This is a genomic window from Streptomyces sp. NPDC088732 (assembly GCF_044751205.1).
In the GTDB taxonomy this organism is placed as follows: Bacteria; Actinomycetota; Actinomycetes; order Streptomycetales; family Streptomycetaceae; genus Actinacidiphila.
The window spans coordinates 55570-165152 of record NZ_JBIVLI010000019.1 but is presented as its reverse complement, the minus strand read 5'-3'; the positions used below and the strand labels follow the sequence as shown (position 1 = coordinate 165152).

The following is a 109583-nucleotide window of genomic DNA, read 5'->3' as shown; positions in this document are numbered from 1 at the left end:
AGTCGGCCGGCCAACTGGCGGCCCAGGCCTTCGCGTCGGCCTGGCAGGAGGTGCACCGCGGGGTCGACCCGCGCGGCGCGTGGCGGCACCGGCTGCTCATGCTCGTCCACCAGGCGGGCGCGGTCTGGGCCGCGGGCAGCCGGCGGGTCCGGCTGGACCGGGACTACGCGGCCTTCATCGACGTGATCCGCACCCGCGACAGCAAGACGGCCGCCCCGCCCGGCCTGCCCGGCGTCCCCGTCCACCCGCGGCACCGGCTGGCCGAGGGCTCCGCGCTGTTCGGCGCCTTCGCCGCGCTGCGGCAGAGCACGCAGGGCATCCTCTGGCACACCGTCGTCGAGCGGACGCCGGAGGCCGACGCGGCGCTGTGGACCGGGGAGCGCCGCTCCGAACTGGCCGACCTCGGGGTCCGGGCGCTGGACGCCTACCGCGAGTCCTACCTGCGCACCTACCTGGAGCGCGCCGAGGACCCCGCGTGCCGCGGCTACGGCCGCATCCTGGACGCCGCCGCCCGCCGCGACGACGCGCGGCAGAACGAGGACCTGGAGCGGCACCTCGCCGGGTGCGCCGACTGCGCCAAGGCCCTGGAGTTCCTCATCGTGCTGGAGCGCGAACCGCGGCCGCTGCTCGGCACGGCCCTGGTCGCCTGGGCGGGACCCGCCTACCTCGCTGCGCTCGCCGCGCCCGCGCCGCCCTCCGCCCCGCCGGCCGCGCCCGCGCCGCTCTCCCGCCGCAAGCCGCGCCCGGGCCCCCTCACCGTGCTGGTCCGCCTCGTGCGGCCGGGACGGGCCTCCCGCCGCAAGCCGCGGCCGGGCCCGCTGACCCGGCTGACGCGCTTCGCCCGGTCGCCGCGGCCCGCCCGGCTCGAACTGCTCCGCGCCCACTACCCGGCGGCGCTCATCACGCTCCTGCTGGCCGGCGCCGCCGTCGCGGCCGTCACCGGCCTGGTGTACGCCGCGGGCGACGACACCCAGGCGGGCGGCCGGGCCCTTGTGCCGCCGTCGGCGTTCCCGTCGGCCTCGGTCACCGTGACGCAGACCGCGACGGCCACGGCCACGGCGACCACCACCGCAACGGTCACCGGCCCGCCCGCCACCGCGCCCTCGGCGCCGGGGACACCGAGCGGCGCCGCGACCCACCGCATCCCGGCGGCGCACACCTCGGCGCCCCCGCCGAAACCGCCCGGCAGCACCTTCGCCCAGGTGGTGAACGCCGACTCCGGCCTGTGCCTGGACGTGCGCGACGAGGACTTCTCCAACGGCTCGGACGTCATCCTCGCCGGCTGCGACCCCGATTCCGCCACCCAGCGGTGGCGCGTGGAGTCCCAGGGCATGCTGCGCAACGCCGGCGACGGCGACTACTGCCTCGACTCCCGCGGCGACACCGACCGCGGTCTCGGCGTCTGGCGCTGCTCGTCCGCCGACGGCCGGCACGCCGAGAACCTGTTCTTCCTCGTCGACAGCCTCGGCCGCATCCGCCCGCAGATCGACCTCGGGGTCGCCGCGGCCCCCGACGGGGGCACGCCGGGCGCCACGCTCTCGTTCACACCGGTGAGCGCCGCCACCGACCAGCGCTGGCAGGCCGGTTAGCCGGGACGTGCCGGTGAGGACCGGTCAGGTCCCGTCGTCCGCCGGAGGGATCGGCCCGCCCGGGAGGTAGACCACCGCCGTGGTGCCGCCGCCGCTCGCGGACCGGAGGCGAACGGTGCCGTCCGACTGCTCCACGGTGCGGGCCACGATGGACAGGCCGAGTCCCGAGCCCGGGAGGCTGCGCGCGGACGTGGAGCGCCAGAAGCGCTCGAAGACGTGCGGCAGGTCCTCGGGCGGCACGCCGGGGCCGTGGTCGCGGACGGTCAGCTCACCGCCGTGCAGGGCCACTTCGACCGTCCCGGCCGGCGGGCTGAACTTCACCGCGTTGTCGAGCAGGTTGATCACGGCCCGCTCCAGGGCGCCGGGCTCCGCCCGTACGTACCACGGCGCCAGTTCCGCCGTGATCTTCAGGTCCGGGCCGGTGCGCAGCCGGGCCCGCTCCAAGGCGGCCTCCACCTCCTCGTGGAACGCCACCGTCTGCAGCGGCCCGCCGCCCTGCACGGCCTGCGGGCGGGACAGCTCCTGGAGGTCCCCGATGAGCGCCGCCAGCTCGCCCATCTGGGCCTTCACCGAGCTCAGCAGCTCCCGCCGGTCCTGCGGCGGCAGCGCCCTGCCGGTCATCTCGCTGCGTTCCAGCAGCTCGATGTTGGTGCGCAGCGAGGTCAGCGGGGTGCGCAGCTCGTGGCCGGCGTCGGCGATCAGCTGCTGCTGCAGCTCCTGGGAGGAGGACAGTGCCGCGGTCATCGCGTTGAAGGAGGCCGACAGGCGCGCGATCTCGTCGTCGCCGTGCACGGGGATGCGGACGCTCAGGTCCTCGGTGCGCGCGATGTGCTCGACGGTGCGGGTGAGCCGGTCCACCGGCTTCAGTCCCGCACGGGCGACCGCGAGGCCGGCGACACTGGCGCCGATCACCCCCAGGCCGCCGACGGCCAGCAGCACCAGACCCAGGGTGTTGAGCGACTCGTTCACCTCGCTCAGCGGCCGGGCCACCGTGTACGCCCCGTCGGTGTTGAGCAGTGGCAGCGTCACGGCGCGGTACTGGTTGCCGTCGGAGCCGGTCACCGTGTGCAGGGCCTCCCGCAGCGTCCCCTTGGCCACATCGGTGTCCGCGCCGGTGACGTGCAGCGACTGGGAGCCCTGGATCACGCAGCTGGCGCCGGTCCGCGAGACGACCTGGACGGTGGAGTTGAACGGGTTGGGCGCCTGGTCGGCGGAGGCGGGCGGCTCGGTCGTGCACCGTCCCGCGCGCAGCTGGTCGACGACGCGCTGCGGGGGCATCCGGTTGTCGCGCAGCGAGTTGTCCAGCGAGTTCATGAGGGTCCCGCGGACGAAGAACCAGCACAGCAGCGCGCTGGCGGTGACCGCCGCCGCGACCGCCACCGCCGTCAGGATCGCCAGCCGCGACCGCAGCGGCAGGGAGCGGAAGCGCACCACGTGGCGCATCAGCCCTTGCCCTCCGCGTTGCGCAGTACGTAGCCCACGCCCCGGACGGTGTGGACGAGCCGGGGGAGGCCGCCGGCCTCGGTCTTGCGGCGCAGGTACATGACGTACACGTCCAGGGAGTTGGAGCTCGGCTCGAAGTCGAAGCCCCACACGGCCTTGAGGATCTGCTCCCGGGTGAGCACCTGGCGCGGGTGCGCGAGGAACATCTCCAGCAGCGTGTACTCGGTGCGGGTCAGCTCCACCGGCTGCCCGGCCCGGGTGACCTCGCGGGTGGCGGTGTCCATGCGCAGGTCCCCGAAGGTCAGCCCGCTCTCCTCGGCGCCGCTGCCGCCGGCCGGGCCGGAGGCGTACGAGCTCCGCCGCAGCAGCGCCCGCAGGCGGGCGAGGAGTTCGTCGAGCTCGAAGGGCTTGACGAGGTAGTCGTCGGCCCCGGCGTCGAGGCCGGTGACGCGGTCGCCGACCGTGTCGCGGGCGGTGAGCATGAGGATCGGGGTGGTGGTGCCGGTGGACCGCAGGCGGCGTGCGGTGGTGAGGCCGTCCATCCGCGGCATCAGCACGTCCAGGACGATGGCGTCCGGCCGGCAGAGGTCCACCTGGTCGAGTGCCGCCAGGCCGTCCTCGGCGAGTGCGGTCTCGTAGCCCTCGAAGGCGAGGCTCCGCTTCAGCGCCTCACGGACCGCGGGTTCGTCGTCCACGATCAGGATGCGGGCCGGGGCCTCGCCGTTCTCGCCGGGGCTCATGCGTCTTCCACCTCGTGCAGGGAGTGGTCCGGACCGGGGTCCGGGGTGCGGTGCCTGTGGTGCGGGTGCTCGTGCGGTGCTGCCGCCTTCTTGTGCCTTTCCTAGCCTTGCACGAGGGCCAGACGGTGCGCGGCACGCGAGCGGCGTGCGTACCGGCGGGCGTACCGGCGGTTGGCGGCGATCTCGGGCTCCCGCGGCGCCGGGGCCGGGAAGTGGATCAGCGCGAGGTCCGCGGGACCGGCGGGGATGCCGGCGGGGTGCAGGGCGGTGCTGAGGATGACGTTCATGACGGTCCGTCCCTTCGGGAGGGAGCGGTCAGCTGTCGCTGCCGCCGTTGCGCAGGGTGTCGAGGTCGGCCTTGACGGTGTTGACGGGGATCGCGAACCCGAGGCCGATGCTGCCGGCCGTGCTGTCGCCGGCGGAGGACGAACTGGACGAGTACATCGCCGAGTTGATGCCGATGATCTCGCCGTTCATGTTGATCAGGGCGCCACCGGAGTTGCCGGGGTTCAGCGAGGCGTCGGTCTGGATCGCCTTGTACGTGGTGGTGGACGAGCCGACGTCGCCGTTGTACCGGCCGCCGCCGAACTCGAACGGCCACCGGCTGTCGCCGTTGTCGTTGCCGCTGCCGAAACCGCGGCCCTGCCGCTGGCTCTGCCCCTGGCCCTCGTCGGCGGCGACCGTGACATCGCGGTCCAGCGCGGAGACGATGCCGCTGGTGACCGTGCCGGTCAGGCCCTCGGGGGAACCGATGGCCACGACCTCGTCGCCCACCGCGACCTGGCGGGAGTCGCCCAGCGTCGCCGGGGTCAGACCGCTGACGTCCTCGGCCTCGAGCAGGGCCAGGTCCTTGGAGCTGTCGGTGCCGACCACCTTCGCGGTGGCGGACTTCCCGGAACTGAAGGTGACCTTGACGGCGTCCGCGCCCGAGATGACGTGGTTGTTGGTGACGATCTCGCCGCCGCTGGTGACGATCACACCCGAGCCGGTCGACTCACCGGAGCCCGAGGTGGCGCTGACCTCCACGATGCTGGGGCTCACGGCCGCGGCGACGGAGGCGACGCTGCTGGTGCCCGTCGCGCTCGTGCCGATCACACGGGTCGAGGTGGTCGCGGTCTGCGAGGCGGTCGCGTTCCCGATCAGGGCCGCGGTGCCGCCGCCGACCAGCGCCGAGACCAGCGCCACGGTGGCGACCAGCGGTACCGTCCGCCGGGGCCGCCGGGCCGCGGGCCCGGCCGGGGCGGGAGCACCGTAGGGGTGCGTCCCGAACGCGGACACCTGCGGCTCGTAGGGCGGGGGCGGGGGGAAGGCCGCGGGACCGTTCCGGTGCTCGTCTGCGCCACTGTCGGGCGAGGAGTTCTCGTTCATGACAACGACTGTGCGCCCTGAAGATGAGAGCTCCCTGAGCGTGCCCTGAGAACCGGGGCAGAGTTCCGTATGCCCGATATAAGAAAGGAACGCGCAGGTCAGCGCGGTGCGCCCGGACGGGCCGGGCCGCGCCCCCGCGGACCTGCGGGAACGCGGTGAACGCGTCCTAGTGGCAGCCGCAGCTGCGCCGCACCACCAGTCGGGACGGGAACTGCCGCAGCCGCTCGCGCCGCGAACCGGCGACCCGCAGCCCGTCGTCCAGCACCAGGTCCACCGCCGCGCGCGCCATCGCCTCGCGGTCCGAGGCGACCGTGGTCAGCGGCGGATCGGTCAGACCCGCCTCCTTGACGTCGTCGAACCCGGCCACGGCCAGCTCTCCGGGCACGTCGATCCGCAGCTCGCGCGCGGCCCGCAGCAGCCCGATGGCCTGGTCGTCCGTCGCGCAGATGATGGCCGTCGGGCGGCCGGGCCGGGCCAGCAGCTCCAGGCCGACCTTGTAGGCGTCGTAGCGGTTGTACGGGGCGGAGAACAGTCGGCCCTCGACGCTCCGCCCGGCCTCCTGCATCGCGCGCCGCCAGCCCTCGACGTGGTCGGTGACGGGGTCGCCGGACTTCGGGGTGATCTCGGTGCCGCCGAGGCAGGCGACGTACTCGTGCCCGTGCTCCAGCAGGTGCCGGGTCGCCAGCTGCGCGCCGCCGACGTCGTCCGTGACGACCGCGACGTCGTCGATCGCCTCCGGCCGGCGGTGGAGCAGCACGACCTTCGCGTCCCAGGCGTCTATCTCGATGGCGGCGTGCTCGCTCGGACCCTGCGAGATGAGGATCAGCCCGGACACCCGCATGCCGAGGAAGGCCCGCAGGTAGTGGACCTCGCGCTCGTCGAGGTAGTCGGAGTTGCCGACCAGCACCATCTTGCCGCGCTCGGCCGCCGCGCGTTCCACGGCGTGCGCCATCTCCGCGAAGAAGGGCTGCCGCGCGTCCGGCACGATGAGCCCTATCAGGTCGGTCCGGCGGCTGGCCATCGCCTGGGCCACCCGGTCCGGGCGGTAACCGAGCTGCTTGATGGCCGCCTGCACGCGTTCCCGCGTCGCCGGTGCCACCGGCCGTGGTCCGTTGTTGATGACGTAGCTGACGACCGCGGTCGACGTCCCCGCAAGCCTGGCCACATCGTCCCGCGTCACCTTTGCCACGGGGCAACTCTACGCGGGTCCACCCGCGCCTCCCACTGTCTGCTCACAGCCGTGACCCGGGTGTGATCAGAGGTTGCCGGCGGACAGGGAGGCGGCCTCGGCGGACGCCTGTTCCTGCCCCTGCGCGGGCTCCCCGTCCTGCGACCGGTCGCCCTTCTCGGGCGTGACGAAGCGGTAGCCGACGTTGCGGACCGTGCCGATCAGCGAGTCGTGCTCGGGGCCGAGCTTGGCCCGCAGCCGCCGGACGTGGACGTCGACCGTGCGTGTGCCGCCGAAGTAGTCGTAGCCCCAGACCTCCTGCAGCAGCTGGGCCCGGGTGAAGACCCGGCCGGGGTGCTGGGCCAGGTACTTCAGCAGCTCGAACTCCTTGAAGGTGAGGTCGAGGACCCTGCCCTTGAGCTTGGCGCTGTACGTCGCCTCGTCCACCGACAGGTCGCCGTTGCGGATCTCCGCCGGGCCGTCGTCGACGGTGATCTGCTGCCGGCCCATCGCCAGCCGCAGCCGGGCCTCGACCTCGGCGGGGCCCGCGGTGTCCAGCAGCACGTCGTCGATGCCCCAGTCGGCGGTGACGGCGGCCAGTCCGCCCTCGGTGACCACCAGGACCAGCGGGCAGCCCGGCCCGGTGGAGCGCAGCAGCTGGCACAGCGAGCGGACCTGCGGCAGGTCGCGCCGGCCGTCGATCAGGATCACGTCGGCGCCGGGCGTGTCCACCAGCGCCGGCCCCTCGGCGGGGGCGACCCGGACGCTGTGCAGCAGCAGCCCGAGCGCAGGGAGCACCTCGGTGCTCGGCTGGAGTGCGTTGGTCAGCAGAAGAAGTGAGCTCACCGGCCGCTCCCGTCGTTCATCGTCCGGTCATGCGTGTTCCGCTTCCCCATTGCGAACCCTCCTCGGTCCCGGCGAGGACGTCTGCGTGCACCGACGTGCGCCCTCCGGGACGGCCCGGAAAGCACGAAAGGACCCGGGGGCGACGCTGCCCGGATCCTCTTGACCTAAGAGAATAGCCCACATGGAGTCGGTGAGTGAGTCCCGTGCTGAGCGTTCGTGTGTCCCGCCGTTCGCTCGCGGTGGTCGGCGAGCGGTGCTGTTGACCGAGGACGGGGTCCGTATCGACGCCGCGTACGCGCCCGGAGGGACCGGGGACGGCCTCGCGGTCGTCGTCGCGCACGGCTTCACCGGCGCCCTGGAACGGCCCGCGGTGCGGCGCGCGGCGCAGATCTTCGGGCAGGTGGACGGCGTCGGCGGGGTCGTCACCTTCTCCTTCCGCGGCCACGGGCGCTCCGGCGGGCGCTCGACGGTGGGCGACCGCGAGGTGCTCGACCTCGACGCGGCGGTCCGCTGGGCGCGGCGCGCGGGGCACCGGCGCGTGGTGTCCGTCGGCTTCTCCATGGGTGGTTCCGTGGTGCTGCGGCACGCAGGGCGCACAACGGCGCACGTTGACGCCGTTGTCTCCGTGAGCTCGCCCGCGCGCTGGTACTACCGCGGCACGGCGCCCATGCGACGGGTGCACTGGGCCATCACCCGGCCCGCCGGGCGCCTGCTCTCCCGCGGTCTGCTCGGCACACGCATCCACGACCGGGACTGGAACCCCGTCCCCGTCCCCCCGGTCGAGGCCGTCCCCTTCATCCGGCCCACCCCGCTGCTGCTCGTCCACGGCGACCGCGACGGCTACTTCCCGCTCGACCACCCCCTCTCCCTCGCGGAGGCGGCCGGCGACGCGGCCGAACTGTGGATCGAACCCGGCTTCGGCCACGCCGAGAACGCCGCCTCGGAGGAACTCCTGCGCCGCATCGCGGCCTGGGCGGCGGCCCGCGTGCGGTAGCGGGCGACCCGCGGCGCCGGCGCCGCGCGGCGCTGCGTCATCATGGACGGCGGCAGGACCCGCGAGGGCAAGGGGAAGGAGCCGCCATGGCGGCACACGGCACGATCCGGTACTGGGCCGCGGCCAAGGCCGCCGCCGGCGCCGCCGAGGAGCCGTACGCCGAGGGCACGCTCGCCGAGGCGCTGACCGCCGCGCGCGAGCGCCACGCGGCGCGCCCGGAGTTCGCCCGGGTGTTGTCCAACTGTTCGTTCCTCGTCGACGGGAACCCCGTCGGCACCCGGGATCATTCCGGTATCGAGCTGGCCGACGGCGGCACGGTCGAGGTGCTCCCGCCGTTCGCGGGAGGATGAGCGCGTGACCGACAACCACGACTGGTACGCCCCGGGCCCAGGCCCCATGCCGGCGCACACCGCCCACGACAGCACGGCCGTCCTCCCGCCCGTCGGCGACGAGGGCACCGCGGCCCCCGCCCCCGGCGGCCGGGCCGCCCGGCGCCGTCAGGCCGGCCGTACGCCCGTGGACCGCACCGGGTCCCCGATCATCGCGCCCGGCATGCAGCCCGCCGCCCTGACCGCGGCCTTCGCGATGCTGCTGGCGGGCGGCGCCCTGCTCGGCCGCCCCGCGCTGGCCGCCGCGGCCGTGCTGCTCCAGGCGGTGACCGCGGCCGGCTGGTTCCGCCTGAACGGCATGTGGCCCGCCCGGCAGGGCATCGCGCTGGCGTTCCTGGCGGGCGTCACGGCCGAGGTCGCGGTGCTGCTGGACGGCGCCGACAACGCGCCGGCCGTGATCATCGGCACGCTCGGCGTGTGGCTGCTGTTCGTGCTCGTCATGCACCTGCGCCACCACGGGACGCCCGAGGAGCGGCTGTCCTCGCTCACCGCCACCGCCGCCTCGACGCTGATCACCGTGCTGGCCACCGGCTTCCTGGCGGCCACGGCCGTCCCGTCGGGCGAGGACGCGGTCGTGACCGCTGTCGTCGCGGTGGGCGTGGCGACCCTGGCGCGTGCCCTGCCGCTGCCGGGTGCGGTGTCGGTGCTGGTCGCCCTCGCCGCCGCCACGGGCAGCGGGATCGCCCTGGCCCGCCTGGAGACGCCGGACGGCGCGCTGATCGCGCTGGCCGCCGGGGTGTGCGCGCTGATCGGCCTGCGGGTGGCCAGCTACGACTTCCCGTCCCGGTTCGTGCACTTCACGGCGGGTGTCGCGCTGCCGCTCACCGCGGCCGCCCCCGCTGTCTACGTGCTGGCCAGGGCACTGCTGGGCTGACCCGTTAGGGTCGTGCGGCGGCACCGGCGCCTTCCGGTGCCGGACCGGACTGACGGACACGTACACATCACTGCGGGGGACCCCTCATGCGTGCACTGCGGATTCTGCTCGTCGTCGTCGTGATACTCGGCGCCCTCTTTGTCGCGGCCGACCGCATCGCGGTGCATTTCGCGGAGTCCGAGGCGGCCGACCGCGCCCAGCAGACCCAGGGCCTGACCTCGACGCCCGACGTCGACATCAAGGGCTTCCCGTTCCTGACCCAGGTGCTTGGCAAGAAGCTCGACGAGGTCGTGGTGACGGCGACCGGCATCGAGGCGGCCGGCACCGGCGGCGAGACGCTGCGGGTCGACCGCTTCCAGGCCGATCTGCACGGCGTGCGCATGTCGAACGGCTTCTCCAGCGCCGTGGCCGACACCGCGACCGGCTCCGCCACCGTCAGCTACGAGAACCTGAGCAAGGGCGCGCCGAGCGGGGTCGAGGTCAGCTACGGCGGCACCTCCTCCGACGGCAAGGGCCGGGTGAAGGTCAGCGTCGACATCTCCACGCCGATCGGCAACGTGCAGCGCAGCGTGGTGAGCGAGATCGGCGTCGTCAACGGAAAGAACAGCATCAAGCTGACCGCCGGTCAGATCCCCGGCCTGGACTCCCTGCCCTCGGAGGTGGGGGACCTGATCCGGCACCGGATCGACTTCACGCGCGCGCTGGGCGGGCTGCCGGAGGGCATCGAGCTGAAGTCGGTCACCGCGACGCCCGAGGGCATCACCGTCGAGGCGACCGGCACCAAGGTCGTTCTCGCCAACTGAGACGACGGCGTCCGCTCCGCAGTCCGTCGCGCGGGGTGCCCGGCCCCGGCTCCGCCCGGGGGACCGGGCACCCCGTTGCCGTATCGGCATGTGGACAATCTCATCTCGTGATGCGGACCGGCGGTGACATCCGCCCGATCCCTTCCCTACGATCGAGCACATGAAGCGACAGGCGGATCTCACGAAGCGGCGGGCAGTCGACCTGTGCCGTGTCGCCGCCATGCTCTGTCGCATCCCGTAGGGGCTTCCGCGCCGTCGTCCGGCGCCGTCCGCCGCCCCACCCTCCCCGCCCCGCGCATTGCCGCGACGCGCCCCGTCCGGCGCTGCCCGCCCCCTGCGCACCCGTCCGTGTGCCGAGACATCCGCTACTGCCCCGGAGGAGATCAGCAATGAGCCGCAGTGACGTCCTGGTGGACGCCGACTGGGTCCAGGCCCACATCGACGACCCGAAGGTGGTCATCGTCGAGGTCGACGAGGACACGTCGGCCTACGACAAGAACCACATCAAGAACGCCGTCCGCATCGACTGGAAGAAGGACCTCCAGGACCCGGTGCGCCGCGACTTCGTCGACCAGGCCGGCTTCGAGGAGCTGCTGTCGGCCAAGGGCATCGCCAACGACGACACCGTCGTCCTCTACGGCGGCAACAACAACTGGTTCGCGGCGTACGCCTACTGGTACTTCAAGCTCTACGGCCACGAGGGCGTCAAGCTGCTCGACGGCGGCCGCAAGAAGTGGGAACTGGACTCCCGCGACCTGGTCGACGGCTCCGAGGTCCCGGCCCGCCCGGCCACCGAGTACCGGGCCAAGGCCCAGGACAGCTCGATCCGCGCCTTCCGCGACGAGGTCGTCGCCGCGATCGGCAACCTCAACCTGGTCGACGTCCGCTCGCCCGACGAGTTCTCCGGCAAGCTGCTCGCCCCGGCCCACCTCCCGCAGGAGCAGTCGCAGAAGCCGGGCCACATCCCGACCTCCCGCAACATCCCGTGGTCGAAGAACGCCAACGACGACGGCACCTTCAAGTCCGACGAGGAGCTCACGGCCCTCTACGAGGACGAGGGCGTCGACCTCGCCAAGGACACCATCGCGCTCTGCCGCATCGGTGAGCGCTCCTCGCTCACCTGGTTCGTCCTGCACGAGCTGCTCGACCAGCCGAACGTCAAGAACTACGACGGCTCCTGGACCGAGTACGGCTCGCTCGTCGGTGTGCCGATCGAGCTCGGCCCGGCCAAGTAACCCCCGACCCACGACCCGCCCGACCCCCGACCCGAAGGAAGACACCATGTGCGGAGCGAAGGCCGGCGGCCCCGATCTGGCCGGCGTCGACGTGGCGAAGGAAACGATCATCCAGGGTTCCGTGACCCGCGACGGCGAGCCCGTCGCCGGCTACGTGCGGCTGCTGGACGGCGGCGGCGAGTTCACCGCGGAGGTCCCCACCTCCGCGACCGGGCAGTTCCGCTTCTTCGCGGCCCCCGGCTCGTGGACGCTGCGCGCCCTCGTGCCGGGCGCGACCGTGGACCGCTCCGTCGTCGCGCAGCAGGGCAACCTCACCGAGGTGGCCATCGCCGTCTGACCGGCGCCACGAACCGATGAAGGGCCGCACCGCCACCCGAGTGGGGGTGCGGCCCTTCGCGAAGTACTTTGGAAGGGTGTCCACAAGGCGTCGGCGCCGCTGGTACTTCGCCATGATGAGCGGGTGCGTCCTGCTTTTCGTCCTGGCGTGGAGCGTGGTGCGCCTGTGGTCGGTGCCGGTCGCCGTCGGCATGTGCGTCGTCGCCATGCTGATCCCGCCGGTCGCGGCCATCGTGGCCAACCGCAGGGGCCCGGACGAGCACTGGTGGGACGAGACCGGCGACCCCAAGTCCGACGAGTGGTGGCGCGAGCTCGACCGCCGCGACGACCACCGCGACCAGCGCTGAGGCGCTGACGGCGCCGGATCAGCCGGATCAGCGGGATCAGTAGACGAGCGCCTGCACGCCGTCGGTCATCACCTCCTGGACGAAGACCTGCGAGCCGGCGATCCGCACCCCCTCCAGCACGTCCTTCTCGCCGATGTCCCGTCGCGCCGCGCACTGCGTGCACAGGGTGATCCGGCCGCCGGCCATGATCCCCTCGATCAGCTCGGGCAGCGGCGCGGCGTGCGGCAGCTCGAACTCCGCGGCCTTCCCCGGCAGCGCGAACCACGCGGACTCACCGGTCAGCCACAGCGAGACCTCCACGCCGCTGGCCACGGCCACCGCCGCCACCGTGAACGCCTGCGAGCACCGTTCGGGCGCGTCGGCGCCCGCCGTCACCTTGATCACCAGCTTCTTCGCCATGGCCCACACCCTAAGGTGGTCGGTCTCACAGCGAAAAAAGTGTGAAGCGCTTTCCGAAGATCGACATAATGTGACGCGCCTCGCTGCGCACATCGCGCGAGCGCTGTGTGTCTGCCCGGGGGGGCTTGTGGAAGCGCGTACGAACGCACGAACCGGTGCGACGATCGCCGTGGTCATCGGACTCGTCGTCCTGGCGACGCTCACGGCGGGTGCCGTGGTCGCCATAGGGTCCTCGTCCTCGGACTCCGCGGTGACGGCCGCGCCGTCGGCAACGCCGTCAACGGCACCGACAACGGCCCCGCCGTCCTCCCCGTCGCCGGACCCCACCCGGACCGCCGGGCAGAGCGCCTCCCCGTCCAGCACCGTCACCGGTACCGTCCACGACGGCGCACACAGCGGGGACCTGCGCTTCTTCCTGCTCACCCCGCCCAAGGACGCCGAGATCTACGGCGACGGGACGGGCACCGCCGTCAGCCGCGACGAGGTCGGCGTCAGCGCCGACATCAAGCGGGGCCTGAGCCGCTACGGCTTCAAGAAGGGCGCCCAGCGCACCTACCTGACCGCCGACGGCGCCTACGAGATCTCCGTCGAACTGCTGCGCTTCGACTCGGCGGCCGGCGCCTCCGGCTACTACGACGACTTCTATCTGGACTCGCCGGCCCTGGCGATCGACAGCACCCACCCCGTCAAGGCCTACCGGCTGTCCTCCGGCTCCGCCGAGAGCACCGACGCCGTGGCCGCGCTGTCCCACCAGGGCGACGTGCACATCAGCATCACCGTGACCGGGGAGAAGCTGCCCGGCCGCGACCTGCTCAAGCGGCTGCTCGACGAGCAGTACCAGCGCCTCGCGACCGGCCGCTGAGCCCTCGACGCCCTTTGTGGAGAACCCCTTGTCCCAGGACACCCCTGTCCCGGAGCAGGCACCCCCTGCTCCGGAGACACCCCCCGAGGCCGCCGCGGAGCCGCTCCCCGCGGCCCGCCCACCCCGTCGCCGCGGCCGCACCACCCTGCTGATCCTCGCGGCGGCCGTGCTCGGCGTCGCCGCGGGCGCCGGCACCGGCTACAAGATCCAGTACGACCGCCCCGAGACCCCGCTCCCCCCGCTCGCCCAGCCGGCCCTCGTGCAGCCCAAGGGCGCCGCACCGGAGACGAAGCCGCTCACCGCGGCCGAGGACACGCTGGTGAAGTACGACGGCGACCTGCGCAAGCTGCTGCTGAAGCGGCCCAAGGGCGCCAAGGACTGGGTGGGCGGTGACCCCGGTCACGACCAGTGGCTCTCGCTGTACGACTACGCCGAGACCTTCGAGGAACCGAAGTCCGCCTTCGCCGAGTTCAACAGATACGGCTTCCGGCGCGTCGCCGTCGCCGCATGGCGCACCGGCACGTACGACACCTCGTCCAGCACCGAGATCCGGCTGGTCCAGTTCCGCGACGAGTCGACCGTGTACACCGAGGAACACTTCGAGGCACAGCAGGGCTACGCGTCCGAGGAGAGGTACGCGGGCAACAAGGGCAGCGCCATACCCGGCGCGTTCGACGGCAGGGTCTGGGTCTACTCCAAGCCCGAGACCAAGGCCGGGTACCTGCCGGTCTACAAGGCACGCGCCCTGGCCCGGAAGGGCACCATCATGCTCGACATCTGGGTGACCTCGGCCAGGCCGATCAAGAAGTCCACGATCATGTCCCTGGCCGAGCGGCAGTGGGAGCGGCTGTGAGCGACGAGAACACCACCCTGCCCGGCGTGCCGGACTCCGTACCCGAGGGCGCGGGCCCGTCCGAGGCCGCGCCGGTGGCCGGGGAGACCGCGGCCGAGCCCCGCAGGAGCCGCCGCGGCCTCGCCATCGGCGTCGCCGGCGCGCTGGTCGCCGTCGCCGCGGGCGGGGGCATCGGCTTCGCCGTGCTCCAGCAGAAGGACGACGGCAAGCAGGCGACCGCGCGGCCCTGGAAGGCCCCGGAACCCAGCAAGACCGCGGAGTACGGCGCCCGGTCCGGCGGCAGCCACTACGGCGCCCTCGGCAAGCTGCTGCTGCCCGTGCCGCTCGGCTACACCTCGGGCCCGGACCTGGCCGAGTACGGCAATGACGCGGAGTTCACCGGCAAGGACGCCGTGGCGGTGTTCCAGGGCGACATCGCCGATCTGCCCAAGAAGGAGCGGACCCAGCTGCGCAAGACCATTGACGCGATGCGCATCCAGGGCGTCGGCATGCGCACGTACAGCGACATGTCGGGGGTGATTGCCGTGGACATGCAGATCGTCCAGATGAAGAACAAGAACTTCGCCCGCGCCGGCACCGACTACTTCAGCGCCTTCACCAAGGCCCTCGGCGTGTTCCGGAACGGGCCGAGGATCGCGGGCCACGACAAGGCCCGCTGCGTCCTCCCGCCCAAGAAGCCCGGGGCCGAGCTCGACGCCATGACCTGCCAGGCGACGGAGGGCGACCTGATGGTCAGCATGACGGTGACCGGTCTCGCCCCGCTGAAGAAGGACGACGCCGCGGACCTGTTCAAGAAGCAGCTCGACCGTGTGCAGGACCCGGGGGAGGCGGCATGACCGAGCAGACCAGGACCGACGAGGTGACGATCCCGTCCCAGGCCGCCCCGGAGCGGGCGGAGCCCACGGCTGCCGAGCCCACGCCTGAGGAGCCCCAGGTCGCGGAGCCCGCGGCTGCGGAGCCCAGGTCTGAGGAGCCCCAGGTCGCGGAGCCCGCGGCTGTGGAGCCCCAGGTCGCGGAGCCCGTGGCTGTGGAGCCCCAGGTCGCGGAGCCCGCGGCTGCGGAGGGCACGTCCGCGGAGCCCGCCCCCGCGGACGGCGTCGCACCGCTGCCCGTTCCCGCGTCTCCCCCGCGGCGGCGGTTGCGGGACCGGCGCGGACTGCGCGCGGCCGCGCGGTGGACGGCCGCGCTGCTGGTCTTCGGCGTACTGGGCGGCGCCGCAGCGTACGGGGTGACCCAGCCCGAGCGGACCGAGATCCCCGGGCTGCGCACCCCGGACGACGGCCGCTGGACGTACCCCGCGCTGAAGCTGCCCAAGCTCCCCGAGGGCGCGCCCCGCCCGATGGACGCGCAGCACAACGCGGCAGGCCGGCACTACGCGGACCCGCGCACGCTCCTGCTGCCCGCCCCCGCGGGCGCCAAGGTCGACAGGACCTTCCCGGACCGCACGGGCTGGCTGCCCACCGCCGACTTCGTGAAGGTCTTCCAGACGTCCTACCGCGCGGAGCTCACCCGAACGCTCGCCCAGGACACCCTCCGGCACATCGCGGCGCGCGCCTGGACCGCGCAGGACGGCACCCGCACGGAGGTCTACCTGCTGCAGTTCGCCACCCAGGCCTACGCGCGCGAGACGAACGCGGGCCTGGCGATGTCCGGCACCCCCGCGCAGGCCGCCTCCACGGCCCACGACGAGGACTGGGGCTTCAGCGACGTGCCCGCGGGCCAGAGCGCCGACGTCTTCGACGAGAGCGAGCCGCGGGGGCCGCAGCACGTCCGCGTCGCCTATGTCCAGGCCGGCGACACCGTGGCCGTGATCCTGCTGTCCAAGGCCGGGACACAGCCGGCCGTCCCGTTCCACCAGACCGTGAAGCTCCAGGCGCAGCTGCTCGGCTGACCGGGTTGTGCCCGGCGCGGGCGCGATGCGCGGGGGCCGCCCTCAGCGCATCGCGCCCGTACCGGCCGACTAGACTCGGCAAACGGCCCCACCGGGCCGCCGACCGTCCGCGCCTGCCCGAGGAGCACGCTCGTGAGCGCCATTGAGATCTTCTTCGACGTCATGCTTGTCCTGGTCTGCCTTGGCGTCCTCGCGTTCTCCGTTCTGGCGGTGAAGAAGCTCTACCAGGGACAGCGCTGAACATGATCGAAATCCCCTCAGACCTCCACCCGGAGCTCGTACCGCTCGCCTTCCTCCTGGGCACCTGGGAGGGCGCGGGCGTCTTCGACTTCCCGGGCGACGAGAAGTGCAACTTCGGCCAGGAAGTGGTCTTCACCCACGACGGCCGCCCGTTCCTGGAGTACACGTCCAAGACCTGGGTGCTGGACGCCGAGGGCAAGCCGGAGAAGCCGCTGGAGAGCGAGTCCGGTTTCTGGCGGATCGACAAGGACCGCAAGGTCGAGATCACGATGACCCGCGACAACGGCGTCATCGAGATCTGGTACGGCGAGCTCGCCGAGGGCAAGCCGCAGATCGACCTGGTCACGGACGCCGTGGCCCGGCTGGCCGACGCGCCGGCCTACAGCGGCGGCAAGCGCCTGTACGGCTACGTCAAGAGCGACCTGATGTGGGTGGGCGAGAAGGCCACCCCGGAGGTGGCGCTGCGCCCGTACATGTCGGCGCACCTGAAGAAGGTCGTCAACCCGAGCGAGTGGGCCAAGGACCTCAAGGACCTGCCCGACGACGGCATCGCCTTCTTCCGCTGAGCCCGTTTCTTCCGCTGAGCCCGCCCGGGCGGCCCCGCCATGCCGCGCCGGGCCGCCGGTGGCGCCCTTCCGCCTAGACTGTCCCTGTGGTGACCACGGACTGGAAGAGCGATCTGAGGCAGCGCGGCTACCGGCTGACGCCGCAGCGACAGCTTGTCCTGGAGGCGGTCGACGTCCTGGAGCACGCGACTCCGGACGAGATCCTCACCGAGGTGCGCAAGACCGCCTCCGGGGTGAACATCTCCACCGTCTACCGCACGCTGGAGCTGCTGGAGGAGCTGGGCCTGGTCAGCCACGCCCACCTCGGCCACGGCGCCCCCACGTACCACCTCGCCGACCGGCACCACCACATGCACCTGGTGTGCCGCGACTGCGAGTCGGTCACCGAGGCCGACATCTCCGAGGCCGCGCCGCTCACCGACCGGCTGCGCGCGACCTACGGCTTCGAGACGGACATGAAGCATTTCGCGATCTTCGGCCGGTGCGCGGACTGCGCACGGAAGGCCCGAACGACTGAGGGTTCAACTACCGCGACGTAGGCTGGTTCCATGCAGCGACAAACACTGACCAGCCCCCTGCTGTCGCTCCCCGGCGCCGTCCCCGCAGAAGGCCCTGACGAGGGAGTCGCCGCGCACTACGGGGACCTCTTCCGCGAGCAACGGGCCCTCGCGGACGGCAAGGGCTTCGTCGACCTGTCCCACCGCGGTGTCGTCGCCGTCACCGGCCAGGACCGGCTCGCCTGGCTCCACCTCCTGCTCACCCAGCACGTCAGCGACCTGCCGCCCGGGCAGGCCACCGAGGCGCTGATCCTCTCCGCGCACGGCCACATCGAGCACGCGCTGTACCTCGTCGACGACGGCAGCACCACCTGGATGCACGTCGAGCCCGGTACGCAGGGCGACCTCGTCGCCTACCTGGAGAGCATGAAGTTCTTCTACCAGGTCGAGGTCGTCGACGTGACCGGCGAGCACGCCGTCGTGCACCTTCCCGCGGGCAGCATCGCCGCCGTTCCGGAGGGGTGGCCGGTGCGCGAGGTCCCGTACGGCCGCGACGTCCTCGTGCCGCGCGCCGAGCTGGAGGCCTTCGCCCGGGAAGCCGCGGGCACCCCGGTCGGCGTGCTGGCCCTGGAGGCGCTGCGCATCGAGGCCCACCGCCCGCGGCTCGGCCTGGAGACCGACCACCGCACCATCCCGCACGAGCTGGGCTGGCTCGGCACCGCCGTCCACCTGGACAAGGGCTGCTACCGCGGCCAGGAGACCGTCGCCCGGGTGCACAACCTGGGCCGGCCGCCGCGCCGGCTGGTCTTCCTGCACCTCGACGGCAGCGAGGTCAAGCTGCCCGGCCACGGCACGCCCGTGCGCCTCGCCGCCGACGGACCGGACGGCCGCCAGATCGGCACCGTCACCTCGTCGGCCCGGCACTGGGAGCTGGGCCCGATCGCCCTCGCGGTGATCAAGCGCAACACCCCCGTGGACGTGCCGCTGCTGGCGGACGGGACGGCCGCGAACCAGGAGACCGTCGTCGAGCCCTGAGGGCCGCCGTCCTAGAGATCGAGCACGACCGTGAACGGGCCGTCGTTCGTGAGCGAGACCTTCATGTCCGCTCCGAAGCGGCCCGTCGCCACGTCCGCACCCAGTGCGCGCAGCTGCGCGACGACCTCGTCCACGAGCGGTTCGGCGACCGGACCCGGCGCCGCGGCGTTCCACGTCGGCCGGCGCCCCTTGCGGGCGTCACCGTAGAGAGTGAACTGCGAGATCACCAGCAGCGGCCCGCCGATGTCGGAGCAGGACTTCTCCTCCGGCAGGATCCGCAGACTCCACAGCTTGCGGGCGAGCTGTGCCGCCTTCTCCTCGGTGTCGTCGTGCGTGACCCCCACCAGCACGCACAGCCCCGGACCGGCGATCTCGCCGACCGTCTCGCCGTCCACCACGACCTTCGCTTCGCTCACCCGCTGGGCCACCGCTCGCATGCCCCCCATTCTCCCGGGCGCGAGGGGGCGCGCGGCACGGGGGCCGTACGCCCGCTTGGGCTCACGTACAACTGTCCGGCGCGGCCGTTCGGGTGCAGGTGCCTGCGGGACGCAGGTACTCGGTGGCACGATCGAGATCTGCCCGACGCGGGGGACGAGGGGACGGACAGACATGAAGCACACCGGTACGACACGTACCACCGGGACGGCGGAAGGCGAACGCATGCTCAAGGCACCGGGCCCGCGCTCCCCGTTCTCCGACGCGCCGCAGCCCGACTTCGCGGGGCTCACCCTCGCCGGCCTGCGCACCGCCCGCCGCGAAGCACAACTGGAGGAGGCCGACCTGTCCTACCTCCGCCGGCTGCTGCAGGGCCGCATCGACATCCTGCGCGCCGAACTGGCCTGCCGCACGGCTCCCGACGCGCCCGTGCTGGACCGGCTCTCGGAGATCCTCACCGACACCCCGTCCCGGCACCGCACCTCCGCCCGGCACGTCACCCTGCGCACCCCGCGCAGCGAGCGGTACCGGCAGCTCGCCGAGGAGATGCTCGCCGAGGTCGAGCTTTCCGACCTGGAGGCCCGCACCGACCAGGAACTGCACGACGCGATGGGGCGGCTGGTCCGCCACGAGCAGCAGGTGTCGCGCTGCCGGCACTCCCTGCAGCGCACCGTCGACGGGTGCAGCACCGAGATCGCCCGGCGCTACCGCGCTGGCGAGGCACGGGTCGAGGACCTGCTGTCGGGGGAGTGACGGCCCGCGCGGGGGGTGGGCCCGCGGGAAAGCCCGCGGGCCAGGCTGCGGGAAACTGCGCGAAAAGGGGATGCGCGCAGGCCTGACCGGCGCTTACCGTGCGGGACATGAGCCTTGAGGTCCGCACGCTCGAAGCATCCGACTTCGCCGGCTGGCTGCGCGCCACCCGACTCGGTTTCCACCGTCCCGCGACCGTCAGCGACGAGGAGATCGAGCTCCGGCGGCCGTACACGGATCTCGCCCGCACGCAGGGCGCGTTCGACGACGGCCGGTGCGTGGCCACCTTCCGCAGCATGCCGCGCGACCTCACCGTGCCCGGCGGCGCCGTACTGCCCTCCAGCGCGATCACCCACGTCACCGTCTCCGCCACGCACCGCCGCCGGGGCGTCGCCTCGCGCATGATGGCCAACGAACTGGCCGCCACCGCCGAACGCGGAGAACCGCTCGCGATCCTCATCGCCGCCGAGTACCCGATCTACGGCCGCTTCGGCTTCGGCCCCGCGGCCGGCGTCACCGAGTGGCACGTCGACACCGCCCGCGCCGGCCTGCGCCCGCCCGGCGACGACGAGGACGGCCGCGTCGAACTCGTCGACCCCGCCGACGTCCTCAAGTCCGGCCCGGAACTCCACGAGCGGGTACGGGTGCAGGTCCCCGGCTCGATCAACCGCAACGACCGCTGGTGGGAGCAGTTCACCGGCAAGGTCCGGATGTCGGCCGACGAGCCCTGGAAGGAACCGATCTTCGCCTTCTACCGGGACTCCTCCGGCCGTGTCGACGGCCTGGCCGCGTACACCGTCGCCGACGAATGGCACGGCATGTACCCGCAAGCCCCCCTGGAGATCAAGAACTTGATCGCCGCCACCCCGGCCGCCGAACGGGCCCTGTGGCGCTACCTGCTCTCCATCGACTGGGTCACCACCGTGCGCACGGGCTTCCGCGCCCACGACGACGTCATGCCGCTGCTCCTCGCGGACCGGCGCGCCGCCAGGGTCGACAACAGCTCCGACTTCCTGTGGCTGCGCTTCGTCGACGTGCCCCGCTCGCTGGCCGCCCGTACGTACGCCGCCCCGGGCACCGTCGTCCTCGACGTCCTCGACCCGTACGGCTACGCCGCCGGCCGCTTCCGCCTCGACGTCTCCCCGGACGGCACCGCCACCGCCGAGGCGGCTCCCTCCGCCGCCCCGGACCTGACCCTCACCGCCGCCGACCTCGCCGCCCTGTACCTCGGCGACGAGTCCGCGGTCCGCCTCGCCACCGTCGGCCAGGTCACCGAATCCCGCCCGGGCGCGGCGGCCCAGGTGGACGCGCTGTTCCGTACCTCGCGCAAGCCGTGGGCGATCGACGGCTTCTGACGCGTCAGCGGCCGCCGTACGAGACGAGGACCAGCAGTACCAGCACCCCGCCCACGCACATCGCGTAGCTCGACCGTGCCTTGGAACCGACCACGACCAGGACGACGCCCAGCCCCATCAACGGGCCGAACCGCCGGCCGAGGTACTCCTCGGCGATCGCCGCCATCACGTGACTCCACAGCATGACCCACCCCTTTCCCGGGCGGCCGCCGAACGGCGCGGGCCCCGCTGCCGCTGCCCTAGCGGGTCAGCAGCAGCGCGATCACCACGAGTCCGACACAGGTGAACGTCGTGTTCCGGGCCTTGTGGCCCACCGTGAACATTCCGACGGCGAAGGCGCCTGCCGCGCCGTACCGCCACTGGACGAGCTGCTCGAACGCGAAGGCGCACAGAGCGAGTGCGGGCATGGGGTTTCACTCCTTCGAGGCGCGTGGGACCGATCTCTCCGCGCGTAGAGCACGGCAGAGGAAGAGTTGACCCGAAGGTCGACAAGTGGCGAGAGCGGAAGCCTGGTGCTGATGTGTGCGTGCGATGCGACATGGCGCTGCACTGTCACCCGCGGCTGCCCCGAGCGCGTCATTGGGCCGGGACGCCGCAGTAGTCCCCGTGGTGTCAACTGCCCCAACTTGTCCGGCAGTCGGAGCAGTTGACTGCACTCATGTCTTGGTTGTTCCCGTTGGCTACAGGTCAATAAACTCAACGCACTCAACTCCACCTGGCTGACCGGAAGCTGTAGTCTTCTTGCGTGAGCGGTGACCGAAGGACCGGTGGAGCCAGGCGCCAGTGGGAGCGCGTGGCCGATTCGCTGCGTCACCAGATCGAGGCCGGTGAGATCCCGGCCGAGAAGCAACTCCCCACCCAGGCTGAGCTGGTGGATCGCTTCGATGTCTCCCGTGCCACCGTCCAGAAGGCTCTGAAGCAGCTCCAGGATGAGGGCTACGTAGAGTCAACGCAGGGCAAGGGAGTCTTCGCCCGAAACTGGCGCAACCCGACACCGGCACATGCCAACGGCGCGGCGCATCGTCCGGATTCGGCCAGTGTCGAGCTGGAGGATGCCGTCGCGGAGGCATTCGAGGCCGATGACATCACGATCGACGCCTACTGCCTGACGAGCGAGTCGTTGAACGCGGCTCTCAGCCGCTCGGTCGGCCGAGTCCTGCGTGGTGAGCTGCACCCCACCTCGATCAGGGTCCGGCTGCTGCTGCCCAGCCCCAATGCCCTGCTGGCCGTTCCCAGCAACGTGGCCGACCCGGAGGATCCCCGTCCGCGACAGCGGCTGGCCGACTTGATAGATCTCCAGTCGCGACAACTCCACAATTTGCTCGGGGACTTGCAAACACGCGGACTGGTCGATTCCGTGAAGATCACGACCAAGACGGTCGCGATCACGCCCGTGAACAAGTTCTACCTCCTGAACGGCGAAGTGGGCCTGACCGGCTACTACGCGGTCCATCAACAGGCTGTGGAGGTGCCGCCGGACAGATCGGTGGTCGAGATCTTCGATGTGTTCGGTGTGGGAGCGAGCCTGTACCGACAAGGATCGGCAGAATTCGACGAATGTCAGGCGTGGTTCGACTCACTGTGGACACTGCTCGCGAAGACCGCCTGATGGCGGCTGCCGTCGACTCCGTCCTCTTCGACTTCGACGGCCCCCTCTGCCGGCTCTTCGCCGGCCACCCCGCATACAAGGTCGCCGATGTCCTGAAGGAGCGGATGCGTCAGTACGGCCCCCTGACGGCCGTAGTGGAGTCGTGTGACGATCCGCATGCGCTGCTGGTGATGGTGGCCGGCAAGCCCACCGAATACGCGGCGGGCCTGAGTGACGAGCTGGACGCCACTCTGGCCAAGGAGGAGGTCGTCGCCGCGGGGTCGGCCGTGATCACGCCGGGTGTGGACACGCTCGTCAAGTCCCTGCACGAGCGGGGAACCCGACTTGGCGTCGTGACCAACAACTCCGAGGAGTCCGCGCGGCTCTTCCTCCTGGGCGCCGGGCTGCTGGATGCGTTCGACGGACCCATCATCGGCCGTCCCGGGGACGCCCTCCTGATGAAGCCCCATGGGTACATGCTGCGGTCCGCGCTGGACGAACTGGGGACCTCTTCGGAGCGGTGCCTCTTCGTCGGGGACTCATGGCGGGACGTTCACGCGGCCCGCAGTGCCGAGATCCCGTTCGTCGGCTACGCACGCGACCGGAGAAAGAGTGACGAGCTCGCTTCCGCCGGCGCGGCCACACTGATCTCTCACATGGCCGACATGGAAAGCCTGGTGTGGTGAGAGTCTCGCTTCATGTGCGGCCGCACTCTGGCGCGGAGCGAGGGGCGGAATCACACTCGCTGAGTGACTTCTGATGGCGAGCCGTTGATGGGTAGCAGCAGCACTCAGGCTCGTCACGATGCTCTGACAGGGGTCGTGGGTGTTCTCTTCGACTTTGACGGCCCGCTCTGCCATCTCTTTGCGACGACGACTGCACGGTTTGTGGCTGGGGAGCTGTGGAACTTCATTGAGGAAAGCGGGCTCCCGCCCGTGGATTCTGTGCCGCCCGAGAAGCACGACAGCCCGTTGGATGTTCTCAAGGGCGCCGCGGCCGACTGGACGGATCTCAAGGCTGTCGGGTCGCTGGAGGGAGAACTCGCTCGGTTGGAGCTGCAGGCCGTGGAGGGAGCAAGGGAGACCGACGGCGCGGAGAAGTTGGTGCGGGCGCTCTGGCGCGAGCGAATACCGATGGCGATCACGACGAACAACTCGGAGTCGGCAGTCGAGCGGCACCTCGAAAACTGCGGGATGGTGGATGCATTTCAGGGGCGAATCCACGGTCGGCAGAGCGTGCGCCCAGGGTTCCCACTCAGGGTGAAACCCGATCCGGACTGCATCGAGCGCGCGCTCGTGAGAATCGGGCAAGTGGATCGTAGAAATATTCTGATGATTGGTGATTCGCCGGATGATGTGGCGGCCGCGGAGAGCGCCGGTATCAGGTTCCTCGGCTTCCAGAATCCCGACGGCAACACGGGGCTCCAGGACGCCTACCCGAACTTGCGCCCGATTCGCCGCCTCGGTGATCTCACCCGTGGGCTGGCGTGACGGGTCTGGGGTGAATGTTCCGCTTCCGGTTCGGCCGGGGCCCTGAGGTGGGTGGGGAGGGCTGGAGCAGTGCTTCCAGCGGGGTGACCTCGGACGGATGCGACTGATTCGCCCTCATGGGTCAAACCGGGTCAATTCTTTGCCGGACCGAGTGTCGGCATAAGTATGCAGTGCTCCGTAGGTCTTCACGTGCGGAATGTATAAATATGGGATCGGCAAGCTGCCGATGGAACCCCGGGGCGAGTCGTTTTGTCCGCCGGTTGGCGGCGTGCGATCTTGCCAAAGGGCTTCGCGGTGTGCTGTGCGGTACTAGCATCGGTCCATTCGCCCCTAGGTTGAGGAAACCGGTGTCTACGACTGTCCATCACAAAGCCGCGCAGTGGGGGGAAAGCATCGTGGGGCCCCTTGGGGGTCATCATCACGAGTCATATGCCGTGCGCACGTCGCGCGATTCCGGATCCGGGACCGGGGGCTCCTGGGTCAAGCTGCGCTCGCCGCACCTCGGGGTCCTGCGGTACGACCAGCGTTGCTTTCTTTCCGAAGAAGAACTGCTGACTTTTCTGTCCGGTCGCATTTCCCGCATTCCCCGCGTGATTGACCCTGATCCGGCTGTCCCTGTTCACAGCTTCATCGAGGGTCGCACCCTGGGGGCGGTCGCCGGCGACAGTGGGCCGGTCGATGTGCTCTATGTCGACCAGATCGTGGAGACCTTCGGCGCACTGATGCGCATCGACGCCCGTGAGATTTCCATTGCACGAGCCTGCGGCGGGTCGCATCGGCGAAGTCGATGGGATGATTCCGCATCGTTTTATCGCGGACTGTTGCGGTTCGCGGACACCTCGGCCTACAAGAGCGAGATCGCGTCCCTCCGCGTGCTGTTCGATCGCCTCGGTGTGTCGAGGAAGTTGCTCGGTGGTCTCAAAAAACGAGCCTCCATGCTCACGGACCGGCCCTTCACGTTGGTTCATGGCGATCTGCACCGTGAGAACTTCATTGTCGACGACGCCAAAAACCTCTGGACCATCGACTGGGAACTCGCCCGCATCGGCGATCCCCTTTACGAGCTGGCCACGCACCTGCATTTGATGGGCTACCCGGAAGAGCAGGAAGCGGAGGTAGTCGCGCGCTGGAGGAACGCTGTTGAGGCTGTGCGGAAGGACGCGACCCGTGGAGCGGAGGACGATCTTGCCCACTACATGGCGTTCAAACGCGTGCAGTCGGTTCACACCGATGTCATGCGGGCGGGCCTCCAACTCGCCCTGCTGCACGACGACTGCCCAGAGGCCGGCCGCACCGCGTCGGACGCCGCGAACGTGGTTGCCGGCGCTTTGAAAGCCGTTGAGGGCATCGGCCCCGGAACGGGACGTGCGACGCCGTCGGTGGGCGAGGTCGAGGCTGTGCTCATGTCGTGGCGCCAGGACTTCGGTCGCACCGCTGCCGCTCAGCACCAGGCCATGGTGCGCAAAGGGGTGGGCCGGCCCCATGCGGATCACGGGCACGGGGCATTCCGTCACGCGTGGGGCCGGTTGGGCACGTGGATCGAGAGCAGGTGGGAGAAGCGGCGGGACGCCGCGCTGCGCGGCGGCAGCGAACCGGTCGCCGTAGAGGGTGACGCTGCTCCGGCGCCGGTGTTGCTGGGGTAGGCGAATCCCCTTCCTGCCCGATGTGGTTGCCAACGGCGCGGTGCAAGGGGTGGATTCGGCTGGTGTCGAGTTGGATGATGCGATCACTGAAGCCCTCGAGGCGGAGCACATCACGATCGCCTGCGGCCACTGGAGCGCCTGGCCGACCTGATTGATCTGCATGCCCGGTCGCTCGGCAACCTTCTGGCCGATCTGGCGGCGCGCGATCTGGTGGCAGAGGTGGTCTTCGAAGTCAGGCGGGTCGCGATCACCCCCGTGTTCAAGGTGTACTTGATCAACGAGACTCAAGGCCTGATCGGGTACTACGCCATCAAGGACAATGAAGTTCGCCTCGCAGATGGTGACATCGTAAAGATCTGGGATGTATTCGGCCTCGGTGCGAAGCTGTACCGCCAGGGGGGCGAGCAACGTGAGGAGTGCCGAGAGTGGTTCGAGTCCCTCTGGACGAAGATCGCCCGATCGGTGTGACCCTCACTGAGGTTCGTCCAGTTCGGCTTTGACCGTCCGCTCGCACACTGCTCGTCGAGTTGGAGCGCGAGTTATGCCGCGCCCGGCAACTGGTGGTGATCAAGGAGCTGCGGCGGGATCTGCTCCTGATCTTCGCTCGGAAATAGATGATGCGATCGGCGACCTTCGGGCTCCCCATGCCATGCACCCGCATTGAGTGAGGGGTGAGTCGGTGGGTGACAGGGAACTTAAAGAGTGTCTTGAGGTGAACTGCTAGGCTCCGATTCGTCCGTCTCGCGGGGTGATGCCCTATTGGTGCGCGATCAAGCGTTTGGTGCACGTTATCTGAAACGTCTGTGGCTATGGATGGCCTGTGATGATGCCGCGTAAGCAGCCGGATGTACGTATCGCCGTGATCACGCGAGTGCGGGGGTCCTTCGTCACATGGCATTACGCACGGAAGAGGCGTCACCCGTGCTCACTCCACTTGGCGGGGCATCACAATGCCAATCACGTGCTGCCGTTGGATCGGCGGCTGGCATGGCTCATATCCGTGCGGCCCGATCCTTCGGTACACATCAAGCTGAGAACCCCCCTTGAGACGCCCATGGTGGTGATGCGCACGTGGCAGGACGAGCCATCGGTGCTCGGCGCACTCGCGCAGCTGGCGACGGAGCCTGCTTTCGTCACCCCTCGGTGCATGGCCTCTTTCGGGCGGGCGTCGCTGCACAGGTACGAGCCGGGAACGGCACTGTCGCAGGTCTCGGAGCCGGGTGGGCCGCTCGGGGAGGGCATGCTCCGCAGGCTTGCTGAGGTTTTCGCCCGCACAGCGGCCGTCGGCTCGGACCAACTGCCGCCACTGCCGCCGGAGTGGCCGAGGGACCACAAGGACAGCGACGGTTTCCTCGACCGTCTTGTGGCCCATGCCGACCGGGAGGTGTACCAGCCGCACCGGGGGGAGTTCGGGGCTCTCTTCGATGCGCTCGATGTGCCGGCTGACGCGTTGGCCCGATTCCGTGCGGGGGGCGCCTTCCGCACCAAGGAGTTGCAGCGCAGGCCGTATGCCTTGCTGCACACCGATCTCCACCGGGACAACATCGTGCTGCTGGAGGACGGCGGCCTCTTCGTCCTCGACTGGGAACTCGCCACGTACGGCGACCCTCTCCACGACCTCGCCACACACCTCGAGCGGATGCAGTACACCCGCGACGAGCGCGAACTCATGAAGGAGATGTGGGAGGAAACGCTTGTCCGGCGCGGTTGTTCGGCGATGACCGCGGGGATGGACACCGACTTGCAGACCTACGTGGACTTCGAGCACGTGCAGTCGGTGTTCGCCGATGTGGTCAGGGCGGCGGTCCGCCTCGGCACAGAGCCGGGCAACGCCCGTCTCGGGCAGTCCGTCGGCATGGTCCGCCGGGCGCTGGAGCGGGCCCAGGGGCCGATGGGGCTGGACGCCGTGCCCGACGAGGCCGCGGTGGGAGCCGCGCTGATCGGCTGGCACGCGCTGCGTTATCCGGGGCGCCGCCGGAGATGGTTCCGTACGCGTCTGTGAGGCAGCTCGCCGTCGGAGCCGATCGTGCAGCGCTGCTTACCCATGGACTGAAGGACATTTAACTGGACCTTGACGGTCCGGCGGTCCAGGCTCGTTCCCATGGGGATTCACGTACCGCTGATCACGCCCTTCGCCGCCGACGGCGGCGTGGACGCCGGTGCCCTGGAGCGGCTGGCGCACGACGTGCTGGACGGTGGGGCCGAAGGGCTGGTGGCGCTCGGGACGACCGGGGAGCCGGCCGCGCTCGACGAGGGGGAGAAGGCACTCGTCCGCGAGGTCGTCGGGCGGGTGTGCCGTGGGCGGGGGGCGCGGTTCACGGTCGGGGCCGGGGGGTCCGACACGCGGCGGGCGGCGGAGGAACTGCGCGGGCTGGAGGCGGATGCCGCCCTCGTGACCGTGCCGGCGTTCGTGCGGCCCTCCGAGGACGGCGTGGTCGCGCATTTCGAGGCGCTGGCGCAGGCCTCCGCCGTGCCGCTGCTCGTCTACAACATCCCGTACCGCACCGGACGCACCCTGAGCGCCGACACCGTGCGCCGGATCGCCGCCATCGACGGGGTCCAGGGCTTCAAGCACGCCGTCGGCGGCATCGATCAGGACACCGTCCTCCTGGTGCGGGAGGTGCCGCTCTACGCGGGGGACGACGTCTTCGCCCCCGCCCTGCTGGCCCTGGGCGCGGCCGGTGCCGTCCTGGCGTCCGCGCACCTGGCGACCGCGCAGTGGGTGGAGCTGGCCCGTTCCCACGACGCCGAGCGCGGGCATGCGCTCGCGCGGCTCGCCGCCGCCTGCTTCGCCGAGCCGAACCCCACGGTGACCAAGGCGGTACTCCACGCCCAGGGCCGCATTCCCACCCCCGCGGTCCGGCTGCCCCTGCTGCCCGCCGGGCGGCCGGCAGTCGAGACGGCTCTTCGGGCACTCGCCGCGGCGGGGGATACTCGGGACCGTACGTACGCACTGATCGGAGAGACCGGATGAGGATCGGAATCGTCGGAGCCACCGGCCAGGTCGGCGGCGTCATGCTCAAGGTGCTGGCCGAGCGTGACTTCCCGGTGGAGCGGCTGCGGCTGTTCGCGTCGCCCCGTTCCGCGGGGCGGACGCTGCCGTGGAAGGACGGCGAGATCACCATCGAGGACGCGGCGACCGCCGACTACGCGGGTCTCGACATCGTCCTGTTCTCCGCGGGCGGCGCCACCTCCAAGGCGCTCGCCCCCAAGGTCGCCGCCGCGGGCGCGGTCGTGATCGACAACTCCTCCGCCTGGCGCATGGACCCCGAGGTCCCGCTCGTGGTGTCCGAGGTCAATCCGCACGCGATCGCCGACCGTCCCAAGGGCATCATCGCCAACCCGAACTGCACCACGATGGCCGCGATGCCGGTGCTGCGCCCGCTGCACGAGGAGGCGGGGCTGACCGCGCTGGTCGCCACCACCTACCAGGCGGTCTCCGGCTCGGGCCTGGCCGGTGTGGCGGAGCTCGACGGGCAGATCCGCAAGGTCGCCGACGAGGCGACCGGGCTGACCTTCGACGGCGCGGCCGTGGAGTTCCCCGAGCCCGCGGTCTACCGGCGGCCCATCGCCTTCAACGTCGTCCCGCTGGCCGGGAAGATCGTCGACGACGGCCGCTTCGAGACCGACGAGGAGCAGAAGCTCCGCAACGAGTCCCGCAAGATCCTGGAGATCCCGGAGCTGAAGGTGTCCGGCACCTGTGTGCGCGTGCCGGTCTTCTCCGGGCACTCGATCCAGGTCAACGCCCGCTTCGCGCGCCCGATCAGCGTCGAGCGCGCCTACGAGCTGCTGGCCGCGGCGCCCGGCGTGGAGCTGTCGGAGATCCCCACCCCGCAGCAGGCCGCCGGCAGCGACCCCTCCTACGTGGGCCGGATCCGTGCCGACGAGACCGTCGAGCACGGCCTCGCCCTCTTCCTGTCCAACGACAACCTCCGCAAGGGCGCGGCGCTCAACGCCGTGCAGCTCGCCGAGCTGGTCGCGGCGGAGCGGCGGGGCTGACGCACCCGCTCCCCTCGTCGCCCGATGCCCCGGCCGCGCGGCCGGGGCATCGGCGTTCGTCCGGGCCGCTCTTGACCCTCACACCGTGTGAGGCCCTGCACTGGGAGGCGTCATGTTCGGCATCGGAGACTTCGCCAGGCACGGCCGCGTGTCGGTCCGCATGCTGCGTCATTACGACGCGGTGGGACTGCTGCGCCCGGACCGTGTCGACCCCGCCAGCGGCTACCGCTCGTACGCCGCGGGGCAGCTCGCCCGGCTCAACCGGATCATCGCGCTCAAGGATCTCGGTTTCACCCTCGAACAGGTGCGGTCGATCCTCGACGAGGAGGTCGGCGCCGACGAGCTGCGCGGCATGCTGCGGTTGCGCCGCGCCGAGCTCGCGGCGGCCATGGCCGCGGACGCGGCACGGCTGGCCGGGGTCGAGGCGAGGCTGCGGATCATCGAGAGCGAGGGACGAATGGATTCCGACGACGTGGTCGTCAAGCGGGTGCCCGCCGTGCGGCTGGCCGAACTCACCGCCACGGCGGCCGGGTTCGAGCCGGCGCAGATCGGCCCGGTGATCCAGCCGCTGTACGGCGAGCTGTGCCGCCGGCTGGAAGCGGCGGGGGTGCGGCCGGTGGGACCGAGTGTCGCCCATTACGAGGAGGCGCCCGGCGGCGAGGGCGCGGTCGTGGTGCACGCGGGGCTCCAGGTGGACGTGGAGCCGGACGCCGGGTACGACTTCGCGGTCGTGGACCTGCCGGCGATCGGGAGCGCCGCGACGATCGTGCACCGCGGGTCCATGGACGACGTCCTGCGCACCGAGCAGACGCTCGCCCGCTGGATCGACGCCCACGGCCACCGCTCCACCGGCTACCCGCGTGAGCTGTACCTGGAGGCCGGCGGCCACCCCGACACCTGGGTGACGGAACTGCAGCAGCCGCTGGCCCCCGGGGACTGATCCGCCGGCCGGTCAGCCCATCGGCCGGCCCTCGCGGGCCGCGAGGTCGACCAGTTCGAAGGCCGTCCGGCCGTCCAGGGACTCGCGGACGATGTCCGCGTGCCCGGCGTGCCGGGCGGTCTCCTCGATGAGGTGGAGCAGGATCCAGCGGGCGCTGACCTTCATGCCCGGCGGGTTCCACGGCGCGTCCGGCAGGGCGACCGTTCCCTCCAGGTCGGGGAGGGCCAGGACGGCCGCCTCGGTCTCGCGGGCGATCGCCGACCAGGCGTCCAGCCAGCCGGCGAGGGTCTCGCCCTCCAGCAGGCGGAAGCCGTTGACGTAGTCCTCGCGGGTGCCCGCCTTCTCCGCGCGGCCGAGCAGCAGGCCCTGCACCCAGGTCTCCTCGGTGCGGGCGACGTGCTTGACCAGCCCGGCGAGGTTCAGCTCGCTCGCGCTCGGCCGCGACGCGGCCTGCTCGTCGTCCAGCCCCAGCACCGCCCGGCGCACACCGGCGCGCTGCGACTCCAGGTAGGCCAGCAGCGCGTCCCGCTCGTCCGTCTCGTTGCGAACCACCGTCGGCATCGTGCACCCCTTGTCCGTCGTTCGCCGGTGTTCCCGGCTTCGCTTGCGTCTTCGACGGTACGGAGCATTGCGGTCAGTTCCGGTCCGCAATGCCGAAGGCGCCGTCGGACAGCAGGGGAACGGCGGCGGAGGCGTCGATCTCGGTGGCGACGGCGACGTCCTCGGGGAAGCCGCCCTCGGCCAGTTCCCGGCCCGAGGCGCACGCGGCGACCGCCGCGGCCGGGTCGGGGGTGGCGGTCCACAGCACCGCGGCCGCGCCCGCTTCCGGGGACGGTGCGGCCCACGGTGCCCGGGCGCACAGCGCGGCAGCGACCGCCCCGGCCCCGAGCAGGTCCTCCAGCGCCGGGCGCAGGCTTCCGTCCGGCCACCGCTCCCCGGCGGGGACCACGGCGACCGGCCGTTCGGGGGTCCCGTATCCCTGCTGGGCGAGCCAGGTGCCGACCGCCGCGGCGTTGCGCAGGCAGCCCGCGATCACCGTCGAGCCCTCACCGGCCGCCGCGGCGATGGCCGAACCGTTCGGCGACGGCAGTACCAGCCGTCCCGTGTGCGGCGCCCCCCGCAGCGCGGCCGGGGAGAGCGACCACGGCTGTTCCGCGGTCACCTCCCGCCGCCCCACCGCCAGGGGGGCGCCCACGCGGTCCGCGTACTCCCGCGCCGACGCGTCCCGCCAGGCGTACGGATGCACCCGGGTCCCGCCCTCCACGGCCACCGACACCGCGGTGGTGAACGACAGCACGTCCACCACGACCAGGCCCGCGACCTCGGGTCCCAGCCGCCGCGCGCCCTCGGGCCCCCACTCCAGCCGGACCCCGTGCCCGGACTGGAGCCGCCAGGAAGCGGCGGTCACGGCGCGGTCGGGCGGTCCGCCGGGGCGGGGGCGAGGCCGGCGGCGACGAGGCCGGCGAAGACGGCCTTGCCGAGGGTCTGCACGGCGGACTGAGGGCGGACCATGACGGTGAACTCCTTGATGCGGCCGGCGTCGTCGAAGTGGAGGAGGTCGATGCCGTGGATGTCCTTGCCGTCCACAGTGGCGCGGAAGAGCAGGATCTCCGAGGGCGCCTCGTCCCCGTCGCCGCTGGTGGCCGAGGTGCCGTCGAAGCGGCCGATGTAATGGAAGCCCTCGAACGTGCGCAGCAGGACGCCGAAGAGGCCGAGCACCATCTGCTTGCCCTCGAAGGGGGTGAAGGTCACCGGGCTGTAGAACCGGATGTCGTCGGTGAAGAGGTCGTCGAGGACGGCGAGGTCACCGGTCTCCACGGCGGTGCGGAAGCGGTCCGTGGTGGTGGTCGTCATGGGCCTGCCGCCTTCCGGGGCCCGGGCCCCAGTCATGAGATTGATCAGTCAATTCCATGACTATCACGCTCGCGGCGCCGCCGGACAGATCCCGGAAGGCCCGGCCTGCGACGGCCGTCACATCCCCTTAACGAGACTTTTGCAAGCACTCTGCTTGCAAAAGTTAGCACCGCGGGGCATGCTCGAAGACATGGCTTCACTGAACGTCGGCAACCTCGGTGAGTATCTGCGGGAGCAGCGCCGCAACGCGAAGCTCTCGCTGCGCCAGCTCGCCGACGCCGCGGGGGTGTCCAACCCGTACCTCAGCCAGATCGAGCGCGGGCTGCGCAAGCCCAGTGCCGACATCCTGCAGCAACTGGCGAAGGCGCTGCGCATCTCCGCCGAGACCCTGTATGTGCAGGCGGGGATCCTCGACGAGCGGGACCAGGGCGACGGCCGGGAGGTCCGTACCGCCATCCTGGCCGACACGGCGATCAACGAGAAGCAGAAGCAGGTCCTGCTGCAGATCTACGAGTCGTTCCGCAGGGAGAGCGCCGTGGTGGAGGAAGCTCAGGACGAGCAGTCCGCCGCGCCGCACGAGCGCGCGGCGAAGGAGGCGGCGGCGCACCAGGCTGCCGCCGTGCTGAAGCCGAAGGCGACCGCCGGACCGGACGACGGGGGCGGCGGCGACGCCGCGGCCGCCGAGTGACCGGCGGACTCAACAGACGTACACGCCACCACCTCATACGGGAGAACCCTCATGGCGATCACCGACGACCTCGTCAAGACCCTCAAGGACCCGACCCCGCTCTACGCGCTGGCCGGCACCGCCGATCTCGCGGCCGAGAAGCTGAAGGAGGTCCAGCCGCTGATCGAGAAGATCCGCAGCGAGGCCCCCGACCGGATCGAGAAGATCCGCGGCACCGACGCCAAGGCCGTGCAGGAGAAGGTGACGGCGCAGGCCAAGGGCGCGCAGAACCGGGCGCAGGCCAAGGTCAACGAGCTCTTCGGCAGCATTGACACCGACCTGCGCAAGCTGCGTGACTCCGCCCAGGACTTCGCGCTCCAGCAGGTGGGCCGCGCCGCCGAGTACGCGGTCCGCGCCAAGGAGACCTACGACGGCCTGGCCGAGCGCGGCAAGGGCGCGGTCGCGACCTGGCGCGGCGAGGCCGCCGACCAGGTCGAGGACATCGCGGTCGCGATCGAGGGCGAGCCGCAGCCGCAGCCGCGTCCGGCTGCCGCGCAGCCCGCCCCGGCGCCGGCCCCCGTGCAGAACAACTCCGTGCCCGCCCCGGCGCCGGCCCCGGCCGACGACCGTTCCGCCGCCGCGAAGAAGGCCCCGGCGGCCAAGAAGCCGGCCCCGGCCGCCCGCAAGAGCGCCCCGGGCAAGCCGGCCTCCTGAGGCCCGCGCACCCGCGCACACCCGCGCATCCGGAGGGCCGGGCACGCATCGCGTGCCCGGCCCTCCCCATGACCCCATGGCGCTTCGCACAGGGGGGCGCCCCCGCCGTGCCCGGCCGGGTACGGTGGGAGCCGACGACGGAGGTGGACCGCAATGCTGGTCACAGGTTTCCTGGGCGTACTGGGACTACTGTCCTGGGCGCTCTTCCTGCTCGCGCTCTTCGCGCTGGTCGACGCCGCGATTCATCGCCAGGACGCCTACCGCGCCGCCGACAAGAAGACCAAGGCGTTCTGGCTGATCGTCCTCGCGCTCGCCGCGGTGGTGATGAAGATCTTCTCGATCCTGTCGTTCCTGCCGGTCTTCGGTCTGATCGCGGTGATCGTCTACATGGTGGACGTGCGGCCGAAGCTCCGCGAAGTCGCGGGCAAGGGCGGCCCCCGGCGCCGCGGCGGCAGCAGCAGTGACGGGCCGTACGGGCCCTTCAACCGCTGAACCCGCTGAGCCGGCTGAATCCGCTGAGTCCGGTGCCGGTCAGGCGCCGGACTCCAGCAGCAGCAGCGCCACGTCGTCCGTCAGCTCCTCGCCGTTGAGCTCCCGCACCTCGGTGACCGCGGCGTCCAGTAGTTCCTCGCCGGTCAGCCCGGCGGCCAGCTGCCGCCCGATCAGCTCGACCATGCCCTCCTGGCCGAGCCGCTGCGGGCCCCGGCCGACGCGGCCCTCGATGAGCCCGTCCGTGTAGAGCATCAGGCTCCACGCCTCGCCGAGCTCGATCCGCGCGCGCTCCCAGCCCGACGCGCCGGGCAGCAGGCCGAGCGCCGGGCCGCCGTGCTCGTACGGCAGCAGCTGCGGGGCCATCCCGGACAGCGACACCAGCGGGGCGGGGTGGCCGGCCAGATAGAGGTCGGCGGAGCGGCCGTCCGCGGCGATGTCGACCTGGCAGAGGGTCGCGAAGATCTCCTCGTCGGGCCGCTCGTGCTCCAGCACCTGCTGAAGCGTGCGGAGCAGCGCGTCGCCGCAGAGTCCGGCGAAGGTCAGCGCGCGCCACGCGATGCGCAGTTCCACGCCCAGGGCGGCCTCGTCGGGGCCGTGGCCGCAGACGTCGCCGATCATGGCGTGCACGGTGCCGTCGGGGGTGCGCACGGTGTCGTAGAAGTCGCCGCCGAGCAGGGCGCGGCTGCGGCCGGGCCGGTAGTGGGCCGCGAAGCGCAGGTCGGCGCCGTGCAGCAGCGGGGTCGGCAGCAGGCCGCGCTCCAGCCGGGAGTTCTCCTGGGCGAGCAGCCGGGTCTCGGTGAGCTGGCGCTGCGCGACGTCGGCACGCTTGCGTTCCACCGCGTAGCGGATGGCCCGGGTCAGGTGGGAGGGCTCCAGGTCGGCGGGGGTGAGCTGGTCCTGGGCGCCGACGCGGACCGCCTCGGCGGCGCGTTCGGTGTCAGTGCCCGTGGTGAGGACGAGCACGGCGGTGTGCGGGGCCAGCCGCAGCAGCTGCCGCAGCCCGTCGAGACCGGCGGCGGTGTTCGGGCCGAGGTCCAGCAGGATGCAGTTGACGTCGTCGCGGAGCAGCCGCTCGGCCTCGGTCAGGTTGCGGGCGCGGCGGATGCGGACGCGGGTTCCCGAGACGTCCAGGAGGTCGGGGACGGTGAAGGTGCCGGAGGGGTCCTCACCGATGACGAGCAGCGTCAGGGCAGGGGAGGTCCGGCCCTCGGCGGGCAGTACTTCCTGGCGCGGTCCCGGCACGGTGACGAACCGGTCGGCCCGCCGTTCGGCCGCGGGCATCTCCGACATCGGGCAATTCCTTCCCTCCCCCCGAGGGCAACGTCCCGGAACGGTGGTGCCACCGCCTGCTCCGGGCTCACTGAAGGGCGACCATAGCGGTACCGCATGTCCGCGGGGGAGGGCCTGCCGGTAAACCGCCCGTGTCATATGCGCCTGCGAGCTGGGGATTTCGGCGTTCGAGGGGCGAAACGGACATGAGCAACGTCACGTCCCGGCAGGCGCCGAGTGGTCCCCGTCACGTCGGCGGGGCCGTGCGCCGCAGGTCACCCGTCGCCGCGCGGCCGGGCACCGGCACCGCCCCCAGTGATCAGCCGGAACCGGGGGCCAGCGCCTCCCAGCGCACGGTCACCTCGCCCTGCCGCCAGCGCGCCGCGGTGTCCGTCACCGGCCAGCCGCCGGGGCCGGCCAGGCTCCCGACCGTACGGATCCAGCGCTGCCGCGCGCCCAGCGACGCGAAGGGCGCGGCCGCCGCCCAGGCCCGGTCGAAGTCCGTGAGGAAGGCGTGCACCGGCTCGCCCGGAACATTGCGGTGGATCAGCACCTTCGGGAGGCGTTCGGCCAGGTCGGAGGGGCGTTCCAGGGAACCCAGCCGGGTCGCGAACGTCACCGTGCGCGGGCCCTCCGGGCCGATCGCCACCCACACGTGGCGGCGGCCGATCTCGTCGCAGGTCCCCTCCACCAGCAGCCCGTCCGGGGCGAGCCGGGACCGCAGCCGGTCCCACACCTCCGCGACCCGCGCCTCGTCGTACTGCCGCAGCACGTTCGCCGCCCTGATCAGCGCAGGCCTGCGGTCGCCTGGCAGCGGCACCTCGAAACCGCCGTGCGCGAAGGAGAGCCCCTCGCGGGCGTAGGGCGCCGCGGCCTCGACCCGCCCGGGGTCGATCTCGATGCCGACGACCTCCGCGTCCGCGCGGATCGTGCGCAACCGCCGCATCAGCTCCAGCGCCGTCCACGGCGCGGCGCCGTACCCCAGGTCCACGGCGAGCGGATCCTCCGCGCGCCGCAGCGCGGCACCGTGCGCCGCCACGATCCACCGGTCCATGCGGCGCAGGCGGTTCGGATTGGTCGTCCCCCGCGTCACTTCCCCGACCGGCCGCCTCGCTCGCATACGCCGAGCCTATGCGAGCCCCGCAAAGCCCCCGACGGCGCGGACGCGTGCGACGCCTCAGGCCGGGCAGCGGCTCTGGAGGGGCTCCCGGGGCGTGCGGTGCGCTCGCGCCGTACCGGGCCGGCCGCCAGTGTCACGCTTTGGCAAAGCGGAAATGGAACTCGGCTACTGACCGGTTGTAGAGGTTCGGGGCCGGACCGCGCGCGAGCGGCGGCCCGCCCTGTGGACAACAAGGAGGCACGGCGACGTGAGCCAGTACGTGGCGAGGGTCCTGGGTGGTGGTGCGACCCGCCGGCTGCGCAGGCACGGCGTCGGCGGACGCCGTCCGCGGCGCGTGGCGATGCTCAGCGTGCACACGTCCCCGCTCCACCAGCCGGGTACCGGCGACGCGGGCGGGATGAACGTCTACATCGTGGAGCTGGCCAAGCGGCTCGCCGAGGGCTCCGGCATCGAGGTGGAGATCTTCACCCGGGCCACCACGGCCGCGCTGCCGCCCTGTGTGGAGCTCGCCCCGGGCGTCCTCGTACGCCACGTGGACGCGGGCCCCTACGAGGGCCTGGCCAAGGAGGACCTGCCGGCCCAGCTGTGCGCCTTCACGCACGGTGTGATGCAGGCCGAGGCCAGCCACCGCCAGGGCCACTACGACCTCGTGCACTCCCACTACTGGCTGTCCGGGCACGTCGGCTGGCTCGCCTCCGAGCGCTGGGGCGTTCCGCTGGTGCACGCGATGCACACCATGGCGAAGGTCAAGAACGCCTGCCTGGCCGAGGGCGACACGCCCGAACCCGCGGCCCGGGTCATCGGCGAGACGCAGATCGTCACCGCGGCCGACCGGCTCATCGCCAACACCGCCGAGGAGTCCCGCGAACTCGTCCGGCACTACGAGGCCGACCCCCACAAGGTCGCCGTCGTCCACCCCGGCGTCAACCTGGACCGCTTCCGCCCCGACCCGCTCGGCGGCTCCGGCGGGCGTGCCGCCGCGCGGGCCCGGCTGGGCCTGCCGCAGGACGCGGTGATCCCGCTGTTCGCCGGTCGGATACAGCCGCTCAAGGCGCCGGACGTCCTGCTGCGGGCGGTGGCGATCCTGCTCGGCGAGGACCCGTCGCTGCGCGAGCGGCTGGTCGTCCCGGTGGTCGGCGGCCCGAGCGGCAGCGGCCTGGCGAAGCCGGAGCGGCTGCACAAGCTGGCGGCCCGGCTCGGCATCTCCGACCTCGTACGGTTCCAGCCGCCGGTCGGCCAGGACCGGCTCGCCGACTGGTACCGGGCCGCGTCGGTGCTGGTCATGCCCTCGTACAGCGAATCGTTCGGACTGGTGGCGATCGAGGCGCAGGCCTGTGGCACACCGGTGGTGGCGGCGCGGGTCGGCGGCCTGCCGGTGGCCGTGAAGGACGGCGAGACCGGCTTCCTCGTGCCCGGCCACGAACCGGGCGACTACGCCCGCGCGCTGCGCCGCTTCGTCGACCACCCGCACCTCGTCGACTCGATGGGCGAGGCCGCGGCCCGCCACGCCGAGTGCTTCGGCTGGGGCGCGGCGGCCGGCAGGACCGCCGAGGTCTACGCGGGTGCGATGGCCGAGCGGCGGCGTCGCCTACGATCGCCGCATGGGTGAGCGGGAGCAGGCGGCGGCACGGTCGGCGGTCGAGCAGGCACTGAGGGAGGCCGAACTCGACTGGGAGACCGGCGCGTCCGGTGAGTACGTCGTCAAGCTGCCCGGCACGCGCAAGCTGTCCACCACCGTGGCCCTGGCCGTCGGCCGGCACACCCTCTCCGTCAACGCCTTCGTCGTGCGCCGCCCCGACGAGAACCACGAAGCGTTCTACCGCTGGCTGCTGGAGCGCAACACCCGTATGTACGGGGTGAGTTACGCCATCGACGGACTCGGCGACGTCTATCTCGCGGGCCGGCTGCCGCTCGTCGCGGTCGTCCCCGAGGAGATCGACCGGCTGCTCGGCGCGGTCGTGGAGCACGCGGACGGCAGCTTCAACACCCTTCTGGAGCTGGGCTTCGCGACGGCGATCCGCAAGGAGCACGCGTGGCGGACGGCACGCGGCGAGTCGACGCGCAACCTGGAGGCCTTCGCCCACCTCACCGGCAAGACGGACGCCTGAGGGTGCGACACACCCTCTGCGCCGCGCAGGCCCCTGGCCGACCCGGGCTAGTGGTCGGCCGTCGGCCCCGGTACGCGGTCCAGGGCCGGCGCCACCGCGCCGACGGGCTCGGGGTGCTGCTGCGTGCGCTCGCGCAGCAGCAGCCAGTACCCGGCGCCCGCCACGGTGCCGACCACCGCGCACGCCCCCCACGCCACGCCGCCGCCCCAGCGGTCCAGCGCCACGCCGCCCAGCAGCGGTCCGGCGAAGGCCGCGGCCGGCCAGGCGATGGAGTACATGCCCTGGTAGCGGCCGCGGGCGTGCGTCGGGGAGAGGTCGGCGACCAGCGACATCGAGGCGGGCGCGTGCAGGATCTCGCCGATCGTCCACACCGCCACGGTGAAGGCGTAGAAGGCCACCGACCCGGCGAAGGCGGTGAGCCCGAAGCCCCAGCCCATCAGCACGGTGCCCGCGGTGAGCAGCGCCGCCCGGCTGCGGCCCTCGACCATGCGGGTCAGCGGGATCTGCAGCAGCACGATCAGCAGCCCGTTGAGGCCGATGACCAGGCCGTACTGGCCCGCGCTGAAGCCCTGGCGGCCCATGTCGACGGACAGCGTGGTCGAGCCCTGCTGGGTGACCGTGCCGAGCAGGAACGTCAGCGCGACGAACGCCATGAAGCGCCGGTCGCGCAGCACGATGCCGAGGCCGACGCGTGACGTCCCGGCGGCGGCCGAGGCGGTGTCGTTCCCGCTCGCGGGCATGGTCTCCGGGACCTTCGCCCAGATCACCAGGGCGCACAGCAGCGTCATCACGGCGCCGCCGAAGAACAGCCAGAAGTAGCCCTGCGACGCGATGAGCCCGGCCGCCGCGGAGGACACGCCGAAGCCGATGTTGATCGCCCAGTAGTTGAGGGAGAAGGCCCGCACGCGGTCCTTCGCGGGCACCATGTCGGCCATCATCGCCTGCACCGCGGGCCGCGAGGCGCTGCTCGCCACGCCGAGCACGGTCGCCACGGCCGCGATCGCGACCTGCCCGTTGACGTAGGCCAGTGCGGCCGTGCCGGCCGCGGCGCCGAGCTGCGCCAGCAGCATCGTCGACCGCCGCCCGACCCGGTCGGTCAGCACGCCGCCGACGACCGCGCCGACGGCGCCGCCCAGGCCGTACAGCGAGGCCACCAGGCCCGCGTAGGTCGCGGAGTAGCCGCGGTCCAAGGTCAGGTACAGCGCCAGGAACGTCACCACGAAGGCGCCGAGCCGGTTGATCAGCGTGCTGGTCCACAGCCACCAGAAGGTCCGGGGAAGCCCCGACACGGTCTCCCGTACGGCTCGTACGACAGCGGGCACGGCGGCGACTCCTCGCGGATGGTAGGCGTAATAGGCCAAGGTGGCTTGCGCAGCTTACCGGTGCCCTCCGCGGGGGGCCAAGGGGTTTTCTCCTAGACTCCAGGCATGGCTGATGCTCCGTACAAGCTGATCCTCCTCCGCCACGGCGAGAGCGAATGGAACGCGAAGAACCTCTTCACCGGATGGGTTGACGTCAACCTCAACGAGAAGGGCGAGAAGGAGGCGGTCCGGGGCGGCGAGCTGCTGCAGGACGCCGGTCTGCTCCCCGACGTCGTCCACACCTCCCTCCAGAAGCGCGCGATCCGCACCGCGCAGCTGGCCCTCGAGGCCGCCGACCGGCACTGGATCCCCGTCCACCGCAGCTGGCGCCTCAACGAGCGCCACTACGGCGCCCTCCAGGGCAAGGACAAGGCGCAGACCCTCGCCGAGTTCGGCGAGGAGCAGTTCATGCTCTGGCGCCGCTCCTACGACACCCCGCCGCCGCCGATCGCCGAGGACAGCGAGTTCTCGCAGGCCGGCGACGCGCGCTACGCCTCCATCCCCCCGGAGCTGCGCCCGCGCACGGAGTGCCTCAAGGACGTCGTCGAGCGCATGCTGCCGTACTGGTACGACGGCATCGTCCCGGACCTCCTCGCCGGCCGCACCGTGCTCGTCGCCGCCCACGGCAACAGCCTCCGCGCCCTCGTCAAGCACCTCGACGGCATCTCCGACGCCGACATCGCGGGCCTGAACATCCCCACCGGCATCCCGCTCGCCTACGAGCTCGACGCCGACTTCCGCCCCGTCACCCCGGGCGGCCGCTACCTCGACCCCGAGGCGGCCGCGGCGGCGATCGAGGCCGTGAAGAACCAGGGCAAGAAGAAGTAACCCCGACCGGGCAAGCCCCCTACCTGCGGTCCTCCGCGGGGAGGGGGCTTGTTGCTGCGCCCGGACTGTCCGTGGGCCGCGTGCTCAGTCCTTGAGGAACACCGGCCCCAGCCGTTCTCTCGTCTCCGCCTGTGCGCCCACCTCGCGGAGGGCCGCGACGGCCGCCGCAGCGACGTCCTCGGGCACGCGGGCGAGAATCACGGCGGGGACCTGCGTCACCAGAACCTTGCTGTGCCAGAGGCTCAGCCCCTTCAGCCGGCGTACAACCTTGGCGACATCCAGCACGCGGGCGCCCGGATCGGTGAGCACCGCGTCATGGGGCTTCTCGTCGCACACCAGAACCACGGACTCGACCGTCATCGCTCCCCCCGCGTCTCTCTCCGGTTCGGAGCCTACGAGCCCGCAGGTGCTGTGTCGCATCAATTTGGTGGCGTCCAAGACGGTGGCGAGCAGCAGGTGTACGTACAGCGTTCCGGCGCCCGGCTGCCTGATGGGCCGTGCCGACGTCGGCCGGGACAACTCAGCCGAGGTAGAAGTCCTTGCGGGCCGCGACGAACGCCTCGATGGACTGGGCCGGGGTGCCCGTGACGCGCTCGACGCCGTCCGCGGTGCGGTGGTAACGGTTGTCCCGATGCAGTCGGGCCATGGTGGCGACATGCTGCTCGAGGTGCGGCGGCATCCCCAACTGCGGAAGCCGGGCCTCCCATCGTTCGACGGGCATGTCGGCATAGGACACCGGACGCCCCAGCGCCCGGGAGAATTCCGCGGCCAGCTCCGTCATGTCGACCGACCGCGGCCCGGTCAGTTCGTAGACCTGCCCGATGTGGGCAGCAGGGTCGCGCAGCACGGTGGCGATCACCCGGGCGACGTCGTCCACGGCGACCGGCGAGGTGCGTCCGGTGCCGAACGGCAGCGCGATGGTGCCGTTCTCCTGGATCGACCGCGCCGCCATCATGGTGAACAGGGGGGTGTCCAGGAACGCCGTCGGCCGGATGTGGACCACCGGCAGACCCGCCCAGTCGAACACCTGCTCCGCCAGCCAGTGCAGTCGCTGCTGGTGCGATTCCTCCGTACTGGTGGGTGTCATCTGCGACACCGTCATCTGTGACAGGTCGACCAGCGCGTCCAGTTTCCCGTACTCCTTCGCGACGGAAGCCACCACGGTCGCCGCCAGCAGGTGGTCCGGCGATACGCGCATGCCGAAGTACATCCGTGCCACGCCCCGCAGCGCGGCCGCTACGGTCTCGGGCCGGGTCAGGTCGCCGATGACGACCTCGGCGCCCAGGGCCCGCAGCTCGGCGGCCCGCTCGTCCTCGCGGCGGACCATGAAACGTACCGGCACATCCCGAGCACGCAGGTACTCGAAGACCGTGCGGCCCACGCCGCCGGCACCGGGGATGAGCACGAGATTGTCGGCAGCCATCGGTCGATCTCCTTCGAAAGTGGTGAAAGTCTCTGAGTCGGCAGGTGGCCCCGTGGCACCAAGCAGTCCAGCGATGCGAGCTCGGGCTCCGCGACGGCGCTGCGGGGACGGGCTCAGGCGGTCCGCCGCCGGGACGTGTCACTGCCGGCGGCCACCGGGGCAGTCCTGCCCGGCAGGAAGATCAGCACGACGACCGCGCCGACCAGGGCGACGGCCGCCGACCCTGTCGCGGTGATGTGCATGGCATGGAGGAAGGCGTCGTGCGCGGGCTGCACCAGAGCCCTGCCCGCAGGTCCCAGCTTTTCCGCGACGGCCAGGGTTGCCTGGACGGATTCGCCGGCGGCGTGCCGGTCGGAGGCGGGCAGTACGCCCAAGTGGCCGGCGATGCCGTTGCGGTAGGTGGTGGAGAGCAGCGACCCCAGTACGGCGACCCCCATGGCGCCGCCGACCTGCCGGAACGTGTTGTTGACCGCGGATCCGGAGCCGGCCTTCTCCCGCGGCAGCGAAGACATGATCATGACGGTGGCGGGCGGCATCACATGGGCCATCCCCGTGCCCATGAGGAAGAACGCCACCTCCAGGACCCAGATCGGGGTGTCCTGGCCGAGCAGCAGGAAGCCGGCGAAGCCCACGGCGGTCAGCACGAGACCGGCGGCGCACACGGCTCGGGCGCCGAAGCGGCCCACGACCAGCCGGGCGCGCGGGGCGAAGAACATCTGGGAGGCGGCCAGCGGCAGCACGAGCAGGCCGGATTGCAGGACGCTGTAGCCGCGCACGCTCTGGTTGTAGAAGACGCTGAAGAACGTGACGCCCATGAGGGCGAAGAAGACCAGGCCGATGGCGGCGACCGAGGCGGAGAACCGCCGGTTGCGGAAGTAGCCGACATCGAGGGCCGGATGGTCGCTGCGTGCCTCGTACACCACGAAGCCGGCGAGGACGGCCAGGCCGCCGAGGATCGTCGCCCAGGCCTCGGGCCGGGTGAAGTCGCCGTACTGGCCGCCCTTGATGATGCCGTAGACCAGTACGGCCAGACCGACGACCGAGAGCAGCACGCCGACCGGGTCGAGCCTGCCGGGCCTGGGGTCCTTGGAGTCGGGGACGATCGCCACCATGGCGACCAGTGCGGCGACCACGACGGGGACGTTGACCAGGAAGACCGAGCCCCACCAGAAGTGCTGCAGCAGAACGCCGCCGGCGATGGGGCCCGCGGCGATGGCGAACCCGACCACTCCGGTCCATATGCCGATGGCCCTGGGCTGCTCCGCGGGCTCGAAGACGTTCATGATGATCGCGAGGGTGGCGGGCAGGATGAACGCTCCTCCGAAGCCCATCACGGCGCGGAAGGCGATGAGTTGCCCGGAGGAGTCCGACAGCGCGGACAGCACCGATCCGGCGCCGAACACGGCCATGCCGAAGAGCAGCACCTTCTTGCGGCCGAGCCGGTCACCCAGCAGGCCCGCGGTGAAGAGCAGTCCGGCGAAGACCAGTGTGTAGGAGTTGACCGCCCACTCCAGCTGGCTCTGGGTGGAGCCGAGTCCGGTCGGGGCGGGCTGCGCGATGGTCCTCATCGCCACGTTGAGGATCGAGTTGTCCAGCATCACCACCAGAAGGCTGAACGCGAGCACGGTCAGGACGGCCCAGCGTCGACGATGCACCTCTTCGGAAATCCTGCGTCGTCCGTCGGGCGGCGCGAGGGGCGTGGACGCCGCAGGCGTCGAGGGCTCGGAGGGGGTGGGTGGTGGTGCCACAGGGGTCTCCAGTGTTGTTCTTGGTGGTGGTGCGACTGCTGTGCGAGGGGAGTCGGCCGGGGACGGTACGACGGGGCACAAGGCCGTCCTGACCTGCCAGGAGTCCGCTCAACCCGAAATAGCTGTCGCTCTAACACTAAACACAGGATAGAATAGATGCCAAGCGACAGTTATTCGAGGAGAGTGATCCCGTGGGCCGCGTGTCCAAGGCGCAGGCGCAGGAGAACCGGGAGTACGTCCTGGCCACCGCCTCGCGGATGTTCCGGGAGAAGGGCACCGCGGTCAGCATCGCCGACCTGATGAAAGCCTCCGGGCTCTCCCACGGCGCGTTCTACAAGCAGTTCGCTTCCAAGGACGACCTGGTCGACGAGGCCATCGCCCACGCCTTCGAGGACCCGGCCGCACACTCGCCGGCCGGTCTCGAGGAACCCGCCGGGGACCACGAGGCCGCCCGCAGGACGCTGATCGAGCAATACCTGTCGGTCTGGCACCGCGACCACGCCGGGGACGGCTGCCCCGTCTCGGGATTCGCCGCCGACCTGGGGCGCGAACCCGACCAGGCCGCCCGCTCGCAGCAGGTCTACATCAAGGGAGTACGCAGTCGCGCCGCCCGGCTGGCCTCCGGCGACGACGACGGCATGGCGCAGCTGTGCACCATGGTCGGCGCCCTCGTCCTCGCCCGCGCCACCCGGGGCAACCCCATCTCCGAAGAACTGATGCAGTCCGCGCGCACCGCTCTCACCAAGAACGAGATCGGGCCGCCCGCACCGCAAGGGCGCACGGACGCACCGGAAGCATGACGGTGCCGGCCGGCGGGACCGTCCGGGCCGGGAGGGGCCTCGCGCCGGAGCCAGGTCCGGTGTCGGCGGGCGCTGGTAGAACACGCGTATGACGTTCAGATTCGAAGCGCACATCGTCTGCGGGCTCGACGATCCCGAGCAGGACGGCACCTTGATCGCCGGGTTGGCCGAGTCCGACGAGGAGGAGGACTTCTCGCTGACGTTCATGTGCCGCCTCGACGAGCCCGACGAACAGGACGTGCGGCTCGGCTTCGACTCGCACTGCGTCGTCACGCCCGACCAGAACACCGCGTACGGGTGCGTACGCCGGGCCGAACTGGACGGGGACGTCCTGCGGATCACGCTGGACCCCGAGTCCGTGGACGCGCTCGCCCTGGATGCCCCGATCGTCGAAGCCGTCCTGCGTGCGCCGGCCGCGGAGGTGGCCCGCATGCTCGGCGTCCTCGCGCGCATCCTGGCCTACGGGCGGCCCGGCGCCCGTCCGCTGGTGGTCTCCCTGCAGGAGGAGGCCAACGAGCGCCGCGGCACGCCCATTTGGGCCCGCTCCGGCGACGTGACTGCCTAGACTCGGCAAATGACCTTGGAATGGGAACAGGTAATCGTCCACTCCGTGGACCCCGCGGCGCTCGGGCAGTGGTGGGCCGAGGCCCTCGGGTGGGTCGTGGTGCACTCCTCCGACGACGAGTTCGAGATCCGCCCGGAGGCGGACCGCACGCCGGGGCTGGACTTCGTCCGGCTCGCGGAGGCCAAGCAGGCCAAGAGCCGGCTGCACCTGGACTTCCGGCCGGACGACCAGGCCGCCGAGGTGGCACGTCTGGAGGCGCACGGCGCGAAGCGGGTCGACATCGGCCAGGGCGAGCAGTCGTGGGTGGTCATGGCGGACCCCGAGGGCAACGAGTTCTGCATCCTCGGAAGCCGGCCGCAAAGCGCTTGACGCCCGGGGCCGGGCGGCGGTTCGCTGCCCGGATGCCTCAGCTTCGGATCGAGCAGCCGCACGGCGACGACGCGCTCAGGGACTGGCAGCGCGTGCACAACGAGATCATCCCGACCGCCGTGCTGTCCCTGGACGACGTGCGGGAGCGGGCCGGGCGCAACCACCTGGAGGTGGCGTACCTCGGGGACGACGCCGTGGGGTGCACGACGGTGCGGCCCCCGGAGGGGGACGAGGCCGCGGCCACGGTGATCGCGCGGGTGCTGCCCGCGCACCGCGGGCGCGGCTTCGGCGCACAGCTGTACGCACGGGGTCTGGGCACGGCGCGGGGGATGGGCGCCGGGGTGGTGGAGACGGTGGTGCTGGCCTCGAACGAGGCCGGGCTGCGCTTCGCGGAGCGGCACGGTTTCGTGGAGGTCGAGCGATACGTGCTGCCGGGGGACACGATCCCGTTCGTGACGCTGCGGCTGCCCTGACCCGCATGCGGCGGGCGCGCGACCGATGAGTTCGCGCGGTGCGGTCGGTCGGTAGGTGTGACAGTGCTCACGCGCGCTCCGCGCCAGGGAGGTACCGATGACCACCGAGGGTTTCACCACGTGCCTGTGGTTCGACGGGCAGGCCGAGGAGGCGGCGAACTACTACGTCTCGGTCTTCAGGAATTCCGCGATCGGCACGATCGGCCGCTACAACGAGGCGGGGCCCGGTCCCGCGGGCTCGGTGCTGGCGGTGGAGTTCACGGCCAACGGCCAGAAGTTCGTCGCGCTCAACGGCGGCCCGCAGTTCACCTTCGACGAGGCGATCTCGTTCCAGATCCGCTGCGCCGACCAGGCGGAGGTGGACTACTACTGGGACACCCTCACCGTGGGCGGCGAGGAGGGCCCCTGCGGGTGGCTGAAGGACCGGTTCGGGGTCTCCTGGCAGGTCTTCCCGCAGGAGCTGCTGGGCATGATCGCCGACCCGGACCCGGAGAAGGCCCGCAGGGCCACCGAGGCGATGCTGTCCATGAAGAAGATGGACCTCGCGGCGCTGCGGCGGGCGTACGCCGGGGAGTGAGCGCGGACGCGACGAGGGCCCGTCCGGGACGACCGGACGGGCCCTCGGCCACGGGGAGTGCCCGCGGGTGGGGTCAGCAGCTGCACCCGCCGCAGCGGCAGGGCGCTCCGGACTGGCAGCCGCACCCGCAGCCCGCGCCGCAGCCGCACGCTCCGAGAAGCGGCAGCTCGCGGACACCGGGGGAGTGCGGGGTTCCCTCCGCGGACGACTGGTCGCGGGCGGTGGACGTTGTGGGGGATTCGGGCATCGGTACCCTCCTGGTCCGGTGAACGGCGACGTGCATGCCTCCCACCAGTGAAGGGCGTCCCCCACAGGCGCATCAACGGCGCGCGGAAGCGTTTCGGCGCTTCCGGCACATGCCCCGACCGCGGTGCGGGCCCGGGCCTGCCGGTCCGCTAGTCCGCCGGCATCGGGATGGGCGGCGGGGTCAGCTCGTCGGGGTGCTCGCCCGTGACGAGGTAGACCACGCGCTTGGCCACCGAGACCGCGTGGTCCGCGAAGCGCTCGTAGTAGCGGCCGACCAGGGTCACGTCGACCGCGGTCTCTATGCCGTGCGACCAGCGGTCGTCCAGCAGGTGCTGGAAGAGGGTGCGGTGCAGCTCGTCCATGCGGTCGTCGTCCTGCTCCAGCTGGAGCGCCTCGTCGACGTCCTTGGTGACGATGACCTCGGCGGCCTTGGCCATCAGGCGCTGTGCCAGCTGGCCCATCTCCAGGATGGTGCTGTGCAGGTCGCTGGGGACCGCGCTCTCCGGGAAGCGCAGGCGTGCGAGTTTCGCCACATGCCGCGCCAGGTCGCCGGAGCGCTCCAGGTCGGCGCTCATGCGCAGCGACGTGACGACGATCCGCAGGTCGGTGGCGACCGGCTGCTGGCGGGCGAGCAGCGTGATCGCGCGGTTCTCCAGCTCGCGCTGCAGGTCGTCGATCTTCTCGTCGGCGGCGATCACGCTCTCCGCCAGCTTGAGGTCGGCGTCGAGCAACGCCGTGGTCGCACGGCCGATCGCCGAGCCGGCCAGCCGTGCCATCTCGACCAGGCCGTCACCGATCGAGTCGAGTTCCTCGTGGTATGCGTCGCGCATCGCGTTCCTTCCGTTCCCGATCAAACACAGAGGATTGTCCTCCACGCCGGCACGGAGCAACGCTCGCCCCCGGACGCGTATCACCCGAGCCCCGGGAATGAATCGACCCTGACACCACGGTGAACTCTTGGCAACGCACGTTCGAGAAGAAGCTCCGACCGCTGTAGGTCACTCATTCCGTCCGCCTAACCTGGGTGTATGGACGTGAACGCGGCAGTTGCCGCAGCCAGTGCGATCGCCGGTCTTTGCACCGGTGTGATCGCTGTGCTCGCGTTCCGCTGGAGCGAGCGGGAACAGGCCCGCCCCACGCGCACATCCCTGCGGCAGGACGCCGCAGCCGTACTTCCGCCGGGCGTGGACACGGTGCTGTCCGTGCTGCGCTCGTCGGCCGTCGTCCTCGACGAGGGCGACACGGTGGTCAAGGCCAGCTCGGCGGCGTATGCGCTGGGGCTGGTCCGGGGCGGCAGGCTCGCCGTCGACCAGATGCTGCAGATGGCCCGTGAGACCCGGCGGGACGGCGAAATACGGCAGGTGGAACTGGACCTGCCACGCCGCGGTGCCGGACGGGGGGAAGGCCTCGCGGTGTCCGCGCGGGTGGCACCGCTGGGCTCGCGCCTGGTGCTGCTGCTCGTCGAGGACCTCACCGAGGCCCGGCGGATCGAGGCGGTGCGCCGCGACTTCGTCGCGAACGTCAGCCATGAGCTGAAGACGCCGGTCGGCGCGCTGTCGCTGCTCTCCGAAGCGGTGATGGACGCCAGCGACGAGCCGGAGGCGGTGCAGCGCTTCGCGGGCCGGATGCAGATCGAGGCCGCCCGGCTGACCAGCCTGGTCCAGGAGATCATCGACCTCTCCCGGGTGCAGGACGACAACCCCCTCGACGACGCGGAGTCCGTGGCCGTCGACGACCTCGTGGCCGAGGCGGTGGACCGCTGCCGGCACCCCGCCAACGCCAAGCAGATCACCATGGCCACCGGTGGCGCCCCCGACCTGTTCATCTGGGGCAACCGCAGCCAGCTGGCGGCCGCGCTCGGCAACCTCGTCGAGAACGCGGTCAACTACAGCCCGGCCCGCACCCGCGTGGGCATCGCGGGCCGCCGGATCCCCGCCTCCGGCGGGGACCTGATCGAGATCTCCGTGACCGACCAGGGAATCGGCCTCTCAGAAAAGGACCGGGACCGCGTCTTCGAGCGGTTCTACCGGGTGGACCCGGCGCGTTCGCGCGCGACCGGCGGCACCGGGCTCGGTCTGTCCATTGTCAAGCACGTGGCCGCCTCGCACGGCGGGGAGGTCACGGTGTGGAGCGCTGAAGGCCAGGGCTCCACCTTCACCCTACGGCTGCCGGAGGCCGCGACATCCCGGGAGTCCCGGGACCGCTCCGCCGCCGTGCCGTCGGAGGACTCCGCAACCTCCTCCGCTCTCTACGAGACGTTCCCTGATCACATCCCCGCTCCGGAGGTCCTCCCGTGACCCGAGTACTCGTCGTCGAGGACGAAGAGTCCTTCAGTGATGCCCTGTCGTACATGCTCCGCAAGGAGGGCTTCGAGGTCGCCATCTCGGCGACCGGCCCCGACGCGCTGGACGAGTTCGAGCGCAACGGCGCCGACCTGGTCCTGCTCGACCTGATGCTGCCGGGTCTGCCCGGCACCGAGGTCTGCCGCCAGCTGCGGCTGAAGTCCAATGTCCCGGTGATCATGGTGACCGCCAAGGACAGTGAGATCGACAAGGTTGTCGGCCTCGAGATAGGAGCCGACGACTACGTCACCAAGCCCTTCTCGTCCCGCGAGCTGGTGGCGCGCATCCGCGCCGTCCTGCGCCGCCGCGGCGAGCCGGAGGAGATCTCCCCCTCCGCGCTGGAGGCCGGCCCGGTCCGCATGGACGTCGACCGCCACGTCGTCACCGTCGGCGGCGGCAAGGTCGACCTGCCGCTCAAGGAGTTCGACCTCCTGGAGATGCTGCTGCGCAACGCGGGCCGCGTGCTGACGCGCATGCAGCTGATCGACCGGGTCTGGGGCGCCGACTACGTCGGTGACACCAAGACCCTGGACGTCCACGTCAAGCGCCTGCGCGCGAAGATCGAGCCGGACCCGGGCGCCCCGCGCTACCTGGTGACGGTGCGCGGCCTCGGCTACAAGTTCGAGCCGTAAACCGCGGGGACGCCGCGCTGCGCGGACGTCCGCACCGCATGCGGAAGGGGCCCCGGGAGCACACGCTCCCGGGGCCCCTTCGCGCTGTCAGGGGGTCACGGAGTCGAGGTCCCCGTGGGGGACTCGCTGACGCCGGAGGACGGGCTGCCGGAGGGCTTCCCGGTGGCGCCGGCGGTCCCGGTGGGGCTCGCGGCGGCCTCGGAGGGGCCGAACGAGGCGTAGTAGCCCGTCGCCGGCAGCGCGAGGGTCTGCAGGCTGACCTCGCCGGTCTTGCTGAAGTCGAAGACGACCTTCTGGAAGTCGCCGTTGTTCTTGCTCTCCGTGCCGCCCGCGATGGTGGCGGACGGGTTGCCGTCGCCGCCGATCAGGACGGAGCCGTGGCCGGGGACCGTGATCGGGCCGGACAGTTCGGCCTGCTGGTCGCCGACGGTCACGGACTCGAGGGTCTGCTCGTCGGTCCCGGTGTTGAACACCTTGGCGGAGATCGCGGACGAGCCGGTGGACCCGGTGGCCTGGGTCAGCACGACGGCGTTCTGGATCTTGATGTCGCCCACGCTGGTGGCCGCGTGGTCGGGCCGGACCTGCAGCGTGTCGGCGTGGTTGCCGGCGGCGCAGGCGGTGAGCGGGACCAGCGACAGCGCGAGGACGCCGGCGAGGGCGCCACGTCGAAGCCAGGGGGCGCCCCCGGCCGGAGGTTGGGGGAGGCTCACGGCGGCGGCATCTCCTAGGGCAGGGTACGGCGGTACACGTGTACGGACGTACGGGACTGACGACTTACCAAGTGCGCGCTCAGGTTACCGAGCCCGCCTCCCGCGCCCGCACCCGGCCACCCTTCCGCGGGGCGGCCTCACCCTCCCGGGTGCCCCGGGAGGCCCGCGAGTGCCCCGCCGGCCTCCCCCGCCGCACTCCCGCGGAATCCATTCCGGCATTACGCCGAACGATTCCCGCCGTCCCGGCATGATCGATTTACCGTTGATCCCCCGATCGAAATCCGGCGCGGCGCAAAAATGGATCACCGCACTCCGTGGCGGCCGAACGGAGTAGCGCCGGACCCCCCGCAAGGGAGGGACAAACCAGGATGTTAGGTCCCATGATCGGGGCCTGTGGGTGGTGTGACAGGCGTGTTTCAGCCTCCCCTGATACCCGCTCCGACCTGCGAATACCGCCCTCCGCCCGCCTTCCGCAGCACGTCCCGGGCGCCCTTGTCAAGCCCCGAGATATGCCCTGACCTGCGAAAACGCCATTCAGAACCGGCCGTTTCCGTGTTACCCTGGATAGCCACGGAAGGGGTACCTGTCACATGACGTTCAAGGTTGGCGACACCGTGGTCTATCCCCATCACGGGGCCGCGCTGATCGAGGCCATCGAAACTCGCCAGATCAAAGGCGTGGACAAGACCTACTTGGTGCTCAAGGTCGCCCAGGGCGACTTGACGGTACGCGTGCCCGCGGACAATGCGGAGTTCGTCGGCGTGCGCGACGTGGTCGGTCAGGAAGGGCTGGACCGGGTCTTCGAGGTGCTGCGGGCACCGTACACCGAAGAGCCGACCAACTGGTCCCGCCGCTACAAGGCAAATCTGGAGAAGCTCGCCTCCGGCGACGTCATCAAGGTCGCGGAAGTCGTGCGCGACCTGTGGCGGCGCGAGCGGGAGCGGGGACTGTCGGCCGGTGAGAAGCGCATGCTCGCCAAGGCCCGTCAGATCCTGGTGAGTGAGCTCGCGCTCGCGGAGAACACCAACGAGGACAAGGCCGAGACCCTGCTCGACGAGGTTCTCGCGTCCTGACGTGGACGACCGCGGTGCCCGGCGCGTCCCGTACGCCGGGCGCTGTGGCGTACCCGGAGGCCCTTCGAGGTCCCGTCCCCGAGGGCCGGCCGTCCGGTGGGACGGCACGACCGCATGGCCGGATGACCCGTAAAACGGGGTGCGGGATGGTCCCCCCGTGCCGTGCGCGGGCCCGATACGGACACCGCGCGGCACGTTGTGCGTTCCTCAGCGTTCGCTCGTGCGTCGACTCCCCCTGCATACTGAGTGCCGGGCCCGGGCAGTTGGCCCTGTCGGTGTCACGGAAGGGTCCGACAGGGGCTTCGTGCCCGGCACGTTGAGGCGATACCCATTTCGGCCAAGGACACAAACCTGACTACCGCCGCAGTCATTCCCGCCGCCGGACGCGGAGTCCGGCTCGGCCCCGGTGCGCCCAAGGCGTTGCGCACCCTGGGCGGCGTCCCCATCCTCGTGCACGCCGTGCGTGCCATGACCCGGGCCCGCGCGGTGTCGCTGGTCGTCGTCGTGGCGCCCCCGGACGGCGTCGCCGAGGTCAGGGCGCTGCTGGACAGCCACGGGCTGCCCGAGGCCACGGACATAAGGATCGTCGCCGGCGGCGACACCCGGCAGGAATCCGTACGGCTGGGGCTGGCCGCCCTCCCGGACGAGGTCGAGGTCGTGCTGGTGCACGACGCGGCCCGTCCGCTCGTGCCGGTCGACATGGTCGAGGCCGTGGCCGCCGCCGTCCGCGAGGGCGCCGCGGCCGTGGTGCCGGGGCTGCCGCTCGCCGACACGGTCAAGCAGATCGACCCCGCCACCGGCGCCGTCGTCGGCACCCCCGAGCGGGCGCTGCTGCGTGCCGTGCAGACCCCGCAGGGCTTCGACCGCCTCACGCTGGCCAAGGCGCACGCCACGGTCACCGGCGAGGTCACGGACGACGCCTCCATGGTCGAGCGGCTGGGCGTCCCGGTGCAGGTCGTCCCCGGGCACGAAGAGGCGTTCAAGGTGACGCGCCCGCTGGACCTGGTGCTGGCCGAGGCCGTCCTGGCGCGGCGGAGGGCCTCCGATGAGTACTGACCGGGTTCCCGGCCTGATCCCCCAGGTCGGCATCGGCACCGACATCCACGCCTTCGAGGCGGGCCGCGAACTGTGGGTCGCCGGACTGCTGTGGGAGGGCGAGGGCGACGGGCTGGCGGGCCACTCCGACGCCGACGTCGTCGCGCACGCCGCGTGCAACGCGCTGTTCTCCGCCGCCGGCCTCGGCGACCTCGGTGCGCACTTCGGCACCGGGCGCCCGCAGTGGTCGGGCGCCTCGGGTGTGACCTTGCTCACGGAGGCGGCCCGGATCGTGCGCGAGGCCGGCTTCGGCATCGGCAATGTCGCCGTCCAGGTGATCGGCCCGCGGCCCAAGGTCGGCAAGCGCCGCGCCGAGGCCGAGGCGATCCTGTCCCGCGCGGTCGGCGCGCCGGTGTCGGTGTCGGGGGCCACCACCGACGGCCTCGGCTTCACCGGCCGCGGCGAGGGACTGGCCGCCGTCGCCACCGCGCTGGTCTACCGGGTCTAGCGCGGCGCGGCACACGTACGGGTGACGCCCGGTGTCACAACCCCGTGAAGCCGGTGCCGGGCCGTCCACCCGAGGGGCGCCGGGCCACTACCCTTGATGCGTGACTATTCGCCTGTACGACACCAACGCGCGCCAGGTCCGTGACTTCACCCCGCTCACGCCGGGCTGCGTCTCGATCTACCTGTGCGGCGCGACCGTGCAGGCCGCCCCGCACATCGGCCACATCCGGTCGGGGCTCAACTTCGACATCATGCGGCGGTGGTTCGCCCACCGCGGCTACGACGTGACGTTCGTCCGCAACGTCACGGACATCGACGACAAGATCATCGCCAAGTCGGCCGTGGAGAACCGCCCCTGGTGGGCGATCGGTTACGACAACGAGCGGGCGTTCAACGCCGGTTACGACGCGCTCGGCTGCCTGCCGCCCACGTACGAGCCGCGCGCCACCGGGCACGTCCCCGAGATGATCGAGATGATGCGCGGCCTCATCGAGCGCGGCCACGCCTACGCGGCCGAGGGCAACGTCTACTTCGACGTGCGCTCCTTCCCCGGCTACCTCGGGCTGTCCAACCAGGAACTGGACAACCTGCGCCAGCCCGAGGGCGAGGGCGAGACCGGCAAGCGGGACCCGCGCGACTTCGCGATGTGGAAGGCCGTCAAGCCCGGCGAGCCGTCCTGGGAGACCCCGTGGGGCCGCGGCCGTCCCGGCTGGCACCTGGAGTGCTCCGCGATGGCCCACAAGTACCTCGGGCCCGCATTCGACATCCACGGCGGCGGCATCGACCTGATCTTCCCGCACCACGAGAACGAGATCGCCCAGTCCAAGGCGTACGGCGACGACTTCGCGGCCTACTGGGTGCACAACGCCTGGGTCACCATGAGCGGCGAGAAGATGAGCAAGTCGCTCGGCAACTCGGTGCTCGTCAGCGAGATGGCCAAGCGCTGGCGGCCCATCGTGCTGCGCTACTACCTCGGCACCCCGCACTACCGCTCGATGATCGAGTACAGCGAGGAGTCGCTGCGCGAGGCCGAGTCGGCGTTCGCGCGGATCGAGGGCTTCGTGCAGCGCGTGGTCGAGATGGCGGGCCCCGTGGAGCCCGCCGCCGAGGTGCCGCCGGCCTTCGCCGAGGCGATGGACGACGACCTGGGCGTGCCCCAGGCGCTCGCGATCGTCCACACCACCGTCCGCCAGGGCAACTCTGCGCTGACCGCGGACGACAAGGAGACCGCGGTCGCCCGCCTCGCCGAGGTCCGTGCGATGCTGGGCGTTCTCGGTCTGGACCCGCTCGACGAGCACTGGTCCGGCGGCGAGCGCAGCGAGGACCTGCACGGGGTCGTGGACTCCCTGGTCCGCCTGGTGCTGGAGCAGCGGCAGGGGGCGCGGGACCGCAAGGACTACGCGACCGCCGACGCCATCCGCGACCAGCTCCAGCAGTCCGGTCTGGAGATCGAGGACACGCCCTCCGGCCCGCGCTGGTCGCTCGGCTCGCGGTAGGCGCCGCGCCCGGTCCCCGGGCCATCATTGATACGTACGTTCACGCAGGAGCAGCCGTACACGGCTGTGGAGCAGGAAACAGGTGACCCATGGCCGGCAACAGCCAGCGCAGGAACCGCCGTACCGCCAACAAGAAGGGCGCGACGGTCGGCAGCGGCGGGCAGCGGCGCAGGGGCCTGGAGGGCAAGGGCCCCACTCCGCCCGCCGAGGCGCGCAAGGGGCACGCCAAACAGCGTGCCGCCAACGCGAAGGTGAAGCGAGCCGCCTCCGCGCAGTCGCGCCGTCCCTCGGGACGCGGCGCGAAGTCCACCTCCGAACTGGTCGCGGGGCGCAACCCGGTGGTCGAGGCGCTGCGCGCCGACATCCCGGCCACCGCGGTCTACGTCCAGCAGTTCATCGACAATGACGAGCGGGTGCGCGAGGCCGTCAAGCTCGCCACCGAGCGCGGCGTCCCGCTGATGGAGGCGCCGCGCCCGGAGCTGGACCGCATCACCAACGGCCTGAACCACCAGGGCCTGGTGCTGCAGATCCCGCCGTACGAGTACGCGCACCCCGAGGACCTGGCGGCCGCGGCCTTCGACGCGGGCGAGGACCCGCTGATCGTGGCGCTCGACGGGGTCACCGACCCGCGCAACCTCGGCGCGGTCGTGCGTTCCGTGGCCGCCTTCGGCGGGCACGGCGTCGTCGTCCCCGAGCGCCGGGCCGCCGGTATGACCGCAGGCGCCTGGAAGACCTCGGCCGGCACCGCCGCCCGGGTCTCGGTCGCCCGCGCGACCAATCTGACCCGCACCCTGGAGGCGTACCAGAAGGCCGGGCTCACGGTCGTGGGCCTCGCCGCCGACGGGGAGGTCGAGCTGCACGAACTGGAGCTGCTCTCCGGCCCGGTCGTCATCGTCGCCGGGTCCGAGGGCAAGGGGCTGTCGCGGCTGGTGGGCGAGACCTGCGACGTGCGGGTGCGCATCCCGATGCCCGGTGGCGCGGAGTCGCTGAACGCGGGTGTCGCGGCGGGCATCGTGCTCTACGAGGCGGCGCGCCGCAGGGCCTGACCGTTCCGATGCGGGACAAAACCGCTGGTTGACGGGCCTCGGACAGAAGAGGCCCGTCACACAGTGTCCTTATCGGGTGTCACTCGGTTAGATGAGTGTGGACACCAGAACACCCCGCACTCCTCCGGGGGGACGGGCCGCGGCACCCGACGAGCCCGTGCTCACCATGCACAGGATCGCGTCCGACCCGGCCCAGGTCATCGTCAATCACGCGAGCTTCCGCGTGCAGCTCGGCGCGTCGTCCGCGCGTGCGATGGCGAGGACCGCGCGCGTCCCGGTCATTCCCACGTCCGTACGTCCCTCCGCCGCCGCGCAGCGCCGCGGCGCGCCGCTGGTGTGGTCCGGGCGCAGCCGTCCCGGCGACGCGGCCGCCACGCAACTGCTCTCCGCCGTGAGGCAGAGCAACTCCGACAGCCTCGACGCCGGCGCCACGACCCAGGTGCTGCCGCGGATCGAGGAGCACCCGCAGCCCCTCGTCGGCGCGCCCCGCCGTCCCCCGGCGCCCGACGAGATGCTCGGCGGCCTGCGCCCCGCGCGCGGCGCCTTCGACGACCGCGACGACTCCGAGGACTCCGGGGAGTTCGCGTACCCGGGGCACTACGACATCGACGACGGGGCGGAGTTCGGACCGGACGACGACCAGGGCTACGACGAGGGCTACGACCAGGGCCCCGGCCGCACGCGCCGGGCCGACCGGGGCGAGCCGATCCGGCACGCCTACTACCCCGGCCGCCGGATGAACCTCGGCATCGTGCTGCTGCCGCTCCGGATCTTCCTGGGCTTCATCTCCATCTACGCCGGCATGGGCAAGCTCTGCGACCCCGTCTACTTCGACGGCGGCAAGCGCGGCTCGATGGTCACCTGGCTCGACTCGCTGCACCCCTGGGCGGCCGCCGAGCCGCTGCGCGACCTCGCGCTCGCGCACCCCATCGGCGCCGGGCTGACGGTGGCCTTCCTCCAGGTCATCGCCGGTGTGCTGACGGTCTTCGGGCTCTGGCAGCGGTTCGCGGCGTCGATCGGCGCCCTGCTGTCGGCCGCGCTGCTGGTCACCGTGAGCTGGCGGACCGTCCCCGCGTACGACGCGCCCGACATCGTCTACCTCGCCGCCTGGAGCCCGCTGGTCATCGCGGGTGCGCCGGTCTACTCGGCCGACGGGCGGCTGGCCTCCGAGGCCTGGCGCCGGCTCGGCCCGCGTGCCCCGCTGTGGGAGCTGCGGCGCCGCGTGCTGCGGCGCGGCGCGATGCTCGCCACGGTGCTGGTCGGCGTCGCGCTGGTGGTCGGTGCCACGCTGGGCACCGCCGTACGGTCGGCTTCGCCGCAGTCCCGGCTGCCCGGCCCGACCGACGTGCCGACCAACGACCTCAACGGGTCCCCGCTGCCCGAGGTGCCCGGTGAGGGCTCGGCCAAGCCGTCCGCGGCGCCCTCGGCCTCGCGGTCCGGCAAGGCATCGCCCTCGCCGTCGAGTTCGCCCTCCACGCCGAGCGCCCCGTCGTCGGCGCCGACCGCCAGCCGCACCACCTCCGGGTCGACCGGCACGGGCTCGGCGGGCGGCGGCACGGGCAGCAGCCCGACGCACTCCACTCCGTCGACCCAGCCGCGGCCGACCCAGCCCAGCAACCCGCCGACCTCCACCGGCGGCGGTTCGAGCAGTGGCGGCAGCAGCGGCGGCGGTTCCTCCGACAGCGGCGGCGCCCTGGGCGGCCTGCTCGGCAGCGGCGAGACCTCCGGCTGGCTGCTCGGCGCCCCGGCGCACCCCGCGGGGGCAGGAAAGGTGGCATAAGGCCGCACAACGGCCTGAACGCCCACGAGGCGGCCGGAGGAGCAGCGGTGCTCCTCCCCGGCCGCCTCGTCGTTGTGCGGGGCGCTCTCAGGGCCGGGAGGCGAGCTCCTTGGCGGCCTCGGTGAGGTCCTTCTCGGTGTCGATGGCCCGCCAGTAGGCGCCCTGGGGCAGCGAGAAGCCCGCCAGCCGCCGTTCCCGGGCGAGTTGGGGGAAGGTCGTGCGCTCGTGGTCCCCGCGGTCGGGCAGCAGCGCCGTGAAGCCGGGGGAGAAGACGTAGACGCCCGCGTTGATGAGGAAGGGCGAGGGCGGCGACTCGACGAAGTCCAGGACGTGGCCGAACTCGTCGGTCTCCACGGCGCCCCACGGGATGCGGGGGCGGGCGAGCGCGAGGGTGGCGGCCGCGGCGCGCTCGACGTGGAAGTCGGCCATCTCGCGCAGGGAGAACCGGGTCCAGATGTCGCCGTTCGTGGCGTACCAGGCCTCGTCGGGCCGGGGGAGGGAGGCGGCGGCGAACTTCAGGGCGCCACCGCGCCCGAGGGGCTCGCGCTCGACCACGGTCGTGATGCGCAGCGGCAGATCGGCCGCCGCGCCGGCGAGCCAGTCCTCGAGGACCTCAGCGAGGTGGCCGCACGAGATCACGGCGTCGGTGACGCCCTCGGCGGCCAGCCAGGCGAGTTGATGGCCGATGATCGGTGTCCCGGTCCCCGGGATCTCGATCATCGGCTTCGGACGGGTGTCGGTGTACGGGCGCAGGCGGGAGCCCTGTCCTCCGGCGAGGAGGACGGCCTGGGTCACCACCTGGGAGGTCGTGGGCGCGCCGGTCATGCACGCACCCTACGGGACCGGGGCGTCGGGTCATCCGACGGAGGCGACGCCCGTGGCGAAGGCGGTGTCGCAGACCGGCCGCGACCAGGACTGCGCGCGCTGCACGGAGCCGTACTTGGCCACCGCGGCACGTCCCAGCGACTTGGCGAGCGAGCCGCAGTACTGGGCCAGCGACGGGCGGGCCGCCATCTCGCGCTGCAGCGAGGTGAGGGCGACACCCGGGTTCTTCGCCTGGAGTTCCGACAGGAGCTTGCGGCGCAGCACCTCCTGCGGGGCCGACCGGCCGGCCGAGACGGCCTCCTTGTCGTGGGAGGCGGTGAGGATCTGCGCCTCGGAGGCCGAAGTGGCCCACGGGACACGGGTGACCGCGAGGGTGCCGGACAGTACGAGGACGACCGGGAGGACGAGGGCGAGTGACTTGCCGATACGGCGGGCTACCTGGTTCACGGCAGTGATGGTAGCGAGGAGTAATGATTTGGCGACATTTAGCCACTCTGACGAGTGATGAATGCCTCTTGATCGACTACGGGGGCATTGACGAACATGCTCGAAACGCGGGTGTGTGCCCGCAAATGGTGTGCTCTTCCGGGGCACCTGCGACGGGTGGGAACGGGGGCCGGAGCGAGCGGGAAACGACCGTGGCCCGGCCCCCCTTGCGCGGGGGCCGGGCCACGGTGCGTACCGCTCGCGCGTCGGGCGCGTCAGGTGCGCCGGACGTGCGCGTCGCCTCAGTCGCTCAGGCGCTCACCGGTGGAGGTGGAGAAGACATGCGTCTCGCCGGCGCGCGGCACGACGCGGAGGACGGAGCCCTTCTCGGGCACGCTGCGACCGCCGACGCGGATGACCAGGTCCTTGTGCTCGTCGCCGACCTGGGCCGAGCCGTAGACGAAACCGTCCGCGCCCAGCTCCTCGACGACGTTGACCGTCACGGCCAGACCGGCCGGCTCGTCCTTCGAGAGCGCCGCGCTGTCACCGTCGACGATGTCGAAGTGCTCCGGGCGGACGCCGACGGTGACCGTGCGGTCGCCCTTGTCGGCCGCGGCCTGCAGCGCGTCGCGCTCGACCGGCACCACGGAGTTGCCGAACTTCACGCCGCCGTCGTGGATCGGCACCTCGACCAGGTTCATCGCCGGGGAGCCGATGAAGCCCGCGACGAAGAGGTTGGCCGGCCGGTCGTACATGTGGCGCGGGGTGTCGACCTGCTGGAGCAGACCGTCCTTGAGGACCGCGACGCGGTCGCCCATGGTCATGGCCTCGGTCTGGTCGTGGGTGACGTAGACCGTGGTGGTGCCCAGGCGGCGCTGGAGCGAGGCGATCTGCGTACGGGTCTGGACACGCAGCTTGGCGTCCAGGTTGGACAGCGGCTCGTCCATGAGGAAGACCTGCGGCTCACGCACGATCGCGCGGCCCATCGCCACACGCTGGCGCTGACCGCCCGAGAGCGCCTTGGGCTTGCGGCCCAGGTACTCGGTGAGGTCCAGGATCTTGGCGGCCTCTTCGACCCGCTTGCGGATGTCCGCCTTGTTGACGCCGGCGATCTTCAGGGCGAAGCCCATGTTGTCCGCGACGGTCATGTGCGGGTACAGCGCGTAGTTCTGGAACACCATGGCGATGTCCCGGTCCTTGGGCGGCAGGTGGGTGACGTCCCGGTCGCCGATCCGGATGGCGCCGTCGTTGACGTCCTCCAGGCCGGCCAGCATGCGCAGCGAGGTCGACTTGCCGCAGCCCGAGGGGCCGACGAGGACGAGGAATTCGCCGTCCGCGATGTCGATCTGCAGCGCGTCGACAGCGGGGCGCTCGGACCCGGGGTAGATCCGGGTCGCCTTGTCAAAAGTGACAGTGGCCATGGTGCACTGGTCCCTTCACCGGCAGGAACGTGCCGGACGATCCGAGTAAAGGAGATGAGGTCTAGTCCACGTGATGTGGACTTTCCGTGACGCTACCCCCCGCGCCCGGCTTTGTCAGCACCCTCCCGCCTCCCAATTCCCCGACCCTCCCCCCTCGCCGCCTGGGTACACTTCTCCCTGACCCCACCCACCGGTCACCACGGCGGGCACGGGGGCGCCGTGCCGCCTTAGCTCAGCTGGTAGAGCACCGCTCTTGTAAAGCGAAGGTCGTCGGTTCGAACCCGACAGGCGGCTCAACTCAGGCCCAGCTCAGGGCCCATGAAGCCCGGTGGGTGATCTACTCGCCGGGCTTCTGCGTGAGCGATGCGTGAGCGGCGGTGTCAACGGCGGGCTTCCGGGCCCTCGGTACGGCCGCGGCCGCCTTCTCCGTCAACTCGTCCTCGTACTCCTCGAAAAGCTCCATGTACGTGTTGGACGTCAGCACGATCGTGGAGTGCCGCAGCTTCTTCTTCGCGTCATGCAGATCCCCGCCGCCCGCCTTCACCAGAGCAGCCGCCCCGTGACGAAGGTCACGCAGGTTGATGGGCGGCAGACCGGCCCCATCGACGATCTCCCGGAACACATCCGACACCGAGTCCGGGTGCAGCCAGCTGCCGTCCTCCTGGACGAAGACCTTGCCCGTGTCCGCCCACGGCAGCCCGTCCGCCAGCCGCCTGGCCCGCTCCGCCGCCTGCCGCTCCTGATGGGCCTGGAGCGCCTCCACGGTGCCCCGGTCGACCTTCACGTCCGCCGCTGAGCCCTCGGTCTTCGGGGCCGACTCCACAGGGGTCCAGCCGTCGACCACGATCTCCCGCGCCACGCCGATCGTCCGCGCCTCGAAGTTGATGTTCTCCCAGTCCAGGCCGACCGCCTCGCCGCGGCGCAGGCCGTGGTGAGCGATGACGTGGAACAGGCAGTACAGGCGGTGCGACTCGGCCTCGTCGAGGAACTGCCCGAGCAGGGCGGGCGACCACACCATCACCGGCCCGGGCTTCTCCCCGGTCACCTGCCAGCGGGCCACGCGCTCGGCGGTCCAGAGCAGCCCCTTCGCCCGGCGGACCGTGCCGACCTCCACGAACGCGGCCGGGTTGAAGGTGATGTACTGCCGGCGGATCGCGAAGTTCAGGGCCGACCGCAGCGTGTTCCGCAGCTCCAGCTTCGTCGCCGGACCCGTCACCTTCCGGTACGGCGGCATCTCGTCCAGCTTCGCCCGCTCCACGGCCAGGCGCTCACGCTCGGCGGCCGGCGGCCGGGACCGCTTGCCCCAGGTGGCCCGCGCCTCCTGCTCGCGGCGCGCGGCGTTCTCCGCGGCGATGGCCTCATTGCTGTCGTCGACGCTGTCGAAGTAGGTCTGGCAGTGGCCGACGTTCAGCCGGTCCAGGCGGTGGTGCCCGAGCGCCGGCCGCAGGTGGTACTCCACCCGTGAGGCGTAGTTGTTGACCGTGGTCACCGCGCGGGACTTCCGCTTGGCCTCCAGCCACTCGTCGAGCAGGTCGCCGACCGTCATCGTCGAGGTGAGCTTCTGCCCGTGGACGAGGCGGCGCCGGGTCTCGGCGAGGTCGGGCAGGGCCGCGTTCTTGTCCTTCGACACGGTCTCCAGCAGGTCGCCGATGCGGACCTGGTTCTCGGTGTCGTCGCTGTCGGGGACGTCGAGGAGGGCGCGGACCTTGTCGAGGACGTCCTGCGCGTCCTTGGCGGAGGTGTAGCCGGCGCGGGAGAAGGAGCGGCGGGTGCCGTCGTCGCGCGAGGGCAGCTCCTGGCGTACCGCCCACGTGCCGTGCCTCTTACTGGTCAGCTTCGGGCATGCCTTGCCGAACGGTCTGCCGTCCTCGTCACGGCAGTAGCACCGGCGGTACGTCGAACCCTTCACGTGAGCACTTCCCTCTCAGGGATTAGATTCCTTTTTTAGTTCTACCGCGACAAATCCTGCCCCCCTCTTTCTGGGGCGGTGTGGCTTCCCTGTCCTTTCTTCTAGCTCTCGCCATTCCGTCATCTGATCGCGGAGATCCTTCAATTCTTCCAGTTCTCTGTGGACTCGGGTGCGCAGCTCCCTCAGTTCCTCTTCTTGGTCGGGGCGCTTGAGGACGCCCAATTCGCTTAGTTGAGCCAAGAGTTCTTTCATGCTGTACTCGGCTCGGGTCTGGTGGTAGGCGTGAGCGCTCACCTCTCGGATGCCTGCGTCGTCGAGGACCTTCGCGATTTCTTCCATCTCCCGCTGAGTGGGCGCCGTTTCGCCCTGGCCCGACTTAGCCGGTGTGAGGGGAAGCGCCACCTCCTGGCTTTGTGCGGGCCTTAGCGGCTTGGTCGAGACCGCCTCCCATTTAGCCGGAATGAAGTCAAGCGAAGTGGTACGAGAGACGGCTTCTTGTGCGCGGTCGACAAAATCTGCCGTTGGATCCACTCCTAGAATCGACTTCAGGTACTCGACTGTCGGGATTCCCAGCAGATGGGGTGGAGTGTCGGGATCCGTCTCTGGCTTGAACACCACCAAGTGTTCGCCCTCTGGCGGCAGCAGGAAGTAAGCGAACGGCACATCGAAGATCCGGCAGAACGCGGCAATCTCGTCTGCGTCGAACCTTCGCGGCCGGCCGCCCTGCCATGCGCGCTCGGCGGCGCTCACGCTGGCGTTAGACCATGCGCGGCCTGTGTAGGTCCCGAGTGCCGCGCCGAGTTCTTGCTGGGTCCAGCCTCGGGACTTCCTCGCCCGGAAGAGGTTGTAGGAGACCAGTTCGCTCACGGTTGACGCGGGCGGAGGCTCGCTGGGGGGACGCACGTAGAGCGGGTTCGTATCCATACGGACCACCGTAGACCAAGGGTCAACGAGACGTGAAGTGGGCGCAGGTGTAGTTTCGGGTTGCGTTGACTTCTGGGACGCGCGCCCCCTACGATCCACGTTGTGCAGAGAATTTCAACGCTACCGGTCAATCCTCCTCCGATCCGGGCTGTTCGCACTGCCCGCGGGTTGAGTTTGCGGAGCGTAGCCCAGCGGTCCGGGATCGACCCGGGCCACCTGTCGAAGGTCGAGCGGGGCGAGAAGCAGCTCTCCCTCGACTCCCTCTACCGCCTCGCTGTGGTGCTTGAGCTGCGGGAACTTGCACAGCTCCTCAAGCCCTACCTCGGTCAACAGGAGTCCGCATGAAGACCACCGTCCGAGCGAAGGGTCTGAGCATCTCCGAGGCGCTCGCCCACGAGTCCCCGCTGATGGACCTGCCGACCTTCTTCAAGGCCTGCGGGATCGCAGAGTCAACCGGCTACCAGCTGGCCGCGGAGGGACGCCTGCCCCTCGAAGTGATCACGCTGGGGCGTAGGCGCTTCGTGCGCACCACATCCGCCTGGAGATTTCTCGGCTTGATCGCTGAGGAAAGCGGCGTCGTCCCGGAGGTCCAGTCCGGGGCGCCTGCCACAGAACACGACGACGCCCCCGGGGTCCAGCCGGGGGCGCCTGTCGAGCACATCACCGCCCGTACCGCGAAGTAAGAAACGGATCAGCTCATGAGAATCGTAAGCCCCCAGGCTGCCGGGACGCAGCCGACGCAGGCTCAGCGCAGCACCACCGTTCCCGCCCGTGGCACGGCCGGGAGCATCCTCACTGCCGCCGAGCGCGGCGTCGAGTGGACGGCGCGCTACGGCTGCTTCGCCGAGTGCGTCCTCGACCACGCTGGCGCCGATGGCGAGCCCGGCTGGCACCAGGCCGCCGCCGCCAATCTCACGGCGCCCAGCGGGTGCAAGCCCGCCGGGACCGTGCTCACCAGCCGCGTCACCCAGGTCTCCCAGGATGCGGACGCGTTCGGCGTCGAGACGAAGGCGTGGGTCGACTTCGAGTACCGCGACATCCTGGAGCTCACCCTCCCGCAGGCCCACGAGTTCGCCGCTGGCCTCCGCAACTTCCTCACCGAGTTCGAGACGTCCCTCGCCTTGCTGGAGAAACTTGCCGTCGCCGATCGCCCGGGCGACCCGGAGGTCAAGGCCCAGCACATGGCCGACGTCGAGGCCCGCATCCAGGCCGTGAACGCCGCCGAGCTGTACGTGTTCCTGCAGGACCACGGCATCGCCCTGGAGGCCGCCGACGGCCCGAACGCCGACGCTCTCACCGAGCCCGTGCTCGTCGACCTGGAGGACGGCCCCGCGCTGCTCGCCCCGCCCGGAGCCACCCCTGGCGCGCTGCTCCTGTACGTCCACGACGCCGTCGTCCGACGGGCGGTGCAGGCATGAGCCCCACCCTCGTCGAGCTCGCCGCCCGCGACCAGGCCGCCGCGCACGTCCGCGACTTCCTCGCTCAGGGCATCCCAGTCCTGTTCGTCGACCTGGCGCCCGGCGGCCAGTGCTCCTGGTGCGACTGCCCCATCACGCCGGCCGTCCCCAACCCGGACATGGACCACGCCTGCGGCGGCTGCCCCACCACCGCCATGGCGGAACTCAAGGTCTACCCGCCCCTGCCGGGCGACAAGACCGTGCCCGTCTGCGACGCGCACTACGAGGACGCGCTCGCCTTCGTCGCGCAGCTGCTCGCCGGAGGCCGGGCGTGACGCGCCGCCCCGGCGAGTGGCCGGTCCCGAAGGCCGACCTGATCGAGGCCGAACCGCAGCACCAGCGGGCGGGGACCGCCGAGGCCGCGCGCTTCGCCCTCACCCTCGGATCGATCCGCGCCTCCCTGGAGGAGCAGCCCTCCGAGAGCACCGTGCGCAGCGCCGCCCGGCACTGGACGAACGCCATCGCCCAGCTCGCCGAAGAGGTCGCCGCCGCGAAGAGGCGCACCGGGTAGCGGGCCCGGCGCGAGACCGGGCCCGGTCTGTCACCCCCCTGCAGACCGGGCCCACCGCGCACACGGACCCCACCGGCACAACCCACGAGGACGTTCGTGAACAGCACCACGGCGGGAACCCTGTTCTCCATCCCCGGCCTTGACGGTGGCACCGTCGAGACCCAGGCCCCGGCCCCCGTGCCGGAGCCCACGCCGCTGGGCCTGCGCCCCGCGGCCGCCCGGATCGTCATCACCGACGCCCCGGACATGAACGACACGGAACGTCGGCCGCTCGCCTTCCTCGTCGTCACCTGCCCGTTCTGCGACGCGCAGCACATCCACACCGCCGGGCACCCGGGCGCGCTCCGCCTGTGCCTGCGCCGCTCTCGCTGCGTCGGCCGCCCGGCCGGTGCCTACTTCTTCCCGGAGGTGCAGCTGTGACGGAGCAGCGGCCACGCATGATCGCCGAGGCACAGCGCTACGCCTCCAGGGGATGGCGCGTGCTCCCGCTGCACCACGTCGTCGACGGCCGATGCTCCTGCGGGAACCCCGGAAGCATCGCCGACCACGACTACAAGCAGGGCGGCAAGCACCCTGTGCACAAGCGCTGGCAGGTCGAAGCCAGCACCGACTGGGCGGCCGTCGCCCGCTGGTGGCGCGCCGCCCCCACGGCGAACATCGGGATCGCCACGGGCGAGGCCTCCGGCATCTTCGTCCTCGACGTCGACCCCGACAGCGGTGGGCTCGACAGCCTCACCGCCCTGGAGGAGAAGCACGGCCCGCTGCCCACGACCTGGCGCGTCGAGACCGGGTCCGGCGGCCTGCACTTCTACTTCGCCTGGCCCGGCTTCAACCCGAAGAACAGCGCCGGGAAACTGGGCGACGGCCTCGACATCCGGGCCGACGGCGGCCAGGTCGTCGTGCCGCCTTCCGTGTCCGTGAAGGGGCCGTACAGCCTGCGCGACGACGCCGAACCGGCGCCCGCCCCGGCATGGCTGGTCGACATGCTGCGCCCGCCGGCCCCCCGGGAGCCGTCGCCTACCGGCACGTTCACGGTGGCGTCGGACCGCATGGACGCCTACACCCGCAAGGCTCTGCAGGCGGAGTGCGACGCGATCATCCACGCGCTCGACGGTACGCAGAACGACACCATCAACAGGGCCGCGTTCAACGTCGGCACCCTCGTCGGCGCGGGCGCCCTCAGCAAGAGCGAAGCCGAGAACACCCTGCTCGCCGCGGCCCGGGCCGGGAACCACCCCGAGGGCCGGGCACTCCCGACGATCGAGTCCGGGCTGAGTGCAGGCATCAAGCAGCCGCGGCACCCCTGGCCTCCGGTCTCGCGCCGCGACACGGAGGAGGAGTTCCGCCGGCTGATCGCCGACACCGCGCCGCCCGTCGACTGGACCGACGTGGCCGAGGAGCACAGCAGGCCGGACGAAGAACCGACGGGCGCACCCGACCCGGAGCCGGACACCGAGCCCGAGGACCGGCTGCCCGCCGCCTTCTGGAACGCCACGCCTGCCCTCGGCCAGATCCAGCAGATGGCGCGCGCCCGCCGCACCTCCCCCGACGCCGTGCTGCACGCGCTGCTCGCCCGCGTCGCGGCAATGACCGACCCCACCGTCCGCGCCGCCAGCGGCATCCACCCGCCGGCCACGCTCTGCTGGTACTGCGGACTGTTCGGCCCGCCCGGCACCGGCAAGGGCAACGCCGAAGGGGTCGCCGAGGAACTGGCCCCGTTCCCGGCGACCGACCTCGCTCACATCGACATCTCCACCGGGCAGGGCATCATCGCCGCGTACCTGGAACTGCAGGACGATCCCGACGACGACAAGGGCAAGAAGAAGGTCCTCGTCCAGTCCACGTCCCGCGGGTACGCGCTGGCCACCGAGGGCAGCGTGCTCGACGCCATGGCTCAGATGTCCGTGGGGGCCACCCTCAACGGCGTCCTGTGCAAGGCGTGGATGAGCGAGCGGCAGGGCACCTCCAACGCGGACGTCGAGCGGCGCCGCGTCCTGCCCAAGGGCAGCTACACCCTGTCGATGTCGCTCGGCGTGCAGGAGGAACCCGCCGCGAAGCTGCTGGAGATGGGCTCCATCGGTCTCCCGCAGCGCCTCGCATGGGCGCACTCCCGGCTCAGCCGGGACACCCCGCGCGAGAGGCCGGCCGAGACGGGGCCGGTCATGGTCACGACCGCAACCGGCGAGGACACCCCGGTCACCACGTGGGTGTCGACGCTGCGCGGCGTCGTCCTCCGGGTGCCCGCGCGGGCGACCCAGGAGCTCGACGACCTCGCGTTGGAGATCGCGTTCGGTCGCGGCGAGGAGTTCCCGCTCGACACGCACGAGCCGTTGTGGCGGCTGAAGTGCGCGGCGCTGCTCGCGCTGGTGCACGGGCGTACCGCGGTGAGCGAGGAGGACTGGGACCTGGCGGCCGCGATGTGGCGGGTGTCGAGGAAGGTCCGCGACGGCGTGCAGGAGGCGGCACACCGGCGGCTGCAGGCGCAGAAGGAGGCCCGGGTCGCGGAGGCCGTCCAGACCGCGGTGGAGTCGCAGGCCGCGGTGTACGAGGCGATGCACGGTGTGCACCCGTCCGTCGTCAACGTCGCCAAGCGGGCCCACCGCTACCTCACGCGCCATGGCGGCGAGGTGCCCGCGCGAGACGTCAACCGGAACTGCGTCGCCGTCAAAGATCGCAAGCAGTACCGGGCTTCGGGTGAGGACGGATCGCTGTGGACCGCGGCCCTCAAGTTCGGAGTCGAGCAGGGCTGGCTGGTCGCGCTGGACGGCGGCCTGTTGGCCGCGGGCGCGGCTGCCCCGGAGTAGCCGAGGTAGCTGTGAGTGCTGTCGGAACGTCGGAACCGTCGGAACCAAAGTTCCGACAGCCTCTCCCCTCCTAAACGGACATTCATAGACAAACAACCTCAATTAAAAATCCTGCGTTACGCGAAAGCCCAGGTGGCCTCGCGAACCGCTGTCGGAACCTCGGTTCCGACAATCCGAGTTCCGACACCACCGAACGTCACCATCCTGACGAAGGGACTCCCATGACCGTCCGCCGCTTCCTCACCGAGATCGAACTCGACAAGGTCATCGACTACCTCGCCGGCAAGGCCGACCTCACCGTCGCCACGCTCGACCAGTTCGACGCCGCCGCCCGCGACATGGCGGGCATGACCTTCACCATGGCGGCCGACGCCGCGACCCGCGGGGACCGTTCCTTCCTCGGCTCACTGCCCCAGGACCTCGCGACCCGCAAGCGCCTGGTCCGCCCCCAGCTGAGGATGATGCTCGCCGCGATGAGCGCCGGGGTCACCCACCTGTGCGCGCACACCCGGCAGATCCGCCCGCTCCTGCTGTCCTGCGACCCGCCGTCCATGGTCTGCATGGAGCCGGCCTGCATCGCGAAGGTCGACCAGCACGCGAAGGCGACCGGCTTCCACTGGGACCACCAGTGCGACGGGTGCGGCCAGCCCACCGAGACCGTGTACGCGCACCTCACCACGTTCGGCCCGCTCAGCGTCAGCGGGCACCTGTGCCAGCCGTGCTCGGCCGAGGCGACGAACGTCGCTACCGAGGCTGCCGCGTTCCAGGTGCTCGGCCGCAAGAGCCCGTGCCCGTGCGGCTCCGGCCGCCGGTTCAAGCGCTGCCACGGCCGCGACGTGTAACCGGCCGGGCCTGTTGCTGTCAGGCCCGCCCGTACCACCCACCATCACACACAAGGAGAACCCCATGAACCTCACCGTCGGCAGCGTCACCAACATGGCCCCCGCCAATGCGGACTGGCACATCGCGTTCGACCTCGGCGGCGACAGCGACATCGTCGTCTGCCCGGTCATCGGTTGGGCCACCGTCGTCACCGCGCGCATGGAGGACGGCGCCGTGATCACTGAGATCCAGCCCGCGTTCGTGTGGGGCGGCCAGGTGTGGACCGAAGCCGAGCTGCGGGTGCACGCGCCCGGCCTGGGTTCGGTCTCGCTGCGGCACCCGCACCTGGCCGCGACCGCGGGGCCGAAGGTCTGACAGCAAGCCGGCCGGCCCCGCGGGATTCGGGGCCGGCCTCCACCCAGCACACCACAAGGAGGACCACATGACCGAGCACGAGATCAGCATCCTGCTCTGGGGGATCAGCATCGGCGTTGCATACATGCTGGTTATCCACATGGCCGCCGTGCTTGTGCACCAGGCTGTGGATAACCGGCGTGACCGTAAGGCCATCGAGCGCGCGCGGCAGCTGCTCGCCCAGGACGCCGAGGCGGACGCGTGATCAGCTGCGGCCTGTGCGAGGTAGCCAACGACAACGGCTACCTGTGCCGAGGCGACGCCCTCGTCCTCGCCCGACACCTGGAACTCCTGCCCCGCATCTTCCACGCCCTGGGCGCCTTCCTGGCGCCCGGCGCCGCGCCGGTCGGCGAGCGCGTCTCCAGCAGCCCGGCCGGCTCGCGCATGCCCGTCAACGAGGACGTGATCGACCTCCGCTACGGCGGCATGACCATCACGCTTGAGCGGTGGCGCGCCGACGTCCAGGCCTTCCGCGGCTGGGGCCAGCCCGCCATCGAGGGCGACATGGAGCGCCGCCTGTACGCGGCGGTGCGCTGGCTGGGCATGGAGCTGGACTGGATCGCCGGGAACTACCCGCCCGCCGGCGACCTGGCGCGCGAGGTGCGCGAGATCCGGCGAGCCGGCCTGTCCATCATCGGCGCCCTGCCCGACCACGGCCGCCGCATCGGCCAGTGCGTGGCCGGGTTCCCCGACGGCTCGGTGTGCGGGGCGGCGCTGTGGCACCGGCCGGAGGAGAAGCGGATCGTCTGCCCGTGGTGCCAGTGCATCTACGAGCCGCGGGACTTCGAGATGCTCCGCTCCCTGCAGCCGGAGGGGGCGTGAGCGTTGCGCAACCATGGCATAGCACAGGGGGGGTGTGCTAGTCTCCTGGAGGTGGAAACACCACCATGGCGGGACCGCCTCCATGCCGAAGACGAGCTGCTGGAACAGCTCGGCCAACGCACGGAGCAAGCCCGCAGACGAAGAGCACAAGCCCTGCAAGACGGGGTCCGGGAGTTCGGCAGTGTCTACGCGCTGGCGAAGCACCTGAGCCTCAGTGAGACCGCGATCTCCAACGCGATCAAGAAGTACGGGTCTGCTGGAACAGGCCCTGCCACAACCGCATAACGCAGAACGGGAGCCGAGGCAGCAGCTCCACCGGTGCTGGAACACCAGTGGGCGCGCGCACCACCTCGACTCCCTGACCAGGACCCCCTTGCCGTTACCAAGGAGAACCCGGCTATGCCGAATCCTGCCGCGCCTATGTCGGCCGACACAACTTCTGCCATGCCCGCCCGCCGCCTCATCGCCGCCGGCATCATCCGCCGCCGCGACGGCCGCACCACCACGATCACCGCCACCCCCGCCGGCGTCACCGGCAGCATCCGCCCGGCGGGTGCCCGATGAGCGACCTTGCGCCCGACGTCCGCGACCTCATCGAGGCCGCCGTCGAAGCCCTCACCGTCCCGCGACCGGCCGAGACGCGAGACCTCGACACGTTCGTCGACCTCGTCCGCACCCGCGCCGCTGACGTCCGCATCCAGCTCTCCAGCCTGCTGCGATCCCCGGAACTGTTCACCCTCGCCGAGCGCGCCGAACGCCTCCGCGAGTGGACCGCCGACAACCCCGCCACCTACACCGTGCAGCAGGACGGGGGCCAGGGATGAGCGCCCGCACCTGGACCCTGGAGACCTCCGACGCCGGCGAAGTCACCTTCACCTGCCCCGACTGGTGCGTCATTCAGCACCGCAGCGGCGGCTTCATCGAGGACATTGCCCACCTCGCCGCCGAGGACCAGTTCGAGGTCCCGACATCGCTCGGACGCGTCGCCCTACAGACCGGCTGGGGCCGGTACGAGTACGGCACCCCCGAGCACACCGCGCCGTTCCTCGTCACCGAGGTCCACGCCACGGTCTACCCCGAACGGCTCGGCCAGGTCGAAGAGCTGGCGCAAGCCCTCGAAGCCCTCGCCGTGTTCGTCCGTGACCTCGCACCCCGCCTGACCGACCTGCAGCAGGAGGCCGGACGATGAAGCCCCTGCTGCTCGGCGCCGTCCTGGCGCTGCTCTGGCTGCTCACCCCGGGCGTGCTCGCCGCCGCGCTCGGCCTGGTCGCCGCGGTCCTCGTCGGCGCCGCCGGCCAGCCCGCGGTCTGGGCGTTCATCGCCGGCCTCGCCGCGTACCCCCGCCTCGCCCGCGCCACCCGGAGGTGGACCCGATGAGCAGCCCCCAGTCCCTGACCAAGGGCCAGATCGGCGTCCTCGCCCTGGCCGCCCTGCCGATGATCGCCGTCGGTGTGGCCGGCGCGATCGGCACCTACGCCAACGCGACCTCGGTACTCCACCGCTCGGAGACCGCGCTCGGCGTCGTCGCGGCCGGCGAGGGCGCCACCCTCGTTGCCGCGCTCGTGATGATCGGCGTGACGATGCTCGGCCAGTCCGCCCCAACCGTGATCCGCGCCGCCCTGTGGCTGCTGCCGTCCGCGGCCGCCGTCATGGGCATCGCGATCGCCCCGACCGTGCGCGAGGCCATCGTGTACGGCATGACGCCGCTGGCGATGACCGCGGCCGCCGAGGGCATCTCGTTCCTCGCCCGCCGGATCGTCGTCCACCGCACGGGCGTCGACGCCGAGACCCTGCGCCGCAACGCGAGCACCGTCCAGCAGCTGGCCTATCACCAGGCGCGGGCGGTCAACCACCCGTCCGACTGGGCCCGGAAGCTGTCGGAGCGGAAGGCCTGGCGGTTGGCCAAGCGGGTTGGCGTAGGCGACACCGAGCTGGGCGCGCGCCTGGTCGAGGTGCAGCGTGACCGGCTCCGCGAGGGGGCGGACGCGGCGCTGGCAGGCATGTACGGCGGCACGCTCCCGGAGCTCCCGGCCGCCGAGCACCAGCCCGAGGTGACCACGCTGGCGGAGCACTTCGCCGACGCCGCCGAGGTCGTCGCCGACGCCATGGCCGAGGTGACCATCGAGCGGGCCGCGCCCGTGCCGCCACCGCCGCCGGTCGTGCCGGCCGGAGCCCGGCCGCTGCCGATCGTCGCCCGGCCGAAGCCGCGCCCCGAACTGCCCCCGGCCATCCCGGTCCCGGTGGTCATGCCGCCGGTCGCCGAGCTGCCCCCGCCGCTGTACCGGTGGGACAACATCAGCGGCCAGTTGGCTGCCGCCAAGGTGACCGCCGCCCTGCCCGCCGAGACCCCCCGCCAGGTGGTCACCGAGACCATCACCCTCACCCCTGCTGACCTGCGCCGCGAGGCCCGCAAGCTCGACCGGGACGCGGTCAGGTCGACCCGGCGCCGCGTCACCATCCAGACCCTGCAGACCGAACTCGGCCTGTCCCGCCGCGACGCGACCGCGCTGCGCACCGAGATCGTCGGCGGAGGTGGTCAGGCATGAGCGACCTCAGCAAGGCGTCGCAGGACGCCGTCGACGCCGCCCGGCAGGGCGAGCGGTACGCCGAGATCCTCGCCGTCGTCGCCGCGGTGCAGGCCGGACAGCAGCAGGTGGCTTGCCACCACCCGGCGCCGGCCGGCCGGCAGTCGTCCGGTCAGGCCGCGAAGTGGATCGGCATCGGCGTCGGCGGCTCCGTGTTCCTGCTCGCCGTTGCCATCAGCGCGGTCGCGGTCGCGATCTCCGCGGTCGCCCTGACCGTGTGCCTGCTCGTCCTGCGCGGCATCTGGAACGACGTGCGGAAGGGCGGCAAGTGATGGCCCAGGACCCGCCGCTGACGGCCCGCGAGGCCGCCGAGATCGCCCGCATCACAGCGATGGCATGCATCCGCGGCGGCGTCCTCACCACCCGGCAGGAGAACCGCATCGAGCGGATCCTCGACGGCGCCCGCAAGCGGGCCGACAAGAAGTAGCCCCGGGGCGGCCGGCACCTGCCAGGGAACGGCCGCCCCGGGTCCCATCCCGTTCCGGACGGAGAGATCATTATGTCGCACACCGTTCTCAGCCTCGCCAAGCACACCTCGGAAGCCCCGCCCGAGCCCCCGGCCCGAGCCGAACCCCAACCGGCTCCCGCCGAACCTGCCCTGCGACGTGCCCGCCGCCGCGCCCACGCCGTCGTCACCCACGACCGCACCCGCTTCGTCCTCCGCCAGGCCATGTACGTCGGCGGAGGCCTCGCCTTCACCGCCCGCCGCACCTGGGACTCCCGCAGCGCCGCCCGATACGAGCGCATGATCCGCGCCGCCGAGATCGCCGGCCGCTGGGACGAGGCCAAGGAGTGGGAAGGGCGCGGCCGCCAGTTCCGCGCCGCCCGCCACCAGCGCCGCATGGACCTGATCAACTCGCCCGTGCGCCTGGCCAAGGGCGCCGTTTGGACCGCAGGCCTCGGCACCGGCACCCTGCTGGCCCTCGGCATCGCCATGGCCATCTACAACCGCGACCTCGCCGACGTCGTCGCCCCCATCCAGGCCGTCCTGGAGCTCATCCACTGGGCCACCGTCGTCGTCGCCGTCGTCTGGTGGCCCGCCGTCCTCGCCTCGCCGTTCGCCACGCTCGCCTACCTGTGGCACGCCGGCCGCAAGCACCAGACCGCCCCGCAGTGGATGCTCCCGGTCAAGCAGCGCAGCCTCGACGACGAGCCCATCACCCCGTCGATCGTCGTCAAGGCCTTCCGCGACCTCGGCATCGCGCAGCTGCGCAAGGCCCTGCTCGCCATGGAGGACGCCGGCGCCTCCCTGCTCGGCCCTATCCGCCTCGCCGGGTGCGGCGTCGAGGTCGACGTCGCCCTGCCGTCCGGCGTCAGCACGGAGGAGATCCTCGGCCGCCGCCGCAAGGTCGCCGAGAACCTCAACCGGCACGAGCACGAGGTGTTCATCACCATCCCGCCGCAGCCCCGCACCGTGCGCCTGTGGATCGCCGACTCCGGCGCCCTCGACGAGCCCATCGGCCCGTCCCCGCTGCTCCTCGACGAGGAGACCGCCGCGGACTACTACACCGGCAGCGCACCCTGGGGCCAGAACCTGCGCGGCGACGCGGTCGGCGTCAGCGTCTTCCAACGGCACATCCTGCTCACCGGCCTGTCCAACCAGGGCAAGACCGCCAGCCTGCGGGCCCTGGCCCTGTGGCTGGCACTCGACTCCACCGTCGACTTCCGCATCGCCGACCTCAAGGGCGTCGGCGACTGGCGCATGTTCCTCGACCTGGCCAGCATCCTCATCCAGGGCCCCACCGACGAGCACGTCATGGAGGCCACGCACATGGTCGAGGGCGGCGTCGACGAGATGCAGCGCCGCATCGAGCTGCTGGAACAGTCCGGCGCCACCGACGGCGTCACCCGCGACATGGCCCGCACCGACCCCCGGTTCCGGCCGATCGTGTTCATCGTCGACGAGGCCCAGGTCGCCTACGGCTGTGGCGCCAAGGGCCCCGACAACCGGCCCTACGGCGGCAGCAAGGCCACGTCCCGCTACTTCCAGGCCGTCAAGAAGATCCACGACCAGGGCCGGGCCGTGAACGTCACCATCTGGGAAGGCACCCAGGACCCCACCGACGAGAACCTGCCCAAGCGGTCCCGCGAGGGCAATCACATCCGCGGCTCGCTGGTCCTCGGTACCGAGTCGCAGGCCAAGATGGCGCTCGGCGAGGCCCCGGTCGACGCCGGCGCCGCTCCGCACAAGCTCCGCCGCGGCCTCGACCGAGGCACGCTCGTCGTCGCAGGCGAGGGAATCAAGATGGACGCCGGGCAGTCCTCGGTGACCGTCCGCACGCACTTCATCAGCGGCAAGGACGCCGCGGTCGTCACCGACCGCGCGAAGGCCCGCCGCAACGGCGTCACCACCCTCAGCGTCGTCGAGGCGCCCGAAGAGGTCGACGTCCTGGCCGACGTCCTCGCTGTCCTCGGCACGGAACCCCGCGTGCGGACCCAGGAGGTTCTGCAGGGCCTCGCGCAGCGCAACCCCGGCCAGTACAAGGGCTGGACGTTCGGCGACCTCACCGGCGTCCTGGAGGAGGCAGGCGCCGCCCCGTACAAGTCCGAGGGCGTCATGGTCGTCGCCCTCAAGCGCGTCGAGGACGCCCTCGCAGCCCGCGAGGAGGCCGCCGGCGAGTGAGGGAGGCGCCGGGGAGGCAGGGAGTTCTCCCCGGCCGCCTCCCCGGCTCCGGGAACCCGCCGTGATCAGCGCAAACGATGTTGTGAGGGAGGCAGGGAGGCAGGGGTATCCACAGTCTGGAGAGCCTGCCGGGCAGCCCTCCGACCTGCCCCTACAGCCTCCCTCCCTGCCGCATCATGGAGAGCATGAGCACCCCGCGCCGCCGCCTCGCCGACACCCAAGCCGCAGCCCTCGCCGCCGACGTCAAGCCCGGCACCATCCGCGTCTGGATCCACCGCGGCAAGCTCCAGAAACACGGCCGCGACCACGCCGGCCGCGACCTCATCGACCTCGACGAACTCCAGCAGCTCAAGGCCTCTTGACCAGCGTCCTTCACGGGTGTAACACTCGCTGGAGATCACCCTGCCCAAAAGCAGGTGACCAGGCCGCTTCCAGGGCCCCGCGCTCACCGAGTCGGGGCCCTCGGCATGTCACAGAACTGCCACACAGCAGACACACAGGCCCAGAACCGCACATGATGCCCCCTCAGCCACAAAGCACCAGGGGGAACCATGCGCACCCGCACCGCCGCCGTCACCACCGCACTGCTCGCCGCCCCGCTCCTCACCGCCTGCGGCAACATCGACGACAAGCCCGACGAGACGTCCGCCGCCGTGATGTGCGAAGACTTCGTCAAGGACCGCCTCAAGTCCCCAGGCTCAGCCGACTTCCCCGGCGTCTGGGACGAGGACTACGCCAAGACCACCACACTCCACAGCACCAAGCCGTGGAAGTTCCAGGTAGCCGGCGTGGTCGACAGCCAGAACACCTTCGGCGCCAAGGTCCGCAGCACCTACGTCTGCACGATCTCCACCAAGGACAACAAGACCTGGCAGCTCGACGACATGGCCATCGCCGACCGCTGACCTACTACCGACCCCGGCCCGGCCGACGCCACTTGCGAGGCCGGGCCGAGTCACGTCCGGGAGGCGCCATGCCACGCCGCGCCATGCAGGTGTGCCCCACGCCCGGATGCCCCGCCCTCACCCCCAGCGGACGGTGCCCCGCCTGCCAGGCCGAGGCCACCCAGGCCAGGCCCAGGCACAAGGACGCAGGTCGAGGCAAGGCATGGCGTGATGCCAGCGCCGCCTACCTCCAAGACCATCCGTACTGCGAGGGCGAGTGCTGCGCCTCGCTCCCTCCCCTGCAGCGCGACCGCGCCACCGAGGTCGACCACATCGACGGCCTCGGCCCGCTCGGCCCACGAGGGTTCGACCCCAGCAACTGGCAGGCCATGAGCAAGCGGCACCACAGTGCCAAGACCGCGCGCGAAACCTGGGGAATTTCGTGACGGATTTCGTCACGGTCCGCGACCAGACCCAGGGGGAGGACCCCGGCCGGCTGGGGGGCCGACGACGCGGGGGAGGGCTGGCCCCGGTGCGCCGGGTTCAGAGGTCCAAGGCCGTCACGCAAGGTGACGGCAATCGGTGCTGCGCAACGCAGCGTTGAAGGAGTGATCGAGATGCCGCGTGGTGGTGCGCGCGTGACGTCCGGACCGCCGCCGGACCCGACGTCGCTGCGCAGTGCGAAGACGATGGACAAGGGCGGCTGGCGGACGCTGCCCGCCGAGGGCCGCCCGGGTGACCTGCCCGAGTGGCCGCTGACCGAGGCGACCGACCGGGAGCTGGACCTCTGGCACGACCTGTGGGCCAAGCCCCAGGCCGTGATGTGGGAGGAGATGGGCCAGGCCCTGGAGGTGGCGCTGTTCGCGCGGACGCTGGCGGAGGCCGAGCGGGCGGACGCGCGCGTCGACGTGAAGAAGATGGTGCGCGGGTACCTCGACTCGCTCGGGCTGAGCGTGGCTGGCATGAACCGGAACCGATGGAAGATCGCTCCGGCGATCGAGGAGCCCGTCGAGGTGCCCAGCGCCGCGCCTGCTCCGGCTCGACGTCCATCGGCCCGTGACCGCCTGAAGGTCGTGCCCAGTGGCGAAGGGCCCTGACACCCCCGCCGAGTTCGTCGTCGATTTCCCCACCCTGTGGATCGTCCCCGACTGGATCGAACGGCACTGCCCGGTGCCCGACGGCTTCCGGGTCGGCGAGGACATGAAGTTGTACCCGTGGCAGCTGTGGTGCACCGTCAACCACTACCGGGTGAAGCCGTCCGCGACCGTGGGCCAGTTGGCGCCGGCGTTCCACTACCGGCGCAGCCAGGTCGTGGCCCCGCAGAAAACCGGCAAGGGCCCGTGGTCCGCGACGATCGTCCTGGCCGAGGCCGCGGGCCCGGTCGTCTTCGCCGGCTGGGCGAAGGGCGGCGAGCGGTACCGCTGCTCGGACCATGGCTGCGGCTGCGGCTGGTGGTATGACTACGAGCCCGGCGACCCGATGGGCGTGCCGTGGCCGACGCCGCTGATCCAGCTGACGGCCACGTCCGAGGACCAGGTCGCCAACGTCTACCGGCCGCTGCAGTCGATGGTGAAGCGCGGGCCGCTCGGCGAGATGATGACGGTCGGCGAGGAGTTCACCCGGGTCGGCGACGACGGGCGGATCGACGTGGTCACCTCGTCCGCGCTGTCCAGGCTCGGTAACCCGATCATCTTCGCGATGCAGGACGAGACCGGCCTGTACACCACGGCGAACAAGCTGCGCCGTGTGGCGGATACCCAGCGCCGCGGCGTGGCCGGCATGGGCGGCCGGTCGATGGAGACCACGAACGGCTGGGACCCGTCGGAGAACTCGGTCGCACAGACCACGTCGGAGGCCAGGGCCAAGGACATCTTCCGGTACCACCCGCAGGCCCCGAAGTCGCTGTCGTACCTGGACAAACGGCAGCGCCGGAAGATCCACACGGTCGTCTACGCCGGGTCGACGCACGTCGACCTGGACGCGATCGAGGCCGAGGCCGCCGAGATCATGGAGAAGGACCCGGCCCAGGCCGAACGGTTCTTCGGCAACCGGTGCGTGGCCGGAGCCTCGTCCTGGCTGGACAGCGCGAAGTGGGCGGCCAAGGCCGAGCCGCGGCGCGTGCGCCCGATGACCCGCATCGTCCTCGGCTTCGACGGCTCAGACATGGACGACTGGACCGCGATCAGGGCCGAGACGATGGACGGCTACCAGTTCACCCCGCTGTACGGGGACGACGACCAGCCGACGATCTGGAACCCGGCGGACTACGAAGGCCAGGTGCCGCGCGCGGAAGTGCGCGCGGCGATGGACCAGCTGTTCCGGCGGTACGACGTGGTCCGGCTATACGCGGACCCGCCGTACTGGGACACCGAGGTCGACGAGTGGGTCGACCTGTACGGCGAGGAACGGGTGATCCGCTGGTACACCCGCCGCATCGTGCAGATGCACTCGGCGTGCGAGCGGCTGAAGACCGACGTGGTCAAACGCAACAGCGACGGCGCGGCGTTCACGCACGACGGGTGCGAGATCACCGCCGGGCACATCGCGAACACCCGCGCGGCGTCGCGCCCGGGAGATCGGTACGTGCTCCGCAAGGCGAGTGCCACCCAGAAGATCGACGCCACCGTGTCGAGCATCCTCGCCCACGAGGCGCTCGGCGACGTCATCGCCGCCGGCCTGGCCGAGCGGGCGGAGTCCTACTACTACGGCGCATGAGAGGAGGGCCCATGGCATCGGAGGGGCAGGCTCTCCAACTGGTCGCGCTGCTGGAGAACGAGTTGATCCGGCGGCGCGGCGACATCGACCGCCACAACGACTACTACCGCGGCAAGCACCCGCTGAAGTTCGCCTCGGACGAGTTCGCGAAGTACCACGGCGGCCGCTACAAGGGCTTCTGCGACAACTGGACTCAGGTCGTAGCGGACTCCCCGGTGGAGCGGCTGACCGTGAACGGGTTCCTGGCCGCCGGCGAGACCAAGGCGGACACGGATCTGTGGCAGGTCTGGCAGGTCAACGGCCTCGATGCCGACAGCCAGCTCGGGTTCCTTGGCGCGGTCACCGGCGCCCGCTGCTTCGTCCTGGTGTGGGGAGACCCCGACGACCCGGACATGCCGGTGGTCACCTTCGAGGACGCCTCGCAGTCCATCGTGGCCTACGAGCCCGGCTCGCGGATCCGCCGGCGGGCCGCGCTCAAGCGGTGGCAGGACGGCAACGAGGACTACGCCACGCTGTACCTGCCCGACGAGGTGTGGAAGTTCTGCCGCCCCTTGGCGCAGCAGGACAAGTCCCCGCAGGAAGCGGACGTCGACGAGGAGTTCAAGAGCTGGGCGCCGCGGGAGATGGGCGACGAACCGAACCCGCAGCCCAACCCCATGGGCGTCGTGCCGATGGTGGAGCTGCCGAACAAGCCGATGCTGGTCGACGACCCGATCAGCGACATCTCCGGCACGGTCGCGATGCAGGACGCGATCAACCTGCTGTGGGCGCAGATGTTCACCGCCTCGGACTACGCGTCGTTCCCGCAGCGCGTGATCCTCGGCGCCGAGCCGCCGAAGATCCCGAAGCTGAACAGCGCAGGGGAGATCATCGGTTCGGAACTGGTGGACATCAAGAAGTTCGCCGTCGACCGCGTCATGATCTTCCCCGGCAAGGACGCGAAGATCGCCGAGTGGCAGGCCGCGAACCTCGCCATGTACACCGACATGATCGAGGTCGCCGTCGGCCACCTCGCCGCGCAGACCCGCACCCCGCAGCACTACCTCATCGGCAAGATGGCCAACCTGTCCGCGGACAGCCTGCTGGCCGCTGAGACCGGCCTGGTCAAGCGCGTCGAGGAGAAGCACCTGTGGTTCGGCCAAGGCCTGCGCGAGGTCGCCCGGCTGATCGCCCTGGCCAAGGGCGACGACGCCAAGGCGCGGGCGCTGCGCTCGGGCCGCGTGCTGTGGGCCGACGTCGAGTCCCGCTCGCACGCGCAGATGGCCGACGCGCTACTCAAGCTCAAGCAGCTCGGGTTCCCTTTCGAGTGGCTGGCGCTGCGGTACGGGCTGACCCCGACCGAGGTCGCCGACGTGATGAAGCTGCGGGAGGCCGAGCTCGAAGCCGACCCCGTCACCGAACTGACACGGCAGATGACCGGGACGCCCGGCCCACTGCCGCAGGGCGCGCCGCCCGATGACCAGGGCGACCAGGCAGACCCGGAGGATCCGGAGCTGGCGGCATGAGCCCGTCCCCGGTGGCGCAGGCCCACGCCGAAGCCCGCCGCCGCCTCGCATCCGCGGCCGCACGCGCGGCCCTGCAGTCGTGGCAGAAGGTCGACCGGGACAACATCTACCTGTCGTGGATGGGGCTCCTGGCCAGCACGGTGGCGATCGTCGCCGGCGGGCAGCTGGCGGCCGCACAGTCCACGGAAACGTGGCTGCACCGGCTGCTCGGCGAAGACCCGGAACGGCCGGAGTCCGAGCGCATCGACCCGACCGCGTTCACCGGCGTCGACGGCGGCGGCCGGCCCCTGGCACTGGTGCTGGCGGCGCCAATGTGGGCGGCACTACGCGCGGTCACCCAGGGCAAGCCCGTCGTCCAGGCGATGGCGCACGGGCACGCGCTGCTGGAAGCCGTCGTCCGTACCGCGGTGGCTGACGCCGGCAGGTCCGCGGACTCGGTCGGCATGGTGTCCCGGCCCGCGGTCACCTCGTATGTGCGCGTCGTCGAGGGCGGCGCCTGCTCCAGGTGCGTGATCCTGGCGGGCAAGGAGTACGGCACGTCGACGGGGTTCCTGCGTCACCCGCGCTGCCACTGCGGGATGGAGCCGGTCACCCGCGACCACCGGCCGCGCCCGCAGGACCCGGTCGTGGTCTACGACCAGATGTCTGAGGCCCAGCGGCACAAGGCGTTCGGCGAGGCCGCTGTGAAGGCGATCGACGACGGCGCCGACATCGCCCAGGTCGTCAACGCCCGCCGGGGCATGAGCACCGCCGTGGTGTACGGGCAGAAGCTGCAGACCACCAGCGAGGGCATCACCCGCCGCGGCATCGCCGGCAAGCGGCTCGGTAACCAGGGCAAGGTGCCCGGCCGCCGCCTGCAGGTGTCGCTCACTCCGCGCCTGATGCCCGAAGAGATCTACCGCCTCGCTGACGACCGCGCGCACGCCGTGCGGCTGCTCCAGCGCAACGGCTACCTGACCTGATCCCTGCCCGCGGGGCGCAATGCCCCGGGCCTGTCCCGCAACGGGAGCACCCATGAACCGATCCACCCTGCCCCGCCACGCCCGCACGCACGCGCCCGGCTGGCAGCACCCCTACCCGGCCGACCCGTTCTCGCCCGTCCTGTACGCGGACGGCGGCGACGACGACCAGGACGACGCCGACGAGCAGGACGACTCCGGCGATGAAGACACCGGCGCCGAGGGCGACGACCAGGACGACGCCGACGACGACAAGGACCCGGACGGTGCCGAGGACCTGGGCGACAAGGGCAAGCGCGCACTCGCCTCCATGAAGGGCAAGTGGCGCGCGGAGCGGGACCGGGCCCGCGACCTGGAGCAGCGCCTGGCGGAGAAGGACGGCGCCGACGAGGCCGAGGTGACCCGCCGCAAGGCGGAGGCCGACGCCCTCGCCAAGGCGAACGGCCGGATCCTCAAGGCCGAGATCCGGGCCGCGGCCAAGGGCCGCCTGCACGACCCCAAGGACGCGCTGACCTTCCTCGACCTCGACCAGTTCGAGGTCGGCGAGGACGGCGAGATCGACCCCGAGGAGATCGAGGAAGCGATCACCGATCTCCTGAAGGACAAGCCCTACCTGGCAGCCGCAACGGCCAAGAGGTTCCAGGGCACGGGCGACGGCGGAGCGGCGCGCAAGGCGTCCCGACCGAAGCAGCTCACCCGAGCAGACCTGAAATCCATGAGCCCGGAGGAGATCGACAAGGCCCGCACCGACGGCCGGCTCGACGACCTCATGGGCGGCAAGTAGCCAGGAGGCAACCCACCATGACCGTGCGGAACTTCGTTCCCGAGATCTGGAGCTCCAAGCTCCTGGTCGCGACCCGCAAGGCCCTCGTCTACGCGGCCCCCAACGTCGTCAACCGCGACTACGAGGGCGAGATCGCGGAGGCCGGCGACACCGTCCGCATCACCTCGGTGTCCCGTCCGACGATCGGTACCTACGTGCCGGGCAACACGACGATCACCCCGGAGAAGCTCAACACCGCCCAGCGGACCCTGGTCGTCGACCAGTCGAAGTACTGGGCCGCGAGCATCGACGACGTCGACAAGCGGCAGGCCAAGTCCAACCTCATGCCGCAGGCCATGTCCGAGGCGGCGTTCGCTCTGGCCGACACCATCGACCAGTATGTCGCCAACCTCTACACCCAGATCGCCGCGGGCAACTTCCTGAACGTCCAGGGCTCGCCGATCGACACGTACACCACCCCGACCGACGCCTACGACAAGGTCCTCGTGCCGCTGCGCACGAAGCTCACGAAGGCGAACGTGACCACCGCCGGGCGGTACGTCGTCGTCCCGTCCGAGTTCTACGGGTCGCTGCTGCTGGACTCGCGGTTCATCAAGGCCAACGAGGCCGGCACGGACGCGGGCCTGCGCAACGGCCTGGTGGGACGCGCGGCCGGGTTCGACATCTACGAGTCGAACAACTGCCCCGTCCCGACCGGAGACACCACCGTCGTCCAGGCCGGCGTGAAGGAGGCCATCACCTTCGCGGAGCAGCTCAACAAGACCGAGGCCTACCGCCCGGAGAACTCGTTCTCCGACGCGGTCAAGGGCCTGGCCCTGTACGGCGCGAAGGTGATCCGCCCGGACCACCTGGCCGCCGCGTTCATCAACCCGACCGCCGCCTGATCGGAGGTATGAGACATGGCACGCACTTCCGTCCCGTACAGCAACCTCGTCCCCAACAGCAGCCTGGCCGACCCGGCCGGTACCGCTGTCACCTCTGGCGCCGGTAACGGAGGACAGGTCGCCAACGCCTTCGCCGAGCTGACCCTGCTGCGCGTCTCCAACGCGTCCGGCGGGTCCGGCACGGCCACGGTGCTGGCCGGTTCCCAGCCGCTGGCGATCGCGTCCGGTCAGGGCAACCTCGCCGTGACCGTCGCCAACAGCGCGACGCAGTGGATCGGCCCGGTCGAGTCCGGGCGGTTCCTGCAGAACGACGGGTCTCTGATCGTGGAGACCTCCGTCGCGATGACCGTCACCGCCTTCAAGATCCCGAGGAACACCTGACATGGCCAAGACCATCTACGTCCGGGGTGAGGGTGGGGCCATCATCGCGATGGACCTGCCCCTGCCCGAGAGCATCCAGGAGCGGTACGAGCGCGGCCTGATCCAGCGCGTCCATTCGGACGGCAGCCCGTACTACACCGCGCCGACGCCCGAACCCGACGAGGGCGACGGCGATGGCGATGGCGACAAGGGCGAGACCGGCGGGCAGCAGCCCTCCGACCCGGGCCGTCCCAACGTGAACGCAGCCAAGGCCGACTGGGTCGAGTACGTCGCCAAGCGCGGTGTGCTCTCCCGCGAGGACGCCGCGGCGTACACCAAGGCCGACCTGATCGACATGGTCAGCTGACAGCCGGGAGGCCACCGTGGCGCTTGACCCCCTCGCGTCGGTCTCCGACCTTGAGGCGCGTGGCCTGACCGTCGACGACACGGAGACCGCCATCGCCGGCGTCTACCTCGACGTGGCATCGCAGGCGGTGCGGGAAGCAGCCGGCTCGCCGATCTCGGAGACGACGTCGACGGTCACGCTGGAGGGCGAGGCCGGGCAGTGGCTGTCCCTGCCCGGCCTGCCCATCTCCGAGGTGACCGCAGTCGCCGTCGACGGCGAAGCGGTCACCGACTGGCGGCTGATCTCCCAACGGCTGTGGCGGGCCGCCGGCTGGACCGGCGGCAACGGCCCGTCCGAGGTCACCGTGACGCAGACACACGGTCTGCCCGTGGTGCCTGCCGACCTGGTCGACCTGGTGTGCCGGATGACCGCCGGAGCGCTCGCCGACTACCGCTCGGAAGACCTGACGGCGCAGGGCACGCGCGTCATCACCTCCGAGCGGATCGGCGACTACGCCGTCACCTACAGCAGCGACGGGCGCATCTCCGAGATGGACCTGCCGCAGTACTGGCGCGAACGGCTCGCCGCTCGCTTCGGTGGCGGCACCGACCTGGTGAGGTCGCGGTGAGCGTCGGCCGCTACCTGAACCGCCAGCTGGAGGTGTGGCGGCCCACCACCGTCCCGGACGGTGCGGGCGGTCAGGAAACCACGCTCGTCCTGCAGGGCACGGTGCGGGCGAAGGTCGACCAGCCCTCACCCACCGAGCGCCTGGTCGCCGCTCAGGCGGGCTCCCGGCACACGCACGACATCTGGCTCAGCCCACGCGCGGACGTCCAGCGCGGCGACCAGCTGCGCGGCACGGACGGGCTCGGGCAGGCCCAAGCGTTCCGGATCGGCTCGGTCGTCCAGCCGTCCAGGCCCGTGTACTCCAAGGCGTTCGCCGAGATCATCGAGAAGGAAGGGGCCTGACATGGCCGCTCTCAACGTGACGGCCGTGCCTGCGGGCACAGGCCTGCTGGACCTGAACGCGGCAGCGGTGGCCGCGGCCGGTGGCGGGGACTCCGCCCCGGTCGGTACCGGCCGGTTCCTGGTCATCGTCAACGGCGACGCCGCCCCGCACACCGCAACCCTGGCCACGCCGGGCAAGGTGCAGGGCCTCGACATCGCCAACGCCGCGATCACCGTGGCCGCGGGCAAGACCGCCGTCGTGCCCCTGACGCGCGTGTTCGCCGGCACGAACGGACGGGCCACGATCACCTACGACGGCGTCACCTCCGTCAAGGTCGCCGTCCTGGAGCTGGGCACCTGATGGCGGATGCCGAGCGGCCGCGGCTGCCGCAGACCGAGCCGCACGAAGCCCGCCGCCGCGCCGAGGACCTTCTCGGCCTCGGCGAGGTCGACATCCCGCAGGCCACCGCGTGGGCGCTGGTCGCGATCGCCGGCGAACTCGCAGAGATCCGCCGCACCCTGCGCCGGAGGTGAACCGTGGCACGACGACGAGGACGCGGCGGCCGCTCCGGCACCGTCGTGCAGGTCCAGGTGGAAGGCCTGGACCGCCTGCGCGCCCGGCTGGAGGAACTCGCCCCGGAACTGCTGGCCGCGGCCAAGCCCGCCGTGAAGGAAGCCGCCGAGTCCGTGAAGACCACCGTGCAGCAGCACGTCCGCGTGGACAGCGGCAACCTGCGCGACAGCGTGGACATCCGCTACCAGAACGACGGGTTGCAGGCCGAGATCGGCTGGCGCGACCGGGACGACGACTACGCGGCCCTGCACGAGCACGGCACCCGCAGGATCCCCGCGAACCCCGTCCTGGGCCCGGCCCTGGACGCCGAGCGCGCGCCGTTCCCCGACCGGATCCGCACTGAGGTCAGGCAGGCCCTGCCGTGACCGCACCTGCCCCGATGCTGCCCATCCAGCAGGCGCTGAGCGCACGCCTGTCGGGCGACGAGGACCTGCAGGCGCTGATCACTGGAGTGTTCGACTTCGTCCCGGAGAAGCAGGCGTACCCGTTCGTCGTGATCGGCGAGGCGACCGAGACGCCGGACAACCGGCACGGCGGATTCGGCCGGCAGACCTCGGTGACCCTGCACGTGTGGTCGCAGTACCGCGGCTACACCCAGGCCCTGCAGATCGGCGCCATCATCACCGGCCTGCTGGACCACCAGCCGCTACCCATCGCAGGGCTGGACTGGATCTCGACGCGGTTCGAGTTCTCCCAGACCCTCACCGACCCCGAGCCGCCGGGCGACATCCGGCACCTGGTGCTGCGCTACCGGATCACCACCGAGCAGTCCAGCTGACCCCCACCCGTACCGCCCCCGCGCCGCCGGCCCGGGGGCTTTGTCACACCTGCAGGAGGCTGACATGGCCGGCATCGACGGCTTCGGAACACTGCTCAAGCGCGGTGACGGCGGGGGCGTGGAGGCCTTCACCGCGATCGCGAACGCCACCGGCATCTCTGGCCCGGGCCTGTCGCGGGAGACCATCGACGTCACCGCCCACGACAGCCCAGACCAGTACATGGAGTTCGTCGGCGGCCTGAAGGACGGCGGCGAGGTCACGCTCGACGTGAACTACAACCCGGCCATCCACGACGTCCTGATCGACGACTTCGACGACGAGGACCCGCGCAACTACCAGCTGGTGTTCCCCGACCCGGACGAGACCACCTGGACCTTCGCCGCGATCATGACCGGCTTCGAGCCCGACGCGCCCTACGACGACAAGCTCTCCGCGTCGCTGACCTTCAAGGTCACCGGCAAGCCCACCATCTCCTGACGAGCGGCAAGGACACGCACCCCATGGGACTACTCAGCAAGACTCAGATCACCGACGTCGACGACCGCCAGTGGGAGGACGTCCCCGTACCCGAGTGGGGCGGCGAGGTCCGCATCCTCGGCATGTCCGGGACCGACCGCAACGCCTACCAGGCCGCCATGGTGACGCTCGGCTCCAACGGCAAGCCGCAGAGCGTCAACCTGAATGACCAGCTCGCCAAGCTGCTCGCCAAGTGCCTGGTGGACGAGGACTTCCAGCGGCTGTTCACCGACAAGGAGGTGCGCGACCTCGGCCGGAAGAACGGCGCCGTCCTGGAGCGGCTGTCCACAGTCGCACAGCGCCTGTCCGGCATCGGCAAGGACGCCGTGGAGACCGCGGCGGGAAACTCCGAAGCCGCCCCGAGCGGCTCTTCTACCACCGACTAGCAGGCCACCTGGGCCGCCCGAGCGTCGCCGCGCTGCTGGCCGGCATGAGCTCGGCGGAGCTCACCGACTGGATGGCCTACGAGCAGATCACCGGCCCGCTCGGCGGCGCCCGCGACGACCTGCTGATGTCCGTGCTGGCGGCCGTGATCTCCAACGCGAACCGCGGCAAGGGCCGCAAGGCCCGCCCGTCCGACTTCCTGCCGAAGTGGGACCGGAACAAGCGGATGGACTGGCAGGACATGCTCGCCGCCGTCCGCGGCATCAACGCCCAGATGGGCGGGACGGACACCACGAAGACCGGCCAGGAAGGGGGGCAGCGTGGCAACGATCCTGGACGAGCTCCTGGTGCGCCTCGGCGTCGACGCCGAAGGGCTGACCGCCGGGACTGACGAGGCTGCCAGCAGCGTCGAGGGCAGCCTCAAGGGCATCGCCGCGGCGGGCGCGGGCGCCGTGGTCGGCGGCCTGTTCGCCGCCGGCCTGGAGTCGGCGATGGACATCACCAACGCCACCAATCGCCTGCAGAACCAACTGGCCCTGACCGACGACGAAGCGTCCCGCGCGGGCACCATCGCCGGCGACGTCTTCGCTGCCGGGTTCGGCGACTCCGTCGAGACCATCAGCGACGCCCTTGGCGCCGTCTCGCAGAACCTCGGCGGGTTCTCCAACCTGGGCAGCGACGAACTGACCCAGCTGACCAAGGACGCCCAGGCCCTCAGCGATACGTTCGAGTTCGACGTGGCTGAGTCCACCCAGGCCGCCGGCCAGCTCATCAAGGCCGGCCTGGCCAAGGACGGCACCGAGGCTTTCGACCTGCTGACGTCGGCCGCGCAGAAGCTGCCGCCGGCGTTCCGCGAGGAACTGCCCGACGTCGTCAAGGAGTACTCGGAGTTCTTCTCTCAGCTGGGGTTCTCCGGCCCGCAGGCGTTCGGTTTGCTCACCGAGGCGGCGAAAAATCCGACGTTCGAGATCGACAAGCTCGGCGACGCGATCAAGGAGTTCTCGCTGCGGCTGGCCGACACCAAGGCGGTGGAGGCGCCGCTGAAGTCGCTGGGCCTCAACGTCAAAGACATCCAGAAGCTGGTCAACACCGGCCAGGGCACCAAGGCGTTCGACCAGGTCACAGACGCCCTGCGCGGCGTCGAGGACCAGACGAAGAGGACCGGGCTGCAGGCCGCGCTGTTCGGCGGCCCGGGCGAGGACCTGGGCAACAGCCTGCTGAAGATCGACGCCAGCGCGGCCGCCGCGAGCTCCGGCATGGATGACGCGGCAGGCTCGGCCAAGGCGGTCACCGAGTCCATGCAGGCGTCCCCTGCGCAGTCCTGGGACTCCATCATGCGGACCGTCAGCACGACCCTCGGCGAGGCCCTGGCGCCCGCCCTGGAGGTCGTCAGCAACTTCCTGCGGGACAACCCGGGCCTGATCTCCGCCATCACGCCTGTGGTCCTCGCCCTGGCCGTGGCGCTCGGCATCTGGGCCATCGCGCAGTGGGCGATCAACAGCGCGCTGCTCGCCAACCCCGTGACCTGGATCATCCTCGGCATCGTCGCGCTGGTCGCCGTGATCGTCCTCATCGCCACCAAGACGACGTTCTTCCAGGACGCCTGGCGTGCCATGACCGAGGGCATCTCAGCGGCCTGGGACTGGATCTGGGAGAAGCTGCAGCAGGGCTTCAAGCTGCTGACGGACCTGTTCCTGAACTTCACCGGCCCGGGCCTGCTGATCAAGCACTGGGACACGATCAAGTCTGCGACCAGTGCGGCGATGGACTGGGTGGCGGACAAGGTCATGGCCGGAGTCCAGGCCGTCTTGGATGCCATCTCCTGGCTCAGCCGCCTGCCCGGGATGGTGGGCGGCTACTTCGGCCGGCTCTACGACGCCGCCCGGCAGAAGGTCGACTCGCTGCTCGACACGGTGCGGGGCATCCCGGACCGGGTGCGCTCCGCCGTGGGCAACCTCGGCTCGCTGCTCTACAACGCCGGCGCGGACATCATCCGCGGCCTGATCGACGGCGTCACCGGGATGATCGGCGCCCTGCAGCGCCGGTTCTCGTCCATCACGTCGATGATCCCCGACTGGAAGGGCCCCATGACGGTGGACCTCCACCTGCTGGAGCCCTCGGGCGAGGCCTTGATCTCCGGCCTCATGGGCGGCGTGCAGGACCAGGTGCCCGCCCTGCGCAGCCAGCTGCAGGACATCACCACGTCCATCCCGGGCAACGTCAACACCGGCGTGAGCCGGGCCGCCAGCAGCAATGGGGGGCCGGTTGTTCTCGAGCTGGCCTCCGCTGGCGGCGAGGTCAACGACGCTCTGCTGTTCCTGCTGCAGGACGCCATCCGCGTGCGCGGCGGAGACCCCGTCATCGTCCTCACCCCCGCCTCGTAAGGAGGTTCCCTGTGGTCTCGTTCCCCCTGGACCTGCGCACCGAGCTGCGCATCGGCGGGCAGTGGCACACGTTCGGCGACGTCCGGACCGCCTCGGGCGGCGACATCACCATCAAGCGCGGCCGCTCGAACCCGACCAGCCAGCCGGAGCCGGTGCAGTGCACGGCCAAGCTCAACAACCGGCACGGCGACCTCAGCCCGGACAACCCCTACAGCCCGTACTACGGGCAGCTGGACGAGAAGATCGAGATGCGGGTGTCGGTGCCCGCCGCCGCCCGGTACCTGGACCTCGGCACGGGCGGCCGGGCGTCCACTCCGGACGCCTCCGCCATCGACATCACCGGCGACATCGACGTCAGGTTCGATGCCCAGCTCGACAACTGGATCGCCACCGTGCCCGGCAACGTGGTCGAGCTGGTCGGGAAATACAACCTCACCGGCAACCAGCGCAGCTGGTACCTGGTCGCGTCGGCCGCCGGTGGCCTGCGCTTCGGCTGGTCGACGGACGGGACCTCCGCGAACGGGTTCACCTGGACCACCGGCAACCCCCTGCCCGTGCCGTCATCCGGCCGCCTCGCGGTGCGCGTGACGCTCGACGTCAACAACGGCACGGGCGGCTGGACCATCTCGTACTACACGGCGCCGACGCTGGCGATCGGCAACGCCGGCGGCTGGACGCTGCTGGAGAGCCACGCCGAGAACGCCGGCACCACGAGCATCTTCAACTCGACGGCGGCGCTGGAGATCGGCGACATCACCAGCACCGGCCTGGACGTGGCGTTCGAGCCCGCGCAGGGCCGGATCTACGGCGTCGAGATCCGCAACGGCATCAACGGGACGGTCGTCGCCTCACCGAACTTCAGCACCCCGGCCGCAGGTACCGGCTCGTTCGCCGACGCGGCCGGCCGCACGTGGACCGTGACCGCCCCCGCGGCCATCAACGACCGCGACTACCGGGCGCACACCGAGGTGTCCAAGCTCCCGGTGGACTGGGACGACTCGGGCAACGACGTGTTCGTGCCCGTACAGGGCTCCGGAATCCGCCAGCGCCTCGGCCAGGGGCAGAAGGCCCTGCCGTCCGCGCTGGCGCGCCGCATCCCCGGCTTCGGACCGCTGGCGTACTGGGCGCTGGAGGACGGCGCCGACGCGACCAGCGCCTACTCCCCGATCAGCGGCGTGGCGCCGATGGCGCTGTCGGGCGTGAACTGGGCCGCCAACGACTCCCTGCCCGCCTCCGGGCCCCTGCCGGCCCTGGCCACCGGCGGCAGCACCCTGCCCAACATGCGCGGCGTGGTGCCGCCCCCGACCGGCGCCATCACCGGCTGGCAGGTCCGCTGGCTGTACCGGCTCGACACCGCCAACACGACGCTGCGGACGTTCATGCGGATCCTGAGCCGGACCGGCACCGTCCGCGAGCGGATCCTGCAGTGGCGCAACAACCTGACTCGCGTGATCGCCCTGGACGCGGACGGCAACGTCATCTTCCAGAACGACTTCACCACCGGCAGCGACCTGTACGGCCAGTGGAACGAGACGCGTTTCTACACCCAGCAGGTGGGCGGGACCGTCAACTGGTTCCTGACCTTTCAGGACGTCGGCGGCGACTTCGGCTCCGTGTTCGGCAGCTACTCCGGGACCATCGGCGCGCCGTCCGTGATCTGTTCGCCTGCGGATGGCTTCTCCACCGACCTCAACGGCATGTCGCTGGGCCACATCAGCGCGTGGCGCACGACGGACGTCTCTGCCTACATCGGCGCGATCATCGCGTACACGGGCGATCGTGCGGGCACGCGCATGCTCCGCCTGGCCGGCGAATCGGCGATCCCGCTTACGGTGCGCGGCCCGATCGGCGAGCAGACCAGGGTCGGCTACCAGCGGATCGGCACGTTCCTGCAGCTGGTCCAGCAGGCCGCCGAGGCGGACGGCGGCGTGCTGGACGAGCCGCGGCACCGCCTGGGCCTGCGCTACCGGGGCCGCACCACCATGTACAACCAGACGCCGGTGCAGGTCCCGTTCGGGAAGCTGGTCGCCGGCACCGGCAAACCGATCCGCGACGACAGCCTGGTCCGCAACGACATGACCGTGACCCGGATCGGCGGGAGCTCCGGCCGGTACGTGGAGAAAGAGGGGCCGCGCGGAGTCGACCGGTACACGACGTTCGACAGTGCGACGTCGCTCAGCCTCTACAGCGACGATCAGGCCGCGCAGATCGCGGCGTGGCTGGTCCACCTCGGCACCACCACCGACGCCCGCTACCCGAACGTCACCGTCAGCCTGCGCGCGTTCCCGGACCTCGCCGACCGCCTGGCCGCGCTCGACGTCGGCGACCGCCTGCAGATCACCGGCATCCCCCTGGGCAAGGGCCCGGTGGGCGGGACCGCGGACCTGATCGTGCAGGGCATCACCGAGAACCTGTCCCAGACGGACTGGCGCCTGACGTTCTCGTGCACACCGGCCTCACCCTGGGACGTGGCCCGCGCCGACGACGGCCGCCGCGCGAACACCGACGGCACCCAGCTGACGGCCGCGGTCACCGCCACCGCGACCGCGGCCACCGTGACCGTCACCGACGGCCCCCTGTGGGTCACCACTGCTCGCCACCCGACGGAGTTCCCGTTCGGTGTGACCTGCGAGGGCGAGGACGTCACCGTCACCGCATGCACCGGCAGCCGACAGGACAGTTTCACCCGGACCGCGTCCAGCTCCTGGGGCGCGGCCGACATCGGCGGCACCTGGACCAACAGCGGCGGCTCAGCCAGCGACTTCTCCGTCACCGGCGGCCGCGGCCGACACAGCAACGCCAGCATCGGAGTCAGCCGCACCTCGGTCCTGACCGCACCGCAGGCCGACATCGACCAGCGGGCCACCGTCCGCACCTCGGCGCTCGCCACCGGCGGCAGCCAGTACACGGGCCTGGTCGCCCGGTTCGTCGACGTCAACAACCACTACTACGCCAGGGCGACGTTCACCACGAGCGCGACCGTGCAGCTGGTCATCCAGAAGCGGGTCGCCGGCATCCAGACCGACCTGGCCACCGTCACCATCCCCGGCCTCACGCACGTGGCCAGCGTCGACTACGGCATCCGGTTCCAGGCGTTCGGGTCCACCCTCCGCGCCCGCGTGTGGCTGGCCTCCGCCGTCGAGCCCGGCAGCTGGCACGCCTCGGTGACCGACACCGCGTTCTCGGCGGCCGGATCGGTCGGCATGCGCACGATCCTCGACGCCGCCAACACCAACCCCCTGCCGGTCCTCGTCGACTACGACGCCTACGAGGTCCTCAACCCCCAGACCCAGACGTGGACCCGCAGCGCCAACGGGATCGTCAAGACCCATCCCGCGGGCGCCGACGTCCGCGTGACCCGGCCCGCCATCGCACCCCTGTAGAGAGGAGACGTCCATGACGGCATATCCCGCGTTCGCCGCAGGCCAGAGCCTCACCGCAGGCGCCCTCAGCCTCGCCGCCCTGATCGGCCAAACCGTCTTCCGCGCCACCCGCGGCGCCGGACAGACCATCACGAGCGGCACCGAGGACGTCGCCAACGCCATTCAATGGGACACCGTCGACCTCGACCTGCTGGGCGGCTGGACACCCGCATCACAGACCAGGTGGACCGTGCCCTTTGCCGGGTGGTGGCGGCTGGACGGGTCCGTGAGTTTCGTCGGCGTGACATCCCCGGCAACCCCGGGCACCCTGCGCGACGCGCTCTGGTACTGCAACGGCGCCACCATCGCCGCAGGCCGGGCCCGCTCGTTCTCCGGGACGATCGGCACCAGCCCGATGACCGTGGAGGCCCGGTCGATTCCGTACCTCCTGAACGCGGGTGACTACGTCCAGCTGATCCCGCTGCAGAACGCTTCGATCTCGGTCAACACGGGCACCGGCACCTACGCCCCGCACATGACGGTGACCTACGCCGGGCCGCCGGCCTGACCGTCCCCCAACAGCCACGCCCCCAACTGGGGGCTTTTTTCATGCCCTGGAGGGCCCGTGAAGTTCGTGTCCCGCAAGGCCTGGGGCGCCAGACCGCCCCGGTACAACCTCGTCCGGATCGCCAAGACCAAGGGCGTGAAGGTCCACTACGAGGGCACCGAGGTCCCGGCGTCCCTGGCGAAGCCGGAGAACCATCCGCAGTGCGACGACCGCGTCCGCGCGATCCAGGCCAGCCACCTCGCCAACGACGACGAGGACTACTCCGACATCGCCTACAACGCCGCGGTGTGCCCGCACGGCTGGGTGTACGAGGGCCGTGGCGCGCACTACCGCACCGGCGCCAACGGCGACCGGGAGCTCAACGAGGACCACTACGCCGTCCTCGCGCTGCTCGGCAGCAAGGGACTGACCCAGCCGACCGACGACCAGCTCAACGGCCTGCGCGACGCCATCGAGTGGCTGCGGGAGGACGGCGACGCCGGCGACGAGATCGAGGGGCACAAGGACGGCTACGCCACGAGCTGCCCCGGCAAGCCTCTGTACACGTGGGTGAAGGCCGGCGCGCCCCGTCCGAAGGTCGAGGGCCAGCCCGCCGCCGGGCAGCCGGCCACTGGCCACCCGGCACCGGCGAAGCCCAAGGTGTCGCTCGCCCAGGTCGTCAAGGCCGCCAGGACCGACCCGCACGCCGCCCAGGGGCACCAGACCCACGCGGCCGCGGTGCGCCTGGTGGAGAAGGCGCTCCTGGAGCTCGGCTACCTCACCTCGAAGTACGCCGGCGACGGCAGCTTCGGCACCGTCACGGTGTCGGCCTACGCCGCGTGGCAGCGCCACCTCGGCTACGCCGGCCCGGACGCCGACGGCATCCCCGGCAAGGCCTCCCTGACCCAGCTCGGCAAGTCCACCGGGCTGTTCACCGTCATCTCCTAGGAGAACCTCATGTCCCTCGACGCCAAGCGCACCGCGCGCACCGTCCTGCAGACCGGCGTCGGCGTGGCCGTCGCCCTGCCCGGCATCGTCGCCGCCTCCGGCATCCCGGCCGCCCTGCCCTGGGTCGCCGGCGCCCTGGCCGTCGCCGGCGGATTCGCCCGGGTGATGGCCCTGCCGTCCGTCCAGTCGCTGCTGCCCTCGTGGCTGCGGACCGACATCGCTGGGCGGTAGCCGTGACGCCGCAAGACCCGGGCGTGTACATCAGCTCGGCGCAGATGTATCAGGAGATGAGATCCCTGCACGATGCTGTGACCCGCGTCGAGATCAAGGTCGACGGGTTCCGTGACGACAACAAGGCGATCACCGACCAGGTCGGCGACCACGAGACGCGCCTGCGCCGGCTGGAGGCGTCGCGCTGGCCGTTGCCTACGATCGGCGCCCTCGCGGGCGTGGCCGGTGTAGCTACGGCCGTCTTCTCCCTGCTCCAGCACTGACTGCGCCCCCGCTGTCCTTCGGGACGGCGGGGGCGCTTTCGTGCGTTCAGGGTCAGCGGCGCCAGGGCCGGTCGTCCCGCTCGGGGAGCCGGGCGGTCTCGACGTGGCGGGCGCCGCGGGCCTTGCGCCAGGCGTAACGAGCTGCTGAACCGGCGCCGAAGGTGACGATGCCCGCGAGGGCAACGTCGAGAAGGCTGGTGCGGAACCCAGCGATGATGCCGGTGATGCCGGCCAGGGTGAGGACGCCGCAGGCGAGGGCGAGCAGCGTCCAGATCGCGGTCTTCATGGCGGAACGGTGGGCCGACCGCGCTGGGCTGTCAGTCCTTTGCGCTCAAGCCAGGCCCACCCCCCGCTGCTCTCGGAGACGGTGGGGGCGCTTTTGCGCATGCAGGCTCAGGCGTCTAGGTCGACGGCGAACTCCACCACCGTGGTGTCGCCGCGGCGCACGATCGGGTGCGCGACCTCGACGACCCGGCCGTCCTCGGCGAGGTGTCGGCGGGTGAACCGCAGGACGGGCACGGCCTTCCCGATGCGCAGCGTCTCCCGCTCATGCTCGGTCGGCATGCCCACCGTGAACGCCTCCGTGACCCGCCTCACCTGGATGCCGAGCGTCGCCAACTGCGCCCGCGTCCCGCCCGGCCACGGCTCGTTGATCGGGTCCGCGACGGGCGTCCCGGCCACGTCCGACCAGCGGACGAACGACGTCGACATCTGTGTCGGGGCGTCGTTGTCGTAGAACACGAAGTGCCGGGCGAGCAGCGGCTCGCCGACCTCGCACTCGAAGAGCGCCGCCAGCTCGGCGCTGGCGCGGGTCTTCTCGAAGAACTTGTCCAGGCGGTACTCGGCCCAGCCGATCCCCTGGTCCTTGGTGAACGCGGTCTGCGGGGCGCCGCCAGGGCTGCCCTTGTACCGGTCCGCGGCGAGGCGGTGGATGGGCGGCTGCTCGCGGACGATGGTGCCGGCGCGGGTGCGGGACTCGATCAGGCCCTCGTTGCGCAGCACGGTGAGTGCGTTGCGGATCGTCGTCTCGGACACGCCGTAGGACTCGGTGAGTTCGGGTAGGGTCGGCAGCCGGTCGCCTGGCCGGTGGGCACCTTCGTGGATGGCGGTGCGCAACTCGGCGGCGATGCGCAGGTACTCGGGCCGCTGCGTCAACGCGATCCCCACCCCTCCGGAATGATCGTCCGATTCTGAGTACACATATTCCCCGGTCTACTTGACCTGCGCCAACTCCCCCGCAATTCTGAGTACAGAAAGAGTTGTTCTGTACTCAGAACGTCACGACTTTCGGGGGCACCGCCATGCCGGAAACCGGCTCCAGCTGGACGCGAGCATTCCCAGCCCAACCTGCACAGGCCCGCGAGGCCCGCGCATGGGCCACCTCGCACCTCGCGCACCAGGACACCGCCCAGCTCGCCGGCGAACTCTTCGTCTGTGTCCTCGCCACGACACCCAGCAAGGTGACCATGACCATCTCCACCGCCGGGACGCGCGCCCGGATCACCGCATCCGGCGACCAGCAGATGACGCTCATCAGCGCCTACGGCCCGGGCAGTCACATCCTCAGCGGCCTGGCCCTGCGCCGCGGCGTCAGCCCCGACGAGTTCGGCCTGTGGGCGGAGGTAGGGCTGTGACCTTCCGAAGCCTCGGAGCGGCCCTCGCGGACCACGCGGCCGCGGTCGAGGGCGACGCGCAGGTCGCGTACCGCCGATACCTGGACCACGCCCAGCCCTGCCCGAACTGCACGACCGAGCCGTGCCCGGCAGGGGCGCCCTTGTGGGCCGCGTACCGCGCCGCCCGGGCCGCCACCCCATGAGACCGCCGCTCTTCCGTGGCAGCATCCCCCTGGCTGCGGAGGGGCGGCCTCCAGCGACAGACCCCGCTCCTAGACTGGACCGGCCGCGACGGAAGGAATGATCACAAATGCGACCCCAGCGTTTCGAGGACACCCTCAAGGCCCTGCTGCAGCAAGCAGGTGGGCAGGTCAAGGACGTCGTCACCTCCAAGGAGGCGGGCTACGACCGGCACCCCTACGGCCTGTCGGTGACCTACCAGAACGGTGCCCGGGTCCTGCTCCAGATCATCGCCACGTCCGCCGACGGCGACAAGTACGACCAGCCCGAGCAGGTCATCGAAGGCGAGAACGCCCTGGCCCCCGTGTCCGTCCCGGACGTTTTCGACGGCGGCAAGGTCCAGCTCGGCCGCGTCGACCAGCACCTGGCCGCACTCCTGGCGAACTCCGGCAGCAAGGAGATCGCCCTGGTCGAGCCCTACAGCGGGTCCCCCGAGGCGCACACCGCGATCAAGTACGGCGTGCGCATCACCTACCACGACACCAGCCGCATCAACGTGTACGTGGTCCACGCGCTCCCCGCCGGCCGCGACTGGCCGCACGGTGGAGAGTTCAGCGTCCCGGCCGCCATCTGATCCACGGCCGGGCACAGCACCACCAGAAGAGCACCACGTCGACTCACCTGGAGGTACGCGTGAACATCGACCCCGGCAAGACCGAAGGATCGTGCAGCGTCTGCGGCGCCAACACGTCCGCCCCTCCCGGCTCCCCGGTCCCGCAGCACCAGCCCCTGAATGGCAACCGGGCCATGTGCCCGGGGGCCGGCACCCCGGCACAGTGACCTGAGAAGGACGTCGGCCCCCACCGTGTCGAGCCGGTGGGGGCCTCCTGCCGTCCAGCAGCGAGGGCTCCGCCCAACGGGGGGCGAGCGGAGCCCTCTGCGGCCAACCATAACCACCCGCTCCGAGCCGCCTGCAGCGGGTCCCCCGGTCTCTGTCGACGGGTATGGCTTGGCCCCCGCCACGTCATTGTGGCGGGGGCCGATTTATGGCCAGGGCCCCGCTGGGGGATGGGAGCGGGGGCCTGCCACGAACGAGCCTGGCAGCGGCCCAACACGCCCGCATCTTGGATGCCGCCACTGGGGTGAGCGGCCCCGCCCGCTGCCTCCTGGCGTAAGGGGGGCGGGGCCGCACTTCCAGGATGCGCCACCCAGTGGACTCGCGCTGGAACGACCGCGGCCCCCCGTCGCTTCGCCGCGACGGAGGGCCGACCCACTGGCGAGAGTGCTCGCACCCCGAGCGTGCCCTGCAGTCCCAGGAGGCGCGAGCGGAGGGCGCCCAACGGGTGACACGGGGCGTCCGGCGCGACCCGTCCGTGGAGGAACCAGGGCCGCGCCGGACCTCTTCTCCGGGCGGCCCCGCCGCGCGGGCAATGCGGGCGGGGTCGCTCTTCCAGCCTGCGCCTTGGCGAGCGTGCATGCACCTGGGGTATGGCGAAGGCCGGCCCCGCCACAGGACCGGCCTTCTTGCTGTCCGCACCCGAGCTGCCAAGCGTTGGATGGGACCACCAGCATAGGGCTGGGGGCTGACATCGGGGGAGTGGTGCGGGACAATAGAAGTGCAGGTCAGCCCGTATGCGGGTACACCCGGTTGCGTGAGCGATGCGTGAGCGGAGGTCCCGAAGAGGGCCGGAATTCCCGGAGTCGACCGGAGGGCGAGAGCTACCGACCTGGGGTTTCTAGGCCCTCCCGGAGTAGCCAGAGCGCACCGGGCCCGAACCTGCTTTCTTGTAAAGCGAAGGTCGTCGGTTCGAACCCGACAGGCGGCTCCAGTCGTTGAGCAGCGCAAACGCCCCGGACCACGGTCGGTCCGGGGCGTTCTGCGTTCGCGGGTGGCAGCGGCCGGGGGCGGTTGCTCGCGGTTGGGGCGGCGCCGGAGCAGGCGGTCCATGCGGCCGATGGCTCGCGCCGTGTGGCGGATGTCACGCGTGTGCGGCGTCCCCGGTCCTGCTGATTCGAATGCGGCCGAGGAGCTCGGCTCCCCTGTTGTCGATCTTCTGGTGTCGTCGGTGCGCGGCGCCACGGGGAACGGCGGTGACGGAACCGTATTGCCGCAGCTCGGCGCAAGCCCGGGCGAAGTGTGGTCCGGGGCGTCAGCTTTCCGGACCGGGGCTCCTCCGCGAGCGAGCGCTGCCGGCTGCGTGCGGCCTTGCTTTCATGTTCGGTGGCAGGTACTACAGTTCGACGCGTTGCGTGATGTTCACAGCAGCCGTACAAGGAGCGCGGCCGGCCTCCGCATATCCGGGGCAGCGAGGCCGCGCCATTCCCGTGGGGGGAATTCAGCAGTGAGAACACGCTCTTTGGCGTCGGTGGCCGTGTCCGCCGCGCTGAGCGCCGCACTCCTTGCCGCGCCCGCGCTGGCGTACGCGGCCGACGGCGGCACGCCCGGGCAGGACCCGGCCGTTGCCGCGACCACGACCCCGACGGCCGGTTCGACGCCGACGCCGGACACGCCCACCGGCGTCCCGTCCGACGCGGCCGCCGACGCGCCCTCGGACACCCCGACGCCGTCGGACCCGTCCTCAGGCGACCCGGCGCCCGACCCGGGTGGCAGCGCGCCCGCCGACGGCATCGGCGCCCCGGTCTTCGGCAGCGTGGGGTCCGACCCTTCCGACGCCGGTTTCCTTACCGTGGCCGTCTCCTCCGACTCGGCGATCACCGAGGTGTCCGCCGAACTGACGGAGCTGCACGGCGCGGCCCCGGCGACCGTGACAGTCACCGGCTTCACGCTCGTCTCCGGCACGCCGCAGGACGGCGTCTGGCGCTCGCCGCGCATGTCGCAACTGCCCTCGTACGGCGGCTACGACGTGACGGTCAGCGCACAGGACAGCGACGGTGACAGCACCTCGGCCACGGGCGTCACCACCGTGGACGTCGAGCCCAAGCCGGTCTTCGCCGACCGCAGCATCAGCCCCGCCGTGCTGGACGTGGAGCACACGCACGTCAAGCTCAGCGGCCGCATCTCGCTCTTCGACCCGATCACCGGCGACATTTCGCCGCTGGCCGGCAAGGAGCTGAGCGTGATCGCCCAGTACGCCTACAGCGCTGTCACCGCCGCCGACGGCAGCTACGCGATCGACGTGGCGCCGCGGCTGAACGGCGAGAACGCCAAGTCCGTCGCGGTCTCGCTCTCCTTCTGGATCGCCAACCCCGACGGCACGAACACCTACGTGCTCGTCGACAGCAAGACCCTGCCGGTCGTGGTCAGCCCGAGCCGGATTCGGCTGGACCACTCCAGCGTGCGGATCAAGTACGGCGTCAAGGCGTCCTCATCCGGCATCGTGGAATACCTGTACGGCGGGACCTGGCGTCCGGCCAAGGGTGTCGCGGTCGAGATGGACTACTACGCGACGGCGACCAGTAATGCCGCCGGGCGCTTCGCGCTCACCTACCCGTACCTGCTGTCCGGCGACACCACGTTCACGGTGCAGACCAGCCTCGACAGCTACCTGGACGACCCGTATCTGACCGCCTCGCACGCGCAGTTCAAGGTCGACGTCATCAACCGGACCAGCATCTGCTTCTGTACGAGCTGGCTCGACGAGTACTCCGACCTGCACATCCAGGGGAGCATGAACGGCAGCGATGCCAAGGTGCCGCCGAACCGGAAGCTGTACCTCCAGCAGTCGGCCGACGGCAAGTCCGGCTGGAAGTCGCTCGGCTGGTTCACCGTGAAGTCCAACGGCACCTTCAATCTCGACGCGTACGTGGCGGTGCCGAAGGGCTACTGGCGGCTGTACTCGACGGGGTCGTCGGACTACCAGCCCGGCTACTCCAACTCCGTGCACTTCAACCGCACCGCGACCAGGATCACGGGCTTCAACGCCGGTCCCGAGCCGGTGCGCAAGGGCCGCACCGTGACCACCACCGGCACCGTGCAGAAGCTGAGCGGCACGAAGTGGGTGGCGTTCGGCAAGCAGCGCGTCTACATCCTCTTCCAGGCCAAGGGCAAGAAGGCCTGGACGCAGCTCGGCTCCGTCAAGGCCGACTCGCACGGCCGCTTCACCGCCCGCTTCACCGCGAAGCAGGACGGCACCTGGGTCGGGGTCTACCTCGCGTCCGGCTCCTACGTGGACGCCGAGAGCTACCACGACTACGTGGACGTGCGCTGAGCAGCCCCTTTCCGCTCACGTTGCCGAGCAGCGTAAGAGCCCCGGACCGTGATCGGTCCGGGGCCTTCGGCATTCACGGGTGGTATCGCCGCGGCTGCCGACCTCGCACCGGGTGGCTGATGCCATGGGTCCGCGGGTGCCTGCTGCGGCGTGGCTCCGGCTGTGCCCCCGGGGTACGCGGGGAGCCATGCCGGCCGGCGGCGCAAACCTCGTGGATGGCCTGCGAACGCGTGCGCTAATGTGCTCGGGCCCGACTTGGACGCGACTGCCGTGGAGCCAAGTCCGGCCAGCTGCGCCGGCGTTGCTGCCGGGTGCCGCATCGCATGTCTTCTCTGGGGGGAAACGCTTTGCGACGTTCCATCATGCTGTCCGCCGCGATCTCGACGGCACTCGGTGTGTCGGCCTTCGCGGCCACCACGCCGGCTCAGGGGGCCACCACCCCCGCACCGCCCGTGTTCATCACTTCCGGGGACTACCAGCACCCCGGCACCCTGATGGTCCGCACCTCGTCCGACACCCCGGTCACGAGCGTGACCGCCCACTTCTTCCCGAAGGGCAGTCCGGAGGGAACGCCGGAAGCCGGGTCCACCAGTGACTTCAGCATCATCGGCGATCCGGCGGCGAAGGCCTTGAAATGGCAGACCGCCGTGCACCTGCCGCAGCACGGCGAATACCGGATCGCCTACGACTTCACGGACGCGTCCGGTGCCACGTTCACGGGTCTGAGCCATGCGAAAGACGTGCTCCACTACCAGACGGCCATGAGGATTCCCGACTTCGCCGTCACGCCGACCGCACCGGACTACACGCACCAGCGGGTCACCGTCTCGGGCACGCTCATCGCCGAGCCGCCGGGTGACCCGGCCGCGTCCGTCCCCGCGGCGGGGGAGAAGGTGGAGATCTACACGGGCCGCGCGGACATCCAGGTGGTCACGGGTCCGGATGGGCGGTTCACGGCCGAGTTCGTGCCCAAGGACCGCGCCTCCACGGTGTATGCCGAGCAGTGGGGTTCCGACACTGATCCCCAAGCGCTCCACCCGGTGTCGTCGTTGGTGTACATCTCCACGGTGCAGTCGCCCACCAGGGTCTCGGTGAACACGCACACCTTGAACCTCGCCCAGGGTGCCACCGGCACGGTCACCGGTCTTGCGGAGATCCAGACGCCCGAGGGCTGGCGGCCCCTGCCCGGCTCGCGGATCGCCTACACGAACGGCCCGAGCGCGACCGAACTCGGCAGCGCGTACACCGACAGCCACGGCCGGTACACCTTGAAGGTGCCCTCGACCGGTGCCGCCCTCGCCGGCAAGGTGGTGCTGGCCGGTGACGACGAGCCGTTCGCGACGATGTCGTCCCAGCCGCTGACCGTCCATGTGGCGTTCAAGACCGCGCTCAACGCCACCGTGAGCCTCGACGACCGGTCCCGGCTCCATGTCACGGGTTCGCTCAACCTCAAGGACAGCCGTGCGCACTGGCCCGCCAAGCCGGCCGTCGTCCTGGACTACTCCAAGAACGGCAAGACCGGCTGGAAGGCCGTGGCGACGCTCCCGGTGACCGTCCGCCACAACAAGGCCGGTGTCGCGGAGACCTTCGGGCAGAGCCGTACGGCCCCATCCGACGGCTACTGGCGCGTCCGGTTCCAGGGCAACCCCGATCTCGCCTCCGCGGTCACCCCGATCGTTCACCGGCACCGGCTGACGACCCGGATCACCGGCTTCAAGGCTTCGCCCAAGTCGGTGCGGAAGGGCGAGTGGACCTACTTGACGGGCACCCTTCAGTACCGGGAGGGCACGGCCTGGAAGGGGTTCCGCGACAGCCAGGTGTCCCTGTACTTCCGGCCCCGTGGCGCCAAGAGCTACCGGTACGTGCACGCCCTGGGCGTCGACAAGGGACACATCGCCAATCTGGAACGGGCGACGCAGGACGGTACGTGGGCCGTGGTCTTCGACACGGCGACCGGAAGCGGCTTCCTGGTCAGCAACACGGCCACCACCTACGTCGACGTGCGGTAACACCCGTCGGCCCCCGCTGACGGCAGAACGCCCCGGACCGTGGATCGGTCCGGGGCGTCCTGCTGTCGGCGTTCACGGCCCCACGGCCGCCGCACGGGCCTGGTGGGCCGGGGAGGCGGAACCGTGCGCGGTCAGTGGGTTACTTGACCGTGATCTGAGCCGTGCCCGTGACGCCGCCGCTGGTCACCGTGATGGTGGCCGTGCCGGCGCGGTGGGCCCGCAGGCGGCCGGTGGTGGGGTCCACCTCGGCGACCTTGGTGTTGCTGGAGGACCAGACGTGGGACGCCGGGTCCGCGATCGGCATGCTGAGCGGGGCGATGTTGTCGCCGCCGGTCTGGAGGCCGGTCGCGGTCAGGGTCACCTCGTCGTTGCGCTCCATCGGCGCGGTGGGCGCCGTGACGGCGATGGACGCCAGGGAGGGCTCGACGGAGTACTGCAGGTTGCCGTCGGTGCCGATGCGGATCAGGCCGAAGTGGTAGAAGCCGCCCTGGTCCGCGGGGGCGTACGCGGGCATGCCGAGGTCCGCGAAGGCGAACTGCGGGATGCCGCCCTGAGCGGTGGTGGTGCTGCGGCCCTCGGGGTCGAGGATCTGCTCGGAGAAGCCGCGCGCGTGGCCGTACATCATGATCACGTGCTGCGCCGGGTGCGACTGCTGGAACTTCTGCACCAGCCGCATGTACATGCGCGCCTCCCAGCGGTCCGTGAACTGGCTGTTCGCGGCCGGGTGGGGGTCGTAGGCGGGCATGTGGGTGACGACGAGCACGTCCTTGGCCGTGGCGTCCGTCAACTGCTGGACGAGCCACGGGTACTGGGCGCCGGTCGGGTCCTGGAACGGGTCCGAGGACTGCAGGCTGCCGTGCGAGTTGTCGGTGACGATCAGTCGCGCCGCGCCCTGGCTGTAGGCGTAGTGCGTGTCACCGAAGGTGTCGCTGTAGTTGCCGTTCTCGGAGTCGGCGCCCTGCGTGATCTCGTGGTTGCCGACGATGTCGCGCTCGGGGATGCCGAGGGCGTCCATCTTGGACTTCGCGAACTGCAGGTCGGCCAGCTTGCCGTCGTCGGCCATGTCGCCGAGGAACTGCGCGGCGTCCGGGTGGGCCTGCGGGCTCAGGGCGGGCAGCCGCTTGGCGATGGAGTCCATCACGTTGCTGCTGACCGAACCGGGGTCGCTCGCGAGCATGTGGGCGTCGTCGCCGGCGAGCAGGGTGCTGCCGCTCTTGGCGAAGTCGTCCGCGTTCTCCTCGAACTTCAGCCAGGACGGGTTGTCCGGGATCGCCTTGTAGTCGGGGACCGTGACCGGTCGCGGCGAGTACAGGGCCTGCAGGCCGGAGACGTTGAGCGTGCCGCTGTAGGCGGTGCTCGGGCTGATCGCCAGGAAGTCGATGAAGCTGATCGTCAGCGGGAACTGCATGCCGGCGGGCAGCTGCGCGACCGCGAGGTGCCAGCCGTTCCAGGTCACGAACGTCGGGTACAGCGTGGTCGACGAGCCGTTGACGTTGATGTACTTCTCGGCGAGCTCGATCCCGTTGCCGTCGCCCTTGATCCACACGCCGATGCCGGTGGGGACGTGACCGCCGTTGGTGTCGGTCTTCAGGGTGACGTTGGGGGACAGCACCAGCTGCTTGACGCCGGAACCGGCCGGCATCGAGTAGTCCAGGCGCAGCGACGCGGACTCGGTGGAGCCCGGCGGGACGACGCCCTGCTCGGTGGACAGGGTGGCCGGCTTGCCCGTGGTGTTGTTGCTGAGCCGCCACACGCCCGTGCTGTTCATCGGGTCGATGGTCTTGCTGACGCTGCCGACCGCGACCGAGGCGGTGGCGGTCCGGCCGCCGACCTTCGCGGTCACCTCGGCGAGGCCGCCGTTGTTCGCGTCCGCGGTGAACACACCGTGCGCGTCGACGGTGCCGAGCGAGGACGGGGTGACCGTCCACTCGGCCGCGTCGGCGGAGATGTCCGTGGTGCGGCCGCTCTTGACGGTGCCCGTCAGGGTCAGCTGCTGGGTGCCGCCGTTGCCCATGTCGACGGTGTCGGGCGACAGGGACAGGTCCTTGAGCTCGGCGGCGACCTCCAGCTTCTCGGAGGTGGTGCGGCCGTCGCTGGTGGCGATGACCTCGCCCTCACCGCTGGTGTGCGCGGTGAGCCTGCCGTTCTCGTACGAGGCGAGCGACGCGGGCTCGACGCGCACGTCCACGGTGCCTGTGGTCGGGTTGGCGACCTTGTCCGTGGCGTACACCGACAGCGGGATGGTGCTGCCGGGGACGGTGGTGATGCGGTCGCCGCCGTTCACGACGACCTTGTGGGCCTCGCCGGCCTCCTTCTCCGTGGAGTAGAAGAAGATGCCGTTGGCGACCGGGCGCTCGGTGTTGCCGGGCTGGTCGGACGGGGTGTTGACGACCTCGGTGCGCGTGGCGCCGGGGGCGCGCACGGCCATCGTGGTCGAGCCGCCGCCGTCGAAGAGCATCGCGGTGTCGGCGCCGTGGGCGACCATGTAGCCCGCGACCTGGTCGCGGGTCACGCCGAAGGCGCGGGTGGCGCCGCCCTGGCCGTCGACCGCGACGACGATGGCGTGCTTGCCGTCCTTGGTGATGCCGACGGCGGTCTCCGGGTTGGCGCCGCTCGGCGGGGTGCCGGTCGGGTCCTTGTAGACCTTGCCGTCCTTGACCAGCGTGTCGACGCCGCTGACCAGCTGCGTGACATCGTTGTCCGGGGACAGCCGCGTGGTGATGCCGACCGTGTCGCCGGTGTGCAGGTTCGCCGACAGCCAGGTGCCGCCGGCCCCGCCGCCGAGCAGGCCCAGCTGGTCCTTGCCGAGCTGCGGGAGGGAGGTCACGCCGGTCTGCACGCTGTCGACGGTGAAGCCGCCGTCGGCCGTGTGGCCGAGCACCAGGGTGCCGTTCGCCAGACCCGTGGCGGCGCCGAGGTCGGAGGTGACCTCGGTGATGCCCCCGGACGTCAGGTCGCCCACGGTGTTGACCGAGGTGAGCGCGCGGGTCGCGGCGCCGTCCGTGATGGTCCCGGAGAAGGCCTCGGGGCCCATCACCATGGAGCCGTCGGGGCGGACGCCCAGCTGCGAGGCGAAGCCCGGCTTGGGGCTCTTCAGCAGGCGGCCGTCGGTCACCACGCCGCCGAGCGGACGGCCGCTCGCGTGGATCTCGAAGTAGTCGCCGTTGACGCCCGCGACCGCGTGGGTGCGGTTGGCCATCGACGAGACCGTCTCGTCCGCCGGGTTGGTGAGGGTGTCGCCCGCCTCGACCATGCCGACCCGCAGGTTCGGGTCGGTCAGGTCGGCGCTCAGCACCTGGACCTGCTGGCGGCCGCCGACGGTGTCGTAGGTCTCGCTGTAGTGCTCCAGACCCTGGGTCACCGTCTCGCCCGGGGTGCGGCTGTAGTCCACCACGAGCGGCCAGTTCTCCGGCGTCTGCGGCAGCCAGTCCGGCGTGGCGGCCTGGTCCTGCGCCGCCCCGTCCCCGGAGGTTCCCGAGGCGGTGGCGGCACCGGTGACCGAACCGGCCAGAGCCAGCGCCAGCGCGGTGACCACCGCGGTGCGGCGTGCGCCGGCTCCCACGGATCTCTTCCCGCGAAGTGTCATTGCGTGTGTCCTTATGAGTGTCCTGCCGGTCGAACACCGGCTCGCGTACACACGACACCCGCATGGCGAAGGACAGATGGCCGATTGCGGGTCTTCAGATGACCCACAGGAGTGGCACGTCTATGGATTCGGTCAAATATTGGCCGGATCTTGGTGTGTCCGCGCCCCCGTACCACACGGTGCGGTACGGGGGCGCGGAGAGGGTCGGTTCGGTCGCGGCTACCAGGTGGAGGGCGCCGGCGGGACGACCACCGGCGGACGGTCGTCGCAGGTGATGGTGTTGGGCAGCTCCCAGGAACCGAGCCAGGGCCCGGTCGTGCCGCCGCCGTCGTTGCCGCCGAGGTCGTTCAGCGTGAACTCCGAGCCGGTGGCGGGGAAGTTGAACGAACCGCAGTTGTTCACCCCGACCGCGCCCACATTGCGGGCGTCGACGTTCTCGAAGGACGCGGAGCCGGCGGCGCGCGCGCTCACCACGGAGGTGCCGGTGCCGTCGACCCGAATGTCCTTGAAGTGCACGTTGCTGATGGAATAGGCGTCCTTCACCGGGAAGTCGGAGACCAGCATGATCGCGTTGTAGGTGTTGTCGAGGAAGTGGTCGCCGGTCACGCGGATGTCGGCGTCGATGGACTTCTCCAGCGCGTAGAACCAGATGGCGCCGAGCCCGATGTTCCAGTTCAGCTCGTAGGTGCCCGCCCGCACTGTGGTGTTGTCGGTGATCCACAGATGCCCGGCGAACGGCTCCGCGCCGAAGCGGGAGCCCACTTGGAGGGCGCTGCCCTCGCGGATCGGGTCGGCGATCAGGTTGCCGGAGACCGTGTTGTCCGTGCCGCCGTAGATCGCGATGCCGTTGGCGAGCACGGGGGTCTGCACCGTGTTGTGGTCGAAGGTGTTGCGGGCGTTCGCGGTCTTCTCCGACCACATGGCCAGCCCGTCGTCCCCGGAGTTGCGGACGAAGTTGTTGCGGACCACCGAATCGGTCACGCCGGTGTGGAAGTTGAGGCCGTCGGCGATCTGGTCGGTGATGACGTTGCCCGTGATGCGCAGGTTCGACATCGGGCCGTCGAACCACATGCCCACCTTGGTGTGGTGGATGTACAGGCCCTCGATCGTGGAGTCGGAGAGCGCGCCGCCGATGCCGTTCACCTGGTCGGTGTCGATGCGCTCGCGGACGTCGCCCTCGATCGCGAAGCCCGACAGGTGGACGTCGTGGCTGCCGCCGGCCGAGGCGTCCTTGCCGTAGAAGCCGACCCCGGTGTGCACCGATCCGTCGGGCGCCGGGGTGCCGAGGGCGACCTCCTTGCCCTTGATGACGGTGTACCAGCTGCCGGCGCCCTCGATCGTCACGTCGTCCACCACGATGTGGCGATTGACCTGGTACGTCCCCGGCGGGATGTAGACCTTCAGGTGCGCGCGCCGCGCGAAGGCGATCGCCTTGTCGAGGGCGCCCGCGGAGTCCCGCCGCCCGGTCGGGTCGGCGCCGAAGGCGAGCACGTTCGCGGCGACGAGGGCGATCCGCGGGGCGCCCACCAGCTGCGAGTCCAGCAGGTCGACCGTCGTCGTCACGGCCCCGGCGCGGGCGGGGACGGTCAGCCGGATCTTCTCGCCGGCCTTGTACGTCCGGCCCAGCAGCAGGCGCTGCTCGTCGTAGAAGTGGTTCGGCCGGAACGGCTTGGCGATCACCGGTGTCGGGGTGGTGGCGTTCGGCACGCAGCCGCACTCGGTGATCCACCAGTCGTCGTGGAGCAGGCCGGCCTGCGGGTCGTTGGAGAACGGGTACTGGTTGTAGAGCCAGGCGTACTGCGAGGTGAGCGTCATCGTCCGGCGGCCCTGCCCGCCGGCCGTCACGTCGAGCGGCGCGGTGATGCCGCCGCCGCCCGGCGCGTCCGGGATGCTGTACCGCACGGTGATCGCGTTCGCGGCGCTCGGGAGGGTGAACTCCACGTACTGGCCGCGCTCCAGGGTCACCGCCTTCCGCCCGGACGCCTCCGCGGGGAGGGTGTAGGCACTGCGGCCGCCGATGACCGTGCCGTTCGTCGCGGCGTTCTCCGCCTCCTGCTCGGCGAACCCCGGGTCGGCGCCGCGTCCGGCGACCAGCGCCGGATCCAGTGCCGCCCGGGTCACCACGGGGCCGGCGGCCTTGGCCGCGCCGGTGCCCGCCTGCGCGGTCCCGCCGAGCCCGAGCCCGATCCCGGCCGCCGCGGCGACCACCGCGACCGTTCTTCGCCAGGTGTTCCTGCTCCTGCTGCTCCCTGCCATCCCCAGCTCGTTTCTCTCGTAGGCGCGACCGCCCTGGACGTGCGAGGCGGAGCGGACGTCGTGAGGTGAGGCGACAGTAAGGACCCGGTGGACGGCTCCACAAGGCTCCTGCGCGATGTTTTCGGCACACTGATGATGAAGTGCGGATCTCTGTCTGTTTCTTGCGCGGCTTACGTGAATCGTTGCGACCACGCGAGCGGGCGGGGGGAGGTGCTTCAGCGGTCCGAGAAGGGCCCGCCGGGACCGAAGGCACGGGCGGCGAAGCGGCGGCCCATACGGCGGTAACCGGCCGCGTTGGGGTGCAGGCAGTCCGGCAGGTCGGCCACGTCGCCCGGGCCGAACAGCTCGCGGCCGTCCAGGTAGTGGAGGCCGCGGTCGCCCGCGGCGGCCCGTTCCGCGACGATACGGGCCAGCTCCGCGCGGATCACGGTCAGCGTCAGGGCGCCGCCCGGCACGTCCCCCGGGTCGCCGAGGGCGACGACGCGCGGCCCGGCGGCGGAGAGACCGGGCGCGGTGGGCCCCGGGGTGGTCTCCACGGCGGGGCAGCTGATCGGGGAGACGACCAGCAGCGGGGTGCCGGGATGGCCCTCGCGGACGGTGTCCAGGAAGCCGTGCACCGCCGGCCCGAACGAACGCAGCCGGAAGGCGGCCTGGTTGACGATGTTGATGCCCAGCTTGAGGCTGATCAGATCGGCCGGCAGGTCCCGGATCGTCCGGGCGACGTACGGGTCGAGCATGGCGTTGCCGCCGAGCCCCAGGTTCAGCAGCTCGGCCCCGGCGAGGGCCGCGGCCAGCGCCGGCCAGGTCGCGGTCGGGGAGTCGGCCGCGGCGCAGTGGCTGATGGAACTGCCGTGGTGGACCCAGCGCGGGCGCCCGGTCGGCCGCGGCGGGAGCACCTCGGCGTCCGCCCGCAGCCCGACCACTTCCGTACGGGTCTGCTGGGG

Annotated in this window: 126 protein-coding genes and 1 tRNA gene (2 of these 127 only partly in view); 96 read left to right on the top strand and 31 right to left on the bottom strand. The window is 71.2% G+C overall.

Annotation, left to right across the window (positions count from 1 at the left end; genetic code table 11):
* Positions 1–1589, top strand: partial view of a ricin-type beta-trefoil lectin domain protein gene (locus ACIP9H_RS29870; protein ID WP_401596587.1) — the 3' portion only. It extends 166 nt beyond the left edge of the window; the window shows 1589 of its 1755 coding nt (coding positions 167–1755); the start codon falls outside the window, past its left edge; the stop codon is at positions 1587–1589.
* A 24-nt stretch (positions 1590–1613) separates the two neighbouring features.
* Here the strand turns inward: ACIP9H_RS29870 and ACIP9H_RS29865 are convergent, their stop codons facing one another.
* From ACIP9H_RS29865 to ACIP9H_RS29840, 6 genes are all read right to left on the bottom strand, one after another.
* A complete protein-coding gene (locus ACIP9H_RS29865) occupies positions 1614–3032 on the bottom strand; it encodes a sensor histidine kinase (protein ID WP_401596584.1) in 1419 nt (472 codons plus the stop codon).
* Entirely contained in the window at positions 3032–3772 is a 741-nt protein-coding gene (locus tag ACIP9H_RS29860) for a response regulator transcription factor (protein WP_401596581.1), read from the bottom strand. Before ACIP9H_RS29860 ends, ACIP9H_RS29865 begins: the two co-directional genes overlap by 1 nt.
* 101 nt (positions 3773–3873) lie before the next feature.
* Positions 3874–4059 carry a hypothetical protein gene (locus tag ACIP9H_RS29855; protein ID WP_360910026.1) on the bottom strand — a complete coding sequence of 62 codons (186 nt, stop codon included), beginning with the start codon at positions 4057–4059 and terminating at the stop codon, positions 3874–3876.
* 28 nt (positions 4060–4087) lie between these two features.
* Positions 4088–5140: a S1C family serine protease gene (locus tag ACIP9H_RS29850; protein WP_401961812.1), complete on the bottom strand. Its 1053-nt coding sequence runs from the start codon at positions 5138–5140 to the stop codon at positions 4088–4090.
* A gap of 166 nt (positions 5141–5306) precedes the next feature.
* Positions 5307–6329 (bottom strand): LacI family DNA-binding transcriptional regulator, encoded by a 1023-nt coding sequence (locus ACIP9H_RS29845; RefSeq protein ID WP_360910029.1) that lies wholly within the window; start codon positions 6327–6329, stop codon positions 5307–5309.
* Between the two features lie 66 nt (positions 6330–6395).
* Positions 6396–7154 carry a response regulator transcription factor gene (locus tag ACIP9H_RS29840; RefSeq protein WP_401596574.1) on the bottom strand — a complete coding sequence of 253 codons (759 nt, stop codon included), beginning with the start codon at positions 7152–7154 and terminating at the stop codon, positions 6396–6398.
* Between the two features lie 181 nt (positions 7155–7335).
* Between ACIP9H_RS29840 and ACIP9H_RS29835 the strand changes: the two genes are divergently transcribed.
* The 8 genes from ACIP9H_RS29835 to ACIP9H_RS29800 all read left to right on the top strand — a co-directional run bounded on the left by ACIP9H_RS29835 (position 7336) and on the right by ACIP9H_RS29800 (position 12132).
* A complete protein-coding gene (locus ACIP9H_RS29835) occupies positions 7336–8148 on the top strand; it encodes an alpha/beta hydrolase (protein WP_401961809.1) in 813 nt (270 codons plus the stop codon).
* A gap of 86 nt (positions 8149–8234) precedes the next feature.
* On the top strand, positions 8235–8498 hold the full coding sequence (locus tag ACIP9H_RS29830; RefSeq protein ID WP_360910035.1) for a MoaD/ThiS family protein: 264 nt from the start codon (positions 8235–8237) through the stop codon (positions 8496–8498).
* Positions 8499–8502: 4 nt separating this feature from the next.
* Positions 8503–9411 (top strand): hypothetical protein, encoded by a 909-nt coding sequence (locus tag ACIP9H_RS29825; protein WP_401961806.1) that lies wholly within the window; start codon positions 8503–8505, stop codon positions 9409–9411.
* An 86-nt stretch (positions 9412–9497) separates the two neighbouring features.
* On the top strand, positions 9498–10214 hold the full coding sequence (locus ACIP9H_RS29820; protein ID WP_401961804.1) for a DUF2993 domain-containing protein: 717 nt from the start codon (positions 9498–9500) through the stop codon (positions 10212–10214).
* A 160-nt stretch (positions 10215–10374) separates the two neighbouring features.
* On the top strand, positions 10375–10455 hold the full coding sequence (locus ACIP9H_RS29815; protein ID WP_360910367.1) for a putative leader peptide: 81 nt from the start codon (positions 10375–10377) through the stop codon (positions 10453–10455).
* Positions 10456–10603: 148 nt separating this feature from the next.
* Complete coding sequence (locus tag ACIP9H_RS29810; RefSeq protein ID WP_360910041.1) at positions 10604–11449, top strand: sulfurtransferase; 846 nt, start codon at positions 10604–10606, stop codon at positions 11447–11449.
* A 46-nt stretch (positions 11450–11495) separates the two neighbouring features.
* Positions 11496–11786 (top strand): DUF1416 domain-containing protein, encoded by a 291-nt coding sequence (locus tag ACIP9H_RS29805; RefSeq protein ID WP_319663489.1) that lies wholly within the window; start codon positions 11496–11498, stop codon positions 11784–11786.
* Positions 11787–11898: 112 nt separating this feature from the next.
* Entirely contained in the window at positions 11899–12132 is a 234-nt protein-coding gene (locus ACIP9H_RS29800; protein ID WP_401596652.1) for a hypothetical protein, read from the top strand.
* Between the two features lie 36 nt (positions 12133–12168).
* On the opposite strand, the gene ACIP9H_RS29795 is transcribed toward ACIP9H_RS29800, so the two are convergent.
* Positions 12169–12531, bottom strand: coding sequence for a DsrE family protein (locus ACIP9H_RS29795; RefSeq protein ID WP_401596562.1), 363 nt, complete (start codon positions 12529–12531; stop codon positions 12169–12171).
* 127 nt (positions 12532–12658) lie between these two features.
* Here ACIP9H_RS29795 and ACIP9H_RS29790 point away from each other — a divergent pair, with 127 nt between their 5' ends.
* The 7 genes from ACIP9H_RS29790 (at position 12659) to ACIP9H_RS29760 (ending at position 18475) form a co-directional block, all read left to right on the top strand.
* The gene (locus tag ACIP9H_RS29790; protein WP_401961800.1) at positions 12659–13393 is read left to right on the top strand and encodes a hypothetical protein; all 735 of its coding nucleotides are present in this window, start codon (positions 12659–12661) and stop codon (positions 13391–13393) included.
* Positions 13394–13421: 28 nt separating this feature from the next.
* Positions 13422–14246 (top strand): hypothetical protein, encoded by an 825-nt coding sequence (locus ACIP9H_RS29785; protein WP_401961797.1) that lies wholly within the window; start codon positions 13422–13424, stop codon positions 14244–14246.
* On the top strand, positions 14243–15082 hold the full coding sequence (locus tag ACIP9H_RS29780) for a hypothetical protein (protein WP_401961795.1): 840 nt from the start codon (positions 14243–14245) through the stop codon (positions 15080–15082). Before ACIP9H_RS29785 ends, ACIP9H_RS29780 begins: the two co-directional genes overlap by 4 nt.
* The gene (locus ACIP9H_RS29775; RefSeq protein WP_401961793.1) at positions 15079–16137 is read left to right on the top strand and encodes a hypothetical protein; all 1059 of its coding nucleotides are present in this window, start codon (positions 15079–15081) and stop codon (positions 16135–16137) included. The genes ACIP9H_RS29780 and ACIP9H_RS29775 overlap by 4 nt, the downstream gene beginning before the upstream one ends.
* Before the next feature lie 242 nt (positions 16138–16379).
* Positions 16380–16943: an FABP family protein gene (locus ACIP9H_RS29770; protein ID WP_401596549.1), complete on the top strand. Its 564-nt coding sequence runs from the start codon at positions 16380–16382 to the stop codon at positions 16941–16943.
* 86 nt (positions 16944–17029) lie between these two features.
* Positions 17030–17482, top strand: a complete 453-nt coding sequence (locus tag ACIP9H_RS29765; protein ID WP_401596547.1) for a Fur family transcriptional regulator — start codon at positions 17030–17032, stop codon at positions 17480–17482.
* A gap of 9 nt (positions 17483–17491) precedes the next feature.
* Complete coding sequence (locus ACIP9H_RS29760; protein WP_401596545.1) at positions 17492–18475, top strand: YgfZ/GcvT domain-containing protein; 984 nt, start codon at positions 17492–17494, stop codon at positions 18473–18475.
* Positions 18476–18486: 11 nt separating this feature from the next.
* On the opposite strand, the gene dtd is transcribed toward ACIP9H_RS29760, so the two are convergent.
* Positions 18487–18912, bottom strand: coding sequence for a D-aminoacyl-tRNA deacylase (gene dtd, locus ACIP9H_RS29755; protein WP_401596542.1), 426 nt, complete (start codon positions 18910–18912; stop codon positions 18487–18489).
* Between the two features lie 223 nt (positions 18913–19135).
* Between dtd and ACIP9H_RS29750 the strand changes: the two genes are divergently transcribed.
* The gene (locus tag ACIP9H_RS29750) at positions 19136–19663 is read left to right on the top strand and encodes an ABC transporter substrate-binding protein (RefSeq protein WP_401961788.1); all 528 of its coding nucleotides are present in this window, start codon (positions 19136–19138) and stop codon (positions 19661–19663) included.
* A gap of 107 nt (positions 19664–19770) precedes the next feature.
* A complete protein-coding gene (locus ACIP9H_RS29745) occupies positions 19771–21015 on the top strand; it encodes a GNAT family N-acetyltransferase (RefSeq protein WP_401596537.1) in 1245 nt (414 codons plus the stop codon).
* A 4-nt stretch (positions 21016–21019) separates the two neighbouring features.
* On the opposite strand, the gene ACIP9H_RS29740 is transcribed toward ACIP9H_RS29745, so the two are convergent.
* Both ACIP9H_RS29740 and ACIP9H_RS29735 read right to left on the bottom strand, forming a co-directional pair.
* Complete coding sequence (locus ACIP9H_RS29740; protein WP_401596535.1) at positions 21020–21199, bottom strand: hypothetical protein; 180 nt, start codon at positions 21197–21199, stop codon at positions 21020–21022.
* Positions 21200–21254: 55 nt separating this feature from the next.
* Positions 21255–21422 carry a hypothetical protein gene (locus tag ACIP9H_RS29735; RefSeq protein WP_401596533.1) on the bottom strand — a complete coding sequence of 56 codons (168 nt, stop codon included), beginning with the start codon at positions 21420–21422 and terminating at the stop codon, positions 21255–21257.
* A gap of 386 nt (positions 21423–21808) precedes the next feature.
* On the opposite strand from ACIP9H_RS29735, the gene ACIP9H_RS29730 reads away from it, so the two are divergent.
* From ACIP9H_RS29730 to ACIP9H_RS29690, 9 genes are all read left to right on the top strand, one after another.
* Entirely contained in the window at positions 21809–22624 is an 816-nt protein-coding gene (locus ACIP9H_RS29730) for a GntR family transcriptional regulator (protein WP_401596530.1), read from the top strand.
* Positions 22624–23289, top strand: coding sequence for an HAD family hydrolase (locus ACIP9H_RS29725; RefSeq protein WP_401961784.1), 666 nt, complete (start codon positions 22624–22626; stop codon positions 23287–23289). The genes ACIP9H_RS29730 and ACIP9H_RS29725 overlap by 1 nt, the downstream gene beginning before the upstream one ends.
* Positions 23290–23424: 135 nt before the next feature.
* The gene (locus ACIP9H_RS29720) at positions 23425–24093 is read left to right on the top strand and encodes an HAD family hydrolase (RefSeq protein WP_401961781.1); all 669 of its coding nucleotides are present in this window, start codon (positions 23425–23427) and stop codon (positions 24091–24093) included.
* 116 nt (positions 24094–24209) lie between these two features.
* Positions 24210–25736 carry a phosphotransferase gene (locus tag ACIP9H_RS29715; RefSeq protein ID WP_401961778.1) on the top strand — a complete coding sequence of 509 codons (1527 nt, stop codon included), beginning with the start codon at positions 24210–24212 and terminating at the stop codon, positions 25734–25736.
* A 219-nt stretch (positions 25737–25955) separates the two neighbouring features.
* Positions 25956–26204: a hypothetical protein gene (locus tag ACIP9H_RS29710; protein ID WP_401961775.1), complete on the top strand. Its 249-nt coding sequence runs from the start codon at positions 25956–25958 to the stop codon at positions 26202–26204.
* Between the two features lie 595 nt (positions 26205–26799).
* Positions 26800–27738, top strand: a complete 939-nt coding sequence (locus ACIP9H_RS29705) for a phosphotransferase (protein ID WP_401596514.1) — start codon at positions 26800–26802, stop codon at positions 27736–27738.
* A gap of 99 nt (positions 27739–27837) precedes the next feature.
* Positions 27838–28710, top strand: a complete 873-nt coding sequence (locus ACIP9H_RS29700; RefSeq protein WP_401596511.1) for a dihydrodipicolinate synthase family protein — start codon at positions 27838–27840, stop codon at positions 28708–28710.
* Positions 28707–29735, top strand: coding sequence for an aspartate-semialdehyde dehydrogenase (locus tag ACIP9H_RS29695; protein ID WP_401961773.1), 1029 nt, complete (start codon positions 28707–28709; stop codon positions 29733–29735). Before ACIP9H_RS29700 ends, ACIP9H_RS29695 begins: the two co-directional genes overlap by 4 nt.
* A 112-nt stretch (positions 29736–29847) precedes the next feature.
* On the top strand, positions 29848–30675 hold the full coding sequence (locus ACIP9H_RS29690; protein ID WP_401596505.1) for a MerR family transcriptional regulator: 828 nt from the start codon (positions 29848–29850) through the stop codon (positions 30673–30675).
* Between the two features lie 12 nt (positions 30676–30687).
* On the opposite strand, the gene ACIP9H_RS29685 is transcribed toward ACIP9H_RS29690, so the two are convergent.
* The 3 genes from ACIP9H_RS29685 to ACIP9H_RS29675 all read right to left on the bottom strand — a co-directional run bounded on the left by ACIP9H_RS29685 (position 30688) and on the right by ACIP9H_RS29675 (position 32529).
* The gene (locus ACIP9H_RS29685; protein WP_401596503.1) at positions 30688–31236 is read right to left on the bottom strand and encodes a DinB family protein; all 549 of its coding nucleotides are present in this window, start codon (positions 31234–31236) and stop codon (positions 30688–30690) included.
* A 73-nt stretch (positions 31237–31309) separates the two neighbouring features.
* Entirely contained in the window at positions 31310–32083 is a 774-nt protein-coding gene (locus ACIP9H_RS29680) for a 2-phosphosulfolactate phosphatase (protein ID WP_401961770.1), read from the bottom strand.
* Positions 32080–32529 carry a nuclear transport factor 2 family protein gene (locus ACIP9H_RS29675; RefSeq protein WP_401596498.1) on the bottom strand — a complete coding sequence of 150 codons (450 nt, stop codon included), beginning with the start codon at positions 32527–32529 and terminating at the stop codon, positions 32080–32082. Before ACIP9H_RS29675 ends, ACIP9H_RS29680 begins: the two co-directional genes overlap by 4 nt.
* Before the next feature lie 190 nt (positions 32530–32719).
* Between ACIP9H_RS29675 and ACIP9H_RS29670 the strand changes: the two genes are divergently transcribed.
* The 3 genes from ACIP9H_RS29670 to ACIP9H_RS29660 all read left to right on the top strand — a co-directional run bounded on the left by ACIP9H_RS29670 (position 32720) and on the right by ACIP9H_RS29660 (position 34402).
* Positions 32720–33217 (top strand): helix-turn-helix domain-containing protein, encoded by a 498-nt coding sequence (locus tag ACIP9H_RS29670; RefSeq protein WP_401596496.1) that lies wholly within the window; start codon positions 32720–32722, stop codon positions 33215–33217.
* A gap of 51 nt (positions 33218–33268) precedes the next feature.
* Entirely contained in the window at positions 33269–33910 is a 642-nt protein-coding gene (locus tag ACIP9H_RS29665) for a hypothetical protein (protein WP_401596493.1), read from the top strand.
* 153 nt (positions 33911–34063) lie between these two features.
* Positions 34064–34402 (top strand): DUF2516 family protein, encoded by a 339-nt coding sequence (locus tag ACIP9H_RS29660; protein ID WP_401596491.1) that lies wholly within the window; start codon positions 34064–34066, stop codon positions 34400–34402.
* A 39-nt stretch (positions 34403–34441) separates the two neighbouring features.
* On the opposite strand, the gene ACIP9H_RS29655 is transcribed toward ACIP9H_RS29660, so the two are convergent.
* Both ACIP9H_RS29655 and ACIP9H_RS29650 read right to left on the bottom strand, forming a co-directional pair.
* The gene (locus ACIP9H_RS29655; protein ID WP_401596488.1) at positions 34442–35692 is read right to left on the bottom strand and encodes a PP2C family protein-serine/threonine phosphatase; all 1251 of its coding nucleotides are present in this window, start codon (positions 35690–35692) and stop codon (positions 34442–34444) included.
* A gap of 298 nt (positions 35693–35990) precedes the next feature.
* Positions 35991–36791, bottom strand: a complete 801-nt coding sequence (locus ACIP9H_RS29650) for a class I SAM-dependent methyltransferase (RefSeq protein ID WP_401961765.1) — start codon at positions 36789–36791, stop codon at positions 35991–35993.
* 247 nt (positions 36792–37038) lie between these two features.
* Between ACIP9H_RS29650 and mshA the strand changes: the two genes are divergently transcribed.
* Positions 37039–38400 (top strand): D-inositol-3-phosphate glycosyltransferase, encoded by a 1362-nt coding sequence (mshA, locus tag ACIP9H_RS29645; protein WP_401596484.1) that lies wholly within the window; start codon positions 37039–37041, stop codon positions 38398–38400.
* Positions 38393–38899, top strand: a complete 507-nt coding sequence (locus tag ACIP9H_RS29640) for a YbjN domain-containing protein (RefSeq protein WP_401961762.1) — start codon at positions 38393–38395, stop codon at positions 38897–38899. The genes mshA and ACIP9H_RS29640 overlap by 8 nt, the downstream gene beginning before the upstream one ends.
* Positions 38900–38946: 47 nt before the next feature.
* Here the strand turns inward: ACIP9H_RS29640 and ACIP9H_RS29635 are convergent, their stop codons facing one another.
* Positions 38947–40221, bottom strand: coding sequence for an MDR family MFS transporter (locus tag ACIP9H_RS29635; RefSeq protein WP_401961759.1), 1275 nt, complete (start codon positions 40219–40221; stop codon positions 38947–38949).
* A gap of 105 nt (positions 40222–40326) precedes the next feature.
* On the opposite strand from ACIP9H_RS29635, the gene ACIP9H_RS29630 reads away from it, so the two are divergent.
* On the top strand, positions 40327–41088 hold the full coding sequence (locus ACIP9H_RS29630) for a phosphoglyceromutase (RefSeq protein ID WP_401596477.1): 762 nt from the start codon (positions 40327–40329) through the stop codon (positions 41086–41088).
* An 84-nt stretch (positions 41089–41172) separates the two neighbouring features.
* On the opposite strand, the gene ACIP9H_RS29625 is transcribed toward ACIP9H_RS29630, so the two are convergent.
* The 3 genes from ACIP9H_RS29625 to ACIP9H_RS29615 all read right to left on the bottom strand — a co-directional run bounded on the left by ACIP9H_RS29625 (position 41173) and on the right by ACIP9H_RS29615 (position 44166).
* Entirely contained in the window at positions 41173–41448 is a 276-nt protein-coding gene (locus tag ACIP9H_RS29625) for a ribosomal protein L7/L12 (protein ID WP_401595873.1), read from the bottom strand.
* A gap of 160 nt (positions 41449–41608) precedes the next feature.
* On the bottom strand, positions 41609–42511 hold the full coding sequence (locus ACIP9H_RS29620; RefSeq protein ID WP_401595871.1) for an NmrA family NAD(P)-binding protein: 903 nt from the start codon (positions 42509–42511) through the stop codon (positions 41609–41611).
* Positions 42512–42624: 113 nt separating this feature from the next.
* On the bottom strand, positions 42625–44166 hold the full coding sequence (locus tag ACIP9H_RS29615; RefSeq protein WP_401595869.1) for an MFS transporter: 1542 nt from the start codon (positions 44164–44166) through the stop codon (positions 42625–42627).
* A gap of 284 nt (positions 44167–44450) precedes the next feature.
* Here ACIP9H_RS29615 and ACIP9H_RS29610 point away from each other — a divergent pair, with 284 nt between their 5' ends.
* The 5 genes from ACIP9H_RS29610 (at position 44451) to ACIP9H_RS29590 (ending at position 47043) form a co-directional block, all read left to right on the top strand.
* Positions 44451–45059, top strand: coding sequence for a TetR/AcrR family transcriptional regulator (locus ACIP9H_RS29610; protein WP_401595867.1), 609 nt, complete (start codon positions 44451–44453; stop codon positions 45057–45059).
* Between the two features lie 88 nt (positions 45060–45147).
* Positions 45148–45624: an Imm10 family immunity protein gene (locus tag ACIP9H_RS29605; RefSeq protein ID WP_401595864.1), complete on the top strand. Its 477-nt coding sequence runs from the start codon at positions 45148–45150 to the stop codon at positions 45622–45624.
* A 9-nt stretch (positions 45625–45633) separates the two neighbouring features.
* Positions 45634–45993 carry a VOC family protein gene (locus ACIP9H_RS29600; RefSeq protein WP_401961753.1) on the top strand — a complete coding sequence of 120 codons (360 nt, stop codon included), beginning with the start codon at positions 45634–45636 and terminating at the stop codon, positions 45991–45993.
* Positions 45994–46025: 32 nt separating this feature from the next.
* On the top strand, positions 46026–46466 hold the full coding sequence (locus ACIP9H_RS29595) for a GNAT family N-acetyltransferase (protein WP_401595859.1): 441 nt from the start codon (positions 46026–46028) through the stop codon (positions 46464–46466).
* Positions 46467–46563: 97 nt separating this feature from the next.
* A complete protein-coding gene (locus tag ACIP9H_RS29590) occupies positions 46564–47043 on the top strand; it encodes a VOC family protein (RefSeq protein WP_401595856.1) in 480 nt (159 codons plus the stop codon).
* 395 nt (positions 47044–47438) lie between these two features.
* On the opposite strand, the gene phoU is transcribed toward ACIP9H_RS29590, so the two are convergent.
* Positions 47439–48119 (bottom strand): phosphate signaling complex protein PhoU, encoded by a 681-nt coding sequence (phoU, locus tag ACIP9H_RS29585; protein ID WP_360910124.1) that lies wholly within the window; start codon positions 48117–48119, stop codon positions 47439–47441.
* A 198-nt stretch (positions 48120–48317) separates the two neighbouring features.
* On the opposite strand from phoU, the gene ACIP9H_RS29580 reads away from it, so the two are divergent.
* Both ACIP9H_RS29580 and ACIP9H_RS29575 read left to right on the top strand, forming a co-directional pair.
* The gene (locus tag ACIP9H_RS29580; RefSeq protein ID WP_401961749.1) at positions 48318–49586 is read left to right on the top strand and encodes a sensor histidine kinase; all 1269 of its coding nucleotides are present in this window, start codon (positions 48318–48320) and stop codon (positions 49584–49586) included.
* The gene (locus ACIP9H_RS29575) at positions 49583–50263 is read left to right on the top strand and encodes a response regulator transcription factor (RefSeq protein ID WP_319663536.1); all 681 of its coding nucleotides are present in this window, start codon (positions 49583–49585) and stop codon (positions 50261–50263) included. Before ACIP9H_RS29580 ends, ACIP9H_RS29575 begins: the two co-directional genes overlap by 4 nt.
* Before the next feature lie 95 nt (positions 50264–50358).
* Here the strand turns inward: ACIP9H_RS29575 and ACIP9H_RS29570 are convergent, their stop codons facing one another.
* Positions 50359–50973 carry a DUF461 domain-containing protein gene (locus ACIP9H_RS29570; RefSeq protein WP_401595850.1) on the bottom strand — a complete coding sequence of 205 codons (615 nt, stop codon included), beginning with the start codon at positions 50971–50973 and terminating at the stop codon, positions 50359–50361.
* Between the two features lie 590 nt (positions 50974–51563).
* Between ACIP9H_RS29570 and ACIP9H_RS29565 the strand changes: the two genes are divergently transcribed.
* The 6 genes from ACIP9H_RS29565 to ACIP9H_RS29540 all read left to right on the top strand — a co-directional run bounded on the left by ACIP9H_RS29565 (position 51564) and on the right by ACIP9H_RS29540 (position 57910).
* On the top strand, positions 51564–52046 hold the full coding sequence (locus ACIP9H_RS29565; RefSeq protein ID WP_018559600.1) for a CarD family transcriptional regulator: 483 nt from the start codon (positions 51564–51566) through the stop codon (positions 52044–52046).
* A gap of 330 nt (positions 52047–52376) precedes the next feature.
* Positions 52377–53102: a 2-C-methyl-D-erythritol 4-phosphate cytidylyltransferase gene (gene ispD / locus ACIP9H_RS29560; protein ID WP_401961835.1), complete on the top strand. Its 726-nt coding sequence runs from the start codon at positions 52377–52379 to the stop codon at positions 53100–53102.
* Positions 53092–53589, top strand: coding sequence for a 2-C-methyl-D-erythritol 2,4-cyclodiphosphate synthase (ispF, locus tag ACIP9H_RS29555; RefSeq protein WP_401595847.1), 498 nt, complete (start codon positions 53092–53094; stop codon positions 53587–53589). Before ispD ends, ispF begins: the two co-directional genes overlap by 11 nt.
* Before the next feature lie 100 nt (positions 53590–53689).
* Positions 53690–55084, top strand: a complete 1395-nt coding sequence (gene cysS / locus ACIP9H_RS29550; protein WP_401595844.1) for a cysteine--tRNA ligase — start codon at positions 53690–53692, stop codon at positions 55082–55084.
* A gap of 89 nt (positions 55085–55173) precedes the next feature.
* Positions 55174–56130 (top strand): 23S rRNA (guanosine(2251)-2'-O)-methyltransferase RlmB, encoded by a 957-nt coding sequence (gene rlmB / locus ACIP9H_RS29545; RefSeq protein WP_401595842.1) that lies wholly within the window; start codon positions 55174–55176, stop codon positions 56128–56130.
* Positions 56131–56221: 91 nt separating this feature from the next.
* A complete protein-coding gene (locus ACIP9H_RS29540; RefSeq protein ID WP_401595839.1) occupies positions 56222–57910 on the top strand; it encodes a DoxX family protein in 1689 nt (562 codons plus the stop codon).
* Positions 57911–57997: 87 nt separating this feature from the next.
* Here ACIP9H_RS29540 and ACIP9H_RS29535 read toward each other — a convergent pair whose 3' ends face one another.
* The 3 genes from ACIP9H_RS29535 to ACIP9H_RS29525 form a co-directional block, all read right to left on the bottom strand.
* The gene (locus tag ACIP9H_RS29535; protein ID WP_401595836.1) at positions 57998–58735 is read right to left on the bottom strand and encodes an NDP-sugar synthase; all 738 of its coding nucleotides are present in this window, start codon (positions 58733–58735) and stop codon (positions 57998–58000) included.
* Positions 58736–58765: 30 nt separating this feature from the next.
* Positions 58766–59182, bottom strand: a complete 417-nt coding sequence (locus tag ACIP9H_RS29530; RefSeq protein WP_360910140.1) for a hypothetical protein — start codon at positions 59180–59182, stop codon at positions 58766–58768.
* A 281-nt stretch (positions 59183–59463) separates the two neighbouring features.
* Complete coding sequence (locus ACIP9H_RS29525; protein ID WP_401595833.1) at positions 59464–60582, bottom strand: ABC transporter ATP-binding protein; 1119 nt, start codon at positions 60580–60582, stop codon at positions 59464–59466.
* A 221-nt stretch (positions 60583–60803) separates the two neighbouring features.
* On the opposite strand from ACIP9H_RS29525, the gene ACIP9H_RS29520 reads away from it, so the two are divergent.
* Positions 60804–60876: transfer RNA gene (locus tag ACIP9H_RS29520), tRNA-Thr, on the top strand.
* A gap of 43 nt (positions 60877–60919) precedes the next feature.
* Here ACIP9H_RS29520 and xerC read toward each other — a convergent pair.
* Together xerC and ACIP9H_RS29510 are read right to left on the bottom strand one after the other, a co-directional pair.
* On the bottom strand, positions 60920–62491 hold the full coding sequence (gene xerC, locus ACIP9H_RS29515; protein ID WP_401961745.1) for a tyrosine recombinase XerC: 1572 nt from the start codon (positions 62489–62491) through the stop codon (positions 60920–60922).
* Positions 62492–62506: 15 nt separating this feature from the next.
* Positions 62507–63415: a helix-turn-helix domain-containing protein gene (locus ACIP9H_RS29510; protein ID WP_401961743.1), complete on the bottom strand. Its 909-nt coding sequence runs from the start codon at positions 63413–63415 to the stop codon at positions 62507–62509.
* A 102-nt stretch (positions 63416–63517) separates the two neighbouring features.
* Here ACIP9H_RS29510 and ACIP9H_RS29505 point away from each other — a divergent pair, with 102 nt between their 5' ends.
* From ACIP9H_RS29505 to ACIP9H_RS29290, 44 genes are all read left to right on the top strand, one after another.
* On the top strand, positions 63518–63760 hold the full coding sequence (locus ACIP9H_RS29505; protein ID WP_401961741.1) for a helix-turn-helix domain-containing protein: 243 nt from the start codon (positions 63518–63520) through the stop codon (positions 63758–63760).
* Complete coding sequence (locus ACIP9H_RS29500) at positions 63757–64098, top strand: DNA-binding protein (RefSeq protein ID WP_401961738.1); 342 nt, start codon at positions 63757–63759, stop codon at positions 64096–64098. The genes ACIP9H_RS29505 and ACIP9H_RS29500 overlap by 4 nt, the downstream gene beginning before the upstream one ends.
* 15 nt (positions 64099–64113) lie before the next feature.
* A complete protein-coding gene (locus ACIP9H_RS29495) occupies positions 64114–64833 on the top strand; it encodes a DUF6907 domain-containing protein (RefSeq protein WP_401961735.1) in 720 nt (239 codons plus the stop codon).
* The gene (locus ACIP9H_RS29490) at positions 64830–65147 is read left to right on the top strand and encodes a hypothetical protein (RefSeq protein ID WP_401961733.1); all 318 of its coding nucleotides are present in this window, start codon (positions 64830–64832) and stop codon (positions 65145–65147) included. Before ACIP9H_RS29495 ends, ACIP9H_RS29490 begins: the two co-directional genes overlap by 4 nt.
* Entirely contained in the window at positions 65144–65383 is a 240-nt protein-coding gene (locus tag ACIP9H_RS29485; protein WP_401961730.1) for a hypothetical protein, read from the top strand. Before ACIP9H_RS29490 ends, ACIP9H_RS29485 begins: the two co-directional genes overlap by 4 nt.
* Positions 65384–65479: 96 nt before the next feature.
* Complete coding sequence (locus ACIP9H_RS29480; protein ID WP_401961727.1) at positions 65480–65803, top strand: hypothetical protein; 324 nt, start codon at positions 65480–65482, stop codon at positions 65801–65803.
* Complete coding sequence (locus ACIP9H_RS29475; RefSeq protein ID WP_401961724.1) at positions 65800–68187, top strand: bifunctional DNA primase/polymerase; 2388 nt, start codon at positions 65800–65802, stop codon at positions 68185–68187. The genes ACIP9H_RS29480 and ACIP9H_RS29475 overlap by 4 nt, the downstream gene beginning before the upstream one ends.
* 221 nt (positions 68188–68408) lie before the next feature.
* Entirely contained in the window at positions 68409–69029 is a 621-nt protein-coding gene (locus tag ACIP9H_RS29470) for a YecA family protein (RefSeq protein WP_401961722.1), read from the top strand.
* A gap of 64 nt (positions 69030–69093) precedes the next feature.
* Positions 69094–69384, top strand: a complete 291-nt coding sequence (locus tag ACIP9H_RS29465; RefSeq protein WP_401961719.1) for a hypothetical protein — start codon at positions 69094–69096, stop codon at positions 69382–69384.
* A 67-nt stretch (positions 69385–69451) separates the two neighbouring features.
* Complete coding sequence (locus ACIP9H_RS29460; RefSeq protein WP_401961717.1) at positions 69452–69628, top strand: hypothetical protein; 177 nt, start codon at positions 69452–69454, stop codon at positions 69626–69628.
* The gene (locus tag ACIP9H_RS29455) at positions 69625–70245 is read left to right on the top strand and encodes a hypothetical protein (protein WP_401961714.1); all 621 of its coding nucleotides are present in this window, start codon (positions 69625–69627) and stop codon (positions 70243–70245) included. The genes ACIP9H_RS29460 and ACIP9H_RS29455 overlap by 4 nt, the downstream gene beginning before the upstream one ends.
* A gap of 560 nt (positions 70246–70805) precedes the next feature.
* Positions 70806–71069 (top strand): hypothetical protein, encoded by a 264-nt coding sequence (locus ACIP9H_RS29450; RefSeq protein ID WP_401961711.1) that lies wholly within the window; start codon positions 70806–70808, stop codon positions 71067–71069.
* Positions 71066–71434 carry a DUF6907 domain-containing protein gene (locus ACIP9H_RS29445; RefSeq protein WP_401961710.1) on the top strand — a complete coding sequence of 123 codons (369 nt, stop codon included), beginning with the start codon at positions 71066–71068 and terminating at the stop codon, positions 71432–71434. The genes ACIP9H_RS29450 and ACIP9H_RS29445 overlap by 4 nt, the downstream gene beginning before the upstream one ends.
* The gene (locus tag ACIP9H_RS29440) at positions 71431–71622 is read left to right on the top strand and encodes a hypothetical protein (protein ID WP_401961708.1); all 192 of its coding nucleotides are present in this window, start codon (positions 71431–71433) and stop codon (positions 71620–71622) included. Before ACIP9H_RS29445 ends, ACIP9H_RS29440 begins: the two co-directional genes overlap by 4 nt.
* The gene (locus ACIP9H_RS29435; RefSeq protein ID WP_401961705.1) at positions 71619–72791 is read left to right on the top strand and encodes a conjugal transfer protein; all 1173 of its coding nucleotides are present in this window, start codon (positions 71619–71621) and stop codon (positions 72789–72791) included. The genes ACIP9H_RS29440 and ACIP9H_RS29435 overlap by 4 nt, the downstream gene beginning before the upstream one ends.
* Complete coding sequence (locus ACIP9H_RS29430) at positions 72788–73102, top strand: hypothetical protein (protein ID WP_401961702.1); 315 nt, start codon at positions 72788–72790, stop codon at positions 73100–73102. Before ACIP9H_RS29435 ends, ACIP9H_RS29430 begins: the two co-directional genes overlap by 4 nt.
* On the top strand, positions 73102–73257 hold the full coding sequence (locus ACIP9H_RS29425; protein WP_401961699.1) for a hypothetical protein: 156 nt from the start codon (positions 73102–73104) through the stop codon (positions 73255–73257). The genes ACIP9H_RS29430 and ACIP9H_RS29425 overlap by 1 nt, the downstream gene beginning before the upstream one ends.
* Before the next feature lie 72 nt (positions 73258–73329).
* Entirely contained in the window at positions 73330–75453 is a 2124-nt protein-coding gene (locus ACIP9H_RS29420; protein WP_401961696.1) for an FtsK/SpoIIIE domain-containing protein, read from the top strand.
* A 185-nt stretch (positions 75454–75638) separates the two neighbouring features.
* Complete coding sequence (locus tag ACIP9H_RS29415; protein WP_401961694.1) at positions 75639–75815, top strand: hypothetical protein; 177 nt, start codon at positions 75639–75641, stop codon at positions 75813–75815.
* A 189-nt stretch (positions 75816–76004) separates the two neighbouring features.
* Positions 76005–76358, top strand: coding sequence for a hypothetical protein (locus tag ACIP9H_RS29410; protein WP_401961692.1), 354 nt, complete (start codon positions 76005–76007; stop codon positions 76356–76358).
* A 68-nt stretch (positions 76359–76426) separates the two neighbouring features.
* A complete protein-coding gene (locus ACIP9H_RS29405; protein WP_401961691.1) occupies positions 76427–76783 on the top strand; it encodes a hypothetical protein in 357 nt (118 codons plus the stop codon).
* 192 nt (positions 76784–76975) lie between these two features.
* The gene (locus ACIP9H_RS29400) at positions 76976–77434 is read left to right on the top strand and encodes a hypothetical protein (protein ID WP_401961688.1); all 459 of its coding nucleotides are present in this window, start codon (positions 76976–76978) and stop codon (positions 77432–77434) included.
* A complete protein-coding gene (locus tag ACIP9H_RS29395; RefSeq protein ID WP_401961685.1) occupies positions 77418–79052 on the top strand; it encodes a hypothetical protein in 1635 nt (544 codons plus the stop codon). Before ACIP9H_RS29400 ends, ACIP9H_RS29395 begins: the two co-directional genes overlap by 17 nt.
* Before the next feature lie 11 nt (positions 79053–79063).
* Entirely contained in the window at positions 79064–80557 is a 1494-nt protein-coding gene (locus ACIP9H_RS29390; protein ID WP_401961683.1) for a phage portal protein, read from the top strand.
* Positions 80554–81519, top strand: coding sequence for a hypothetical protein (locus ACIP9H_RS29385; protein ID WP_401961681.1), 966 nt, complete (start codon positions 80554–80556; stop codon positions 81517–81519). The genes ACIP9H_RS29390 and ACIP9H_RS29385 overlap by 4 nt, the downstream gene beginning before the upstream one ends.
* Positions 81520–81571: 52 nt before the next feature.
* Entirely contained in the window at positions 81572–82300 is a 729-nt protein-coding gene (locus tag ACIP9H_RS29380) for a hypothetical protein (RefSeq protein ID WP_401961678.1), read from the top strand.
* Positions 82301–82317: 17 nt separating this feature from the next.
* A complete protein-coding gene (locus ACIP9H_RS29375) occupies positions 82318–83184 on the top strand; it encodes a P22 coat protein - protein 5 domain protein (RefSeq protein WP_401961676.1) in 867 nt (288 codons plus the stop codon).
* Positions 83185–83199: 15 nt separating this feature from the next.
* Positions 83200–83565: a hypothetical protein gene (locus ACIP9H_RS29370; protein ID WP_401961673.1), complete on the top strand. Its 366-nt coding sequence runs from the start codon at positions 83200–83202 to the stop codon at positions 83563–83565.
* A gap of 1 nt (position 83566) precedes the next feature.
* Positions 83567–83911: a hypothetical protein gene (locus ACIP9H_RS29365; protein WP_401961671.1), complete on the top strand. Its 345-nt coding sequence runs from the start codon at positions 83567–83569 to the stop codon at positions 83909–83911.
* A 16-nt stretch (positions 83912–83927) separates the two neighbouring features.
* Positions 83928–84518 (top strand): hypothetical protein, encoded by a 591-nt coding sequence (locus tag ACIP9H_RS29360; protein WP_401961670.1) that lies wholly within the window; start codon positions 83928–83930, stop codon positions 84516–84518.
* A complete protein-coding gene (locus tag ACIP9H_RS29355) occupies positions 84515–84859 on the top strand; it encodes a head-tail adaptor protein (RefSeq protein WP_401961667.1) in 345 nt (114 codons plus the stop codon). The genes ACIP9H_RS29360 and ACIP9H_RS29355 overlap by 4 nt, the downstream gene beginning before the upstream one ends.
* A 1-nt stretch (position 84860) precedes the next feature.
* Positions 84861–85199: a hypothetical protein gene (locus ACIP9H_RS29350; RefSeq protein WP_401961665.1), complete on the top strand. Its 339-nt coding sequence runs from the start codon at positions 84861–84863 to the stop codon at positions 85197–85199.
* Complete coding sequence (locus tag ACIP9H_RS29345; protein WP_401961662.1) at positions 85199–85372, top strand: hypothetical protein; 174 nt, start codon at positions 85199–85201, stop codon at positions 85370–85372. Before ACIP9H_RS29350 ends, ACIP9H_RS29345 begins: the two co-directional genes overlap by 1 nt.
* A gap of 3 nt (positions 85373–85375) precedes the next feature.
* Positions 85376–85777: an HK97-gp10 family putative phage morphogenesis protein gene (locus ACIP9H_RS29340; protein WP_401961659.1), complete on the top strand. Its 402-nt coding sequence runs from the start codon at positions 85376–85378 to the stop codon at positions 85775–85777.
* Positions 85774–86190: a DUF3168 domain-containing protein gene (locus tag ACIP9H_RS29335; protein ID WP_401961656.1), complete on the top strand. Its 417-nt coding sequence runs from the start codon at positions 85774–85776 to the stop codon at positions 86188–86190. The genes ACIP9H_RS29340 and ACIP9H_RS29335 overlap by 4 nt, the downstream gene beginning before the upstream one ends.
* A gap of 64 nt (positions 86191–86254) precedes the next feature.
* Positions 86255–86668, top strand: coding sequence for a phage tail tube protein (locus ACIP9H_RS29330; RefSeq protein ID WP_401961653.1), 414 nt, complete (start codon positions 86255–86257; stop codon positions 86666–86668).
* 23 nt (positions 86669–86691) lie between these two features.
* Positions 86692–87093 carry a hypothetical protein gene (locus tag ACIP9H_RS29325; RefSeq protein ID WP_401961652.1) on the top strand — a complete coding sequence of 134 codons (402 nt, stop codon included), beginning with the start codon at positions 86692–86694 and terminating at the stop codon, positions 87091–87093.
* 44 nt (positions 87094–87137) lie between these two features.
* Positions 87138–87482: a hypothetical protein gene (locus ACIP9H_RS29320; RefSeq protein WP_401961649.1), complete on the top strand. Its 345-nt coding sequence runs from the start codon at positions 87138–87140 to the stop codon at positions 87480–87482.
* Positions 87412–89475, top strand: coding sequence for a hypothetical protein (locus ACIP9H_RS29315; RefSeq protein WP_401961647.1), 2064 nt, complete (start codon positions 87412–87414; stop codon positions 89473–89475). Before ACIP9H_RS29320 ends, ACIP9H_RS29315 begins: the two co-directional genes overlap by 71 nt.
* An 11-nt stretch (positions 89476–89486) precedes the next feature.
* Positions 89487–92858: a hypothetical protein gene (locus tag ACIP9H_RS29310; RefSeq protein WP_401961645.1), complete on the top strand. Its 3372-nt coding sequence runs from the start codon at positions 89487–89489 to the stop codon at positions 92856–92858.
* 13 nt (positions 92859–92871) lie between these two features.
* Positions 92872–93405, top strand: a complete 534-nt coding sequence (locus ACIP9H_RS29305; protein ID WP_401961642.1) for a hypothetical protein — start codon at positions 92872–92874, stop codon at positions 93403–93405.
* 57 nt (positions 93406–93462) lie between these two features.
* The gene (locus ACIP9H_RS29300; protein WP_401961640.1) at positions 93463–94332 is read left to right on the top strand and encodes an N-acetylmuramoyl-L-alanine amidase; all 870 of its coding nucleotides are present in this window, start codon (positions 93463–93465) and stop codon (positions 94330–94332) included.
* A gap of 9 nt (positions 94333–94341) precedes the next feature.
* Complete coding sequence (locus ACIP9H_RS29295) at positions 94342–94563, top strand: hypothetical protein (protein ID WP_401961638.1); 222 nt, start codon at positions 94342–94344, stop codon at positions 94561–94563.
* 56 nt (positions 94564–94619) lie between these two features.
* Complete coding sequence (locus tag ACIP9H_RS29290; protein ID WP_401961635.1) at positions 94620–94826, top strand: hypothetical protein; 207 nt, start codon at positions 94620–94622, stop codon at positions 94824–94826.
* A 52-nt stretch (positions 94827–94878) separates the two neighbouring features.
* Here ACIP9H_RS29290 and ACIP9H_RS29285 read toward each other — a convergent pair whose 3' ends face one another.
* Positions 94879–95112: a hypothetical protein gene (locus ACIP9H_RS29285; protein WP_401961633.1), complete on the bottom strand. Its 234-nt coding sequence runs from the start codon at positions 95110–95112 to the stop codon at positions 94879–94881.
* 107 nt (positions 95113–95219) lie between these two features.
* Positions 95220–95993, bottom strand: coding sequence for a GntR family transcriptional regulator (locus tag ACIP9H_RS29280; RefSeq protein ID WP_401961632.1), 774 nt, complete (start codon positions 95991–95993; stop codon positions 95220–95222).
* Between the two features lie 134 nt (positions 95994–96127).
* On the opposite strand from ACIP9H_RS29280, the gene ACIP9H_RS29275 reads away from it, so the two are divergent.
* The 5 genes from ACIP9H_RS29275 to ACIP9H_RS29255 all read left to right on the top strand — a co-directional run bounded on the left by ACIP9H_RS29275 (position 96128) and on the right by ACIP9H_RS29255 (position 102797).
* The gene (locus ACIP9H_RS29275) at positions 96128–96460 is read left to right on the top strand and encodes a hypothetical protein (protein WP_401961630.1); all 333 of its coding nucleotides are present in this window, start codon (positions 96128–96130) and stop codon (positions 96458–96460) included.
* Positions 96457–96642 carry a hypothetical protein gene (locus tag ACIP9H_RS29270; protein ID WP_401961627.1) on the top strand — a complete coding sequence of 62 codons (186 nt, stop codon included), beginning with the start codon at positions 96457–96459 and terminating at the stop codon, positions 96640–96642. Before ACIP9H_RS29275 ends, ACIP9H_RS29270 begins: the two co-directional genes overlap by 4 nt.
* A gap of 107 nt (positions 96643–96749) precedes the next feature.
* Positions 96750–97253: a hypothetical protein gene (locus ACIP9H_RS29265; protein ID WP_401961625.1), complete on the top strand. Its 504-nt coding sequence runs from the start codon at positions 96750–96752 to the stop codon at positions 97251–97253.
* 1708 nt (positions 97254–98961) lie between these two features.
* Positions 98962–100788, top strand: a complete 1827-nt coding sequence (locus ACIP9H_RS29260) for a hypothetical protein (RefSeq protein ID WP_401961622.1) — start codon at positions 98962–98964, stop codon at positions 100786–100788.
* Between the two features lie 347 nt (positions 100789–101135).
* Positions 101136–102797: a hypothetical protein gene (locus tag ACIP9H_RS29255; RefSeq protein WP_401595828.1), complete on the top strand. Its 1662-nt coding sequence runs from the start codon at positions 101136–101138 to the stop codon at positions 102795–102797.
* A gap of 139 nt (positions 102798–102936) precedes the next feature.
* Here the strand turns inward: ACIP9H_RS29255 and ACIP9H_RS29250 are convergent, their stop codons facing one another.
* The 3 genes from ACIP9H_RS29250 to ACIP9H_RS29240 all read right to left on the bottom strand — a co-directional run.
* Positions 102937–106359 carry a phosphodiester glycosidase family protein gene (locus ACIP9H_RS29250; protein ID WP_401595826.1) on the bottom strand — a complete coding sequence of 1141 codons (3423 nt, stop codon included), beginning with the start codon at positions 106357–106359 and terminating at the stop codon, positions 102937–102939.
* Between the two features lie 243 nt (positions 106360–106602).
* Entirely contained in the window at positions 106603–108639 is a 2037-nt protein-coding gene (locus ACIP9H_RS29245) for a glycosyl hydrolase family 28-related protein (RefSeq protein ID WP_401595824.1), read from the bottom strand.
* A gap of 215 nt (positions 108640–108854) precedes the next feature.
* Positions 108855–109583, bottom strand: the 3' portion of a protein-coding gene (locus ACIP9H_RS29240) for a GDSL-type esterase/lipase family protein (protein ID WP_401595821.1). The gene runs 453 nt beyond the window's last position; only the last 729 of its 1182 coding nucleotides appear in the window; its start codon lies beyond the right edge, outside the window; it ends in the stop codon at positions 108855–108857.

Excerpts from the sequence above, each read along its gene's own strand:
- ACIP9H_RS29600 (WP_401961753.1), top strand. The coding sequence starts at position 45,634 with ATGACCTTGGAATGGGAACAGGTAATCGTCCACTCCGTGGACCCCGCG.
- ACIP9H_RS29865 (WP_401596584.1), bottom strand. The coding sequence starts at position 3,032 with ATGCGCCACGTGGTGCGCTTCCGCTCCCTGCCGCTGCGGTCGCGGCTG.
- ACIP9H_RS29305 (WP_401961642.1), top strand. The coding sequence starts at position 92,872 with ATGACGGCATATCCCGCGTTCGCCGCAGGCCAGAGCCTCACCGCAGGC.
- ACIP9H_RS29445 (WP_401961710.1), top strand. The coding sequence starts at position 71,066 with ATGAGCGCCCGCACCTGGACCCTGGAGACCTCCGACGCCGGCGAAGTC.
- ACIP9H_RS29805 (WP_319663489.1), top strand. The coding sequence starts at position 11,496 with ATGTGCGGAGCGAAGGCCGGCGGCCCCGATCTGGCCGGCGTCGACGTG.
- ACIP9H_RS29640 (WP_401961762.1), top strand. The coding sequence starts at position 38,393 with ATGGGTGAGCGGGAGCAGGCGGCGGCACGGTCGGCGGTCGAGCAGGCA.
- ACIP9H_RS29685 (WP_401596503.1), bottom strand. The coding sequence starts at position 31,236 with ATGCCGACGGTGGTTCGCAACGAGACGGACGAGCGGGACGCGCTGCTG.
- ACIP9H_RS29350 (WP_401961665.1), top strand. The coding sequence starts at position 84,861 with ATGGCCGCTCTCAACGTGACGGCCGTGCCTGCGGGCACAGGCCTGCTG.
- ACIP9H_RS29580 (WP_401961749.1), top strand. The coding sequence starts at position 48,318 with ATGGACGTGAACGCGGCAGTTGCCGCAGCCAGTGCGATCGCCGGTCTT.
- ACIP9H_RS29325 (WP_401961652.1), top strand. The coding sequence starts at position 86,692 with ATGGGACTACTCAGCAAGACTCAGATCACCGACGTCGACGACCGCCAG.
- ACIP9H_RS29440 (WP_401961708.1), top strand. The coding sequence starts at position 71,431 with ATGAAGCCCCTGCTGCTCGGCGCCGTCCTGGCGCTGCTCTGGCTGCTC.
- ACIP9H_RS29655 (WP_401596488.1), bottom strand. The coding sequence starts at position 35,692 with ATGTCGGAGATGCCCGCGGCCGAACGGCGGGCCGACCGGTTCGTCACC.
- ACIP9H_RS29815 (WP_360910367.1), top strand. The coding sequence starts at position 10,375 with ATGAAGCGACAGGCGGATCTCACGAAGCGGCGGGCAGTCGACCTGTGC.
- ACIP9H_RS29495 (WP_401961735.1), top strand. The coding sequence starts at position 64,114 with ATGAGAATCGTAAGCCCCCAGGCTGCCGGGACGCAGCCGACGCAGGCT.
- ACIP9H_RS29285 (WP_401961633.1), bottom strand. The coding sequence starts at position 95,112 with ATGAAGACCGCGATCTGGACGCTGCTCGCCCTCGCCTGCGGCGTCCTC.
- ACIP9H_RS29420 (WP_401961696.1), top strand. The coding sequence starts at position 73,330 with ATGTCGCACACCGTTCTCAGCCTCGCCAAGCACACCTCGGAAGCCCCG.
- ACIP9H_RS29330 (WP_401961653.1), top strand. The coding sequence starts at position 86,255 with ATGGCCGGCATCGACGGCTTCGGAACACTGCTCAAGCGCGGTGACGGC.
- ACIP9H_RS29265 (WP_401961625.1), top strand. The coding sequence starts at position 96,750 with ATGCGACCCCAGCGTTTCGAGGACACCCTCAAGGCCCTGCTGCAGCAA.
- ACIP9H_RS29565 (WP_018559600.1), top strand. The coding sequence starts at position 51,564 with ATGACGTTCAAGGTTGGCGACACCGTGGTCTATCCCCATCACGGGGCC.
- ACIP9H_RS29540 (WP_401595839.1), top strand. The coding sequence starts at position 56,222 with ATGAGTGTGGACACCAGAACACCCCGCACTCCTCCGGGGGGACGGGCC.
- ACIP9H_RS29465 (WP_401961719.1), top strand. The coding sequence starts at position 69,094 with ATGAACCTCACCGTCGGCAGCGTCACCAACATGGCCCCCGCCAATGCG.
- ACIP9H_RS29405 (WP_401961691.1), top strand. The coding sequence starts at position 76,427 with ATGCCACGCCGCGCCATGCAGGTGTGCCCCACGCCCGGATGCCCCGCC.
- ACIP9H_RS29425 (WP_401961699.1), top strand. The coding sequence starts at position 73,102 with ATGGCCCAGGACCCGCCGCTGACGGCCCGCGAGGCCGCCGAGATCGCC.
- ACIP9H_RS29385 (WP_401961681.1), top strand. The coding sequence starts at position 80,554 with ATGAGCCCGTCCCCGGTGGCGCAGGCCCACGCCGAAGCCCGCCGCCGC.
- ACIP9H_RS29775 (WP_401961793.1), top strand. The coding sequence starts at position 15,079 with ATGACCGAGCAGACCAGGACCGACGAGGTGACGATCCCGTCCCAGGCC.
- ACIP9H_RS29745 (WP_401596537.1), top strand. The coding sequence starts at position 19,771 with ATGAGCCTTGAGGTCCGCACGCTCGAAGCATCCGACTTCGCCGGCTGG.
- ACIP9H_RS29295 (WP_401961638.1), top strand. The coding sequence starts at position 94,342 with ATGTCCCTCGACGCCAAGCGCACCGCGCGCACCGTCCTGCAGACCGGC.
- ACIP9H_RS29380 (WP_401961678.1), top strand. The coding sequence starts at position 81,572 with ATGAACCGATCCACCCTGCCCCGCCACGCCCGCACGCACGCGCCCGGC.
- ACIP9H_RS29430 (WP_401961702.1), top strand. The coding sequence starts at position 72,788 with ATGAGCGACCTCAGCAAGGCGTCGCAGGACGCCGTCGACGCCGCCCGG.
- ACIP9H_RS29490 (WP_401961733.1), top strand. The coding sequence starts at position 64,830 with ATGAGCCCCACCCTCGTCGAGCTCGCCGCCCGCGACCAGGCCGCCGCG.
- ACIP9H_RS29625 (WP_401595873.1), bottom strand. The coding sequence starts at position 41,448 with ATGACGGTCGAGTCCGTGGTTCTGGTGTGCGACGAGAAGCCCCATGAC.
- ACIP9H_RS29835 (WP_401961809.1), top strand. The coding sequence starts at position 7,336 with ATGGAGTCGGTGAGTGAGTCCCGTGCTGAGCGTTCGTGTGTCCCGCCG.
- ACIP9H_RS29590 (WP_401595856.1), top strand. The coding sequence starts at position 46,564 with ATGACCACCGAGGGTTTCACCACGTGCCTGTGGTTCGACGGGCAGGCC.
- ACIP9H_RS29245 (WP_401595824.1), bottom strand. The coding sequence starts at position 108,639 with ATGGCAGGGAGCAGCAGGAGCAGGAACACCTGGCGAAGAACGGTCGCG.
- ACIP9H_RS29435 (WP_401961705.1), top strand. The coding sequence starts at position 71,619 with ATGAGCAGCCCCCAGTCCCTGACCAAGGGCCAGATCGGCGTCCTCGCC.
- ACIP9H_RS29595 (WP_401595859.1), top strand. The coding sequence starts at position 46,026 with ATGCCTCAGCTTCGGATCGAGCAGCCGCACGGCGACGACGCGCTCAGG.
- ACIP9H_RS29620 (WP_401595871.1), bottom strand. The coding sequence starts at position 42,511 with ATGGCTGCCGACAATCTCGTGCTCATCCCCGGTGCCGGCGGCGTGGGC.
- ACIP9H_RS29525 (WP_401595833.1), bottom strand. The coding sequence starts at position 60,582 with ATGGCCACTGTCACTTTTGACAAGGCGACCCGGATCTACCCCGGGTCC.
- ACIP9H_RS29460 (WP_401961717.1), top strand. The coding sequence starts at position 69,452 with ATGACCGAGCACGAGATCAGCATCCTGCTCTGGGGGATCAGCATCGGC.
- ACIP9H_RS29715 (WP_401961778.1), top strand. The coding sequence starts at position 24,210 with ATGGGTCAAACCGGGTCAATTCTTTGCCGGACCGAGTGTCGGCATAAG.
- ACIP9H_RS29345 (WP_401961662.1), top strand. The coding sequence starts at position 85,199 with ATGGCGGATGCCGAGCGGCCGCGGCTGCCGCAGACCGAGCCGCACGAA.
- ACIP9H_RS29605 (WP_401595864.1), top strand. The coding sequence starts at position 45,148 with ATGACGTTCAGATTCGAAGCGCACATCGTCTGCGGGCTCGACGATCCC.
- ACIP9H_RS29510 (WP_401961743.1), bottom strand. The coding sequence starts at position 63,415 with ATGGATACGAACCCGCTCTACGTGCGTCCCCCCAGCGAGCCTCCGCCC.
- ACIP9H_RS29535 (WP_401595836.1), bottom strand. The coding sequence starts at position 58,735 with ATGACCGGCGCGCCCACGACCTCCCAGGTGGTGACCCAGGCCGTCCTC.
- ACIP9H_RS29795 (WP_401596562.1), bottom strand. The coding sequence starts at position 12,531 with ATGGCGAAGAAGCTGGTGATCAAGGTGACGGCGGGCGCCGACGCGCCC.
- ACIP9H_RS29450 (WP_401961711.1), top strand. The coding sequence starts at position 70,806 with ATGAGCGACCTTGCGCCCGACGTCCGCGACCTCATCGAGGCCGCCGTC.
- ACIP9H_RS29800 (WP_401596652.1), top strand. The coding sequence starts at position 11,899 with ATGATGAGCGGGTGCGTCCTGCTTTTCGTCCTGGCGTGGAGCGTGGTG.
- ACIP9H_RS29705 (WP_401596514.1), top strand. The coding sequence starts at position 26,800 with ATGCGCACGTGGCAGGACGAGCCATCGGTGCTCGGCGCACTCGCGCAG.
- ACIP9H_RS29470 (WP_401961722.1), top strand. The coding sequence starts at position 68,409 with ATGACCGTCCGCCGCTTCCTCACCGAGATCGAACTCGACAAGGTCATC.
- ACIP9H_RS29850 (WP_401961812.1), bottom strand. The coding sequence starts at position 5,140 with ATGAACGAGAACTCCTCGCCCGACAGTGGCGCAGACGAGCACCGGAAC.
- ACIP9H_RS29830 (WP_360910035.1), top strand. The coding sequence starts at position 8,235 with ATGGCGGCACACGGCACGATCCGGTACTGGGCCGCGGCCAAGGCCGCC.
- ispF (WP_401595847.1), top strand. The coding sequence starts at position 53,092 with ATGAGTACTGACCGGGTTCCCGGCCTGATCCCCCAGGTCGGCATCGGC.
- ACIP9H_RS29810 (WP_360910041.1), top strand. The coding sequence starts at position 10,604 with ATGAGCCGCAGTGACGTCCTGGTGGACGCCGACTGGGTCCAGGCCCAC.
- ACIP9H_RS29375 (WP_401961676.1), top strand. The coding sequence starts at position 82,318 with ATGACCGTGCGGAACTTCGTTCCCGAGATCTGGAGCTCCAAGCTCCTG.
- ACIP9H_RS29860 (WP_401596581.1), bottom strand. The coding sequence starts at position 3,772 with ATGAGCCCCGGCGAGAACGGCGAGGCCCCGGCCCGCATCCTGATCGTG.
- ACIP9H_RS29820 (WP_401961804.1), top strand. The coding sequence starts at position 9,498 with ATGCGTGCACTGCGGATTCTGCTCGTCGTCGTCGTGATACTCGGCGCC.
- ACIP9H_RS29365 (WP_401961671.1), top strand. The coding sequence starts at position 83,567 with ATGGCCAAGACCATCTACGTCCGGGGTGAGGGTGGGGCCATCATCGCG.
- ACIP9H_RS29725 (WP_401961784.1), top strand. The coding sequence starts at position 22,624 with ATGGCGGCTGCCGTCGACTCCGTCCTCTTCGACTTCGACGGCCCCCTC.
- ACIP9H_RS29675 (WP_401596498.1), bottom strand. The coding sequence starts at position 32,529 with ATGACGACCACCACCACGGACCGCTTCCGCACCGCCGTGGAGACCGGT.
- ACIP9H_RS29855 (WP_360910026.1), bottom strand. The coding sequence starts at position 4,059 with ATGAACGTCATCCTCAGCACCGCCCTGCACCCCGCCGGCATCCCCGCC.
- phoU (WP_360910124.1), bottom strand. The coding sequence starts at position 48,119 with ATGCGCGACGCATACCACGAGGAACTCGACTCGATCGGTGACGGCCTG.
- ACIP9H_RS29760 (WP_401596545.1), top strand. The coding sequence starts at position 17,492 with ATGCAGCGACAAACACTGACCAGCCCCCTGCTGTCGCTCCCCGGCGCC.
- ACIP9H_RS29690 (WP_401596505.1), top strand. The coding sequence starts at position 29,848 with ATGTTCGGCATCGGAGACTTCGCCAGGCACGGCCGCGTGTCGGTCCGC.
- ACIP9H_RS29415 (WP_401961694.1), top strand. The coding sequence starts at position 75,639 with ATGAGCACCCCGCGCCGCCGCCTCGCCGACACCCAAGCCGCAGCCCTC.
- ACIP9H_RS29370 (WP_401961673.1), top strand. The coding sequence starts at position 83,200 with ATGGCACGCACTTCCGTCCCGTACAGCAACCTCGTCCCCAACAGCAGC.
- ACIP9H_RS29290 (WP_401961635.1), top strand. The coding sequence starts at position 94,620 with ATGAGATCCCTGCACGATGCTGTGACCCGCGTCGAGATCAAGGTCGAC.
- ACIP9H_RS29665 (WP_401596493.1), top strand. The coding sequence starts at position 33,269 with ATGGCGATCACCGACGACCTCGTCAAGACCCTCAAGGACCCGACCCCG.
- ACIP9H_RS29410 (WP_401961692.1), top strand. The coding sequence starts at position 76,005 with ATGCGCACCCGCACCGCCGCCGTCACCACCGCACTGCTCGCCGCCCCG.
- ACIP9H_RS29275 (WP_401961630.1), top strand. The coding sequence starts at position 96,128 with ATGCCGGAAACCGGCTCCAGCTGGACGCGAGCATTCCCAGCCCAACCT.
- ACIP9H_RS29695 (WP_401961773.1), top strand. The coding sequence starts at position 28,707 with ATGAGGATCGGAATCGTCGGAGCCACCGGCCAGGTCGGCGGCGTCATG.
- ACIP9H_RS29660 (WP_401596491.1), top strand. The coding sequence starts at position 34,064 with ATGCTGGTCACAGGTTTCCTGGGCGTACTGGGACTACTGTCCTGGGCG.
- ACIP9H_RS29735 (WP_401596533.1), bottom strand. The coding sequence starts at position 21,422 with ATGCCCGCACTCGCTCTGTGCGCCTTCGCGTTCGAGCAGCTCGTCCAG.
- dtd (WP_401596542.1), bottom strand. The coding sequence starts at position 18,912 with ATGCGAGCGGTGGCCCAGCGGGTGAGCGAAGCGAAGGTCGTGGTGGAC.
- ACIP9H_RS29390 (WP_401961683.1), top strand. The coding sequence starts at position 79,064 with ATGGCATCGGAGGGGCAGGCTCTCCAACTGGTCGCGCTGCTGGAGAAC.
- ACIP9H_RS29740 (WP_401596535.1), bottom strand. The coding sequence starts at position 21,199 with ATGCTGTGGAGTCACGTGATGGCGGCGATCGCCGAGGAGTACCTCGGC.
- ACIP9H_RS29700 (WP_401596511.1), top strand. The coding sequence starts at position 27,838 with ATGGGGATTCACGTACCGCTGATCACGCCCTTCGCCGCCGACGGCGGC.
- ACIP9H_RS29770 (WP_401596549.1), top strand. The coding sequence starts at position 16,380 with ATGATCGAAATCCCCTCAGACCTCCACCCGGAGCTCGTACCGCTCGCC.
- ACIP9H_RS29750 (WP_401961788.1), top strand. The coding sequence starts at position 19,136 with ATGCTCAAGGCACCGGGCCCGCGCTCCCCGTTCTCCGACGCGCCGCAG.
- ACIP9H_RS29630 (WP_401596477.1), top strand. The coding sequence starts at position 40,327 with ATGGCTGATGCTCCGTACAAGCTGATCCTCCTCCGCCACGGCGAGAGC.
- ACIP9H_RS29650 (WP_401961765.1), bottom strand. The coding sequence starts at position 36,791 with ATGCGAGCGAGGCGGCCGGTCGGGGAAGTGACGCGGGGGACGACCAAT.
- ACIP9H_RS29320 (WP_401961649.1), top strand. The coding sequence starts at position 87,138 with ATGAGCTCGGCGGAGCTCACCGACTGGATGGCCTACGAGCAGATCACC.
- ACIP9H_RS29670 (WP_401596496.1), top strand. The coding sequence starts at position 32,720 with ATGGCTTCACTGAACGTCGGCAACCTCGGTGAGTATCTGCGGGAGCAG.
- ACIP9H_RS29500 (WP_401961738.1), top strand. The coding sequence starts at position 63,757 with ATGAAGACCACCGTCCGAGCGAAGGGTCTGAGCATCTCCGAGGCGCTC.
- rlmB (WP_401595842.1), top strand. The coding sequence starts at position 55,174 with ATGGCCGGCAACAGCCAGCGCAGGAACCGCCGTACCGCCAACAAGAAG.